Source organism: Paenibacillus sp. FSL R5-0486, assembly GCF_037975155.1.
GTDB lineage: Bacteria > Bacillota > Bacilli > Paenibacillales > Paenibacillaceae > Paenibacillus > Paenibacillus amylolyticus.
In genome coordinates, this window is record NZ_CP150237.1 from 1,672,468 (window position 1) to 1,787,810 (window position 115,343).

General features: G+C 46.9%; 115 protein-coding genes, 1 pseudogene and 1 riboswitch (2 of these 117 only partly in view). Of the genes and pseudogenes, 82 read left to right on the plus strand and 34 right to left on the minus strand.

The genetic code is table 11. The annotated features are described in order from the left end of the window. The 5 genes from MKY01_RS07385 to MKY01_RS07405 form a co-directional block, all read left to right on the plus strand. Positions 1-239 carry the 3' portion of a TadE/TadG family type IV pilus assembly protein gene (locus MKY01_RS07385; protein WP_339286036.1) on the plus strand. Its footprint begins 439 nt before the window's first position, so 239 of the gene's 678 nt are visible here — the last part of the coding sequence; its start codon lies off the left edge, out of view; the stop codon is at positions 237-239. Next, on the plus strand, positions 220-2,448 hold the full coding sequence (locus MKY01_RS07390; RefSeq protein WP_339286037.1) for a hypothetical protein: 2,229 nt from the start codon (positions 220-222) through the stop codon (positions 2,446-2,448). The genes MKY01_RS07385 and MKY01_RS07390 overlap by 20 nt, the downstream gene beginning before the upstream one ends. Positions 2,449-2,477: 29 nt before the next feature. Continuing rightward, on the plus strand, positions 2,478-3,509 hold the full coding sequence (locus MKY01_RS07395; RefSeq protein WP_339286039.1) for a pilus assembly protein: 1,032 nt from the start codon (positions 2,478-2,480) through the stop codon (positions 3,507-3,509). An 11-nt stretch (positions 3,510-3,520) separates the two neighbouring features. Next, positions 3,521-4,036 (plus strand): A24 family peptidase, encoded by a 516-nt coding sequence (locus tag MKY01_RS07400; RefSeq protein ID WP_339287114.1) that lies wholly within the window; start codon positions 3,521-3,523, stop codon positions 4,034-4,036. Positions 4,037-4,130: 94 nt separating this feature from the next. Beyond that, positions 4,131-5,864: a DUF6382 domain-containing protein gene (locus MKY01_RS07405; protein ID WP_339286041.1), complete on the plus strand. Its 1,734-nt coding sequence runs from the start codon at positions 4,131-4,133 to the stop codon at positions 5,862-5,864. Positions 5,865-5,876: 12 nt separating this feature from the next. Here MKY01_RS07405 and MKY01_RS07410 read toward each other — a convergent pair whose 3' ends face one another. Further along, the gene (locus MKY01_RS07410; protein WP_339286043.1) at positions 5,877-6,788 is read right to left on the minus strand and encodes a TIGR01777 family oxidoreductase; all 912 of its coding nucleotides are present in this window, start codon (positions 6,786-6,788) and stop codon (positions 5,877-5,879) included. A gap of 159 nt (positions 6,789-6,947) precedes the next feature. Then, positions 6,948-7,415: a DUF2621 domain-containing protein gene (locus MKY01_RS07415; protein WP_036610792.1), complete on the minus strand. Its 468-nt coding sequence runs from the start codon at positions 7,413-7,415 to the stop codon at positions 6,948-6,950. Positions 7,416-7,585: 170 nt separating this feature from the next. Here MKY01_RS07415 and MKY01_RS07420 point away from each other — a divergent pair, with 170 nt between their 5' ends. Both MKY01_RS07420 and purU read left to right on the plus strand, forming a co-directional pair. Continuing rightward, the gene (locus MKY01_RS07420; protein WP_017689987.1) at positions 7,586-8,692 is read left to right on the plus strand and encodes a deoxyribonuclease IV; all 1,107 of its coding nucleotides are present in this window, start codon (positions 7,586-7,588) and stop codon (positions 8,690-8,692) included. A 42-nt stretch (positions 8,693-8,734) separates the two neighbouring features. Beyond that, positions 8,735-9,628: a formyltetrahydrofolate deformylase gene (gene purU / locus MKY01_RS07425; protein ID WP_017689986.1), complete on the plus strand. Its 894-nt coding sequence runs from the start codon at positions 8,735-8,737 to the stop codon at positions 9,626-9,628. 74 nt (positions 9,629-9,702) lie between these two features. Here purU and MKY01_RS07430 read toward each other — a convergent pair whose 3' ends face one another. Then, positions 9,703-10,182: a hypothetical protein gene (locus tag MKY01_RS07430; protein ID WP_051447178.1), complete on the minus strand. Its 480-nt coding sequence runs from the start codon at positions 10,180-10,182 to the stop codon at positions 9,703-9,705. A 438-nt stretch (positions 10,183-10,620) separates the two neighbouring features. On the opposite strand from MKY01_RS07430, the gene tkt reads away from it, so the two are divergent. The 5 genes from tkt (at position 10,621) to MKY01_RS07455 (ending at position 16,361) form a co-directional block, all read left to right on the plus strand. Continuing rightward, positions 10,621-12,663, plus strand: a complete 2,043-nt coding sequence (tkt, locus tag MKY01_RS07435) for a transketolase (protein WP_339286045.1) — start codon at positions 10,621-10,623, stop codon at positions 12,661-12,663. A 371-nt stretch (positions 12,664-13,034) separates the two neighbouring features. After that, positions 13,035-13,352, plus strand: coding sequence for a pyrimidine/purine nucleoside phosphorylase (locus tag MKY01_RS07440; protein ID WP_017689983.1), 318 nt, complete (start codon positions 13,035-13,037; stop codon positions 13,350-13,352). Between the two features lie 236 nt (positions 13,353-13,588). Next, on the plus strand, positions 13,589-14,944 hold the full coding sequence (locus MKY01_RS07445; protein ID WP_282319032.1) for a glucose-6-phosphate isomerase: 1,356 nt from the start codon (positions 13,589-13,591) through the stop codon (positions 14,942-14,944). A gap of 176 nt (positions 14,945-15,120) precedes the next feature. After that, positions 15,121-15,753, plus strand: coding sequence for a YigZ family protein (locus tag MKY01_RS07450; RefSeq protein WP_036610785.1), 633 nt, complete (start codon positions 15,121-15,123; stop codon positions 15,751-15,753). 5 nt (positions 15,754-15,758) lie between these two features. Continuing rightward, the gene (locus MKY01_RS07455; protein WP_036610783.1) at positions 15,759-16,361 is read left to right on the plus strand and encodes a TetR/AcrR family transcriptional regulator; all 603 of its coding nucleotides are present in this window, start codon (positions 15,759-15,761) and stop codon (positions 16,359-16,361) included. 190 nt (positions 16,362-16,551) lie between these two features. Here MKY01_RS07455 and MKY01_RS07460 read toward each other — a convergent pair whose 3' ends face one another. Beyond that, on the minus strand, positions 16,552-16,953 hold the full coding sequence (locus tag MKY01_RS07460; RefSeq protein WP_036610775.1) for a secondary thiamine-phosphate synthase enzyme YjbQ: 402 nt from the start codon (positions 16,951-16,953) through the stop codon (positions 16,552-16,554). A gap of 494 nt (positions 16,954-17,447) precedes the next feature. Between MKY01_RS07460 and cysT the strand changes: the two genes are divergently transcribed. The 12 genes from cysT to MKY01_RS07520 all read left to right on the plus strand — a co-directional run bounded on the left by cysT (position 17,448) and on the right by MKY01_RS07520 (position 26,614). After that, positions 17,448-18,263, plus strand: a complete 816-nt coding sequence (gene cysT, locus MKY01_RS07465) for a sulfate ABC transporter permease subunit CysT (protein ID WP_017689978.1) — start codon at positions 17,448-17,450, stop codon at positions 18,261-18,263. After that, entirely contained in the window at positions 18,260-19,057 is a 798-nt protein-coding gene (locus tag MKY01_RS07470) for a sulfate ABC transporter permease subunit (RefSeq protein WP_036669105.1), read from the plus strand. The genes cysT and MKY01_RS07470 overlap by 4 nt, the downstream gene beginning before the upstream one ends. 1 nt (position 19,058) lies before the next feature. After that, positions 19,059-20,123 (plus strand): sulfate ABC transporter ATP-binding protein, encoded by a 1,065-nt coding sequence (gene cysA, locus MKY01_RS07475; RefSeq protein ID WP_036610770.1) that lies wholly within the window; start codon positions 19,059-19,061, stop codon positions 20,121-20,123. Between the two features lie 25 nt (positions 20,124-20,148). Continuing rightward, entirely contained in the window at positions 20,149-21,213 is a 1,065-nt protein-coding gene (locus tag MKY01_RS07480) for a sulfate ABC transporter substrate-binding protein (protein WP_339286049.1), read from the plus strand. Between the two features lie 157 nt (positions 21,214-21,370). Next, positions 21,371-21,817, plus strand: coding sequence for a hypothetical protein (locus MKY01_RS07485; RefSeq protein WP_074094008.1), 447 nt, complete (start codon positions 21,371-21,373; stop codon positions 21,815-21,817). 139 nt (positions 21,818-21,956) lie between these two features. Next, positions 21,957-22,106: a hypothetical protein gene (locus tag MKY01_RS07490; protein WP_339286053.1), complete on the plus strand. Its 150-nt coding sequence runs from the start codon at positions 21,957-21,959 to the stop codon at positions 22,104-22,106. A 17-nt stretch (positions 22,107-22,123) separates the two neighbouring features. Then, positions 22,124-22,930, plus strand: coding sequence for an MBL fold metallo-hydrolase (locus tag MKY01_RS07495; protein ID WP_339286054.1), 807 nt, complete (start codon positions 22,124-22,126; stop codon positions 22,928-22,930). 118 nt (positions 22,931-23,048) lie between these two features. Continuing rightward, positions 23,049-23,921 carry an RNA polymerase sigma factor gene (locus MKY01_RS07500; RefSeq protein WP_339286055.1) on the plus strand — a complete coding sequence of 291 codons (873 nt, stop codon included), beginning with the start codon at positions 23,049-23,051 and terminating at the stop codon, positions 23,919-23,921. An 18-nt stretch (positions 23,922-23,939) separates the two neighbouring features. After that, positions 23,940-24,521, plus strand: a complete 582-nt coding sequence (gene clpP, locus MKY01_RS07505) for an ATP-dependent Clp endopeptidase proteolytic subunit ClpP (protein WP_036610761.1) — start codon at positions 23,940-23,942, stop codon at positions 24,519-24,521. Positions 24,522-24,748: 227 nt separating this feature from the next. Beyond that, the gene (locus tag MKY01_RS07510; RefSeq protein ID WP_339287116.1) at positions 24,749-25,123 is read left to right on the plus strand and encodes a GntR family transcriptional regulator; all 375 of its coding nucleotides are present in this window, start codon (positions 24,749-24,751) and stop codon (positions 25,121-25,123) included. 5 nt (positions 25,124-25,128) lie between these two features. Next, complete coding sequence (locus tag MKY01_RS07515) at positions 25,129-25,995, plus strand: ABC transporter ATP-binding protein (protein WP_036669112.1); 867 nt, start codon at positions 25,129-25,131, stop codon at positions 25,993-25,995. Then, on the plus strand, positions 25,988-26,614 hold the full coding sequence (locus tag MKY01_RS07520; RefSeq protein WP_036610749.1) for an ABC-2 transporter permease: 627 nt from the start codon (positions 25,988-25,990) through the stop codon (positions 26,612-26,614). The genes MKY01_RS07515 and MKY01_RS07520 overlap by 8 nt, the downstream gene beginning before the upstream one ends. 149 nt (positions 26,615-26,763) lie before the next feature. On the opposite strand, the gene MKY01_RS07525 is transcribed toward MKY01_RS07520, so the two are convergent. Continuing rightward, the gene (locus tag MKY01_RS07525; RefSeq protein WP_339286056.1) at positions 26,764-28,185 is read right to left on the minus strand and encodes a PLP-dependent aminotransferase family protein; all 1,422 of its coding nucleotides are present in this window, start codon (positions 28,183-28,185) and stop codon (positions 26,764-26,766) included. Between the two features lie 120 nt (positions 28,186-28,305). Here MKY01_RS07525 and MKY01_RS07530 point away from each other — a divergent pair, with 120 nt between their 5' ends. After that, complete coding sequence (locus MKY01_RS07530; protein ID WP_127544168.1) at positions 28,306-29,244, plus strand: EamA family transporter; 939 nt, start codon at positions 28,306-28,308, stop codon at positions 29,242-29,244. 64 nt (positions 29,245-29,308) lie between these two features. On the opposite strand, the gene MKY01_RS07535 is transcribed toward MKY01_RS07530, so the two are convergent. After that, the gene (locus MKY01_RS07535) at positions 29,309-29,878 is read right to left on the minus strand and encodes a TetR/AcrR family transcriptional regulator (protein ID WP_339286059.1); all 570 of its coding nucleotides are present in this window, start codon (positions 29,876-29,878) and stop codon (positions 29,309-29,311) included. A 156-nt stretch (positions 29,879-30,034) separates the two neighbouring features. Here MKY01_RS07535 and MKY01_RS07540 point away from each other — a divergent pair, with 156 nt between their 5' ends. Then, complete coding sequence (locus tag MKY01_RS07540; RefSeq protein ID WP_339286060.1) at positions 30,035-31,561, plus strand: FAD-dependent monooxygenase; 1,527 nt, start codon at positions 30,035-30,037, stop codon at positions 31,559-31,561. Between the two features lie 174 nt (positions 31,562-31,735). Here the strand turns inward: MKY01_RS07540 and MKY01_RS07545 are convergent, their stop codons facing one another. Both MKY01_RS07545 and MKY01_RS07550 read right to left on the minus strand, forming a co-directional pair. Then, on the minus strand, positions 31,736-32,539 hold the full coding sequence (locus MKY01_RS07545; RefSeq protein ID WP_036610742.1) for a Cof-type HAD-IIB family hydrolase: 804 nt from the start codon (positions 32,537-32,539) through the stop codon (positions 31,736-31,738). A 288-nt stretch (positions 32,540-32,827) separates the two neighbouring features. Further along, positions 32,828-33,832, minus strand: a complete 1,005-nt coding sequence (locus MKY01_RS07550; protein ID WP_036610740.1) for a lipoate--protein ligase — start codon at positions 33,830-33,832, stop codon at positions 32,828-32,830. A gap of 189 nt (positions 33,833-34,021) precedes the next feature. On the opposite strand from MKY01_RS07550, the gene cobD reads away from it, so the two are divergent. The 11 genes from cobD (at position 34,022) to MKY01_RS07605 (ending at position 45,544) form a co-directional block, all read left to right on the plus strand. Continuing rightward, positions 34,022-35,173 (plus strand): threonine-phosphate decarboxylase CobD, encoded by a 1,152-nt coding sequence (gene cobD / locus MKY01_RS07555; RefSeq protein ID WP_339286062.1) that lies wholly within the window; start codon positions 34,022-34,024, stop codon positions 35,171-35,173. Then, positions 35,170-36,000, plus strand: a complete 831-nt coding sequence (locus MKY01_RS07560) for an adenosylcobinamide amidohydrolase (RefSeq protein ID WP_339286063.1) — start codon at positions 35,170-35,172, stop codon at positions 35,998-36,000. Before cobD ends, MKY01_RS07560 begins: the two co-directional genes overlap by 4 nt. Positions 36,001-36,044: 44 nt before the next feature. Further along, the gene (cbiB, locus tag MKY01_RS07565; RefSeq protein WP_339287117.1) at positions 36,045-37,025 is read left to right on the plus strand and encodes an adenosylcobinamide-phosphate synthase CbiB; all 981 of its coding nucleotides are present in this window, start codon (positions 36,045-36,047) and stop codon (positions 37,023-37,025) included. Then, positions 37,016-37,702 (plus strand): histidine phosphatase family protein, encoded by a 687-nt coding sequence (locus MKY01_RS07570; protein ID WP_339286065.1) that lies wholly within the window; start codon positions 37,016-37,018, stop codon positions 37,700-37,702. The genes cbiB and MKY01_RS07570 overlap by 10 nt, the downstream gene beginning before the upstream one ends. Before the next feature lie 180 nt (positions 37,703-37,882). Next, positions 37,883-38,001: riboswitch (cobalamin riboswitch) on the plus strand. A 411-nt stretch (positions 38,002-38,412) separates the two neighbouring features. Next, the gene (locus MKY01_RS07575) at positions 38,413-39,411 is read left to right on the plus strand and encodes an ABC transporter substrate-binding protein (RefSeq protein WP_339286067.1); all 999 of its coding nucleotides are present in this window, start codon (positions 38,413-38,415) and stop codon (positions 39,409-39,411) included. Next, positions 39,408-40,454 (plus strand): iron chelate uptake ABC transporter family permease subunit, encoded by a 1,047-nt coding sequence (locus tag MKY01_RS07580; protein ID WP_036610733.1) that lies wholly within the window; start codon positions 39,408-39,410, stop codon positions 40,452-40,454. Before MKY01_RS07575 ends, MKY01_RS07580 begins: the two co-directional genes overlap by 4 nt. Further along, on the plus strand, positions 40,451-41,263 hold the full coding sequence (locus tag MKY01_RS07585; protein WP_036610732.1) for an ABC transporter ATP-binding protein: 813 nt from the start codon (positions 40,451-40,453) through the stop codon (positions 41,261-41,263). Before MKY01_RS07580 ends, MKY01_RS07585 begins: the two co-directional genes overlap by 4 nt. Before the next feature lie 45 nt (positions 41,264-41,308). Continuing rightward, the gene (cobT, locus tag MKY01_RS07590; RefSeq protein ID WP_339286069.1) at positions 41,309-42,430 is read left to right on the plus strand and encodes a nicotinate-nucleotide--dimethylbenzimidazole phosphoribosyltransferase; all 1,122 of its coding nucleotides are present in this window, start codon (positions 41,309-41,311) and stop codon (positions 42,428-42,430) included. Then, complete coding sequence (gene cobU, locus MKY01_RS07595; protein WP_047842052.1) at positions 42,427-42,987, plus strand: bifunctional adenosylcobinamide kinase/adenosylcobinamide-phosphate guanylyltransferase; 561 nt, start codon at positions 42,427-42,429, stop codon at positions 42,985-42,987. Before cobT ends, cobU begins: the two co-directional genes overlap by 4 nt. Continuing rightward, on the plus strand, positions 42,984-43,874 hold the full coding sequence (cobS, locus tag MKY01_RS07600; protein WP_339286070.1) for an adenosylcobinamide-GDP ribazoletransferase: 891 nt from the start codon (positions 42,984-42,986) through the stop codon (positions 43,872-43,874). The genes cobU and cobS overlap by 4 nt, the downstream gene beginning before the upstream one ends. A 125-nt stretch (positions 43,875-43,999) precedes the next feature. Further along, positions 44,000-45,544 carry a cobyric acid synthase gene (locus MKY01_RS07605; RefSeq protein ID WP_339287118.1) on the plus strand — a complete coding sequence of 515 codons (1,545 nt, stop codon included), beginning with the start codon at positions 44,000-44,002 and terminating at the stop codon, positions 45,542-45,544. 126 nt (positions 45,545-45,670) lie between these two features. Here MKY01_RS07605 and MKY01_RS07610 read toward each other — a convergent pair whose 3' ends face one another. Further along, on the minus strand, positions 45,671-47,371 hold the full coding sequence (locus tag MKY01_RS07610; protein ID WP_315371785.1) for a methyl-accepting chemotaxis protein: 1,701 nt from the start codon (positions 47,369-47,371) through the stop codon (positions 45,671-45,673). Between the two features lie 352 nt (positions 47,372-47,723). Here MKY01_RS07610 and MKY01_RS07615 point away from each other — a divergent pair, with 352 nt between their 5' ends. The 3 genes from MKY01_RS07615 (at position 47,724) to MKY01_RS07625 (ending at position 50,741) form a co-directional block, all read left to right on the plus strand. Next, the gene (locus MKY01_RS07615) at positions 47,724-49,121 is read left to right on the plus strand and encodes an L-cystine transporter (protein ID WP_315371784.1); all 1,398 of its coding nucleotides are present in this window, start codon (positions 47,724-47,726) and stop codon (positions 49,119-49,121) included. Between the two features lie 379 nt (positions 49,122-49,500). Further along, complete coding sequence (locus MKY01_RS07620) at positions 49,501-50,184, plus strand: queuosine precursor transporter (protein ID WP_076251591.1); 684 nt, start codon at positions 49,501-49,503, stop codon at positions 50,182-50,184. 203 nt (positions 50,185-50,387) lie between these two features. Further along, complete coding sequence (locus MKY01_RS07625) at positions 50,388-50,741, plus strand: hypothetical protein (RefSeq protein ID WP_339286073.1); 354 nt, start codon at positions 50,388-50,390, stop codon at positions 50,739-50,741. 291 nt (positions 50,742-51,032) lie between these two features. Here the strand turns inward: MKY01_RS07625 and MKY01_RS07630 are convergent, their stop codons facing one another. Further along, on the minus strand, positions 51,033-52,121 hold the full coding sequence (locus tag MKY01_RS07630; RefSeq protein ID WP_339286075.1) for a Xaa-Pro peptidase family protein: 1,089 nt from the start codon (positions 52,119-52,121) through the stop codon (positions 51,033-51,035). Positions 52,122-52,383: 262 nt separating this feature from the next. Here MKY01_RS07630 and MKY01_RS07635 point away from each other — a divergent pair, with 262 nt between their 5' ends. After that, positions 52,384-53,595, plus strand: a complete 1,212-nt coding sequence (locus MKY01_RS07635; RefSeq protein WP_339286076.1) for a PQQ-dependent sugar dehydrogenase — start codon at positions 52,384-52,386, stop codon at positions 53,593-53,595. Positions 53,596-54,364: 769 nt separating this feature from the next. Here the strand turns inward: MKY01_RS07635 and MKY01_RS07640 are convergent. Both MKY01_RS07640 and MKY01_RS07645 read right to left on the minus strand, forming a co-directional pair. Further along, entirely contained in the window at positions 54,365-55,096 is a 732-nt protein-coding gene (locus tag MKY01_RS07640; protein ID WP_339286078.1) for an MBL fold metallo-hydrolase, read from the minus strand. A 56-nt stretch (positions 55,097-55,152) separates the two neighbouring features. Next, a complete protein-coding gene (locus MKY01_RS07645; protein ID WP_036610708.1) occupies positions 55,153-55,695 on the minus strand; it encodes a hypothetical protein in 543 nt (180 codons plus the stop codon). Positions 55,696-55,799: 104 nt separating this feature from the next. On the opposite strand from MKY01_RS07645, the gene MKY01_RS07650 reads away from it, so the two are divergent. Next, positions 55,800-56,663, plus strand: a complete 864-nt coding sequence (locus MKY01_RS07650; protein ID WP_076251598.1) for an SDR family oxidoreductase — start codon at positions 55,800-55,802, stop codon at positions 56,661-56,663. Positions 56,664-56,710: 47 nt separating this feature from the next. Here MKY01_RS07650 and thrS read toward each other — a convergent pair whose 3' ends face one another. From thrS to MKY01_RS07665, 3 genes are all read right to left on the minus strand, one after another. Then, positions 56,711-58,711, minus strand: coding sequence for a threonine--tRNA ligase (gene thrS / locus MKY01_RS07655; RefSeq protein WP_339286080.1), 2,001 nt, complete (start codon positions 58,709-58,711; stop codon positions 56,711-56,713). A gap of 472 nt (positions 58,712-59,183) precedes the next feature. Beyond that, positions 59,184-60,944 (minus strand): HAMP domain-containing sensor histidine kinase, encoded by a 1,761-nt coding sequence (locus MKY01_RS07660; RefSeq protein ID WP_339286082.1) that lies wholly within the window; start codon positions 60,942-60,944, stop codon positions 59,184-59,186. Beyond that, entirely contained in the window at positions 60,941-61,702 is a 762-nt protein-coding gene (locus MKY01_RS07665; RefSeq protein ID WP_339286084.1) for a response regulator transcription factor, read from the minus strand. The genes MKY01_RS07660 and MKY01_RS07665 overlap by 4 nt, the downstream gene beginning before the upstream one ends. Positions 61,703-61,921: 219 nt before the next feature. On the opposite strand from MKY01_RS07665, the gene MKY01_RS07670 reads away from it, so the two are divergent. Beyond that, positions 61,922-63,022 (plus strand): peptidoglycan DD-metalloendopeptidase family protein, encoded by a 1,101-nt coding sequence (locus tag MKY01_RS07670; RefSeq protein WP_339286086.1) that lies wholly within the window; start codon positions 61,922-61,924, stop codon positions 63,020-63,022. Positions 63,023-63,154: 132 nt separating this feature from the next. Beyond that, entirely contained in the window at positions 63,155-63,658 is a 504-nt protein-coding gene (locus MKY01_RS07675; protein WP_036610704.1) for a GNAT family N-acetyltransferase, read from the plus strand. 116 nt (positions 63,659-63,774) lie between these two features. Here the strand turns inward: MKY01_RS07675 and MKY01_RS07680 are convergent, their stop codons facing one another. Beyond that, positions 63,775-64,266, minus strand: coding sequence for a DinB family protein (locus MKY01_RS07680; protein ID WP_036669156.1), 492 nt, complete (start codon positions 64,264-64,266; stop codon positions 63,775-63,777). Between the two features lie 287 nt (positions 64,267-64,553). Between MKY01_RS07680 and MKY01_RS07685 the strand changes: the two genes are divergently transcribed. The 10 genes from MKY01_RS07685 (at position 64,554) to MKY01_RS07730 (ending at position 74,544) form a co-directional block, all read left to right on the plus strand. Then, on the plus strand, positions 64,554-64,973 hold the full coding sequence (locus tag MKY01_RS07685) for a hypothetical protein (protein WP_036669157.1): 420 nt from the start codon (positions 64,554-64,556) through the stop codon (positions 64,971-64,973). Continuing rightward, the gene (locus tag MKY01_RS07690) at positions 64,970-66,259 is read left to right on the plus strand and encodes an ammonium transporter (RefSeq protein WP_282318991.1); all 1,290 of its coding nucleotides are present in this window, start codon (positions 64,970-64,972) and stop codon (positions 66,257-66,259) included. The genes MKY01_RS07685 and MKY01_RS07690 overlap by 4 nt, the downstream gene beginning before the upstream one ends. A 149-nt stretch (positions 66,260-66,408) precedes the next feature. Then, a complete protein-coding gene (locus MKY01_RS07695; protein WP_036669159.1) occupies positions 66,409-67,350 on the plus strand; it encodes a YwqG family protein in 942 nt (313 codons plus the stop codon). A 393-nt stretch (positions 67,351-67,743) separates the two neighbouring features. Then, positions 67,744-68,202 (plus strand): DinB family protein, encoded by a 459-nt coding sequence (locus MKY01_RS07700; protein WP_017689934.1) that lies wholly within the window; start codon positions 67,744-67,746, stop codon positions 68,200-68,202. A 107-nt stretch (positions 68,203-68,309) separates the two neighbouring features. Then, on the plus strand, positions 68,310-69,263 hold the full coding sequence (locus tag MKY01_RS07705; protein WP_339286089.1) for an aminoglycoside phosphotransferase family protein: 954 nt from the start codon (positions 68,310-68,312) through the stop codon (positions 69,261-69,263). Positions 69,264-69,292: 29 nt separating this feature from the next. Continuing rightward, the gene (locus MKY01_RS07710) at positions 69,293-69,997 is read left to right on the plus strand and encodes a response regulator transcription factor (RefSeq protein ID WP_026081203.1); all 705 of its coding nucleotides are present in this window, start codon (positions 69,293-69,295) and stop codon (positions 69,995-69,997) included. Positions 69,998-70,052: 55 nt separating this feature from the next. Continuing rightward, entirely contained in the window at positions 70,053-71,186 is a 1,134-nt protein-coding gene (locus MKY01_RS07715; RefSeq protein ID WP_339286090.1) for a HAMP domain-containing sensor histidine kinase, read from the plus strand. A 99-nt stretch (positions 71,187-71,285) separates the two neighbouring features. Then, entirely contained in the window at positions 71,286-72,026 is a 741-nt protein-coding gene (locus MKY01_RS07720; RefSeq protein WP_339286092.1) for a hypothetical protein, read from the plus strand. Continuing rightward, positions 72,020-73,888 (plus strand): PBP1A family penicillin-binding protein, encoded by a 1,869-nt coding sequence (locus MKY01_RS07725; protein ID WP_339286094.1) that lies wholly within the window; start codon positions 72,020-72,022, stop codon positions 73,886-73,888. The genes MKY01_RS07720 and MKY01_RS07725 overlap by 7 nt, the downstream gene beginning before the upstream one ends. 110 nt (positions 73,889-73,998) lie before the next feature. Continuing rightward, a complete protein-coding gene (locus MKY01_RS07730) occupies positions 73,999-74,544 on the plus strand; it encodes a DUF2569 domain-containing protein (protein ID WP_339286095.1) in 546 nt (181 codons plus the stop codon). Positions 74,545-74,646: 102 nt separating this feature from the next. Here the strand turns inward: MKY01_RS07730 and MKY01_RS07735 are convergent, their stop codons facing one another. The 14 genes and pseudogenes from MKY01_RS07735 to MKY01_RS07800 form a co-directional block, all read right to left on the minus strand. Continuing rightward, entirely contained in the window at positions 74,647-75,105 is a 459-nt protein-coding gene (locus tag MKY01_RS07735) for a threonine/serine exporter family protein (protein ID WP_036610676.1), read from the minus strand. Positions 75,106-75,123: 18 nt separating this feature from the next. After that, on the minus strand, positions 75,124-75,885 hold the full coding sequence (locus MKY01_RS07740; RefSeq protein ID WP_076327410.1) for a threonine/serine exporter family protein: 762 nt from the start codon (positions 75,883-75,885) through the stop codon (positions 75,124-75,126). Between the two features lie 235 nt (positions 75,886-76,120). Then, the gene (locus tag MKY01_RS07745; protein ID WP_036669286.1) at positions 76,121-76,426 is read right to left on the minus strand and encodes a hypothetical protein; all 306 of its coding nucleotides are present in this window, start codon (positions 76,424-76,426) and stop codon (positions 76,121-76,123) included. A gap of 64 nt (positions 76,427-76,490) precedes the next feature. Next, the gene (locus tag MKY01_RS07750) at positions 76,491-77,534 is read right to left on the minus strand and encodes a S66 peptidase family protein (protein WP_339286097.1); all 1,044 of its coding nucleotides are present in this window, start codon (positions 77,532-77,534) and stop codon (positions 76,491-76,493) included. 111 nt (positions 77,535-77,645) lie between these two features. Then, complete coding sequence (locus MKY01_RS07755) at positions 77,646-78,965, minus strand: DUF4179 domain-containing protein (RefSeq protein ID WP_339286098.1); 1,320 nt, start codon at positions 78,963-78,965, stop codon at positions 77,646-77,648. Continuing rightward, complete coding sequence (locus tag MKY01_RS07760) at positions 78,962-79,477, minus strand: sigma-70 family RNA polymerase sigma factor (RefSeq protein ID WP_339286100.1); 516 nt, start codon at positions 79,475-79,477, stop codon at positions 78,962-78,964. The genes MKY01_RS07755 and MKY01_RS07760 overlap by 4 nt, the downstream gene beginning before the upstream one ends. 441 nt (positions 79,478-79,918) lie before the next feature. Next, positions 79,919-80,446: an ankyrin repeat domain-containing protein gene (locus MKY01_RS07765; RefSeq protein WP_339286102.1), complete on the minus strand. Its 528-nt coding sequence runs from the start codon at positions 80,444-80,446 to the stop codon at positions 79,919-79,921. A 68-nt stretch (positions 80,447-80,514) separates the two neighbouring features. Continuing rightward, on the minus strand, positions 80,515-81,378 hold the full coding sequence (locus tag MKY01_RS07770; RefSeq protein ID WP_339286103.1) for an AraC family transcriptional regulator: 864 nt from the start codon (positions 81,376-81,378) through the stop codon (positions 80,515-80,517). An 18-nt stretch (positions 81,379-81,396) separates the two neighbouring features. Continuing rightward, a complete protein-coding gene (locus MKY01_RS07775; RefSeq protein WP_339287120.1) occupies positions 81,397-81,849 on the minus strand; it encodes an NUDIX domain-containing protein in 453 nt (150 codons plus the stop codon). Between the two features lie 159 nt (positions 81,850-82,008). Further along, positions 82,009-82,497 (minus strand): annotated as a pseudogene (locus MKY01_RS07780) (GNAT family protein); the annotation flags it as partial. A gap of 148 nt (positions 82,498-82,645) precedes the next feature. Beyond that, positions 82,646-83,056: a flagellar basal body rod protein FlgB gene (gene flgB, locus MKY01_RS07785; RefSeq protein ID WP_036610664.1), complete on the minus strand. Its 411-nt coding sequence runs from the start codon at positions 83,054-83,056 to the stop codon at positions 82,646-82,648. A gap of 183 nt (positions 83,057-83,239) precedes the next feature. Then, positions 83,240-84,055 (minus strand): adenosylmethionine decarboxylase, encoded by an 816-nt coding sequence (gene speD / locus MKY01_RS07790; protein WP_036610662.1) that lies wholly within the window; start codon positions 84,053-84,055, stop codon positions 83,240-83,242. Positions 84,056-84,212: 157 nt separating this feature from the next. Beyond that, positions 84,213-84,791, minus strand: a complete 579-nt coding sequence (locus MKY01_RS07795; RefSeq protein WP_036669296.1) for a DUF1273 domain-containing protein — start codon at positions 84,789-84,791, stop codon at positions 84,213-84,215. A gap of 72 nt (positions 84,792-84,863) precedes the next feature. Next, positions 84,864-86,012, minus strand: coding sequence for an RluA family pseudouridine synthase (locus MKY01_RS07800; protein ID WP_143781089.1), 1,149 nt, complete (start codon positions 86,010-86,012; stop codon positions 84,864-84,866). A gap of 189 nt (positions 86,013-86,201) precedes the next feature. On the opposite strand from MKY01_RS07800, the gene MKY01_RS07805 reads away from it, so the two are divergent. Continuing rightward, positions 86,202-86,609 carry a hypothetical protein gene (locus MKY01_RS07805; RefSeq protein ID WP_076327225.1) on the plus strand — a complete coding sequence of 136 codons (408 nt, stop codon included), beginning with the start codon at positions 86,202-86,204 and terminating at the stop codon, positions 86,607-86,609. A gap of 217 nt (positions 86,610-86,826) precedes the next feature. On the opposite strand, the gene MKY01_RS07810 is transcribed toward MKY01_RS07805, so the two are convergent. Beyond that, positions 86,827-87,537, minus strand: a complete 711-nt coding sequence (locus tag MKY01_RS07810; protein ID WP_282318975.1) for a GT-D fold domain-containing glycosyltransferase — start codon at positions 87,535-87,537, stop codon at positions 86,827-86,829. A gap of 312 nt (positions 87,538-87,849) precedes the next feature. Between MKY01_RS07810 and MKY01_RS07815 the strand changes: the two genes are divergently transcribed. The 9 genes from MKY01_RS07815 (at position 87,850) to MKY01_RS07855 (ending at position 100,214) form a co-directional block, all read left to right on the plus strand. Further along, positions 87,850-88,539, plus strand: a complete 690-nt coding sequence (locus MKY01_RS07815) for a glycosyltransferase (RefSeq protein ID WP_076327223.1) — start codon at positions 87,850-87,852, stop codon at positions 88,537-88,539. An 18-nt stretch (positions 88,540-88,557) separates the two neighbouring features. Continuing rightward, positions 88,558-89,547, plus strand: a complete 990-nt coding sequence (locus MKY01_RS07820; protein ID WP_339286106.1) for an SDR family NAD(P)-dependent oxidoreductase — start codon at positions 88,558-88,560, stop codon at positions 89,545-89,547. A 75-nt stretch (positions 89,548-89,622) separates the two neighbouring features. Then, positions 89,623-91,026, plus strand: a complete 1,404-nt coding sequence (locus MKY01_RS07825; RefSeq protein ID WP_339286107.1) for a nucleotide sugar dehydrogenase — start codon at positions 89,623-89,625, stop codon at positions 91,024-91,026. After that, the gene (locus MKY01_RS07830; protein ID WP_282318971.1) at positions 91,013-91,759 is read left to right on the plus strand and encodes a methyltransferase domain-containing protein; all 747 of its coding nucleotides are present in this window, start codon (positions 91,013-91,015) and stop codon (positions 91,757-91,759) included. The genes MKY01_RS07825 and MKY01_RS07830 overlap by 14 nt, the downstream gene beginning before the upstream one ends. A 1,079-nt stretch (positions 91,760-92,838) precedes the next feature. Next, positions 92,839-93,969, plus strand: a complete 1,131-nt coding sequence (locus MKY01_RS07835; protein ID WP_127544089.1) for a glycosyltransferase family 2 protein — start codon at positions 92,839-92,841, stop codon at positions 93,967-93,969. A 444-nt stretch (positions 93,970-94,413) separates the two neighbouring features. Further along, positions 94,414-96,294 carry a DNA helicase RecQ gene (gene recQ, locus MKY01_RS07840; RefSeq protein ID WP_076251653.1) on the plus strand — a complete coding sequence of 627 codons (1,881 nt, stop codon included), beginning with the start codon at positions 94,414-94,416 and terminating at the stop codon, positions 96,292-96,294. Between the two features lie 411 nt (positions 96,295-96,705). After that, entirely contained in the window at positions 96,706-98,748 is a 2,043-nt protein-coding gene (locus tag MKY01_RS07845; RefSeq protein WP_339286109.1) for a DUF4080 domain-containing protein, read from the plus strand. 226 nt (positions 98,749-98,974) lie between these two features. After that, positions 98,975-99,619, plus strand: coding sequence for a DUF3885 domain-containing protein (locus MKY01_RS07850; protein ID WP_339286111.1), 645 nt, complete (start codon positions 98,975-98,977; stop codon positions 99,617-99,619). A gap of 115 nt (positions 99,620-99,734) precedes the next feature. Further along, on the plus strand, positions 99,735-100,214 hold the full coding sequence (locus MKY01_RS07855; RefSeq protein WP_339286113.1) for a hypothetical protein: 480 nt from the start codon (positions 99,735-99,737) through the stop codon (positions 100,212-100,214). A gap of 51 nt (positions 100,215-100,265) precedes the next feature. On the opposite strand, the gene MKY01_RS07860 is transcribed toward MKY01_RS07855, so the two are convergent. Next, positions 100,266-100,868, minus strand: a complete 603-nt coding sequence (locus MKY01_RS07860) for a hypothetical protein (RefSeq protein ID WP_339286114.1) — start codon at positions 100,866-100,868, stop codon at positions 100,266-100,268. 240 nt (positions 100,869-101,108) lie between these two features. On the opposite strand from MKY01_RS07860, the gene MKY01_RS07865 reads away from it, so the two are divergent. The 3 genes from MKY01_RS07865 (at position 101,109) to MKY01_RS07875 (ending at position 102,751) form a co-directional block, all read left to right on the plus strand. Continuing rightward, positions 101,109-101,675 carry a histidine phosphatase family protein gene (locus MKY01_RS07865; RefSeq protein WP_339286115.1) on the plus strand — a complete coding sequence of 189 codons (567 nt, stop codon included), beginning with the start codon at positions 101,109-101,111 and terminating at the stop codon, positions 101,673-101,675. Positions 101,676-101,817: 142 nt separating this feature from the next. Further along, positions 101,818-102,114: a hypothetical protein gene (locus tag MKY01_RS07870; RefSeq protein ID WP_339287122.1), complete on the plus strand. Its 297-nt coding sequence runs from the start codon at positions 101,818-101,820 to the stop codon at positions 102,112-102,114. Between the two features lie 46 nt (positions 102,115-102,160). Next, a complete protein-coding gene (locus tag MKY01_RS07875; protein WP_339287124.1) occupies positions 102,161-102,751 on the plus strand; it encodes an AAA family ATPase in 591 nt (196 codons plus the stop codon). A 36-nt stretch (positions 102,752-102,787) separates the two neighbouring features. Here the strand turns inward: MKY01_RS07875 and MKY01_RS07880 are convergent, their stop codons facing one another. After that, entirely contained in the window at positions 102,788-103,159 is a 372-nt protein-coding gene (locus MKY01_RS07880) for a hypothetical protein (protein WP_339286117.1), read from the minus strand. A 160-nt stretch (positions 103,160-103,319) separates the two neighbouring features. Here MKY01_RS07880 and MKY01_RS07885 point away from each other — a divergent pair, with 160 nt between their 5' ends. The 4 genes from MKY01_RS07885 (at position 103,320) to MKY01_RS07900 (ending at position 107,335) form a co-directional block, all read left to right on the plus strand. Next, positions 103,320-103,613 (plus strand): hypothetical protein, encoded by a 294-nt coding sequence (locus tag MKY01_RS07885; RefSeq protein ID WP_339286118.1) that lies wholly within the window; start codon positions 103,320-103,322, stop codon positions 103,611-103,613. A 136-nt stretch (positions 103,614-103,749) separates the two neighbouring features. Next, positions 103,750-104,790 (plus strand): iron-siderophore ABC transporter substrate-binding protein, encoded by a 1,041-nt coding sequence (locus MKY01_RS07890; protein ID WP_339286119.1) that lies wholly within the window; start codon positions 103,750-103,752, stop codon positions 104,788-104,790. 1 nt (position 104,791) lies between these two features. Next, positions 104,792-105,568, plus strand: a complete 777-nt coding sequence (locus MKY01_RS07895) for an IucA/IucC family C-terminal-domain containing protein (RefSeq protein WP_036610604.1) — start codon at positions 104,792-104,794, stop codon at positions 105,566-105,568. 45 nt (positions 105,569-105,613) lie between these two features. After that, positions 105,614-107,335: a helix-turn-helix domain-containing protein gene (locus tag MKY01_RS07900; protein ID WP_339286121.1), complete on the plus strand. Its 1,722-nt coding sequence runs from the start codon at positions 105,614-105,616 to the stop codon at positions 107,333-107,335. Positions 107,336-107,588: 253 nt separating this feature from the next. Here the strand turns inward: MKY01_RS07900 and MKY01_RS07905 are convergent, their stop codons facing one another. Continuing rightward, complete coding sequence (locus MKY01_RS07905) at positions 107,589-107,909, minus strand: hypothetical protein (protein WP_127544067.1); 321 nt, start codon at positions 107,907-107,909, stop codon at positions 107,589-107,591. Positions 107,910-108,012: 103 nt separating this feature from the next. Here MKY01_RS07905 and MKY01_RS07910 point away from each other — a divergent pair, with 103 nt between their 5' ends. The 11 genes from MKY01_RS07910 to MKY01_RS07960 all read left to right on the plus strand — a co-directional run. Next, positions 108,013-108,507, plus strand: coding sequence for a hypothetical protein (locus MKY01_RS07910; RefSeq protein ID WP_339286123.1), 495 nt, complete (start codon positions 108,013-108,015; stop codon positions 108,505-108,507). Then, positions 108,471-109,400, plus strand: a complete 930-nt coding sequence (locus MKY01_RS07915) for a hypothetical protein (protein ID WP_339287125.1) — start codon at positions 108,471-108,473, stop codon at positions 109,398-109,400. Before MKY01_RS07910 ends, MKY01_RS07915 begins: the two co-directional genes overlap by 37 nt. 1 nt (position 109,401) lies before the next feature. Further along, on the plus strand, positions 109,402-109,707 hold the full coding sequence (locus tag MKY01_RS07920; RefSeq protein WP_339286125.1) for a WXG100 family type VII secretion target: 306 nt from the start codon (positions 109,402-109,404) through the stop codon (positions 109,705-109,707). A gap of 407 nt (positions 109,708-110,114) precedes the next feature. Beyond that, the gene (locus tag MKY01_RS07925) at positions 110,115-110,720 is read left to right on the plus strand and encodes an oxidoreductase (protein ID WP_339286127.1); all 606 of its coding nucleotides are present in this window, start codon (positions 110,115-110,117) and stop codon (positions 110,718-110,720) included. Between the two features lie 144 nt (positions 110,721-110,864). Continuing rightward, positions 110,865-111,356 (plus strand): GNAT family N-acetyltransferase, encoded by a 492-nt coding sequence (locus MKY01_RS07930; RefSeq protein WP_339286129.1) that lies wholly within the window; start codon positions 110,865-110,867, stop codon positions 111,354-111,356. Positions 111,357-111,466: 110 nt separating this feature from the next. Further along, on the plus strand, positions 111,467-111,706 hold the full coding sequence (locus tag MKY01_RS07935) for a hypothetical protein (protein WP_339286130.1): 240 nt from the start codon (positions 111,467-111,469) through the stop codon (positions 111,704-111,706). Continuing rightward, entirely contained in the window at positions 111,703-112,152 is a 450-nt protein-coding gene (locus tag MKY01_RS07940) for a hypothetical protein (RefSeq protein WP_339286131.1), read from the plus strand. The genes MKY01_RS07935 and MKY01_RS07940 overlap by 4 nt, the downstream gene beginning before the upstream one ends. Before the next feature lie 97 nt (positions 112,153-112,249). Next, positions 112,250-112,480 (plus strand): hypothetical protein, encoded by a 231-nt coding sequence (locus MKY01_RS07945; protein WP_036669362.1) that lies wholly within the window; start codon positions 112,250-112,252, stop codon positions 112,478-112,480. An 81-nt stretch (positions 112,481-112,561) separates the two neighbouring features. Continuing rightward, a complete protein-coding gene (locus MKY01_RS07950; protein ID WP_339286133.1) occupies positions 112,562-113,179 on the plus strand; it encodes an AAA family ATPase in 618 nt (205 codons plus the stop codon). Positions 113,180-113,301: 122 nt separating this feature from the next. Then, complete coding sequence (locus tag MKY01_RS07955) at positions 113,302-113,676, plus strand: hypothetical protein (RefSeq protein ID WP_282318932.1); 375 nt, start codon at positions 113,302-113,304, stop codon at positions 113,674-113,676. A gap of 111 nt (positions 113,677-113,787) precedes the next feature. Further along, positions 113,788-115,343, plus strand: the 5' portion of a protein-coding gene (locus tag MKY01_RS07960; RefSeq protein WP_339286136.1) for a serine hydrolase domain-containing protein. 250 nt of this gene lie beyond the right edge of the window; only the first 1,556 of its 1,806 coding nucleotides appear in the window; its start codon is at positions 113,788-113,790; its stop codon lies off the right edge, out of view.

Sequence of the window (115,343 nt, forward strand, 5' to 3'; positions counted from 1 at the left end):
AGATAACGACCAAGCTGGACCAGGTAATCTCTCTGCCTCTTCCTTCTTTTTTGTTCGATTCAGGTAACCGTGTTCTCACTCAAGGATCGTCCGCAGTTGTTGAACCGGTTGAATTCATTCGAACGGTCGATCTGGTCCGTTATTACGCAGCCAAGTTTAAAGGAAAAGGCGGAGAAGCCGCGAGTACTGCTGCGGAAGCAGGGCAGGTTGTACAGCATTTTGGCAAAAGCAAAAAGTGAGAAAAGGAGGAGGGCGGAGCTGTTTAGAAAAAAAGACGGTGAGTCGGGGGCAGTAACCCTTTTTTTGATATTAATATTGGCTGGAGTCTATATGTTTGTAGCTATATTTATTGATTACGCTCGTATAGCGGCATTCAAAGTGCAGACCGAACGAATGACACATGCTGCAATGAGATCCGTCATGTCAGCCTATGACACATCACTCCGGGAGTATGGTTTATTCGGGTATGGGGACAGCAGTGGGGATGCAATTATGGCTAAAGTGTTGAATGATAGCGTGAAGCCTTCAGCTGTAAAAGATGGATTTCCCATTCTGGATATCCAGTGGGATACAACTTCGCTGAGCATGGAGCGTGAACTGGGCAGATACGATATATTTAATCGCCAGATTCAGGAGGATATGAAGTATCGGGCTCCGGTTGATTTTAGCCTTGAAGTGATCAATCGGTTCAAACCGATATCAGACGAGATGAAGGAAGCCGCGCACACGGTAGACTTGCTGAAAAAATTACAGAAGTTATATGACAAACGTGAAGAATTACTGGATGAAGCCATTGCTAATCAGACGGAATCCGCGGAGAAACTGAAGAATCTTCCGAAGTTGATCATGGACCCGCCTTCACCGGCCATCTATGAAGAGATGCTGGAAGATACACCAGAGACAGCTGCCGAGGCAGCTGCACGTTATGCAGATTATCTGAACAAGAAACAGGCGGATGAGGGACTGCCGTTCAGAGAGCAACAATACATATTGGAACTGGCTCGTTATCGGACTGGTGTTGGTAATGTGGTGACAGGCATCAGCATGATCATACAGCCCGCGTTACAGGCCCATCAAACGAAGATGGAGGAAGCACAGTCCAAAATCGAAGAAGCACGCAAGATTAATGAGGAAATGAAACGTGTGATCGCGGAGGGGGAGAACCGTTCGCAGAATGCGAGCTATGACAACGTCGGCAACTCGAATTTGCCTGGGACGAGTCCTGCATCTACTGGATCAGGCAGTGAAGCTAAAAGCACACGTTCTCTTGCTTCGGAGCTTGTGAGGGCAGATAGCCTATTTGATCAGTTGAAGGCACGGGTTGTTTCCCAGAATTCGGACTTCTCTAACGTCAGAAGAGACAACATGGAATTGAATACACAGCTTCGCAGTGTCACGGCCATGGGCGGTGTTCCGATTAAACCGGCGGTCAGACAGGCAAGTCAGGTTACGGAACGATATATGGACACCTATGTACGTAGTGGTCCTGCCAATCTCATCCAACAGAGTAAACAGCAGCTGGAGAGTGGTCGTGGGTCGGATGCCCAGCGCAAAGCGAATGACAAAGAATCCAAAGGGAAATTGAAGGAAGTCAAACGAATCTTGTCGCAGATTAAGAATGGAAGTTCGGGTTCCATGGACGCTTTCAAACAGTTGGAGGAATATTACAACGCTAATATTTCTTTTAATGAGGCTAGTCGTGAGGAAGCCCAAAAGACAGAGATTGCGGGTGACCCCTATGACTCTGGTGGCGATGCCATGAAGGGGATGGACAGTTTGTTTGGCGGGATGTCCGGTCTGCTGGACAGTCTTGGCGACGAATTATTTCAGAATGAATATGCTTTAGCCTATTTCAATTCCATGGATTTTGGTCAGTTATTTACCTGGACTGAAGGTGATGGAGATGCTGGTGATGTTTTCAAACTGGAGAATCAGGAACTGGAGTATATCGTCTACGGGTTTCATAATCCTTCGGGTAATATCGCTGCGGCATATGCGGAGATATTTGGGATGCGGCTGGCTATTCGGACGGCAGAAGGGTTAATTGAGCACAGCAAGCTTGGGAACCCACTTCTGGTATTATCGGCGGCAATCTTATACGGGATTACAAACGCCATCGCGGATATGATGAAACTAGCAAAAGAGGGCAGTGTGGAATTGTCCAAGTATATCAAAGTCAAACTGACGTACAGGGACCATCTCCGATTGTTCCTATTGATGCATAGTAACAATGAACGCAAAATGTCCAGAATGCTGGCGCTAATTCGATTGAATACTGGTGTGAATCCAGATGAGAAACAGACGTATGCTTCGGGTAACATGCGTAGTAGCATCAAACTGTGGTTTTTACCAGGGGTGGTTAGAAGCATAGGTGCAGTTATGGGTAGTGAGGATCAGGTTGAAGATGGGCGATTTTTCATTGAGCGGAAGGCGGATTATTCCTATTGAATAATTAGGATCGTTTCGGTGGAGGGATTATGGATAAGCAGCAACATTATGAAAAAGAAAGCGCACAAAAGCAGATTCGTTTAACACGAATAATCAGATTGCAGCGTTTGAAGTCTCTCAAAAAGCAGATATGTTCTCCAAAAAAGGAACAGGGTAGCATGGTTCTGGAAGCTTCACTGGTGTTACCTGTCTTTCTATTCTTTATCATGTTTCTCATCTTCATAGTGCAAATGACTCTAATCTCCACAGCGTTACAGAGCACGGCGGGTGAAGCGGTGAAGCAATTGTCAACGAAAATATATCCCGTATCCCTTGCATTCACACCTTCTGATTCTGCCGGCGGAGAAGGTTCAGGAGGGGGCTGGAAGATACCAGAGTTATCACTGACGGAATGGGCAGAAGGTTATGCTTCTTCTCTACCCGAGCCTTTAAGTGATTGGGTACGTTCAGCGGCCGCCAGTGGTGAACAGCCACTACAGGAGATCAAAACATCCGTCTTGGAAAACGTACTTGATCCCACGGTAAAACCGCTGCTTCAACCTTTTATCGAGCCAACGCTGCTTAATATGGAACGTGTTCATGTGAATGGTATTTCGATACCAGATCTCAAAAACAAAACAAATCCATATTTCCGACTTGAACTGAGTTATGAATTGCCTATAAAAGTCCCCTTTCTCAGTAAACCACTTCGGATTCAGGCTGCTGCGGCAGAACGGGTATGGATTGGAGATACCGGAGAAGGATCAGATGGCAGCGCAGGAGACGGGGATACTGCGGGTTCAGCAACGGTACTGTCGAAGCCTGACCCGGCATACATAGGCAACAATGCAATGATCAAGGTGAAGGTAGAACCAGGAGCGACAGCCAACTTAACGATATTTTACAAGTCAGGTGAAAGTTCTGCGAAGCACATCGGCTGGGCCACTGCAGATGAGAATGGAATTATTGAATGGAACTGGTTTGTTGGTACTCGGACAACAGAAGGAACATGGAGTTTTGTTGTCGAGACAGGGGACGGTGCCAAGACGGAGACTACGTTTACCGTGGCCTCCAGAAAATAAGGAAGGGAATGATGGAGGTGGAGTGGTTTTATATTGCCTGTGGCATATACGTCATTGCAGCTTTTATTACAGATATTCGTTCAATGAAAATTCCAAATCGATTGACTTTACCCGTGACTGTTGCTGGCGTATTGGCCCATATCATATGGGGAGGTTGGGATGGTTTCTTGTTTTCAGCCGCTGGATTTGCAGCAGGTTTTGGCATTTTGTTTCTGATGTATGCGATTGGAGCCGTAGGGGCAGGAGATGTGAAATTGTTTGGTGGGATTGGCGCATGGACGGGACTTGCTTTTGGCATGCATGTCATTATTTACTCCGTTTTGTACGCGGGCGCAATTGGTCTAGTGATACTTCTATTCCGTAAAGATTCAGCGAAGAGAATTCGAGGCATGGCAGGTAGTCTTGCAGGTTTTTTTATGCTCGGTTCGCTCAAGCTGGTAAACAAAGAGAAGACATTGAAGTTTCCGTTTATGCTGGCCGTATTGCCCGGGTTTATCACGGTCCTTGTCTCAGGACTTTTCCCTTAAAAAAAGGAATCGAGAAATTTGAGAATAACAATGGAAAGAGAGGATTGGCATGTATGGACTAACGAGAGATTTTATTCGTAATGGTGGGGCTTTCATGGTTTTGGAGAAAGCAGACGGGTTACGGATGGAGGAATTGAGCCGTGTACAGATGGGGATGTTGTCCTCCAATCAGATTCCGCGACTTCTTCCTGTTCATATTCGGGAAGTCGATCGAAATGTAACTTTGCAGTACGACATATCAGGGTACAAGATGTTATCTCAGCTGTTAAAGTCAAGCAAAATCAAATTGCGTGTTCTATATGGCTTGTTGTTCCAACTAGCCGATGCCTTCACGGAATGCCGACAGTATATGTTGGAGCCTCGTAAATTATTGATCCAGGAAGAGTCTTTGTTCATTAACGGTTCATTCGAACAGGGTGAGCTTGGGATAGTATATGTTCCAATCATGGATACAGTTGAAGTTGATCCAACGCCTCAGCAATTCCGTGAGCTAGTGATCAGGCTGATGGCACATGTACAGGAACTGCAGGGAGAAGGCATTCAGCGTGTTCTGCAGTTATGTGACAACGAACGCTGGGATATCAGACAGTTGCGCGAGCTTCTGCTGGAGTTATACGCTGACGAGCAAGAGAATGGAGGAGGCGTAGCATTTCTCTCGTCCAGAACTTTGGACACACCCAATGATTCAAGAGGTGATCTTCATTCGTCGATTTCTGAGCGAGATAGCAGGCTAGCCACTGGTACTTCTCGGCCATATCAACTTGGTGCTCCCGTTCAAAATGCTCCTGTGGGGCCGCAACTAAATTTCCGTCAGCCGCAGAAAACAAGTGAATTCGAGGTTGAAGACATTCCGGTGAGATCTCGAACCTTTCCAGGCAGGCGCTCACCTGAGCAAGTTCCATTAGAGAGTTCAAACGGTATGGATAAGAAAGGAAGTAACTCGTATGATTCGCTAGAGCGTGTTGATATGGAAGTGGAGGAGAAGCCCGGATCTTCCAAAGTAACTTATATCATATTGGGCTGTATGGTTGCCATGGCATTGGTATGGAGATTTATTTACATGGAGCAACCGGGACAGACGCAGATGATCCTGTGTATGGTACTCAGCCTTGGCTTGCTTGGTGTAGCAGGATGGACGTGGAAGCGCAAGCGCAAGGGAAGCCCTCATAATGACGCAGAGAATAAGCGGTCTTTTCAATTCAATTTAGGTAAGAACAAAGGTAAGCAAATGGAAGATGAAGAGGAACAATTTCAGGAAAGTTGGCGCTGGAATACAGCTGATAGGAAAGAGGAACGCATAAACCAAACGGTTGCATCCGCCTCAGAAGGTGGTAGCGAGCATTCCCGTTTTCAAAATTTGCATATGGCATCTGAACACTCCGAACCACCGTTCGTTCAACGCCATGTGGAAACGGTAGCTTCAACTTCAGAGCTAATTCGACAGGATGCAGTTGCAGAGGCAACCGTGAATTTGCAGAATCTGAGTGGAAGTAATGTTACAGGGGCAGGCCCGGTGATGGCGTCTTATTATCTTGAACGAAGATCGGGAAGCAGTGACCAACATGAACGGATGGATGTGCAAGGAGCATCTTTTGTCATCGGAAGATCAGCAGACATGGTTCAGTGGGTGGACACAGCGACCGGGGTGTCCCGTGCTCATGTGGAATTGAGCCGGAACAAATCGGGCTATGTGATTAAGGATCTGGGTTCCGTCAATGGAACCATTCTTCAGGGCAATATTCTTGCTCCGTATAAGGAGTATCCATTGGCGGATGGAGACACATTTACACTTGCGGAATCTGTTTACACTTATCGGTCGGTTGGATAAGGCATAGTTCAATCAGTCAGATAAGCCGCGGTGTTTCAGATCTTCCAGTGCCTGGGTTAAGGTTGGGAAGGTGAACTGGAATCCGTGGTCGAGAGCTTTTTGCGGAATGACTCTCTGCCCCTGAAGCACGACAACGGATAGTTCTCCGACCAAAGTTTTAATCAGGAAGCTGGGTACGGGGAACCAGTGAGGGCGATGATACACTTTACCGACCGTACGACCGAATTCATCATTGGTAACAGGGTTCGGTGAGGAAGCATTGACCGGACCTGACACTTGTTTATTTTGAATGCTAAAATCAATGAGTCTTACGATATCCATAATGTGAATCCAGCTAGTCCATTGCTTGCCACTGCCGATCTTGCCACCAACACCTAGCATATAAGGAAGTTTCATCAATGGAAAAGCACCTCTTTTATGTCCAAGCACCAGACTCACCCGGATTTTAACGAGTCTTACATTTTTGATTGCATCTGCAGCAACTTCCCATTGTTCCGAGACCCGGGACGGGAAATTCATTGATTTTTGCGGACTGCTCTCGTCAAAGGTTTCGTTAGGAGAGGTTCCGTAGATGGCCATGGCAGAAGCCTGAACGACGACTTCCGGCTTTTGTTCCAGGGATTCCACCAATCGGGCTACCCGCGCTACGGTCGTGACTCTGGATTCAACAATTTCCAGCTTCGCCTTGGTTGTCCATCGTTGATTCAGCGTTTCTCCGGCAAGGTTAACGAGAGCGTCCGTACCTTCCAACAAGTAAGGTTGTTCTTCGACTTGTTCCCACGATATATATGTAAGATTTTTACTTGGATTATGCAAGTCAGGCAGTTTTCGTGTAATAACTTTCACATGGTGCCCGGCTTGCAACCAGTAATCTACAAGTGCTCCTCCTACAAATCCGGTACCTCCACAAATGGCAATTTTCATATCAAACATCCTCTCTGTAATTTCACTGCGCTGATACATACCGTTGGATCGACAAACAGCCCCGTACGGTAAGCAATGCCTGTTGGGAACAACTTACCTGACGGAGCATATCTGTATCTAATTAACCAAATCTATATGCGACTTAACTCATCTTTTATTTTATTTAATCAAATGTTGATAAGGGGAATAATCGATTTTGTTTTTCTCCAGAAATTTCACCAAAAACTTATTATCCCGCTTCGGTGTGGCAATAATGTATCCTTTGATGCAATGATCTCTCGATACTTCCGTGGCATTGTCTTCGACTGCAATCTTACCGATCTCTGCAGCAATGGAATGTTTGGCGATGTCACGAAATGGCCCGGGCACAGGCTCCACTAGTTGATCCAAAAAAGCTTTGGCTTCATCTGTCCATAAGTGACGGCTGGCTTCAACCCAATAATTCTGCCAATCCAGTTTGGACTTTCCGTCTGCTTTTGGTAGCACTTTCAAAAACTTGCGCATCATGAAAAATCCACCGATACACATGCTGCCTAGCAATAAAAAAGTCCAGAATGCGATCGTATTCATAAACCAATTGCTGGGGGAATAGCTGTTCAGTATTATCGCGTAGGAGTCGAAAATCATTGCGGAGTCACCTCGGTTCATTGATTTTCACGGAAAGACGGATTCCGCCTACCCATGTTCCACATATTAGCTGTAAAAAATAGCCTCTATCCCGAATTATAGCGCATTTCTAGATTTATTTCGATAATCGCGTTAGAATAAGGGATAATTCAGAATAAGGGGGATCAATAATGCTGAAAATCGGCTCCCACGTGTCCTTTTCGGACAAGGGATTATTGAGTGCAACGAAGGAAGCGTCCTCGTACGGTTCCAGTTCGTTTATGATATATACGGGTGCACCACAGAATACACGTCGCAAGCCAATTGAGTCCATGTATATTGAAGAAGGCAAGGTTGCCATGCAAGAGGGTGGAATGGAAGATATCGTTGTCCATGCACCGTACATTGTTAATCTTGGCTCATACAAAGATAATACGTTTAGACTGGCTGTAGATTTCCTTCAGGAAGAGATTCGTCGGACACATGCTATTGGTGTGAAGAACATCGTATTACACCCCGGCGCATTTACAGACAAAGATGCCCACTATGGGATCGGACGGATCGCAGAAGGATTGAATGAAGTGCTGGAGGGTGTGAAAGACACGGATGTGAACATCGCTCTGGAGACCATGGCTGGCAAAGGTACGGAGATGGGTCGCAGTTTCGAAGAGATCGCTCAGATTATCGAGAAAGTAACATATAACGAGCGCCTGACTGTGTGTATGGATACATGTCACATTCATGATGCCGGATATGATATCGTTAATGATTTTGACGGTGTACTGGAACAATTCGATCGTACGGTAGGACTTGACCGCATTGCCGTAATGCATATTAATGATAGTAAGAATGCTGTGGGTGCGCATAAGGACCGTCATACACCAATTGGCTCTGGCTGGATCGGGTTTGAAGCGATTAACCGCATCGTCAACCATGAGAAGCTTCAAGGACGTCCATTTATTCTAGAGACACCTTGGATTGGTAAAGAGGCCAAGACACAGCGTCCAATGTATGAGGTGGAGATTGCGCTGCTTCGTGGGGATGTTGCCGGTCGATTCGGCCAGGATTTCCTGACAGAAGTAGAACAGTTGCAACACTTTTTCAAAGGTAAAGAGATTGAGTCTCGTTCGTATATTCTGGATGTGTGGACGTTGCTCAAAAATGATGCCAAAGCCAAAAAGGCAGATCCGCGCGAACCGCTGGAACGCCTCTATGACATGGTGACTGAAGCTGCACTATTCCCGCATTTGAATGAAGAACAACTGAATCATCGCTTGATTGCATGGCTTGCGGGTTAATCCCGCAGGTCATGGCTTAATTGAAGGAGGAAGAATAACCCGATGGAGATCCACGCTAAACAAGTACGCCCTGATTCTAAAAACCGCGCCGATCGTGCGCGCATGCTTATTTCCTGTCCGGATGGTCCAGGAATTGTAGCTGCCGTATCTCATTTCCTGCACCAGCATGGTGCAAACATTGTTCAGTCGGACCAGTATACAATGGACCCTGCTGGCGGCATGTTCTTTATGCGGATTGAGTTTGATCTTCCGCAATTGTTGGTCAATTTGCCGAAACTGGAAGCTGATTTTGCAGAAGTAGCAAGCCGTTTCCAGATGGAATGGACGTTATCTGCGGTCAGCCGCAAGAAGAAACTGGCTATCTTTGTGTCCAAAGAAGATCACTGTCTGGTTGAATTGTTGTGGCAATGGCAGGCAGGCGACCTGGATGCAGATATTGCGCTTGTGGTCAGCAACCATCTGGACATGAAGGACTATGTAGAATCATTTGGCATTCCATATCATCATATCCCAGTTACAGCAGATACGAAAAAAGAAGCGGAACAGCGCCAACTGGACGTCATCGGCAACGATGTGGATGTGATCATTCTGGCTCGTTACATGCAGATTATCTCTCCGATGTTCATTGAGCATTACCGCAATCGAATCATTAATATTCACCATTCGTTCCTGCCAGCCTTCGTGGGTGGTAAACCGTATGCGCAGGCGTACAACCGCGGTGTCAAAATTATCGGTGCGACAGCGCACTATGTTACGGAAGAACTGGATGGCGGCCCGATTATTGAACAGGATGTGCAGCGTGTAAGCCACGGGGACGATGTAACCGAGCTGAAGCGTATTGGACGTACCATTGAGCGTGTTGTGCTCGCACGTGCCGTGAAATGGCATGTCGAAGACCGTGTTCTTGTTCACGAAAATAAAACCGTTGTATTTTAAGCTCACGCTTTAATACTGTGCAAGGTTGATTCGGAACCACGTAATAGACTAACAATAAAGCGACCCCAATTCGTTTACGAAATGGGAGTCGCTTTTTTTGTTGTGTTGATATACTTTCCGCACAAGCCAAGCATAATACCAAACAGCAGATGTCCTACAATCCAGTAGAGGATGGCGGACACATCGTACAGGTCTGGCACACGTGATGACAATTGAGAGAGTGGGATATAGAGCAAGGACGAGACTGCACCAAGTAAAATTCCTTTGATCATAGGGCGGCCTGAATGCCTTACCCACCACAGATAGAAGATACCGATGACAACGGACACGATGAGATGCAAAGCAAATTCAATGAATTCGGGTAAGGTTGGCGGAAGACCAGGCACAAAATCAATATTCAGCAGCAGAGTATATACTTGTTCACCTGTGATGGCCTGAATCATTTTGAGGAAAAATCCCAGGACAACTCCCGAGAGAATTCCCGTTAAAATACCGGATATCCAGGGTAATGAGTGTTTTGCCGATGTTGATGGGTGAGCAGCAGGATCTGGCATGATCGAGACCTCCTATGATTGACGCGTGTACATCTGAAAAAAGTAAACCACAGCCCGAAATTTTGTAATCCATATTAAGGAACATTATATGTGAATTGAGGATGAATATCTAAAAAATGCATGGTTTTCAGGTTAAAGGTTATACTTCATGCGATGGATTTGCGAGGCTCCTTAAGTCTGTTTTTGGAATTTAGTACCTTGTACAGTACGATTTTTGCTTGATAGGACAAGGATTATTCATCACAAACCACCAATTTTTCACGAACTTCTAAAAGAAGGTTATGGAAAAGCTTCACGCCAAGTGATACAATACAAAAGTGAATAAGTCAAAATGAAACACTCAAGCGGATTCACTTATTGTGAAATTCGGTTTGCTTGTATGATGAGAGGGATTCGCTTGCGCACCCGACTTATCTAAAGACATGAGGAGGACAAACCATGACTGACAAGAACGAAGCGATTCAAAAGGACGAGAACACTACAATCGACAACCTGTCGATTACTACCGTACGTACTTTGGCGATTGATGCAATTGAGAAGGCAAATTCCGGACACCCGGGTATGCCTATGGGCTCCGCTCCAATGGGGTACCAACTTTTTGCAAAAACGATGACTCATAACCCGGACCACCCAACTTGGGTTAACCGGGACCGTTTTGTCCTGTCTGCAGGACATGGCTCCATGTTGCTGTACAGCTTGCTGCACCTGAGCGGATATGATCTTCCAATGGAAGAACTGAAACAGTTCCGTCAATGGGGAAGCAAAACTCCGGGTCACCCGGAATTCGGACATACTGCAGGTGTTGATGCAACAACCGGCCCACTGGGTCAAGGTATTGCAATGGCTGTAGGTATGGCGATGGCTGAAGCTCAACTGGGCGCAACATACAATAAAGACAAATTCAACGTAGTTGACCACTACACTTACGCAATCTGTGGTGATGGCGACTTGATGGAAGGCGTATCTCATGAATCAGCTTCCCTGGCTGGACGTTTACACCTGGGCAAATTGATCATGTTGTTCGACTCCAATGACATCACGTTGGATGGTAAACTGGATCTGTCTTCTTCTGAAAGCATCGCGAAGCGTTTTGAAGCTTATGGCTGGCAAGTGCTGCGCGTTGAAGATGGTAACGATCTGCCTGCAATCGAAAAAGCAATTCAGGAAGGTCAAGCAGATACACTGCGTCCTACACTGATCGAAGTTAAAACGGTTATCGGTTATGGTAGCCCGAATAAACAAGGTAAAGGCGGCCACGGCGGTACTCACGGATCTCCACTGGGTGCAGACGAAGCCAAATTGACTAAAGAGTATTACAAATGGGTTTACGAAGAAAACTTCCACGTACCAGCTGAAGTTCGCGATCACTTTGCACAAGTGAAAGATCGTGGTATCTCTGCTAACAAAGCTTGGGATGAGAAATTTGCCGAGTATAAAAAAGCATTCCCTGAGCTGGCAGCTCAATTCGAAACAGCGATTAACGGCGACCTTCCAGAAGGTTGGGACCGTGATCTTCCTAAATATGCAGCAACAGACAAAGCTCTTTCCACTCGTGTAGCATCCGGTAACGCTCTGAACGGTCTGGCGCACAACGTGCCACAACTGACAGGTGGATCTGCTGACTTGGAAAGCTCCACAATGACTCACTTGAACAACCTGGAGAACTTCACACCTGAAGATTACTCCGGCCGTAACATCTACTTCGGTATCCGTGAATTCGGTATGGCTGGAGCAATGAACGGTATGGCACTGCACAGCGGTGTGAAAGTATTCGGAGGTACGTTCTTCGTATTTACCGATTACCTGCGTCCAGCTGTTCGTCTGGCTGCCCTGATGGGATTGCCTGTAACGTATGTTCTGACTCACGACAGTATCGCTGTTGGTGAAGACGGTCCTACGCACGAACCGATCGAGCAATTGGCATCCCTGCGTATCATTCCTAACCTGACGGTTATTCGTCCTGCTGATGGTAATGAAACTTCGGCTGCTTGGGCTTACGCGCTTGAGAACAAGAGCAACCCGGTTGCACTCGTACTCACTCGTCAAAACCTGCCGATCCTGGAAGGTACGGTTGAAGGTTCACGTGAGAACGTGAAACGTGGTGCTTATGTTGTCTCTGATGCAAAAGATGGCAAAGCGGTAGCACAAATTATCGCTACAGGTTCTGAAGTGCAATTGGCTGTTAAAGCTCAAGCAGCACTTGCAGAACAAGGCATCCAAGTTCGCGTAATCAGCATGCCAAGCTGGGATCTGTTCGAGAAACAAGACAAAGCTTACAAAGAGTCCGTTCTTCTTCCGGATGTTAAAGCTCGTCTTGCGATTGAAATGGCTTATCCAATGGGCTGGGAGAAATATGTTGGCGATCAAGGTGACATTCTCGGAATCAGCACATTTGGTGCTTCCGCGCCTGGCGACCGTGTTATCCAAGAATATGGCTTTACAGTGGAAAACGTGGTTAGCCGCGTAAAAGCATTGCTGTAATAGAGGTTGTTCAAAAAGTCTGCTTTTGATTACGAAGGATGCCTCACGGCATCATCAGCGTCGAAGATGGGATTCAGCCGAATAAGAATATGCTTACGGAGTATGTTTCCTTCGGAAACATTGTAGTTGCTCACGTAGTTTTCTCCTACGCTCCGCTACTCCATTTCTAGCTTCATCCCATCTTCTCGGTACTGAAAACCTGACTTTTTGAACACGCATTTATAGCTTCATAAGCGCTGTTATGGTTGGGAGAGCATCATGCTGTCCTGATCCATGGCAGTAAGTTATTTCCGCAGAGATGGGCGGTGACTCATGATCGCCCTGATCTGTTTTGCCTTTTGTTTTCATTAACTTCAGGGGAGCGGGTACGCATGTCACAATTCGATCAAGTCAGTGTAGTGAAAGAGGCCAACATTTATTATGATGGTCAGGTAACCAGCAGAACGGTTATTTTGGGGGATGGCAGCAAAGTGACTCTGGGCATCATGCTTCCAGGCAGTTATGAGTTCGGTACGGATTCCCGTGAAATTATGGAGATTCTGTCCGGAGATCTGAAAGTATTGCTTCCCGGAGAAGAAGAGTGGCAAGAGATTCAAGGTCAAGCTACGTTCCACGTGCCTGCCGAATCCAAATTCAAACTGGAGATACGCAGCGTTACTGACTACGTCTGCTCGTACCCGGCGGAATAACATAAGAAGGGTAAGCAGAACCGCAACCCGCGGATTCGGTTTACCCTTTTTGCTTCTTGAATTCTAACGACAAAGTTCGAGCTGCAAGCTTGTCAGCCCCGTGGATTTGAAGTATCCTTAAGGCAAGTTGTTTAGAATGGAATACGGACATAATATAAGAGGTTGTTCAAAAAGTCCGCTTTTGATTACAAAGTTTGAACACGCACTATAATCGAAATCAGGAGGTTTTTGAGATCATGGCAAAAAAAGTGACATTTGACTATAGCACGGCATTGCAATTTGTAAATCAGCACGAAGTGGATTATTTCGCAGAACCGATTCGTCTGGCTCATGAGCAGCTTCACAACGGAACAGGAACAGGCTCCGATTATCTGGGCTGGATTGACCTGCCAACGTCTTATGACAAAGAAGAGTTCGCTCGCATTCAAAAAGCGGCTGCCAAAATCCAAAGCGACTCCGAAGTACTGATTGTTATCGGTATCGGTGGATCATACCTGGGTGCACGTGCAGCGATTGAAATGCTGACTCACTCTTTCTATAACAATCTGCCAAAAGACAAACGCAAAACGCCTGAAATCTACTTTGCAGGAAACAATATCAGTTCCACATATGTAACTCATTTGCTGGATCTGGTTGAAGGCAAAGATTTCTCCGTCAACGTTATCTCCAAATCCGGTACAACAACAGAGCCGGCAATTGCTTTCCGTATCTTCCGTGCAGCACTGGAAGAGAAATATGGTAAAGAAGAAGCTCGGAAACGCATCTATGCTACAACAGACAAAGCACGTGGTGCATTGAAAGAACTGGCAAATGCAGAAGGATACGAATCTTTCATTATCCCGGATGATGTAGGTGGACGTTACTCCGTTCTGACAGCTGTAGGTTTGCTGCCAATCGCAGCAGCGGGTATCAGCATCGAAGAAATGATGCAAGGTGCGGCTGACGCATCCAAAGAATACAGCAACCCGAACGTAGCTGAGAATGAAGCATATCAATATGCTGCTGTTCGTAACGCATTGTATCGCAAAGGCAAGGGCACTGAGATCCTTGTAAACTATGAGCCATCCCTGCACTTCGTATCCGAGTGGTGGAAACAACTGTTTGGAGAGAGTGAAGGTAAAGATTACAAAGGGATCTATCCTGCATCCGTTGATTTCTCTACAGACTTGCACTCCATGGGTCAATTCATCCAGGAAGGTAGCCGGAATATCTTCGAAACTGTTATCCAGGTTACTGAAGTTGCTGAGCATATCTCAATCAAATCCGATCCGGACGATCTGGATGGTTTGAACTTCCTTGAAGGAAAAACTATGGACTTTGTTAACAAAAAAGCGTTCCAAGGAACACTGCTTGCACATACAGATGGTCAAGTACCAAACCTGATTGTGAACATTCCAGATATGACTCCATATTCTTTCGGATATCTGGTATACTTCTTTGAAAAAGCATGCGGTATCAGTGGCTACTTGCTGGGCGTCAATCCATTTGACCAACCAGGCGTGGAAGCTTACAAGAAAAATATGTTCGCATTGCTGGGCAAACCAGGCTTTGAAGAAGAGAAAGCAGCGCTCGAAGCGAGACTTTCCGAATAATTCATCGGTCTGCTCATATAGTTGAATAAGGTAATGTAAATCTAACCGGGAATCACTGTTCGTGTAAGAGGCAGGGTTCCCGGATGTAGATAACCAGGGCAGTTCGTCCGCGTTCGCGCGGTGAACTGCTTTCTTGTAAAATGGACTCAGGAAAAGATCAGAAAGTTGGATTTAGGATGATTGAACGTTATCGCACGGTTCGAGGACCGGGCAATCTGGAAATTGTAATCAAGAAGTCGCGATTTATCGGTCATATTATGCCGGTCACGACAGAGGAAGAGGCTGTTGCCTTCATCGATGAGATCAAGAAAAAACATTGGAATGCAACTCATAACTGCTCTGCATACATGATTGGGGAGCGGGACGAGATCCAGAAGCAATCCGATGATGGTGAACCCAGCGGAACAGCAGGGAAACCCATTCTTGAAGTGATCAAAAATCAGAAATTAAAAAATGTGGCAATTGTGGTCACGCGATACTTCGGGGGAATTATGCTTGGAGCTGGCGGGTTAATTCGTGCTTATACGGATGGAGCTGTAGCAGCCATTGAAGCCGGAGAAGCCATTACCAACGTGCTGCATCGTGAAGTGTTTGTTGAACTGGATTATACGTGGCTGGGTAAAGTGGAAAATGAGTTAAGAAGCCGGGAAGTCCGTACAGGTGAAACTGGATTCACCGATAAGGTTACGTTGACTTGTCTTCCGCCGGATAGTGAAACCGAGGCTTTTGTAGCCTGGATCACGGATTTGACGCAAGGGCAATCCCGGATCACGGAGGGACAGCGGCTTTATTTTATTGAAGGGGAATAAAATATATGGCTAGAAGAGCAGTCGAACAGGAGTTGTCGAGGGAGCGGATACTGGAGGCGGCGAGGCACCTTTTTATTACCAAAGGATACCGCGCCATTTCGATGCGAAGCATCGGCCAGCATCTGGGCTATAGTCATGGGTCGCTGTATTATCACTTTAAGGAAAAGGCAGAGCTGTTCTATGCCATCGTGGTTGAAGATTTTAATCATCTGGGGCATTTGCTGCTGCAAGCCATGGTCAGGCCGGTTCGTGATGATGTGAGCAAGGTAGAGCACATTATGATGGAGTTTATTCGCTTTGGTCTGGAGAATCCATACCAATACGAAATTATGTTTATGATCAGGGACGAAGAACTGTTGTCTTATTGTCGTACCGAACAGGGGCGTTGCTTCGAATTGTTTGCATCGATTATAAGGCAGTATATGAATGAAGCGAACTGTACGGAAGAGGATATTCAAAGGGTACCGCGTACGCTATTTTTGGCTATGCACGGATTCATTTCTTATTACATTCAGGACCGTTTAACGTTTGTGGAGATTGAATCGTCTGCGCTGTCTCATGTCAAAGTGCTGTGCCGCAATCTGGGTCAGCAGTCTGGCGACCAATAATGGCGCTGTTGTTGCACCCCTACACTTCAGGGCGGTGATTTGTCATAACTTTAATTCTTTATAACGTTGTCTCGCGAAAGTTAATATGCGCAGTAGACCAAGTCAGGCGGCTCCGACCCGGAATGAGGGTGGACCGCCTGTTTGTGTTTGCAAAAAATGAACGAGTTGGTGGCAGGTCTATTGGACCCAACTAACCTTCCATGATTTTGAGAAAGTACTCCCGCTCACGTGGTCCATCGAATTCGCAAAAGTAAATGCCTTGCCAGCGGCCGAGCAGCAGCCTGCCTTCGTGAATAATCACCGTCTGTGATGGTCCTGTTGTGATCGATTTGAGGTGAGAGGCTGTATTGCCTTCGGCGTGTCGATACTCGGGGTGCTCCCAAGGGTACACTTCGTCCAGGCGCAACAAGATATCGTGTTTCACATCCGGGTCTGCATTTTCGTTGATGGCTATCCCCGCCGTCGTATGTGGACAGTAGATGAGGACCGTCCCATTCTGCACCCCGCTACTCTGGACAACCTGCTTTACGTCCCATGTGATATCCTTCATTTCATCTCGTGTCGAAGTGGATATATTCTTCTTGTGTAACATGTTAGATCACTCCTTATCATCTCTGTTCTTACCCTCGATTGTACCTTAACCACTACATACCAAACAAACCACATATGAAGACGGATATGTGAATCGCACAATAACGGAGAGGTCAGAAATAACCTGAAGAAGCGGAAGCTAAAAGCTTTCTGTAGGATAGCTGCTTCGGAAGCATAAGCTTCGCCTTTATCACCGGATTTCCCCTTAAAAAAGGGGATCAAAGAAATCTGGGGATAACAGTGATCGGAAGGTTGTTCTGGCCGCGCAGTGTACAGTGCGATTTTTATTAATTGATCTCATATGTGACCCAATTATATTCAATAAAAGCATTGACGATTAGCACTGCAAACTGGTAAAGTATCAGAAAAGCAAAACCAAGTAGACTAATGGGAATAATATTAAAGTAATATCATCCAACTTAGGAAAAATGTCGTATTAAATCCAGGAAGACTGCCGACCGGAGCTAAAGCCGGAGGCTGGGAGGGAACGCAGCAATGAATACCGTTCTTCGTCATAAGGGATGGACTTGGGGATTCCGCAGTACCGTATTGTTATATTTTATCGTACTTATTGTACTTCCAATCATCGGTGTGTACGTCAATTCCTTCTCTGAAGGATGGAGCAACTTTGTTCAGAGCATTATGGACCCCATCGCGTGGAAAGCCGTACTGCTGACCATTCGGCTGGCCGTCATTGCCACGCTGATTAATGTGGTTTTGGGCACGATGATCGCCTGGGTGCTGACAAGATATCGCTTTGTGGGCCGATCGTTTCTCAACAGTCTGGTTGATCTCCCGTTTGCACTGCCAACAGCGGTGGGCGGCTTGATGATTATGCTGCTTTTGGGTCCGGTCAGTGCCATCGGGAAACTGGCAGAATCCATGGGATTTGAGATTGTATTTCACCAGCCCGCCATTGTTATCGCGATGACCTTTGTCACGTTTCCGTTTGTTATCCGTGCAGTGCAGCCTTTGCTGGAAGAAATCGATCCTTCCGAGGAAGAGGCCTCGTACACGATGGGGGCATCCAAGGCTCGCACGTTCATGCAGGTTATTTTGCCTTCCATGGCACCTGGCATGATCAGTGGGGGGATGTTGGCTTTCTCTAGAGGACTGGCTGAATTCGGGGCTGTTGTGCTGGTGGCTGGTAACATTCCGGGCAGAACACTGACTGCTTCCGTATTTATCTACGGGGAGATTGAAAGTGATAATCCAACGGGAGCCGCTGCGGTATCCGTGTTGCTCCTGACGCTCTCCTTCCTGATCCTCTGGCTGATCAATCTGGTGCAGATGCGGGGGAGAAGACGATGAGACGACTGCTAATCGGACTGACGTTTGTGGTATTTATTGTACTGCTGATCATCCCGCTTGGACGCATTTTTATTGGCGCATTTGAAGACGGGGCAGGTGGATTCCTGAAAGGGTTAATGCGTCCTGAGGCGTTACATGCCTTGATGATGACCGGACTGGTGGTTCTGGTGGTCACCCTGTTAAATACATTGTTTGGCATCATGATGGCTCTTTATCTGGTTCGTGCCGGATGGCTGAGTGAACGGATAAAAGGGCTGCTAAACAGCATTGTAGACCTGCCTTATGCCGTATCTCCTGTCATTGGCGGTTTGATGATTGTGTTGATGTTGGGACCTAACAGCATTATGGGTGCTTTTTTTGAAGGGATTGGATTCAATGTGGTCTATGCCTTCCCGGGTATGGTGATCGCAACGTTATTTGTTACCTTTCCACTGATGGTCAGAGAGGTTATGCCTGTACTGCAGGAACTCGGTTCACAGCAAGAGGAGGCCGCATCCACACTTGGCGCCTACGGCTGGAGGACGTTCTGGAGTGTGACCTGGCCTTCGATCCGCTGGGCGGTAGTGTATGGTCTAGTCTTGACGGTTGCGCGCTCGCTTGGGGAGTTCGGTGCAGTGCTGGTTGTATCCGGGAATATTATGAACAAAACGCAGACCGCAACAACCTTGGTGTATCAGGATGTTGAGAATTTTAATGTGGCTGCCGCAAATGGTGTGGCATTGGTGCTGGTTACCTTCTCCGTCGGGCTGCTGCTCATGATGGAATGGGCCAAGAAGCGAAAGGAAGTGCATTGATATGCATGTAGAAGTCCGTGATTTGAACAAACATTTCGGTGATTTTCATGCGGTAAAAGATGTCTCATTCGATATTGCCAAAGGCCATCTGATCGGTCTGCTTGGACCCAGCGGAGGTGGGAAAACATCCATTCTGCGGATGCTGGCGGGTCTGGAGAATCCGGGTTCCGGAGAGATTCGCTTTCACGGAAAAGTCGTGAACCATCTGCCTCCACAGGAGCGTGGGATCGGATTTGTATTCCAGAACTATGCCTTGTTCAAACATATGACGGTATTTGAGAATATCGCCTTTGGACTCAAGGTTAAGAAGACGCCAAAAGCCCAGATCCGTGATCGGGTTATGGAACTCGTTGAATTGACCGGGTTAAAAGGTTTCGAGCAGCGCTATCCACATCAGTTATCTGGTGGGCAGCGTCAACGTGTTGCTTTTGCCAGAGCACTCGCCCCGGAGCCACAGCTGTTATTGCTGGACGAACCGTTCGCGGCCATTGATGCCAAGATCCGTCAGGAACTGCGTTCATGGTTGCGTGAGTTGATTGAGCGAGTGGGAATCACTTCGATTTTTGTAACGCATGATCAGGATGAAGCGATTGAAGTGGCGGACGAGATTATGATTATCAGTCAGGGTCGTCTGGAACAGAAGGGCACACCTTGGGATATCTACAAAAACCCTCAGACACCGTTTGTGGCTACATTTATCGGGGAGTCTACGGTTGTTGAGGATGCTTCACAGCTGAAAGGATTCGAACATGCGGTTGAGGGTGAACATACCAAAGCGTTGATTCGACCGGAGTATATTGAGATCGGCTTGAAGAACGAGTTCACCATGTTGTCTGCAACGGAAAAAGGTACAGTCAAACATCTTCATTTCCGCGGTAGTGAATGGATGGTAGAGGTGGACGTACAGGGTCATAAGTTAATCACCTATCGTTCCCTGGAGAAAACGACATTGGAGATCGGTCAACAAATTCGAGTCCTTGTACACCGTGCATACCTGTTCAATGACTCCAACAGTTGGGTGGTTGAGAACCGACTGAAGGAAGATCCGATGCCGGTGATGATTTAGATCAAGTGGAAGAAAGGGGCTGCCCATGCAGACGAGGAAGAAGAAAGCCATACTCTTATATGTTGCCCTCATGCTTCTGCTCGTCTGCATGACCGCTGGGTGCAGCAAGCAGGAGGGGGCAAGCGAACAGAACGAGCCTGCTGGTAACGATTCATCCAATACGCTGGTGATTGGTGCTTATAGTGTAGCCAAAGATGCTGTAGGCGAATTGCTGCCCAAGTTCCAGGAGGAGTGGAAGGCAAAGACCGGACAGACGATTAACTTCCAGGAGTCCTACGAAGCTTCGGGTACACAGGCAAGAGCCATCGTTGGTGGATTCGAGGCTGATGTAGCCCTGCTCGCGATGGAGAGTGATATCGAGAAGCTGGTCAAAGCCGATCTGGTTAGTTCTGATTGGAAACAGACCCCTAATGAGGGCATGATCACCCGTTCGATTGTTGTTTTGGGAACAAGAGCAGGCAACCCGCTGGGGATTCGTGATTTTCAGGATTTAACGAAGCCGGGAGTGAAGGTACTGTACCCCAATCCAAAGACATCCGGAGGCGCACAATGGGACATTAATGCCATTTATGGTGCCGGATTGAAACTGTCGGAGGAGCAAGAGGGGAAGAAAGATCCTGCCGCAGCCAAGGCTTTTCTCGAACAGGTACATCGTAACGTTGAATCATTGGACAAGAGTGGGCGTTCTTCGATGGCGGCATTCGAATATGGTGTGGGTGATGTCATCGTCACGTATGAAAATGAATTGCTTGCCCGGATCGCCAAAGGTGTAGATTATGACATCGTCATTCCAAAAAATACGATCCTGATTGAGAACCCGGCAGTTGTGGTGAATAAATATGCCGATAAACATGGAAATCGCGAACTGGCAGAAGCCTTTGTCGCATATCTGCGTACACCAGAAGCGCAGCGTATTTTTGCCAAGCATGGTTTTCGTTCAGTAGATCCGGATGTATTTGCACAGACGGAGTCGACATTTCCAACGCCAGAAGGATTATTTGATATCAACTATCTGGGTGGATGGGACGAGGTACGCAGTACGTTGTACTCCAAACGCGGCGTGTGGTATCAGGTGCTCGCTGGATTATGAGTATTGCTGATGTAATCGAATAGGTAATCGAGCATGTAGATACTAAACCTTCATTTCAATGGAAGTAGAGATGGAGGTTTTTTACTGCCAAAAGGTTATAATAGAGGTATACTGAATCATGATTGTTACATAGTACTAGCAGGAAGGTGTGAGTTGGATGAGTGCAGAGATCAAATTATCCCAAAGTACAGCAATTCGACTGGAGCAGGCCCGCGGTAAGGGGATGCCTGAGGAAGAAATTTTAAAAGCTATTCAAGCGAAAGACGTTTCCGCTTTTGACGCCGTGTCTGAAGAGGAATACCGATATACCGAATTTTTCTCGTATGCGGATGAACATGGTGAAAATCTGGAGGCAGCAGTAAAAGATGGCTACCGGATTACCTTTAACACGCGTGGTGGACTCGGAATCTGGTTGGAGAAAGCCTTCAAGGTACAGCCCGAGAAAGACTTCACAGTGGGTGAAGGAATCATCACCGGATTACAGTTGAAACCGGAGCAGGCAGAGGTACTGGCGAAGCGGCTTGCATCGAACTGGGTCATTACGGATTCGAAGGATGTACCTGCGGGTCAGGAACTGACGTTGAAGCTGCGGGCACTGGTATAGTTCCAGCGCGGAGTGGATGTGACTCGAATTAATCGGTCGTGGCCTGTTTAAAAGGTAAGGCCTGATCTTCATGCGGATGACCCGCTTATAAGGTTGCATCACATGCTGACGAAGCGTACGCTCCCGAATGGAGCGAAGCATGGAGCATGGAGATGAAGGTCTGACGGTGAACGGTCAGACGGTGAACGGTCAGACCACAGACTGTCCCGAATTGCAGTGGAGAACTGCAGCGGGATGGTCTTTTTTTTGCAAAAACGGAGGTGGACGATTACAATCTACATATCATTAATTCAGGGGGAATGCGGATTGAATCAGCTAACATTTCTGGGCACTGGCGATGCGATGGGCGTTCCACGTGTGTATTGTGATTGCGAAGTATGTACAGAGGCAAGGCTTACGGGGGAGAATAAACGGAAACGCTCTTCTGTTCTGATTGACGGTGGTGGGGATGGTGCGGGTGAACAGTTCATGATTGACTGCGGACCAGACTGGAGATCACAGATGGAGGATCAGGGATTGCGCATGGTGCATACGCTGCTCATCACTCATGCCCATTTTGACCATATTGGAGGATTGCCGGAATGGGCGGATGCATGCCGGTGGTTGGGTGTGAAGGGGCGTTTGTATGCACCACGCGAAGTGATTGCCACCATTCAGGGACAGTTTCCTTGGTTGGGTCGTCATATGGACTTTCTGGAAACGGATGATGATATTGAACTAGGCGACTGGAAGGTACATTCCTGGAAAGTATGCCATGGACATAACGGGTATTCGTACGCCTATCGATTGGATCAGGGTGGGTATAGCTGGGCGTATTGTTCAGACGCTATTGACCTGAAGGATGCCGAGAAAGAGCCGTTGCACGGACTGGATCTGCTGGTGCTTGGAACAAGCTTTGTGCATGAACTTGCGGAATTCTCAACACGTTCCGTGTACGATATGCGTGAGGCGCAGGAGCTGCTGTGGGAACTGAATCCAGTTCATACATATTTTACACATATGTCTCATGACGTCGATGTACGGCAGAATTATAATCTGGATCAAGGTATTACGATTGCCCTTACCGGGATGAAGGTGCCGCTTGGAACATTAAAGCTGGAAACGAATGCGTAACTCAACTTAACTAGCGTAACAAAAATAAATTCAGAAGAGCGTATCCTTTACAAGGGGTTCTTCGTTTACATAGTGTAAGTCAAAATCAATCAGGAACCAGCAAAGGGGGGCCCCCAAGATGGCCTTTGTGAAGTCCGTGGATTGCAGAATCAACAGACCACATGATGATGGTAAACAAGATAAATTCGATATTGAATTAAATGGAAACGACAGAAAAAATCAATTGAACCCAAGCATCCATACCGTACTACCCGATCTGATGGGTTCGTTGTATGCGTATTGTCTATCTCTGACGAAATCAGTTCCAGACACGGAGGATCTGGTTCAAGAGACCTGTCTCAAAGTGTTGTCGTCGAGAGTGGTTGGAACTTCCGGGATGAATAAAGATATAAACTGGGAAGCTTATCTGATTCGTATTGCACGCAACAGCTGGATTGATATCTTACGTCAGCGAGAGAGATTGGCTTATAAACTGGATAGCTTGAAGCCGCTCCTACACGAAATGGAGGAGGAAAGGCGATTCGAGGAATTGGAGTCTGCCGTACAACTTCTTGTAAATACGCTACCACCGTGGCAGCGAGTGATATATGTATTAAGTGAATTAATGGGTTATAGGGCGGCAGAGACTGCGGAAATGCTGGATACGACAGAAGGTGCTGTGAAAGCAGCGTTAAGTCGTGCACGCTCTGCCATAGCTGAAGTGAGGCACAGGTTGGAACAATCGGACACAGAATTTCAGTATGAGGAAGGCGCAGTCGAGGACAATCGGGAGGAACTGCGCAGCTATCTGCTGGCATTTCGTAATGGAGATACAGCCCGAATCATTGATCTGTGCCTGAATCGGACTGATGATCCGATGGCTGTGGCGGGGACGATTTTGCAGCAGACTTTGCCGTCTCCATCCACGCAGCCAATGATGTACGGGTACTCCACTTCTGGCATGAACTCGATGTCGTATGGAGGCGGATACACGGTCAACATGGTTGCCTAAACCGAGGAGGCGACACACATGAATGTAGTGCCCTATGTAGTGGAACAGACAGCTCGCGGAGAGCGGAGTTATGATATTTATTCACGTTTGCTCAAAGATCGGATCATTATGGTGTCTGGAGAAATTGAGGATCAGATGGCAAATGCCATCGTGGCCCAGTTATTGTTTTTGACTGCAGAGGACCCGGAAAAGGACATCCAGATGTACATCAACAGCCCTGGTGGGTCGGTGACTGCGGGATTTTCGATCTATGACACGATGCAATTTGTGAAGCCGGATATCTCCACAATCTGTACAGGGATGGCGGCAAGCTTTGGCACGATATTGCTGGTAGGTGGAACAAAAGGTAAACGTATGGCGCTGCCCAACAGTGAGATCATGATCCATCAGCCACATGGCGGTACGCGAGGGCAGGCGTCGGATATGCTGATTCATGCTAACCGCATCATTCAGCATCGTCAACGTCTTAACAAGCTGTTAGCCGACCATACAGGACAGTCAATTGAGCGGATTGAGAAGGACTCGGATCGAGACTATTTCCTGACGGCTGCGGAAGCAGTCGAATATGGATTGGTGGATAAGGTCATATCCAGCACATAACATTAGCCTGGGAGGTCATATGACCTTTCGGGCTTGATTAATCAAGAGGACGAACAGGAAACTGACGTCCTCTTTTTGTCGTCCAGATTAGCTAGCCCGTGTCTATGGATCGAATCAGAATGAGAATAATGTGAAATAAAGATTGACCATCGGTAGGTATAGTGTATATATTATATATACACACTATACCTACTGGAAACTACGTAACATCAATGAGGTGAGGAAAGATTAACATTTTAATATCGAATGCTTCGAGCGATCCGATCTACATGCAGATTCTAACTCAGATCAGACAGAGCATCTTGAGCGGAGAATTCGTTGCTGGAGATAGTCTTCCCTCCATTCGGCAGCTCGCCAAGGATCTGCAAGTCAGTGTTATTACAACTAAACGTGTCTATGAAGAGCTGGAGAAGGAGAAACTGATCGATTCAGTTGTAGGCAAAGGGAGCTTTGTATCCGGAGCCAATCAGGACTTTATTCGAGAGCGGCGGATGAAACAATTGGAAGAGAAGATGCTCGAAGTGATTCGTGAGAGCAGAGAACTGGGCATGAGTTCACAGGATGTAATCCATCATCTTACATTGTTGGTTGAGGAGGAATAAGCATAATGAACGCTATCGAATTACGTAATGTAACCAAAACGTATCCCTTATTTAAAGTAGATAATGTATCTCTGGATGTGAAAAAAGGGTATATCACGGGACTTATTGGTCCGAATGGGGCGGGAAAGAGTACTTTGATCAAAATGATCACGGGTCTGATCCAACCCGATAAGGGGAGCCTCAAGACATTGGGCAGTGAGATGCCAAATCAGGAAGTTGATATCAAGCAACGCCTTGGCATTGTGTCAGATGAATGCTTTTATTATGAGCATCTAACGATCCGGGAGATGACACAAATGATCGCTCCTTTTTACACCAAATGGGATAATAAAGCGTTCAATGACTACTTAGATCAGTTCGAACTGTCTCCCAAAAAGAAAATCCAGGATCTGTCCAAAGGCATGAAGATTAAGTATTCTCTCGCCGTAGCTTTGTCGCATGAAGCGGATCTGCTGATTATGGATGAACCGACATCCGGGCTTGATCCTGTGTTTAGGCGGGAACTGCTTGATCTGCTTGCAGATATGATACAGGACGAAACAAGGTCTATTATTTTCTCAACGCATATTACGACGGATCTGGAACGTATTGCAGACTACATTACGTTTATTCATCAAGGGAAACTGGTGTTTAACGAGGCAAAAGATGATGTGCTGGAAAGGTATACGATTGTAAAAGGGGATATGGGTCTGCTTGATTCCGACATTCGGAAACATTTCATCGGAATACGCGAGACAGCCGTTGGTTTTGAAGCATTGTCGGATCATAAGGCAGAGGCCGAACAGTTATTTGGCAGGTTAGCTCTTTTACAAAGACCTACGTTAGAAGACCTCATTTATTTTACTGCGAAGGGAGGACGCAAATATGCTTAACTTGCTTCGTAAAGATTTCATTGTACTAAAAAGTTCACTGTGGACGATTGGGTTATACCTGGTGGTATTTAGTCTCGCCTTTATACCTAAGAGTGAAATGTCAATGTATTTTGTAGGCATCTACACAGCCTTTGGTTCGGTCATGCTGGCAACCATGATTGATATCAAGAACCATAATCACAATTTCCTGGTCACACTCCCCGTTAGCCGCAAACAGATTGTAAAAGCCAAGTACCTTTCTGCTATAATCTATACGTTATTCGGGGTACTCGCGTCGTTTGGGATTCACCAGCTTGTGAACCTGAATTATCCTGAACTGAACAAGCCGAATTATTCACTTAGGGATATTGTCATTGCCGTAGGCATGGTGCTTGTATTAGTTTCCATATACATGCCTCTTTTCTACGGACTTAGCAAAAAAGGTGCTGGTATCATCAATGCGATATTCATGGTCTGCATGATTATACTGGCGCAACCCGTTGCGTACCTGATGAATATGGCCAACGAGAACGGTATAATTACCACAACGACAATGGCATTGGTTTCTGTAGGCATTATAGGTTTGTTTTTGCTGTCCTATCTCATTACCATTCGCTTGTTTGCAAGAAAAGACCTCTAAGCACAGAGCGGGTGCAGGTAAATAAGGTAAATACTATAGAACACCAAAAGTAAAGTCGCCATAAGGCGACTTTTTTTGATGCAGCGATACGAGTGACAAATTGCACTTGATATTCTTCGGATTGGCTTCAATCCAAGAGTATCAAAATGTTACATTTCTTTCGCAAGCGTAATGAGCCTGTTCATGCCTTCCCGAATCTGCTGCTCATGTGCATAAGAGAAGGACAGGCGCAGCTTGCGACTGGCTGAATGATCCGAAGAATCAAATACGGTTCCGGGTACAAAGGCAACGGATTGTTCCATGCATCGGTGAAGCAGTCTCCCTGTATCCACACCCTCAGGAAGCTCTACCCAAAAGTTGAGTCCGCCCTCCGGCCGGGTCCACGTCCAGTCCGTTTCCAGCAGAGATTGTTCCATCACTTCCATCCGTAGCTGGATGGCGGTCCGCAGCTTGGACAGATGTTGATGCATGCGTTCTGACTGAAAATAACGGAGAAAAAGCTTCTGGTTCAGAAGGGGCGATCCGTTATCTGTCAGTGATTTTACAGCCTGTAGTCCTGGCATGAATCGCTGGCGGCATATGATGGCTGCAATCCGTAGCCCGGGTGCAACATACTTGCTGTAACTGCGGATGTACAGGGTGTGTCCAGTAGTGTCGTAGGTGAAAATGGGTGCAGGAGGTTTCTCCTTAAAATAGATATCATAGGTGCTATCGTCTTCGAGCAAAAAACATCCATACTGTTCTGCAAGTTCGGGTAACTGCTTGCGCTGTTCTACTGGAACGTTAACGCCAGTTGGATTATGAAAAGTTGGCGTCGTGTAGAATAAGCGTGGTTTCTCCGATTTCATCAGATGTTCGATCTGCTCCAGATCATAACCATCCGAGTGAATATCCGTAAAGATCAGACGAGCACCTTGTTTGCGGAAAATCTCCATTGCCGGTCCGTACGTAGGCCGTTCCATCAACACCCGATCTCCGGGTTTGACCAGCGTCCGCGAGATGACATCAATCGCTTGCTGCGCCCCCGAAGTAATGAGCACTTCGTCTGCGGAGAGATAGAAGCGTTCTTTTTTCGTTAGATGGCTTGCCAGCGCACTTCGCAATTCCAGATCTCCCTGAATCGTGGAATACGTTCCGAGCAAACGGGGATATTGATCTAGCAGATCACGCATTAGTTCTCCCCAATAACGGTTGGGCAACAGAGAGGGATCGATTAACGATTTGGAAAACTGGTATTCTGCTTCAAGGGACTGTACCCGTGCTAGTGAATCCCAATGCAGCCAGGCAGACACGGCGGGATCATCCGCCTGATCCGTTACTGAGAATGGAGTCGCTGGGCTGACATAATAGCCAGATTTGTCCTTCACATAAACACTCCCACGTTCCTTTAACTCCTGATAGGCTTTGAATACGGTCAGACGATGTACGCCGAGTAGCTCGGACAGGCTTCGTACAGATGGCAGTTTTTCATGTTCGGCCCACTCTCCCGCTTCTATACGTACAACGAGATAATGGATGACTTGCTCATATAATTTCAGGCTGTTATCTGTCATCATCATGGTTCTGCCCACCCGGCTCACACTCCTTTTGAACTCTATTGTAACAGCTAATGGGAGAAAACTGTTCTGTTTTGTTCATTCTGTTCTGTAGACCATGAGATATGATGGAGAACAGATAAAGGAGTGGTTATCATGGTGGGGATTGCATTTACGGTTATGTGTCTTATTTTCGGTACAACATTTCTGGCTATTAAAATTGGAGTAGAGGCAGGCATGCCTCCTTTTCTGTCAGCCGGATTGCGATTTTTAATCGCGGGAGCGCTGATGTTTGCATGGATGAGGATGAAGGGCAAAGTGAGCTGGTCGCTCCTGTTCCGCAAGGAGATGCTGTTGACGGGAGCGGGGCTGACCTTCGGCACCTTTGCCACATTATATTGGGCCGAACAGCATGTGAGCTCGGGTGTGGGTGCCATTCTGTCGGCGACAGGGCCGCTGATGATTATGTTGATGCAGACGGCGCTGTTACGACAAAAAACATCTGCCCGTATGATTGTGGGCTGCCTGATCGGGTTCACCGGTGTGGTACTGGTTGTGTTGCCAGGTGTATCGCTTGGTGCAGGTTCCCTGTTCATGTGGGGTTGTATCGCGGTACTAGTGGGGGAGGTCTGTTATTCAGCAGGTGCATTGTACTCCAAAAAGGTCATTCATCAGTTCAAGGAGGCTAGTCCTGTAGCGATCAATGCGGTGCAGATGATGTATGGGGGACTGCTGTTATCCCTGCTCTCGGTCGGAACGGAATCGTGGAATATGTCTGCTCTCGACTGGGTGCCTGCTGTGTCGTCGGTGATCTATCTGACTGTCATCGGCTCCATGGTGGGGCATAGTCTGTTCTATTGGATTATGTCGCGCACCAACCCATTGTTTCCAGCAACATGGTTATACATTTCACCACCCATTGCCGTAGGGCTTGGTGCTGTTGTCTACGGTGAGCATGTCAGCTGGGTTACATGGATCGGTGTAGTGCTGGTCGTTTCAGGTCTGCTGGCGATGAATGAGAAGGTGAGTGGCTGGTTGAAGAAAAGAAGTCGTGCGAGGATGACAGTGCAGGCTTCCGAATCTGTTCTAAAATAGGTAAAGTTTGAAAGTATGCAGCTCAATCTCAAAATCAGCCATTGATTTTAGGTTGAGCTGTTTGTTATTCCAACATGATGTTCTCATTCACCAGTAGGTAGTAATATTCATCCATCTGTTCTGCCGTAACATTTTCTTCGAAATGTTGTATCCACCACGTCACAAGTAAACGAATCACCCCCGAGTGAAACTCCGCTACAAGTTCTATGGGAGGTGAAAATTGTTTACCTCTTCTCTTCAATTCCAGAAAATCCCGTCTGAATATCTCTCCGATATAATGTATGAAAAAGTTGTTAAACCCCTCATCCTTCTGTTGGTTCTGCACGATGGTCTCCAGTACATTTCCGAACAGAATTTTAGATACGCTTTGCAAAGGCTGCTGTAATCGATTTTCTACATTCATGTGTAAATAATCCCGAAGGACCCAAGTTAGGGTGGAGGACAGTAGAGCAAATTTATCCTTGAAATGTTTGTAAAACGTTGTTCGGTGAACCATAGCTTTGTCACATAATTCATTAATTGTGAGGTTGCTGAATAGCTGGCCTTTCTCACATAACAGATCGAGTAGCGCCATCGTTAACAATTTATGAGTTCGGGTAACTCTCAAATCCACCTTTTTATCAATCATTTTCATCTACATCAGTTCCTTATTGTAGTTTAGCTATATAGTATCAACACATTGATTCTTACATGGAACGAGATTTCAAGTGTATATTGGTATTATAAGTAATTTTTTGATAGGGCTACAAGTGTAGATGAAATATGATGGATTAGAGAGGATGAAGTGGCGATGTCCGACATGAAAAAAGCTGTGGTGATCGGGGCAGGTATTGCAGGGTTAATCACTGCAAGGATGTTATCTGATTATTATGATGAGGTATGTATCATTGAGCGAGATGAATTGCCTTCTGAGCCGGCAAATCGGCAGGGTGTGCCTCAATCCTTTCATCCACATCGTGTATTACCGCGCGGCGGACTCATTCTGGAACATTACTTTCCCGGATACAATGACGAATTGGTCGCGCTTGGTGCCATTCCTTCACATGAAGAGAAGTTTATGATTGCCAATCGCTACGGTACATTAGTTAATATGGCGAATGCTGCTTCCTCATTCAAAATTGCATCGAGCAGCAGAGCCCTGCTGGAATGGGTACTGCGTCAGCGAGTCCAGAACATAGATCATATAAGTTTCTTAACGAGTACGGAGGTTACCGGGTTAATGGCATCAGAAGATCAGCGTTCGATTACAGGCGTGTATACCAAAGAAAGAGGTCGGGATAACCGGGAAGCAATGCTTGCAGCAGATATGGTTATTGATGCCGCGGGACGTTCTTCCAAATTGATCAGATGGCTTGAACAGATAGGGTTGTCCGTGCCTGAGCCGGAAGTGCTGAAGGTGTCTCTTGGTTACAGCACCCGCTATTATAAGATACCATCCTCTATTCAAAATGACTGGGGAACGGTGATAACAGAGTCCGATCCTGTGCAAGGAATTCGTGCAGGCATGTTGTGGCGCATTGAAAATGATATCGCCGGACTGTTACTGTTCAACGCAGGGGGAGACGAATATCCTTCAACTCATCCGGATGAGTTCCAAGAGCAAATCAAACATCTGTTTGCTTCGGATGAAATCGTAGCATTGGCAGACCAGCTGGAGCCTTTTCAAGGGCCTCGGGGATACCGTATTTCCGAGTCTGTCCGTCAACATTTTGAACTGATGGAGAATTGGCCCTCCGGATTACTCGTCCTTGGCGATGCATTTTGCAGCTTCGATCCGATCCATGGCCAAGGCATGACGGTTGCTGCAATTGAAGCCGAGACCATAGGGAAATGCTTGGATGAGCAGCGAATGCATCCTGAGCCGCAGTTTGAGCGCCAAGTGTTGCTCCGTATGCAGCAGGCCATTGAACCGGCCTGGTGGCTTAGTTCTGTGGCCGATCTGCGTTGGAAAGGGGTCGAACATGTTGGGCCTTCCCGAATGAAAGGAGTTACTTTTGCTCAGAAGTATATAAACTTGTTTACTAAGCAGGCGATGAAAAAGGCGAGTCAGGAAAATAATAAACATCTCTTTTTTACCCAGTTCCTGATGAATGCTCTAATCCTTCCTCCAAGTGAATACTTTAAAGGTGAAATCCTGAACATGATCCTGAACGACAACGGTTCCGAAGAAGAAATGGAGTTAAGAGCAGAGCTTGGTGTCCAAGATCCGGAGTTATTCCAGCAAAGAATAGATGAGATCATTCCGTCATTTCAACTGGAATTTGATGGGCAAATAAAAAAACTGCTTGAGTCTTTCCAGCATGCCATGAGCAAGTAAAACAATAAATCGTGGTGCGTGAAAGTTACCGCATTGTTGCTCTCAAAACATAAAAAATAACAGAGAAATATACCTAATATAATCGTTTAAATAGGATAATGAACATATTTTTAAAATCAAAAAAACAGCCCTGCACGGCGAAATTCGCCGGACTGGGCTGTTCGTTGATCTTATTTACTCTGCGTTCAGCACAAACTTCTCGATAACTTCTTTCACGCCGTCTTCGTTATTACTTGCCGTAATGTAATCCGCCAGCTCTTTCAGGGCAGGGATGGCATTTCCCATCGCTACACCAAGACCAGCAACTTCGAGCATCTCATGGTCATTCCAGGAGTCGCCGATGGCAATACACTCGCTGAGCTGGTGACCGAAATGGTCAGCCAGGAAGGTCAGGGCGTGGCCTTTAGTTCCTTCGTTGTGCATGATCTCCAGGAAGTAAGGTTTGGACTTTGTGATATGGACTTGAGGTCCGAGCAATTCACGCAAGTCAACGGCAACCTTATCCAAGTAGTCTGGCTCATCGATAATAAGCAACTTTGGTGTTTTTTGTTCGATGACTTTGATGAAATCAGATTCGATATAATATTGGGTGCCGTTTAATTTGGCATAATCACGCAGCTTGTCGTTTTCCTCACGGGCATATAACTTATCGTCAATGTATGTTTGAAGGTGGAGATTGTTCTCCAGGCAGTAATCATACAATTTGCGGGAAGCTTCCTGTGGAACGTAACGCTCATAAAGTACTTTTTCGTCCAGCAGGTTTTTCACCAATGCGCCTTGATACGTGATGATCGGAACGTTAAGTCCGGTTTGACGAGCCAGCGCTTGTGCGGAAGCATAAGCACGTCCAGTCGCCAGCGTTACAGTTACACCATGGGCAACTGCTTGTTCCAGTGCTGTCTGTGTAGCAGGGGTTACTTCTTTGTTGTCGTTAATCAGTGTGTCATCAATATCGATTGCAATCAATTTGTAGCTCATCTGTGTTTCTCTCCTTTTTTATCTGTATCTATTTGTATCTATACCCGACTTAATCTATATCAGTTCAACTAAACGTTTTACACGATAACGGAGAGGACAGAAAAAACCTGAAGAAGCGGAGCGTTCGCCTGAAAGCTTTCTGAAAGAAAGCTACATCGGAAGCATAAGCTATCCCCGGATTTTCCCTTTGAAGAAGGGAATCAAAAAAATCTGGGGATAACAGCGATCGGAAGGTTATTCTGTCATCGGAGTGGCAGGTGTAAACAATCTTGGGTTGAACTTATATACCTACTCTTCCAGGAAAACAAGGCCGATAAAGTCTTCCAGCTCAAGGTTGCCGAAGTAATGTTTTACATCCAGGCCCTCAAGTGCAGTACGCACCTCGGTTTCCTCATACCGCTTGCCGCGCAGCATATTTTCGATATCAGCTACATCGCCTACACCGAAGAAGTCACCAAAGATTTTGATATCTTCGATGCGTCCATCCTTGATGTTCATGCGCAGATCGATGATACCGACAGGGAATTTGCGAGTGTGCTTCACATTGCTTTCCGGAGACAAGCCATAGTTCCAGTCCCAGTTGTTATAACGCTCAGCGGAAATTTCCTTGATTTTGTCCCAGTCCTTGTCAGTCAGCTTGTATTGCGGGACGTCTTGTGGCTCCATTCTGAAAATGTGACGTAACAGCTCATCGCGGAACTGCTCAATCGTCAGGTTGGTGTCAATCAGATCCCGTATGTTGGCGACCCGGCTGCGCACGGATTTGGTGCTCTTAGATTTGAATTTTTCGGGATTGACGTTCAGGGAAGCCTGAACATGCTCCAGGTTCAGATCAAACATCAATGTGCCATGACTGAACATACGCCCACGTGTGGAGAACTGGGCATTGCCCGAAATTTTCTTTTCGCCGACTTGCAGATCATTACGCCCGGTCAACTCGGCATTTACACCAAGCTCGTGCAAAGCTTCAACCACTGGCTGGGTAAACTTGCGGAAGTTATGGAAGGATTGACCGTCATCCGCTGTAATAAAACTGAAATTCAGGTTGCCCAGATCATGATATACCGCTCCGCCTCCCGAAAGACGACGAACCACCTGCACACCGTTATCCTGAACGTACTCGATATTAATTTCTTCAATCGTATTTTGATGTTTTCCGATGATGATCGACGGACGGTTGATGTAGAACAGCAGATAGCTGTCATCCTCCATCGGCAGATGTTTCAGAATGTACTCCTCAATCGCAAGGTTTACAGAAGGATCTGTAATGCCCTGGTTGTCTACAAACAGCATGGTCATTCCTCCATTAATGTATGTGAGGGATTGCTAGTCCCTTATGTAGTGAACCTTGTATATCAAAAGGAACCGAAATTCCTCTTCTATTGTAAACGAATTATGGTTGGGACACAAAGAAAACAGGATTGACCCACACCTCCCGTGCCATCCATAATAAAAAGGACATACAGAAAGGATGACGGAAGAATGACCGGTTATATCGAAGTGTTCGGACATGGCGGGGACGTGGAGACGGCTGCGTCACGATTTGGGAGGGAAGCCGCTGATTTTCTGGATTTCAGTGCCAACATTAATCCACTCGGTCCACCCAGAGGGGTGCTGGAGGCTATACAGCAAGGATTGCAGTCGGTGATTCGGTATCCCGATCCGGCGCATCGCGGATTCAAAGCACTGCTGAGCGAGCGTCTTGGTGTGATGCAGGAGCTGATTTCCGTGGGCAACGGCGCAGCCGAAAGCATGGCGCTCATTCTGCTGGGGCTTGCCCCGCGCAAGGTGGGTACGGTGGAACCGGGATTTTCGGAGTACCGGTCGTTGGCACGACAATTCGGTGCCGAGGTTGTGCATACGGAGGGAAGAGAAGAACTGGCGTGGCGAGCGGAACCCGAGGAAATCGAGGAGCTCATGGAAAAGGTAGACCTGCTCTTCCTCGGCCAGCCCAACAATCCAAACGGTGTACAATATCCACTTGAGGTATTACAAAGGCTTGCCCGCAAAGCGGAAGAAACGGGAACCGTACTTGTCATTGACGAGGCCTTTATGGATTTTATTCCGTTAGACCGGCGTCAGTCCCTGGCAACACATCTGAATGACTATCCGAATGTGATCATCATTCGCTCGATGACAAAGTTTTATGCCATACCGGGCTTGCGTCTCGGATATGCTCTGGGCCGTGCCGAATACATTCAGGCGATGACAAAGAAACAGGTGACCTGGAGTGTCAACGGTCTGGCGCTCATGGCAGGGGAAGCCTGTCTGCGCAGTGGAGAACGGTACGAACAGGAGACCATGTCACAGATCACGCGGGAACGGGGGCATCTCATCGAAGGGCTGAAGGCGTACGGATGTGCGGTGACACCGGGAGAGGCGAACTTTATTTTGGCACGTGTGCCGGCCCCTTGGACAGCGGCATCAATGCAGGAGGCGCTGGGCCGAAGAGGCATTCTGATTCGCAGCTGTGCCATGTATCCGGGGCTTGACAAAGGGCATGTACGTTTCGCGGTCAAGGATGCAGATGCCAATGCTACATTACTGGAAGGGCTGGGCAGCGTGCTGGAAACCAAGGGATATCCGAATGTCGATCAGACGAAAGATGAGGAACAGGGAGGGAAGCGGCAATGACACTCCCGTTTTATAACTACTTTACGAATGGAGAAACAGAAGAGAATGAATATGCTTCCTCTTCCTGGCCGGGACTGAACATATCCGCACATGAACGACATATCAAAGCTCAGAGCCCAAGGTCTGCCCAAGCGCTGTCGAGTGCGGTATATGGCGGCGGGATGCTTGAACTGGATCGCATATTTAACCTCTATGTGGACAGGCATTACCGCTGTGATGATCCGCCGCGTGATATCGAACAAGCGCTGAATGAATGGCATGAGCCACGCGATCAATGTGCCGGATTATTGACGGCCGTAAGGCTGGAGCATACCTCCATTCGGGAATATACAAGTGATGAATTTGGCCTTCTGTGCTGCACCACTGCGGGTGTATCAAATGCCGCACGAGCGGGGTCGGAGAGAACGGTATTTGATGCGGCGGGAAATAAGACGATGTCTTCCGGCAGGGAGCGATCTGCTCCTTCAGCACGGAATCTGACGATGCCATCCTATGTCCCGGGTACAATTAACATCATGCTCTGGTTGAATGGACGCATGACCAGCGGGGCGATGGTGAATGCAGTACAGACGGCGGTGGAAGCCAAAGCGGCCGCGCTGGCGGATGCGGGTGTTCTGGATTCGGAGAACGGGTTGCCCGCCACCGGTACTACAACCGATGCCATTGTGTTGGCGGTACGTCAGGCAGTGGAGGAACCTCATCCGATGATCACTTATGCCGGGACAGCAACTACGGCAGGGGCGGCGATTGGCAGATTGGTATACGACACGGTAACGGAAAGCCTTCGGGCCGGACTGTTATGGAAAGAGAGGGTCAGGAACAAATGACTTTTGAGGTGGAGCATCTATGGACCTGGCCGTTCTGGACAGGCATGGCGGGAGCCTGGATTATTATACTGGCGTACCTGTTGGACCGATGTATTGGAGATCCGCGCTGGATTCCCCATCCGGTGATTGGCATGGGAAAAGGCATCTCGGCGTTGGAGCGTGTCATTCGCTCGCGTGTGAACACAGATTCGGGGCTGAAGAGAGCCGGGCTGTTGTTCCCGATTGTGATTGCGGGGGGTTCTTTTGCCATCACTTGGGGACTCGTATATGTTCTTAGGCTGATTCATCCTGTCATTGCAGCGGTAGCTGAAGTGGTGCTCATTGCAACGACCATTGCTTCAAAAGGGCTGAAGGATGCAGGCATGGAAGTATATCGTCATCTGAAGCAGCAGGATTGGCCGGCGGCCAGACGTTCACTGGGCATGATTGTTGGACGTGATACGGCGCATCTGGATGAACCCGAGGTTGTGCGGGGAACGGTAGAGACGGTTGCCGAAAATATCGTGGATGCCATTGTATCGCCGTTATTCTATGCGCTCATTGGAGGCGCTCCGCTTGCTATGGCTTATCGCGCCGTCAACACGCTGGATTCCATGGTTGGATATAAAAATGACAAGTATCTGCATCTTGGCTGGGCCTCGGCCCGTCTGGATGATGTGGCGAACTGGATACCTGCCCGGCTGACCGCGATTCTGTTAATCGTGGGTGCCTGGGTCATGAAGCTGGACGCCAAAGGAGCAGCACGCATGGTTGCACGGGATGCAAGACTACATCCAAGTCCGAATAGCGGTTTTCCCGAATCAGCGGTGGCTGGAGCACTGGGCATCCGGCTTGGCGGACATAACGTGTATCACGGCGTTGCTTCATTTCGTGCCTACATGGGTGAAGCCACACGGCCGATGGAAGCCGAGGATATTGTGCAAACGTCACGTCTGATGTTCTGGTCGGCAGGGGCTTTTGTGGTACTATGCGTGTTCATAACGCTGGGTGTGTGGCTGGCAGGAGGGACGTTGTTATGGCCGTAAATGAAGAGAATGCAGGCAATGAAGTACATAGGGATCAACCCGGGCCGCTGAAACGAAACATTCTGTGGGTCCGTCATGGGACAACGTTGTGGAATGTGGAAAAAAGATACCTGGGGCATACCGACATCGGTCTGCTGCCAAATGCCAAAGAAGAGCTGGCTCCGCTTCATGAACAATTGAGCGGTGTTTCGTGGAATGAGGTATATTGCAGTGATCTACTTCGCTGCCGACAGACGCTGGAACAGATTCTTCCTGATGCCATCGGACAGGTGAAGTTCGACTCGCGCCTGCGCGAGAATGATTTTGGACAGTGGGAAGGGCTGACGTATGATCAGCTTAAGGATAACCCTGTGTACCGAAACTGGATTGATACGCCGCAGGAAGTCACTCCGCCCGGCGGGGAATCGTGGCAGGAGTTTACCGGACGGTTGGATTCCTTTCTCCAAGTGATGTTGTTGGAGGGTCGTCCTTCAATGCACGTTGATGAGGGGCGCGAGTCAACCATAGTTGTGGTTACGCATGGTGGTGTCATCCGGTATGCCTTGTCCCGTCTGATTGCCGGGCTTGGGTTCTGGGATACACATGTCGTACCGGGACAGGTGATTCAGGTTCAGCTTGAACAACAGGGGAATCATTGGTTTGGCAGCATAGTGACTTTTCCGCCAATCGGGTTGTAAGGATGTACAATATACCCTATAATCACAACAGAAGTGTGACTTCAGCATGGATGCAGATTCGCTGCAGGCTGTGAAGCCTGAACGAGTATGTAGCATGCAGAAATTACACGACAATGGTTTACCATATCAGCGACCAAGGGTCCCGCGTGTGAAGGCTGTTTTCATGGCAAATTTAGTACGAGTCATGAAACACACAAGGGTGAAATGGGGAAGCCGGTGCAAATCCGGCACGGTCCCGCCACTGTAAAACAGGATGATTCCTGTAAGTCAGGTTACCTGCCCTGGACGTACAAACCGGTGTTCCTTCGAGGAAAGGACAGCGTTTCGGGCTATTCTATGCGCTTGGACAACCCTTGGTTGAACATGTACAGATCGCCATATGCGAGACGTCATCCCTGATCCTTGTCCAAGGATTGGGGATTTTTTTTATTGTTCATGTAAGATGAACCGAGACCAATTTTACACGAGGTCACTCCGATTGCAGTACCATCTTCCGATCGCTGTTATCCCCAGATTTTTTGATTCCCTTTTTGAAATGGAAAATCCGGTGATAAAGGCGAACACTTCGTTTCTTCAGATTGGTTCTGCACTCTCCGTTAGCGTGTAAATGTTGCAGTTCAAACCTTACACAGGAACACCAAGACATGGGGAATAAGAGTTCGAGCACGATGCAAGAAAATAGTACAAATAGAGAAGGGGAGAATAACAGAATGAATTTCAAAAATTGGAAAAACGTAGCGTCCCTGCTAAGTGCAGCGGCACTCGCACTGGCTTTGGCCGGATGTGGCAATGCAACAACAAACGAGGGCACAGGTACTTCACAGCAACCGGCACAGGAGCAGTCCCAAGGCCAGGCGCAGACGGACCTCAAAACACAATATCCACTGACAGTTACGGATGCAACGGGTGAATCATTCACCTTTGAAAAGGCACCGGCCAAAATCGTATCCGTGTCTCCAGCTGAGACGGAATCCCTGTTTGCCCTTGGATTGGACGATCAGATCGTTGGTGTATCCGACTATGACGATTATCCGGAAGCGGCAACAACCAAAGCTAAAATGGGCGGTATTTCCAAGCCAAATGAAGAAACGGTTATTGCAGCAGATGCGGACATCGTGTTCACAGGTATTTCAATGAGCGAGGATGCGGTGAAAAAGCTGCGTGATTTGGGTATTACCATATTCAAAACGGATCCCAAATCCATCGACGATGTCATGAGTAATATCGAAACGTTCGGTAAAATTACCGATCATCAGGAGCAGGCACAGAAGTTAATCACACAGATGAAGCAGGATGTAGCGGATGTGACGGAAGCGGTGAAAGCCGTTAAACCGGAGGAAAAGAAAAAAGTATATATTGAGTTCTCCCCAGGTTGGACCGTAGGTAAGGGTGAGTTCATGGATGAGTTGATCACCGTAGCCGGCGGTACCAATATTGCTTCGGACAAAGAGGGCTGGTATGAAATTAATGAAGAAAACGTGATTGCCTCCAACCCGGATGTGATCCTGTATGCCAACGATGTAATTGACGAAAACTCTAAAACACTGGATCAGATCATCAAGGCGCGCAGCGGCTGGGATGAAATTACGGCTGTGAAAAATGACGCGGTTATTGGCCTGGATGCCAACCTGCTGAGCCGTCCGGGTCCACGTGTAACTCAAGGGTTGAAAGAAGTAGCCAAAGCGATCTACCCTGACTTGTTCCAATGAGTAAAAAGCTGATCCTGTTCGGAACGACGGGCATGGTGCTGCTGGTGCTCACCGTGCTCATCTGCACGGGCATTGGTTCAGTAGCGTTGCCGATCCGGGATATTGCAGGCATCCTGATTCACAAAATTCCCTGGGTGGGCGATTGGATTACACCGGATTGGAATAAGGCAGCCGAACAGATTATCTGGAAAGTCAGATTCCCACGTGTACTGCTTGCCGTGCTCGTGGGCGCATCGTTGGCGATTGCCGGTACGGGATTCCAGGGGGTTCTTCGGAACCCGCTGGCAGACCCGTTCACCCTGGGCGTATCATCCGGTGCTTCGGTGGGTGCAGCCTTTCTGATTTTCTTCGGATTGCAGTATGCACTGATCGGAATCTGGACGTTGCCACTGGTGGCGTTTTTGACGGGTGTAATCACGTTATGGTTTGTTATGGCACTGGCTCGTGAAGGGCGTAAAATACCTACACATAGCCTCATTCTGGCTGGTGTGGTCATGCAAAGTTTCCTGGGCGCAGTTGTTTCCTTCCTGTCGACCATGTCGAAACAGACGATTAATGAAATTATATACTGGACGATGGGAAGTCTGGCTCTGCGTGGGTGGTCGTATACGGCCATCCTTTTCCCGTATTTTCTGTTAGGGCTGGTCTTTCTCTGGAGCCGCGCACGCTCGTTGAATGTGCTTGCACTGGGAGAACGTCAAGCCGCACATATCGGGATCGGAGTGGACAGACTCAAGCTGTCCGTGCTGGCAGTTGGCACACTGCTGACCGCAGGTGCTGTCTCGGTATCGGGTGTCATCGGATTCGTTGGATTGGTGATCCCGCATATGTTAAGACTGCTGGTGGGACCGGATTACCGACTGCTGGTACCTTTGTCTGCCATTGGTGGAGCGATCTTCATGGTGTGGGCAGATACCATCGCAAGGTCGTTGCTGGCGCCAACTGAAATTCCGCTCGGTGTTGTCACCGCCTTTGTTGGTGCGCCGTTCTTTGCTTACCTGCTGAACCGGAACAAAAAGTTGCAGAAGGGGATGATGCCATGAATTCCAGTACCAGTTCCAACTCGACTTCACTTATCTCCATTAAGGGAGCAGGGAAGTCATATGGCAATCATCAGGCGCTGCACAATGTAGACTGGCATGTTGGCGAAGGTGACTGGTGGGGAGTTGTCGGACCAAACGGCAGTGGCAAGTCCACCCTGATCCAGCTTATTGCCGGAACGGAACAGTTAAACGAAGGTCAGATTCGTATCGATGGTCGAGACATCGGCTCTTACAGCCGTAAGGACCTGTCGCGCATGATCGCTGTATTGCAGCAGGATGGCTTACCAGCCATCTCCTATCCCGTGCGAGACGTGGTGGAGATGGGGCGATATCCATACCAGAACTGGCTGGGGCGGGAAGTGGGCGATGGGGCACTTGTAGTGGACAGGGTGCTTGAAGACCTTGGATTGACAGAGCTGGCGGACAGACCGCTGGATGCACTCAGCGGCGGGCAACGGCAGCGGGTCGCACTAGCCAAAGTTATGGCTCAGGAGCCGAGGTTACTGCTTCTGGACGAGCCGACCACGTTTCTGGATATTAAATATCAATTGCAATTCATGGAATTGTTATCGGCATGGCGACAGAGAAATAACATTACGATTGTGGCTGTGCTACATGATCTGAATCTGGCCGCGTTATTTTGCGATCACATTCTGGCGCTGCGTGAGGGCATGGCGGTTGGAAAGGGTACACCTCATACGTTGATCAACGATGAGAATATCCAGGATATATTTCGCGTCAAACCCGCGATTGTCTCTCATCCCGACCATGCCATACCTCAACTGCTGCTGCGGCGGGACATCGATTAAATGAAGCGGGGCAACCCATATTTTGATGAAGGAAGTGCTGGTTGTATGAATAATGAACAGGTGTTGGAGCAATTAACGAAAAAGATTACTGCTCCTGACCAGGAAGTGGCGGCAGAAACCTCTGCGCACGTGGATTCGTTGACGAAGCCGCCGGGGAGTCTGGGCAAATTGGAAAAGCTGGTGATCCGCCTGGCAGGCATGACGGGCAATGCACGTCCGCGTTTTGATCACAGGGCGGTCATTGTCATGGCCGCGGATCACGGTGTAGTGGAAGAGGGCATCAGTGCTTTTCCTGCCGAAGTGACCCCGCAGATGGTCCTGAATTTCCTCGCTGGAGGTGCGGCAGTGAATGTGCTTGCCCGTCACGCCGGAGCAGATGTGATCTGTGTGGATATTGGTGTGAATGCCGATCTTGAACATCCGGACCTGCTTTCCCGCAAAATTCGCAAAGGCACGGCCAACATGGCCCGGGGTGCAGCGATGACCCGGGATGAGGCAGTCAGCGCTATCCTTGCAGGAGCCGAAGTTGTATCGGCAGAGGTGGCGAAGGGAACACAGCTGTTTGTCACCGGGGAGATGGGAATTGGCAACACTACTGCAAGTGCTGCGGTAATGAGCGCGTTAACCGGAGTTGCACCAGCTGCCGCCGTGGGGCGAGGAACCGGCATTGATGATGCAGGCTTGCAGCGCAAGGCTGCTGTAGTCAGCCGGGCGCTTAGCGTAAACGCACCAAACCCGGAAGATGCACTGGATGTTCTGTGCAAGGTGGGTGGACTGGAGATTGCCGGACTCACAGGGGTTATCCTCGCAGCAGCAGCTCATCATTGTCCGGTCGTTGTAGACGGGTTCATCTCTACCGCCGCAGCGCTGGTGGCGAGACAACTTGCACCTCTGAGTACAGCTTATATGATCGCTTCTCATACCTCACACGAAAATGGACATGAAGCGCTGCTGCGTGAACTGGACCTGAAAGCGATGCTGGATCTGGACATGCGTCTGGGTGAAGGCACGGGCGGCGTGCTTAGTCTTCATCTGATTGACGCAGCCTGTCTCATTCTGAATGAGATGGCAACCTTTGCAAGCGCGGGTGTCTCGGATGGAACAAGCCCTGCTCCAGATTCTGCTACGTCGGTTGATTCATCCCTGCAAGGAGAGAGTTCACGATGAGTGTACTGGTGACAGGCGGCGCACGCAGTGGCAAAAGTTCCTTTGCCGAGCGTCTCTGCATGCAACGTTCCTCGGAGGCCTGGTATGTGGCGACAGCTCAGGCGTACGATGATGAAATGCGTGAGCGTATCGCCATGCATCAGCATCAGCGCGAGGCATCAGGGTATCTGTGGCATACAACAGAAGAGCCGATACATCTACCTGCTTTGATAAGCCGCATGGGTGAAGGGCATACAGGGACTTCTGCACCCACCATTCTGGTGGATTGCCTGACGCTGTGGCTGACAAATGTTTTGTTAGCGCATGAGCATGACGAGAAGCAGGTGTTACAGGCACATTTAGACGCGTTGGTTGAAGCGATTCGAACCTATCCCGGTTTGCTTGTTTTGGTTACAAATGAAGTGGGAGATGGGATCGTACCGGAATATGCCCTTGGCAGGAAATATCGGGATTTGGCCGGTGTACTGAATCAGCGTATTGCGGCGATATGCGGTGAAGTGTTTCTGGTGACCGTAGGCATTGCGATTGAACTAAAAAGCAAGGAGTACCGCTTATGAAGGATGGCACGCCTGCTCCTCAGCGTAAACATGCGGCGGCAGCCGCTTTTCAATTTTTGTCCCGTTTCCCTGTCAAAATGCAAATCGATTTTGTCCCGCCGTTGCTGCGGGAAAGTGTTGTCTTTTATCCGCTGGTCGGTGCTGCAATCGGTCTGTGTGTCTGGCTCGCGGGAGCCTTAAGCGGTGCAGTGCTTCCGGCCTTTCCGGCTGCCGTCCTGACCTTGACGTTATGGGTATGGCTTACCGGAGGGCTCCATCTTGACGGATGGATGGATACGGCGGATGGCTTGCTCAGTTATCGTACCCGTGAACGGATGCTGGAGATTATGAAGGACAGCCGTGTCGGGGCAATGGGCGTGATCGCCTGCGTGTTGCTTCTGATGATGAAGGCTGCGCTGATCGCTGATTTTATTGCCCGGGGCCACTGGGTGTACGGTGCGTTGCTGATCCTGCCCATGATCTGGAGCCGCTGGTTCATGGTGTATGCGATGTCGGCCTGGCCGAATGCGCGCGAAGATGATGGACTTGCTGTATTGTTTAAAGGTCTCGGGGAGCGGAAGGAGGTCCAGCGTGCACGAAGTTCAGCTGTGGGCCTGACCTTGGTCGCAGGGGCACTTACGTTTGCCTCGGTGTGGCTTTTCAAGCCGGATATGGGGATTGCGGATGCGATGGTGAGTGGGCTGGGAACACTGCCATGGTGGCTATACCCGGTGACGGCAGTTATTATACTGCCTGTGGCGTGTTATTATATCGGCCGATTCGTGGCTGCCCGGATCAGTGAACGGCTCGGCGGTTTAACCGGGGATACGTATGGTGCCATGAATGAGCTGCTGGAGGCGGCTTTGTTGACCGTGCTGAGCGTGCTTCAAGGACTGTTCTGGCTGTAACTTTTGAGTAAGAAGCAGTATGGAAAGTGTTACGCATGAGGTTGGGAGCAAGGTGATCTGGATATAACACGGAGACAGGGGGAGAGAGTGTGGAAGATAGGCCATCACAACCAGCGGCGGTACTGATGCTGCAAGGAACGGCTTCCGATGTAGGCAAAAGTGTCATCACAACGGCATTGTGCCGGATTTTTAAGCAGGATGGCTTCAAGCCTGCTCCGTTCAAGTCACAGAATATGGCACTGAATTCCTATGTGACGGAAGATGGCAAGGAGATTGGTCGGGCCCAGGGGGCACAGGCCGAAGCCTGTGGTATTGAGGCGACAACCGATATGAATCCAATCCTGATCAAGCCGGTGAGGGACATGCATTCGCAGATCGTGGTACATGGTGTACCTTTTGCCCAGATGAGTGCATCGGACTACCGTCAGCATTTCCTGCCTGAAGCAAAGCAGACGGTTATGGATGCGTTGAACCGGCTACGGGATACCTATGATATTGTGCTGATGGAAGGAGCGGGCAGTCCGGCCGAGATCAATCTGAAGGACCGGGATATCGTCAACATGAATCTGGCAGGCTGGGCCGATGCGCCGGTGATTCTGATCTCCGATATTGATCGGGGCGGAGTGTTTGCTTCCATTGTAGGTACGCTGGAGCTGCTGGAACCCCATGAGGTGGTGCGAGTCAAAGGGTTCATTATCAACAAGTTCCGCGGTGATCTGTCCCTGTTGCAACCAGGACTCGACTGGCTCGAAGAACGGACAGGCATTCCAGTATTAGGTGTTTTGCCTTACATAAGAGATATTCAGATTGAAGCAGAGGATTCGGTGGTGCTGGACTCCATGCGTCATGGTAAATCCGGCAAAACCGAGCTGGATCTGGCGGTGATCCGATATCCGCGAATTTCCAACTTTACAGACTTTGACGCACTTTCCCGTGAACCGGATGTGAATGTGCGTTACGTGACCTCGCCAGAGGAATTGGGCAGTCCGGATGCCATTCTTCTACCGGGTACGAAGGATACCATAGGTGACCTGGCATTTCTGCGTGAGTCTGGACTGGAACAGGCGATTGCGAGCCAGACCGAGCGTGAGCATGTTCAGCTCGTAGGAATATGTGGCGGATACCAGATGCTGGGACGTCATCTGAAGGACCCGTTTGCTGTGGAGGCGAATCAGATCCAGGAAGCTAAAGGACTTGGCTGGCTCCCGCTATCGACAACATTTCTTCAGGAAAAGCAGACCGTCAGAGCTTCCGGACGGGTGCAGCCTGATCACCCGATTCGTCTGTATGGTGAGCAAGATGTAGCAGATGCTTCATTACCCATTAACGGATATGAGATTCATATGGGCGTTACGGAGTGTCACGAGCCTGAACGTGTAACGGCGTTGTTTGAAATCTCGCATCCAGGTGGTCAACCTTTCCAAGAAGGCTGGGGCTCAGTAGATGGCAGGGTGTGGGGAACCTACCTGCATGGTTTGTTTGAAAGTGATCAATTCCGACGTTCGTGGCTGAATGCCTTGCGTGCAGGAAAGGGACTGGCTCCACTTCAGGAGACGTATAGTGCGCATGAACGTAAGGAGATGGAGTTTGATCGGGTAGCCGAATCGTTGCGTTTGGCATTGGATATGAAGCGTGTGTACGAGATTATGGGTGTTCAGGCACCTGAGTGAAACAACAATACCCCCATGTCCGGCAAACCGTTCTCTAGAAACGGAATGTTAGCGACATGGGGGTATTGTATATCCTATGATTAAATGAGGTTTAAAACAGGTGATGATAGGTTAATGGTTAACCTGTTAGTTTATTTTGAAATTTTTCATGGCGGATTGAAGCTCTACAGCTTGTTCATGCAGATGACGAACTGTATTCGAATGGGAATCCATCTCGCTGAGCTGAAGGTCTGCTGTTGAAGCAATCTGTAACATGCTCTCACGAGATTTGGTCGTAATCTGTGCCGTTTCTTCAACGGATGCACTCACTTCTTCAGCACCAGCAGATACTTGTTGTGTAGAAGCCGAGACGGTCTGGATGGTCAGATTCACGTTCTGAATCAATTCATTCAGCTGCTGGAAGGCTGATCCTGCTTGTTGAACGACCGTTGTGCCTGAACCAATCTCTTGGGTTACACGGTTCATGGCGTCAACGGAGCGTTCAGCGTCTTCACGAATGGTACCCAGATAATCCGAAATTTCTTCGGTGGCTGTCTTGGATTGCTCGGCAAGTTTGCGAACTTCTCCAGCAACAACAGCGAATCCGCGACCATGCTCTCCGGCACGTGCTGCCTCGATGGAGGCGTTGAGTGACAGCATGTTAATCTGTTTGGTGATTTCAAAAATGGAAGCTACAATGGCGCCGATGGCTACCGAACGTTCATTCATAGTTTCAACATATCGCAACGATTCGCTTGCTGTCTGGCCTACACGCTCCATCTGCTCAATGGCATTCTGAGCCAGTCGGTTACCGTTAACTGCCTCGTTGGCTGCTTCACCAATCTGGTCAGACACTTCAGCAGAAGAAGAAGCAATATGCATGATACCTTGCGTAATTTCTTCCATAGCTCTGGCGTTCTCGGATGCGCTTGACGCAATGCTGATGCTGCCTTTTTCTGCATCTTCTGCAGAGCGGCTGGAGTTTCGAACCATACCGGACATCGATTCAACCCGCTGAAGCAGGTCATTGGAGCCTGATACAACTTCATTGGACGTGGACAAGGCACGGCTAATCATTTCTTTCAGGTTATGCGTCATCGTCTGGAAGCTTGCGGCAAGCTGGGCAATTTCATCTTTACCTTTGATCTCTAGTTCAGCGGTTAGATCACCCTGGGATATTTGTTTGCTATGTTGGACGAGCTTGATGATTGGTTTGGTAACTCTTTTGATCATACTAGTGGAGATAAGCCAGCCGAGCACAAACACTAATGCTGTAATCCCAAGGCACAACCAGAAAATCTGGGTAATCTTGTCTTGAATGAACTGGGCATCCATGCTCACAGCCATAATCATGTTACTTCCTGCAATGGGGATAAAGGCTGCTTTATGTACACCAAAGGAATCGGAGTAGACCTCACTGATTACCATTTCTTTGTTCTCAATAGCTGCATTCATTGCGGGTTCTACACTAATCTCATCCTGGGCTTTCATGTTTGAAGAAGGGTTGGCCACAACGACTTTGGCTGAGCCATCTTGAATAGCAACAACGTAAGCCGCATCCAAATTATGTTCTTTTGCTTTATCTGCCAGGTACGATTCCACGGTCATGGCAGCACCTTCAGAACCGGCTCCGCCACTCTGTACCTGTAGGATTTTGGATGCTGAAGTATTCTTGTATATATCCTGAATGGACGTGTTTAGGACTTTGTCAAACTGCGGTAGCACGTAGCTTTGAATAATATTCATCGATACGGCATAAAAACTAATACTGAACAACAGGGAAGCAACCAGCAGAACGAGGAACAAGGTGCCTCTGATTTTACCGGCAACGGTGCGATTACGAAACATATGATCATCCTTTCACGTCAAGTTCATTAACATTGTCGCTTTTCCGTAATCCTAAGACCTATCTACCAATGAAGAAAGACCTAAATTGAACATTGAGAAAACGTGGGAATAAGCGGATATACCTATATTACAAAATTAACCGGAGGTTGAATAGAACAATTTTCACGATTTGGTGTATTTTTTTCAGAAATAGATGAATCTGTTACATGCATATTACATAATATCAATTAATACCTACCAGAATAGTTTGTTATATGTTATATTGTAAAATGTCTTTGTCGGAAGTACAAAAGATAGAAGAGAAAACCGGATATTCTCCGGTTACACACATGCCTGAGGAGGATTTAAAGAAATGGATACTTTTCTAGTCATATTGAATGTAGTGGTTATACTTGCCTTACTTGGTATCCTCTACTGGATGCAGAAAAAGCATATCTCCTTTACGAAACGCGTATTTGCGGGTCTGGGACTGGGGGTTGTTTACGGGGTTATTCTTCAATTGGTGTACACATCAGGTTCTGATGTAGTTACGAAATCAGTCGATTGGTTCAATCTGGTCGGTTCAGGATATGTTCGTTTGTTGCAAATGGTCGTGATCCCATTGATCATGGTGTCGATCATCTCAGCCATTATGAATCTGAAGGGCAAGCAAAATCTCGGCAAGATGAGTGTTTCCATTATTGCCATTCTGTTGATCACCACAGCGATTGCCGCAGGGGTCAGCATTGTGACCAGTCTGGGCTTCAACCTGACTTCCATTGAGATTCAAGGAGGAGACCGGGAGAATGCGCAGATTCAGAAGGTGGAGGAACGGCTTGTTGATGTGAAGGATCAGACCATCCCGCAGCAAGTGCTGGAATTCATTCCTTCGAATCCATTTGCAGATATGACAGGAGAACGTCGTACATCCACACTGGCGGTGGTTATCTTCTCCGCGTTTATCGGTGTAGCCGTACTTGGACTGGATCGTAAAAAACCTCAGCAGGCGGAGACGTTCCGCGGTATGGTTAATGCGGTATATGCGGTGGTTATGCGAATTGTTACGCTGGTGCTGAGGCTTACGCCTTACGGGATTCTAGCACTGATTACAAAGGTAACGGCGACAACCAATGCGGAAGAGATATTAAAGCTCATCAAATTCGTCATTGCGTCCTACGTGGCCCTCATCGTGATGTTTATTATTCACCTGATCATTATCTCGCTGTCCGGGTTCAACCCGATTACGTATTTGAAGAAGGTGCTGCCAACACTGGTATTTGCCTTTACGTCCCGTTCAAGTGCAGCGGCAATCCCGCTGAATGTGGAGACACAGACGAAGAAACTCGGCGTATCGGACGGCATTGCGAACCTGTCTGCAAGCTTTGGGGCTACGATTGGGCAAAACGGCTGCGCCGGGATCTATCCGGCCATGCTGGCGGTGATGATTGCTCCGACGGTCGGCATCGACCCGCTGAGCTGGGACTTCATTGTGACTTTGATCCTCGTAGTCATGATCAGTTCGTTTGGTGTGGCTGGCGTTGGCGGCGGGGCAACCTTCGCTTCCCTGATCGTATTGTCCACCATGAATCTGCCTGTGGCTCTGGTTGGACTACTCATTTCCGTGGAGCCGCTGATCGACATGGGTCGTACAGCGCTTAACGTGAACGGGTCGATGACATCAGGACTCGTAACGAGCAGAATTTTGAAGGAAAACGATCGGGACACGTTTAACGATCAGAGTCGTGAGCTGGATTCTGCGGCTCAGGCTTAATACAGAATGGATTAGATAGAAGCTCACATTAAGATAGCTAGAGCCGTCTATTAGCCAAGTGAGAATAGCCGTCCTTCGGAGGAATCCGGAGGGCGGTTTTTTTTTTGTGTGGCAATCAAATTATACTGTGCACGGTGTGTGAAGCCGTCTTCTTTTTCGATACACGGTGCAAGGGGAATAGAGGTAGGAAAAACTAGTATGGTAGAGAGGGACACGGGAGGAGTATAGTAGGGTCGTAGTCACTCAGGCAGACTTGGAGTTATTTAGTTCTGTTCATGGGACGAGAAATGTGATAGAGTATTCATGTTTTGGCCCTGAGCCAAACCGCGGTTCGTAACCATCCCGCGTAATCAAAACTAGGAAGGCAGTGTATGTATTTATGTTTAACTTAGGGTGGGGAGCAGTTTTTGTTCTCGTAACTTATGGATTTTTCCTGTTGTGTTACCGCTTGTTCGGTAAAAAAGGTCTCTATGCCTGGATTGGTGTGGCTACGGTTATAGCCAACATTCAGGTGACCAAAACGATAGATATCATGGGAATCGTGCTGACGTTAGGCAACACGATGTATGTCAGTATGTACCTGACCAGTGACCTACTTAATGAAAAATATGGACCAGGTGAGGCACGCAAGGCCGTATGGTTTGGTTTTTTCACGCTCATCATGACAACGGTTCTGATGCAGATGGTGTTGTTCTTTGAACCGGCACCAACAGACTTTGCACAGGAATCTATGGCGAAGCTGTTTGGTCTGCTGCCACGTTTGGCACTCGGAAGTCTGACGGCATACTTCATAAGTCAGTTCCTGGATGTTCGATTGTACTCCTGGCTGCGCAAGGTGGCTCCAGGGCGCAATCAGTTGTGGATACGCACCAACGGTAGTTCGATCATCAGTTCATTTGTGGATACACTGGTGTTCTGCACGATCGCGTTTGCGTTTATCTACCCTTGGGATGTTTGGCTGGAAATCTTCCTGACGACGTATATTATCAAATTTGTATTAACTGCGGTTGGAACGCCGTTTCTGTATGCTGCACGTAGCTTTAAGTTTAAGGATGAGGCTTAGACAATATTCAAAGAGTATCACATAAAAAAACCCTCTGCGTAGTCAATTGTAATTCGGACTCTGCAAGGGTTTTTTTTCATAGAAAAGACCCGAAACAAGAAAAATCCTTTTTACATTTTTATGAAAAAGTTATAATATAAACGACCTGTCGTTATGAGCGTGTATCAATAGGAACGATCATTTCATACAAAGGGGAATCGCACATGTACTCTACACTGCGTTATACACTGGAAAGCAATGGCACAACCTACGAGAATGATAGCATTAATGCCTCGTTATTGGTGGAGTTGATCTCCAATCTGGAATTGCAGGAATTCGTAGTACTTGTACCTTCCGAGCTGGTGGAGGGAAGTATGTATATGCAGGCTGCTGCGCTTGAGGAACCAGGGCAGATGGTGGCGGAGATTCGTTTGCAGGAAGGCGAGGACAGTTTCCGACATTACAGCTGCAGAACAACAGATACGACTGGGATTATTCAATGGTTTGTGGATTACTGGGGGAAGCAACAGCTGCCACAGCTGGAGTCTTGGCAGGATATCACGCATGAGTTTGACTAATGGTAAATGAGTGAGCAGGAATAAAATTACGTAGAATGCAGACGGAGTAATTTAGGATATGCTTTGTATTAATTAAAATCCCGCAACCCATGATATTCATGGATTTGCGGGATTTTTTCGTTCGCGTGTGTACGTGCTACTTTTTCTGTATACAGGCCTGAGGCGTACGCGAAAAGAGTATATTATTTTGAAGATACAGTTCAGCACAGTTTCGTGCAGTTTAGTTCATGATGCACAATATCGGCTGAGCATTGATGTATATGGGCTGTTTTTGACATAGATCCAATTGGATTAGTCGGTAAGGATTTGCAGTTCTTTTGGATATGTTGTCAGAACTTCCACACCCGTCTCGGTTACAATTACATCATCCTCGATACGGACGCCGCCTGCTGCGGTATAGATGCCCGGTTCAATCGTGAATACGGTACCTTCATTCAGGATGTCCATATTCTCTCCATGGAGAGAAGGATACTCATGTACGTCGATACCCAATCCATGGCCTACTCTATGCATAAAACGCTCGCCGTATCCCGCTTCTTCCGTGACCTGGCGTGCTGCACGATCGACTTCGGCGCAGGTAATGCCTGGTTTCACGATTTGGATAGCAGCTTCGTTCGCTGCGAGCACAGTGTTATAGATGGTTTTGAGTTCAGGGGAGATATCACCAAAAGCGAATGTACGCGTGATATCCGAGGCATACCCTCCAGCATACACACCCATGTCAAACATCAACAGGTCACCATGTTGCAGTTTCCGTTCACCCGGTGTACCGTGTGGCAGACCTGTTTTGGGTCCCGTGAGCACCATGGTATCAAAGGAAGGACCGTCGGCACCCAGCTTTTTCATCTGATACTCCATCTCGGCGACAAGTTCGATCTCGGTTACGCCTGTGCGAACATGAGAGAGTCCTTGACGCAATGTTTCTTCAATCAGATATATGGCGTGGCGAATGCGGGCTACCTCATCCGGTGTTTTTTTCACACGTAATGTGCGAAGCAGGGGGCCAACATCTTCAAAGCTGGCAGCACCTAGAGCGGCGGTCAGTTGTTCATAACGTGCGACCGTCACGTATTCTTTCTCGAGACCAACCCGGCCCAAGCGCCCCTGATAACGATCAAACAAAGCATATGGATTATCCGTATCCGTGTGAGTAGCAATATTGGATACCGAGGAAGCGGCTGCGGCAGCTTCAGCATCAAGCGCAGGTACAATCAACAGGGGCTCTTCGCCACGTGCGAGAACCAGACCGAGGAAGCGTTCATGCGGATTGCTCGCAAATCCAGTTAAATAGTAGATATGTTTTGGATCTGTGATCAGCATGGCGTCCAATCCTTGCCCGGACAGATCGGCTTCAAGACGAGATAAAGGGTTTTGATTCATAAGTGTAGTTGTCCACCTTTCCATTCATACTATCCTTCTATTATAAAAGATTATGATGGAATTCCAAACTGCGGTGATTTCACATCCTCGGAATACCTTGAATTCTCGGTTTAAGCGGCTGGTATGAAGGGTAATACAGGGCGAAACCGCTTAACAGATGAATAATAACACCACAACAATAGAGAGCAATCCATTAATAATACGTTGAAGCTTGACTTATTTATTTTATACAGAAGAACGAAATACGAAGGGAGATGTAATCATGAATAATCGAGTAACCGTTCCGCTGTATGCTTCATTATTAAGTGTGGCACTGTTAACCGCGTCATGTTCTTCAGGCGAACCTTCTACGGGAGGAACAGAGCAGACGTCTCAGGGACAGGGAACAGGTCAGGGACAGACGGCCAACGGAGGCAATACCGGTGCGAGTGGAAATGAGAGTGGAGCGCAGGGAGAGACGGTTATTCCGTATGAGGCTTCCGTACTGGTTGAAGGACTGAATGCACCATGGGAGATTGTGAGTGTGCCTGATGGTCGGATGTTTGTAACGGAACGCCCTGGTGCGATTCGGGTCATTGAGGATGGAAAACTAGCCCCCGAACCACTGATTGAATTCTCAGCCCCGTTTAATGAAGAAGGCGAAGGAGGCCTGTTGGGCCTTGAGGCTGATCCGGACTTTGAGGATAACGGTTATCTGTATGCATACCACTCCTATCTGGAAGGCGATGACATTGCCAATCGAGTGTTACGTCTCAAGGTGAATGATGGCAAAGCGGTCATAGATCAAGAGTTGCTTGGTAACATTCCAGGCGGAACCAATCATAATGGTGGGCGGATCAAAATTGGCCCGGACAAGTTGCTCTATATCACGACAGGTGAGCGTTATGAACCGGAACTGTCACAGAACGAAGATAGCCTTGGAGGTAAAATATTGCGGATAGGTCTCGACGGATCGATCCCGGCAGACAACCCATGGCCGAATTCACCTGTATACAGTATGGGACACCGCAACGCACAGGGACTGGCATGGAATCCGGACAACGGTTATCTCTATTCTACCGAACATGGTCAGCGTAATCATGATGAGATTAACCGGATTGTAGCTGGTGAGAATTATGGCTGGCCCGAGGTGGAGGGAGACGATGATGACAATGGCACATATCAGGCTCCGCTTGCACATAGTGGGAACGATACATGGGCGCCGTCTGGTGTAGCTTTTGTAGAAGAAGGACCTTGGGCTGGATCACTGATTGCTGCAAATCTGCGTGGAGAGCAGTTGCTGAAGGTCACTCTTTCGGAAGATGGCACACAGGTGGAGCAGGTGGAACCCATCTTCGAAGATGAGTGGGGCCGAATTCGCAATGTGAGTGCTGGTGAGGACGGGAAGTTATATGTGCTTACGAACAATCGGGATGGACGGGGATCACCACGAGATGGGGATGACAAGCTGATTGTACTTACTCCGGAGAGTTGAGTCGGGGTCAGGGGAGAGAAAATCAGTGTTGTAGGACAGCGTCGAACTGAACTCGTCTCCCCGGGTAGTGGATGGAGTGAGTTTAAAATGAACGGTTGCCGCTTATCTTGAGCTAAAGCCCTGAAGTGCCCTGAATCTGAATCGCTCTAAATGAAATTTTTCTAAAGAACCTGACGCACCTTAAATAGAGGTTTGGTGGCGTTAGTAGAATTTAACGAACCTCAGCCACGTTATATAGCCAAAATTCACTCGAAACCTGCGGAAAAACCAATGAAATGAGTAACTAAGGTGTCTGGAGTTCGTTAGAAAATCTTGATACTCAAAATACTGCGTATAGGGTGTCTGAGATTCGTTACAAAACAAGTATAACGTTTAGAGTGTGCCCAATTCATTAGAGGCGGACCTCAGTCAATAAGTAGACACTTACGTTACGGATTTTCCGGTGAATTGATTTGCCAAACGGGCAGGGGAAAGAAACTGTGCACATGTCGTAGTTCAATATAAGATACTGCGTGCATACTGTATGAATAGCGTGCGCAATAGGTGCTACTATACGGTCAACACCAGTGCAGTAGAGTAGAAGTGCGTGGTTAATTAATTAAAGGAGCTGTCCCCGTCAAATTCATGACTTATGGGACAGCTCCTTGATTGTAATGTATGTTTCATCCTAATCTTGAATGAGCTACAACGCACAATGCCGCACGAAGAGAAACAACGTTAACAGGATGCTTGTGTCATTCCAAAAATACTCACAAGTCCGCGTTCTTTACTATTCTGCGCTCTCCGCAAGTGTGGCAATACGCTGAGCCGGATCATTCATGTACTCTCCACCGTGATAACAGAGAACCTTATTGAGCTTAAGGTCGGTCAGTTTCTTCAGGCTTCGCAGCGCTTCAGGCATGTCCGGTGTCGCCTGTGGTGCAGGGCCAACCAGTTCATCATCGACCACACGAAGTTCATCGGCAGCGAGCAGGAACTGTTGCTCCCCGAAATACAGGCAGATATGACCTGGTGTATGTCCCGGTGTATGAATGACCTGTGTACCACCTTGAAGGGGTAATATGTCCCCGTCTGCCAGCGTTCTGCTAATGTTCACTTCAGGCAACTGCAAGAGCAGTTGATCTGCCAGTGCCAAAACGGGCGCGGGCAGCAGAGCACGACGTTCAGGTGTGAATTTGATCAAAGGCTTCTCGCCGGTTAGATATGGAATCTCATCGGCATGTGCCCAGATTTCCAGATCAGGGATGGCATCCAGCAGAGCACCCAAGTTACCGATATGATCGATGTCCTGATGAGTAATAATCACACGTTTGACGTCCGAGAGCTGTACGCCCTCTTGTTCCAATGCGGATTGAAGTTCTGCAAATTGTCCGATCATGCCTGTATCCACCAAGGTAACGCCATCTACATCACGAAGCATGACGGGGAATATGGGGCTGTTCCCGGAAGGTGTGGGAATCTGAAGATTTAGCACAGTAATCGAAGTTGTTGGATGGCTCATGGTTATTCGGACCGTAGTCCGGTACACCTCCTTATATTTTTTAGCGATGATTGTTGTTATTCAGGGCGATTATATTTCAAGTGTTTTCTATATTTTTTTACCGTATGGAGCAGTGCTTCGAACGTTTCTTCTTCATTACTGCCGTCCTTAACGATGGTGACAAATGAGAAATTATCATGAACAAGTTTGTTCCTCGTCTGAAACACCAGACTAAGGGCTTCAGCGAAGTTTTCTTTTTCGGGTTCCAGAGCAATGAACTCTTTACTCAGTTCGGCCTGAATAATCTCCATGTTGGAGCGTGCACGGTAGGCAGGAGTTTTCATCAGCTGAGTCGAATTAAACTTTTTCTGATATACGTCTCTGTACAGTTGATGTAACATTTGTTCAATAATGGCGCATAGTTCGATGACCAGTGAAGCATATCTTCGGTTTTTACGTTTTCGGGTGAGCTCACGTGTTTCTTCTTTGTCCAAAATACCGTATTTTTCATACAGCGTAGAATCAACGTTCTGCAAGATTTCCTGATATTCCTGTTCGAGTAGTGCGATTTCAAGTTTGGCTTGTTTTTTAACTTTTTTAAAATCCTCTTTGGTCAGCATACTTGTCCTCCCATGGAAACCGAGATGTGATCCTATCATTATCTCATATTGTCCGTCGTCGCGCCTCTAATTTCGGAACCTCAGGTTCAGAAGGGAAGTACCTCATGTCCAATCAGACAGCAATTGTAACAGGAGCTAACTCAGGTATGGGGTTGGCAACCACCATTGAACTTGCAAGGCAAGGATATCGCGTAATTATGGCATGCCGCAGTGAGAAGCGCGGACAGGAGGCTCTTCAGGAAGCTGTGCGTCAGTCCGGTTCTTCTGCGATTGAATTGATGCTGTGTGACCTGGGTTCACTCGAAAGTATACGCCAGTTTGCCGGCACATTCCGCGAGCGTCATGATCACCTTGACGTTCTGGTTAATAATGCGGGGGTAGTGATGGTTAAGCGGAAGGAAACCTCAGACGGGTTCGAACAAAGTATCGGTATTAACCATCTGGGACATTTCCTGCTGACCTTACTTTTGATAGAACCTCTGAAAGCTGCGAAGCAGGGACGGGTTGTGAACGTTTCGTCAGGTGCCTACAAGGCCGGCAAAATCCACTTCGAAGATCCACATCTGCACAAAGGTTATAATCCGATCAAAAGTTATGCTCAATCCAAACTGGCGAACGTGCTGTTCACTCGTGCACTGGCTAGCAAACTGTCAGGTACGTCTGTCACAGTGAACTGTCTACACCCTGGTGCGGTGGGAACGAGTATTGGCGTAGATCGCAATACCGGATTTGGCACACGCATTATGGCGTTTGCAGGTAAACTTCCATTCTTTCTGTCCCCTGAAGAAGGGGCGCGAACGGCTGTTTATCTGGCCACAAGCCCTGAAGTCGTCGGCATCACCGGTCGTTACTTCTATCAACAGAAAGAGCAGCAGCTGAAGGCACATGCCGTTGCCGATGCTTCAGCTGAGCGTTTCTGGACGTGGAGCGAAGAACAGGTGGGGCTAAGAGATGACGAGAAGTTGTAATTCAGCACAAGCTGATGAGTGACTCATGAATAGAGTCGTTACATATTTTATACTTTTGCCTTCACAGCTTGTTGAATCATTTCGATAACAGCTTCAATACGTTGGATGCCTTGATCTCCCTGACCGTATGCACGGACAGAGGCGGATGAGGCATTTTTCTCATTCTCACCAAGCACGAGCGAATAAGGCACTTTTTCCATCTGGGATTCACGGATTTTGTACCCGAGCTTCTCGCTACGAAGATCTGTTTCTACCCGAATGCCCGCAGCACGGAGTTGGCTCTGTACTTGGAGTGCATAGTCTTCGTAATGATCTGATACAGGCAACAGCTTCACTTGCACAGGTGCGAGCCAGAGTGGAAATGCTCCTGCATAGTGTTCAGTCAGGATGCCGATGAAACGATCGATGGAACCGTAGATGGCACGATGGATCACGACAGGACGGTGTTTCAGACTATCTTCGCCAATGTAAGTGAGGTCGAACTTCTCCGGCATTTGAAAATCAAGCTGGATTGTTCCGCACTGCCAGCTACGCTTCAGCGCATCGAGGATATGAAAGTCAATTTTCGGTCCATAAAAAGCACCGTCCCCTTCGTTAATGCGATACTCCACGCCCCGACGATCTAGTACATTTTGCAATGCGCGTTCCGCTTGATCCCACAGCTCTTCCGATCCCATGGAATCTTTCGGACGAGTGGACAATTCAATCTTATATTCGAATCCAAAGATATCGTACATACGTCCGATCAGTGAGATCGCCTGATTGATCTCGTCCTCGATCTGCTCTGGCATTACGTAGAGATGGGCATCATCCTGGCAGAATGTCCGCACACGCATCATGCCGTTCAGGGCACCTGAGAATTCATGACGGTGAACCTGACCAAATTCCATCATGCGAATTGGTAATTCGCGATAGGAATGAAGTGTATTTTTGAAGATCAGCATATGCCCAGGACAGTTCATCGGTTTCAGTGCAAAAGTGGCATCGTCCACTTCCGAGAAATACATGTTGTCCTTGTAATGCTCCCAATGGCCCGATTGCTCCCACAGACGATTGTTCATCATGAGAGGAGTCCGAACTTCCTGATACCCTTCCTGCAATTGCAACTCACGGGAGAACTGCTCCAGTTCAGTGCGAACTGTCATACCTTTGGGCAGATAGAAGGGCATGCCGGGCGCTTCTTCGGAGAACATGAACAGTTCAAGCTCTTTGCCAAGTTTACGATGATCCCGTTTCTTTGCTTCTTCGAGCATGTGCAGATGTTCATCCAGTTGGGCTTTGTTCGGGAAAGCAGTGCCGTAGATACGTTGCAGCATCTTATTATCCGAGTTACCCCGCCAGTACGCACCAGCTACATTCAACAGCTTGAACGCTTTGATCCGACCAGTGGATGGAAGATGGGGACCGCGACACAGATCGAAGAACTCTCCTTGATCATAGATCGAAAGCTCGGCGTCCTCTGGCAAATCCCGAATGAGTTCAAGCTTGTAAGGGTCCTGGATTTCTCCGAAGATACGGAGGGCTTCCTCCCGGTTAACGACCCGGCGACTGATCTTATGATTTTCCTGAATGATTTTGTTCATTTCCCGCTCGATGGCAGCCAGATCACTGATGGACAAGGCATGCTCCAGATCAACATCGTAATAGAATCCATCTTCAATGACTGGGCCGATACCCAGTTTCACTTGTTCTGCACCGTAGATGCGTTTGAGTGCCTGTGCGAGCACATGTGCTGCGCTGTGACGATAACGATACAGACCTTCCGCACTTTCTAAAGTAACGATAACAAGTTCGCAATCTTGCTGGAGCACCCAATCGAGATCGACATTTTGACCATCTACAATACCGCCGATAGCCTGTTTCCCAAGACTTGTGCTGATAGATGAGGCAACCGCACCTACAGTGATGCCTGCTTCGTAAGAACGTATCGCGCCACCTTGCAGACGGACCTCAATGCAATGACTGGATGGTTGAAGATCATTTGCTTGGTTGTTTATTTCGTTACCTGATTTGTTGCTTACTGAGTTACTGTTTTCTTGTTTGCTCATGTGAACCACTCTCCATTTCTTAAAATGAAAGCGCAAAAAACACCCGTCCCGGAAAAGGGACGAGTGCGCTTGGCTCGTGGTTCCACCCTAATTTTGGTTATGGTGCACCCTGCTCTCGGCCAGCCGCCGGAACAGAAAACATCATAACCCTCATTGGAATCCGTTATCGGGGATCAGGCGGTGAACTCTACTGGCAACAAGCCAAACATCCGAGGGAAGTTCGAAATGCTGAGGTTCGAGGTCACGGCTGCAGAGGGGTAATTCCGGTCCGTTCGCTGAAGAAGGTTTCACCAATCCCCTCTCTCTCTGGGCAGCACGCAAACGAAATCATGTCTCTGGTCATCGCCAAATATGTTAGATCAACTCATTCAAATTATTCTGAAATGTGTTGCATTCAATATTAATATATTGGAACAGGTGTTATTGAGTGTCGATTATATAGACTGAAAATGGAAAGGTCAAGCGGAACATTTTAATTGGTTCCGGACGGCCCATCCCATATTAAGCGAATGATCGTTCCTTCACCAGGGGTGGACTGTACCTCAATACGACCATTCATGGCTTCGATCAAACCTTTGGTTACCGCCATGCCCAGCCCTGAACCAACGTCAGATGTACCTGTATCTGTACCGCGATAGTATCGTTCAAATAACTTCCATACCATCTCGGAGTCCATGCCTCTTCCATTATCGGCAAACTGAATGCTGAATTCATCTGATTGCTTACCAGAATGCACACTGACAACCAGGATGGACTCGGGCGGATTATGAAGAAGGGCATTGGCGGTCAGATTATCCACAATTCGTTCAAACGACGGAATATGGACAAGTCCATACACAGGCACTTCGGAAGGTTGAAATTGGATGCGACCTTCCCCATATGCCGGATTCCGTTCTGCGCGCTGGATCAGATCACGGAGTAACGTATTTACGTCAGTCTCTTCCACTACAGGTTGATATCCACCACTGCGTAATCGATAGGTCATGGCAAGGTCGTTGACAAGCCTGTCCATATACATGGACTTATCGAGCATTATGCCTGCGAATTCCCTGACTTCCTCCGCGGTCCAACTATACTTATCCGCCTCAAGCATATGAGCATATCCCTGAATGGAGGAGAGGGGTGTCTTCAGGTCATGTGTTATGCCAGCAATCCACTCCTCCCGCAGAGAATCGGTCTGTTTCCGAAGTTCTTCATCTTGCTTCAAAGTGTGAGACAGGGCCTGCATGGAGCGAAGCACTTCAGCATACACGTTGTATTTTCGCTTCCACTTTCCGTTACGACGCTGACTGCGAGGCACTCCAAAGGCTCCGGTAGGTTCCTCGTAATGTCCTCGTTCCAGACGCTGTAACCATTGGAGCATATGCAGCATGGGTGAACCGAATCGGTTGGCATACCAGAAGGCAAGCAAAATGAGCAGCATGATGATGGATACAATCAATACGACCAATGCCGGTTCCAGAATAAAATTGTAGGGGTTCTGATCACTGTTCACCGCCGGATCAACAGGGATGCTAATCAGCCAAGTGGTTTCACTCTGTTCGTCGTACCACGTTGCAACAGACAGGCCGGATCGACTCGGATAGCGAACTTGCAGAACGAGTTCCTGAATGGTGTATTCGGTCGGTACGCCCATGGCTGGTTTGTTGAAGGAAGAAATTTCACGTCCTGACGGGTCCAATATTTGAAGATAAGCATTGGCAGTACGAAGGGCTTCCTGTTGGTTGGGCTGAAGATTAAGCTTCCCGTTGGTAAAAGCAAGATTTGAACGAATGTTATTCATTAAGGACTTGGCCGGGTTACGCTCACCATATAACAAGGTAAAATCCTTTCCGTTCTTCTCCCGGATCAGCATGGCGATCTGATAAGGGAACGGCTTCTGGCTTTCCCAGTATGCAATCAATTCCCCCGGTTTATAGTGAGTAGGAACATCGGCAGGTGTGTGATATTCATCAATGGCGTAACCTTGTTCATCCAGAACCTGGAGCCAGCCTTGATTTTTGTCCACTTGCTTCAGCAATTCGGGGTCATATCGGATGGTGTCATCCGGCATGATCTCTGCTGTACTAATCAATTGGTCCAGACCGTTAAGAGCAAAATCATCGATCAGATTCACTTCATTTACCTTTTGCACGACCCAGTAAGTGGCTACAGAACCAAGCAGGATGATAAGAACGACTGCACCGGCAAGCATCCCGATAAACCGGGTCATTAACCTGCGACGAATACTCATGGGCGTGACACATGTTCCGGCTGAATCAGTTTGTACCCCAGACCCCGGACGTTAACAAGAAACACCGGATTGGAAGGATCGGCTTCAATGCGCTCCCGAATGCGGTGAATATGAACCATCACGGTATTGTCATCACTAATGGCTTCCGAGCCCCAGACCCGCTCATATAGATCTGATTTGGTGAAAATTCGATTGGGATGTTTGCAGAAAAAGAGTAACAGTTGGAACACAAGTGCCGGACAAGATACGGACTCACTTTCAACACGAAGTTCACCAGCCCACTCCAGCACTTGAAACCGTCCAAAGTCGTACACGCCTTCCGATGTGCTGGGAGATGACGTATTTACGTTAGATGGGACATGATCCGAGATCGCTGCGCTTTTAGATGGTAAATAACGCTTCAGTAATGATTTAATTCGAGCAACGACTTCCAGCGGATTAAAGGGTTTGGCGACATAATCGTCACCACCAACGGCGAATCCGGTTAATTTGTCATAATCGGTTGTTTTGGCCGTTAGAAACAGGATGGGCGCATCGGTGACCTGCCGTAGAAAAGGACAGATTTCCAGTCCACTTTTGCCAGGAAGCATGATGTCGAGCACGATGCAATGATACGTCTTGTTGTTACATGCCTCGATGGCAGCTTCGCCTGTTGTAACGGTATCAATATCGAGAAACTGCTCTTTGAGCAGAACGGTTTTGAGCATATGCAGAATAGCCTGTTCATCATCCACAAGCAGTAATGAGACGTTATCCATAGTTTAAAAATGACCTCCTGATCCTTCCGTTGTGTGTATTGCTAATCATACCATCCAAGAAGGCTGTATAACGTACGAGCTATCTTAACGGAATCTTAATTATACAACCTCAAAAGGCGTTGCAAGTTTAACTACATGTAAGATGGGGTTAGACGAAGGATAAGACTCATTCTGTACACTTAACTGGAAAGTATAATATTAGCAGAAGGGATGTTGAGAATGAACAGAGAAGGTCATCTGAAATCAGAACAACAAACACATTCAAAATTACAGAATAGAAAGGGCTGGAAGGTGCTTGCGATTACCCTTGGAGCTTGCGTAATACTGTCTGCTTGCGGCAACAGTAACTCCATTACTTCCGACCAGGCAGAGCAGCAGTCAGCAGAACAGGCGTCCAATAATGAAGCGAGCGAGAACTCCAATCAGGAGCAGAACTCAAGTTCAGAGGTGAGCGCAGTGGTTACACCGGACAATTTCATAGATACGCTGATGAACGGTTCAAAGGATGCAATCTATAATCAATTCTCTCCCGAATTGAAGGGGACGTTAACACTTGAACAGTTCAAAACGACGGCCGATCCTTTTTTGGAGGGTGTTGAATCATGGGAGCAAGTGGTAGACGCCAAAATGAATCAAATATCTGAGGTGGCCTGGAAGGATCAGACTGGGACGAAAGGAATTCGAGCCTATTTTTCCGAAGAAAATCAAATTGAAGGTCTCTCGATCCAACCGCTGCAAGCTCATGAGGACACGGATGCTAAATTCACCAAAACCGAATTTAAATTGCCGATGAAGGGAGAATGGTATGTATTCTGGGGAGGTAATGATGTGTTGTCGAACTATCATTATGAGCATGAAACCCAGCGGTATGCGCTGGATATCGTACGGACCAAAGAGCAATCCAGTTATCAAGGTGATGCAAAGGAAAATCAAAACTACTATGCTTTTGGTGAACCGCTCTATGCAGCTGCCGATGGTACTGTCGTCGATATCAAAAATGATATACCGGACAATGTACCGGGTGTCATGAATCCGGAAGAACCGGCCGGTAACTATGTGGTGATCGACCATGGCAACAGTGAATACAGCATCACAGGACACATCAAGGAAGGCAGTGTTTCGGTCAAAAAAGGAGATAAGCTCAAGCAGGGAGACCCTATCGGTGAGCTTGGTAATTCGGGAAATTCCAGTGAAGCTCATCTGCATTTCCAGGTATCGGATGGCCCGGATCTGTTCACATCTCGCTCAATTAACATTCGTTGGGCAGACCAGAGTCAGCAGTTCACTCGTGGTAACACAATACAGGGACTGCCAGAGTAATGATGGTGGCGTATCGCCCGCGGTATTGATGAGTAATTCTCTGTCACAATGTTAGGGATGACGAAGGCTTCTATTTTCCATTATAATATCCTCTATGAGAATAGATCGATCTGGAATGATGGAGGAATAGCGATGAAACTGGAAGATGTGCAGATTGAATATGCGCGCCTGGAGGACTTGCCGAGGATTGTGGAGATTTATAATTCTACTATTGAGGGCCGTATGGCAACAGCGGATTTGGAGCCAGTGACGGTGGAGCAACGTTTGCCTTGGTTCGAGGAACATACACCGGAACATCGTCCGCTTTGGGTGATGAAGCAGGCAGGACAGGTGGTAGCTTGGGCGAGTCTCAGCTCGTTCTATGGACGTCCTGCGTATAATGGAACGGTGGAAGTCAGTGTATACGTGGATCAGCAATGCCGCGGAATTGGGGCTGGTGGACGTTTGCTCGAAACGGTATTTGCAGCATGTCCTGCACTTGGAATTAAGACCATTCTTGGATTTGTCTTCGGGCATAACGAACCGAGTCTGGGGTTATTGCGCAAACATGGTTTTGAACAGTGGGGATATTATCCCGAAGTGGCCGTGTTGGATGGTGTGAATAGAGATCTGGCGATTTTGGGCAAAAAAATATAAGTGTCGTTCTTATTCGTAACATAAGAACACTGAAAACCTCCAACCTAAATTAATAGGATTGGAGGTTTTTTTGTCGTTCGACTATATTTTTCGCTATGTGAAAAAGGAGGTTGTGTTTATACGCCAAGCTGCTGTTTAATCTCTTGGATCTGTCCCAGATGACGTTCCTCATGATAACTTGTAAAGTCAATCCATTGGGTTAGATCCATCTCACCAAATACGGGATGAGGAAAGGACTTGCTACGCAGCAGGTCAGGATCATGATCCAATGCAAAGTTGTTTAAAGCTTGGTGAGATTCGTCCAGATCACTGCGTACGTCTGCAAGTGCTTCAGGTGCTGCTGGAGGCTGAAGATGGGGTGGTGCCTCGACGGAGCGGCTGCGGTCCAACGATAGTTCATATGGTTTTTTGTCCACAGACACCGTCTGTTCCTTTTCGAGGGCCAGGCGGGCTTGTTTTCCAATTACATTTTCCATCAGATTCAGATGTCGTAGTACTTGCATAATACTCCATTGTTGGGGTGAAGGTTTTCGGTTCAATTGTTCTTCTTCGAGTCCCGAGACTGCTTCCCAGATTTGGTTGCGTATATTGTCATTACGAGTAAACATTGTGGAATCCTCTCCTTATATACAGGTTCTATGATGCGGGTAGTCTGTGTATGTTCATTACCCCAAATGTGGATGCTTATTCTATAAGCATTGAGAATGGAAAGAGTGAATGCGAATCTAGGCAACATTATCCTTTGTTAGATGTAATTCGTGGCAAATAAAAAAAAGCCGTTCTCCATGAACGGTTCATTTAAATCCATCCCAAGTCCAAAAAAAGATTGACGGGCAGACCCCGGCAAACTATAATCGGTACAAGTAACTTGATATGTAAGGAGTCCTGACATGATATGTTAGTAATCGACGAGGTGTATCATCATACAGCATTGCAAATATCATCGTCCGATTTATTGTACCTTATCGAACGGCTGAAGGTCAAAAAAGAAAATGAGATCGAAACGCTCAAGAAAAAGATCGAACAGTTCGAACAAAAGCGTCGAGCGGAAGAGGTTGCTTATCAATCGTTGTCGCCTGTACGCAAATGGTTTGCGGGACGCCCCGCATCCCATCATCAGGCGGTGGAATATATGGTTCAGGTGAAGGAACGTTTTCGCAAGATGGAACAGATTCGCAGACGCATACGTGATCTGGACCAGATTGCAGAACGAATTAAGCATCCGGACAGCATTGAGCGGGACGAGATTGAGCTTGCGCCCGATACAATCCGTGAGCTCAGACAGCTTAGTGAAACGGAGGATGTACAAGCATGACTTTGGAGACGTTAAGCACCGGGATTGATACGGTCTGGGTCGTATTGAGTGCAGCGATGATTTTATTGATGGAGGGTGGATTCGCCCTGCTCGAGGCTGGCTTTGTGCGTTATAAAAATAGTGTGAACATTATTATGAAGGTATTTGCTGACATTACGATTGGAACGTTGCTGTTCTATGCCATCGGTTTTGGACTGATGTATGGTTCGGACGTAGGCGGTTTTGCGGGAGTAACGGGATTTTTCCTGAATGGGGATTTGTCTCACCTGGACGTGCCGGTATCTCTGGAGACATTCTGGTTGTTCCAGGCGGCCTTTACCATTGCCGTTATTTCCATCGTTTCGGGAGCGGTGGCCGAGCGGATCAACTTCCGTGCTTATCTTTTGTATATCATATTGATGACGGCGATCATTTATCCGATTGGTGGACACTGGGCATGGGGCGGCGGCTGGCTTAGTCAGCTGGGGATGCAGGACTTTGCCGGTTCGGCTGTCATCCATGCGCTCGGCGGATTCTCAGCACTGGCTGCTGCGATTATCATTGGCCCGCGTAAAGGGAAGTACACGCCACTTGGCGTAAGTGCCATTGCACTCCCAAGCAATCTGCCACTGGCATCTGTAGGTGCATTTCTGTTATGGTTCGGTTGGTTTGGCTTTAATGCTGGTAGTACACTCAGCGCGACGGATGTAAGAATTGGTCACATTGCGATTGTCACGATGTTATCTGCGGCTTCGGGTGGTGCAGTTACGCTACTGTATACGTTATTCCGCTTCAATCGTTCAGATGCACCCTCGGTCATTAACGGTTCGCTTGCTGGACTGGTCGGTATTACGGCAGGCTGTGCTTTTGTTGGTGATGTAGCAGCGATATTTATTGGGGCAGTGTCCGGCTTGTTGATGATGGCTGCCACTAACTGGCTGGACCGTCGACAGATTGATGATCCGGTTGGTGCTTTCCCGGTGCATGCCGCATCAGGAATGTGGGGCACGATTGCTGTAGGTCTGTTTGCCACGGATGGTGGATTATTTATGGGCGGCGGCTGGAGGTTGCTGGGTGTTCAGGCACTTGGCCTTACAGCCTTGGTCATCTGGGGATTCGCCATGACCTGGATTGGGCTGAAGTTGATTGGCAAAATTGTGCCTGTACGTTCGACAGAAGAAGAGGAAGATCTAGGTCTGGATATCAGCTATCATGGTGTGATGGCAGCCCATCAGGCACATGAATTCCTGGATGGTGAGGAGCATATGCGTGCTTACCAGGAAAAGTCTTCTGATCCAAATGGTTAAATGGAATATAGGATAAAGAAGTAGACTGACAGGGGATGTCAGTCTCTTTTTTTGCTAGAAGCAGGGAAAGACGTCCGGGCGGAAGAATATACAGGTGTGAACCTGAATATGTCTCAGCATAGGTGTATTGTCAAAAGGGGAGGATCTATATGATTAAGCCAGAACAATGTGAACGTCTGACCAGAAAAGCCCGTAAAACACTTGAGGAATATGGTTTGGGAGTTGCTGCCGATCTGCTGTTGTCCTCAAGCCGCTGGGGAATTCGCCTCGATGTATCCACACTGGACGAATATCGCAGAACAGGAAACTCACGTGTGGGTGGACATCCGGATTTGCCAAGTCGCATGGAATGGCCCGTAACACAAGAAGGAGTTCCAATGACTTTCCTGGCCCAACTGAACCTGGTGGATTTGTCGCCGTATACGCCGAATGATGGGCGCGGGACTTTGCCTGAACGTGGAATGTTATACTTTTTCGTTGGCAAGGATGAATCTGCTTGTCCCATTGAACATCGTGTGATTTTTGAGCCAAGTTCTCATAACCTCATAAGGCGAGAGCCTGAAGGTGATACCGCGCTGGATGGAGCACCGTTTGTTGCACATTCGGTGACTGTGCTGCCTAATCTTGAGTTTCCTACATATGCATATATTGACGCCAACGCGCTGAATGAGCTCTCGCCTTCTCTGCTTGAGACCGATGAGGCCGAAGCGGAAGTGAGTCTGTATGACCGTTACCTTGAATTCGAGTCGAGTTGGAATCATCCAAGTACGCTGAATTGGGGTGGTATGTTTGGATATCCTGACGGGCAGCATCCGGATGCCGAGCATCGTGCCTTGTTACAGATCGCACTGGGAGAAGAGTACGATTATAATGAGCAGGAGTGTGAGAAGAAGCTGACCAAACATTACGGCGGTGATGAGGATCGGACATGGCAGGAACTATCCGATACGCTACTGCTGTTGAAGATAGATACACATGATGCTATTGGTTTCCAATGGTGGGATTGCGGGGAACTGCAATTTTTCATTCGCAAGTCTGACTTGGAGGCTGGACGATTCGAGCAAACGTATTGTTCGTTATACTCAAGTTGAGCAAAGATTTGAAAACAAATAGGCAACAAAATGTCCTGAATCCCGTCTATATGAAGGAGGAAGGACTTTTTTTGTTCGTAGATTGTTATATAAATTGAACTAAAGAATATTTACACTGCACACTCCGATGACAGAACAACCTTCCGATCGCTGTTATCCCCAGATTTTTTGATTCCTCTTATAAAGGGGAAATCCGGGGATAGCGTATGCTTCCGATGTAGCTTTCTTGCAGAAAGCTTGTAGCTCCGCTTCTTCAGGTCCTTTCTGTCTTCTCCGTTTTGTGTAAATGTTTTGTTCAATTTATATAGATTTGGGGTATATATTAAGGAGGGATATCTTGGTTGATAACCGATCATATGTTCTGTATAATGGGATAAAAAGGAAGTGTAACTGTTGATTCAATCTGCGTTTAAACATATTGACGTGGCTGTAACATCTTTAATCGATATATGTGATCAGCTGTCGGAAGAAGATTTGGCTTTGACTCCAATTGAAGGTAAAAGGCCTGTTGGAGAACTACTAGCCCATCTGTCTGTGATCTGCCGAGCGGATGTTTATATTTCCGAAGGTGCATCGGAGGAAGAGATGGCTCAATTCTATGCAGAGAATCAGGTGCATTCGCTCCGTGAGATCAAGCAGGCTCTGATTGATAACCAGATGTATCTATACCAACGGTACAGGCAGTTTAACACGGAAGAGTTATTACATGTGACGGATTCGTACTGGGGAGCTTCCTATAGTCGGCTGGAGTGGCTGCTTGAGATTATGGGACATGTGTATCATCACAGGGGACAATTGTATACGATGCTGACCCTGACGGGCAAAGAACCCGAATCAGTACTTTTTAAATAGAAACGGATAGAATACATATAAGCATGTTATAGGAAATATCATGGGTTAAAGTGGGAATAGACCGACGATACTACACGCCATACGTGAAATAACGGAGGATTCGGGACGTGGAACAACACGATACATGGAATGCATCGATGGACAATACGTTGATTGACAGGTTAAAACAGATTCCTGAACTTGGTCAGGCCACGCGGATTGAACCTGTTATGAAGGGTTATTCAGCAGATACTAAATTCAAAATGTTTATCCCTGGTCAAGGCCATGTGCTGGTGAGAGTGTATGATATTGCTGAGGAATGGATGAAGCAAAGGGAATATCAATATTTGCAAAGCATGCAACAATTAGGCGTACTGTGTCCAGCAACGTTGGGCACAGGTAGATTGGATGAGAAGCATGGTTATATGATTTTTAGCTACATTGAAGGAGAAGATGCTTCTGAGAGATTGCCTCAGCTGAATGAACAGCAGCAGTGGGCGGTTGGCTTCGAAGCAGGAGCGCAGCTACAGCTGATTCACCAGTTGCCGATGGAGGAACAGACCGAATCATGGTACATACGCAAGAGCACCAAGCATCAACGTTACGTGGGGCGCTATAGACAGTGCCCTATTGTGATGAAAGAGGATCATGTTATTCTAACGTTTATTGCAGACCATCTCGGTTGGATGAAAAATCGTCCAGATGGATTTCAGCATGATGACTTTCACCCGAGCAATCTTGTCGTTAAGCAGGATAAACTCGCAGGAGTGATTGATTTTAATCGTTATGATCAAGGTGATCCCATTCATGAATTTTTGAAGCTGGGTTTGTTTGCTTCGGAGATCAGTATTCCATATTCCATAGGTCAAATTCAGGGCTATTTCGATGGCAATGAACCGGATGAGTTATTCTGGAGATTGTATTCACTGTATACGGCTATGGCGCTGGTGTCTTCTGTAGTGTGGATTCAGCAGGTGAAGCCTGAAGAGACGCTTGAGATGATGGCCAAGATCGAGCGTGTCCGTGAAGATCACGATGATTTTCGCAGTTTCATCCCTCGGTGGTATACTTTGAACAGGTAAGGAATTATGGAAGGGAAAGGAATAATGCCGTGGCACAGCCAGCAACCATTCTGCTTGTGGATGATGAGCAGGAGATTATTAAACTGATGGAAATTTATTTTGGCAACGAGGGTTATCGGATTCTCACCGCGAATGATGGGCTTGAAGCACTGGAACAATTGAAAAAAGAGTCGATCGATCTCATTATTCTGGATGTCATGATGCCAAATATGGACGGAATCGAAGCTTGTATGAAAATTCGGGAAGAGCAGAAAATGCCGATTATTATGCTGTCCGCCAAAAGTATGGATATGGATAAAATCACAGGGCTAAGCATCGGTGCCGATGATTATGTGACCAAGCCGTTTAACCCGCTTGAACTTGTCGCACGGGCGAAATCCCAGCTGCGCAGGTATCATACCTTCAATGAAGGTCGGGAGAACAAAGAGCACGAGTGGGTTATTGATGATCTGGTCATAAATACCGATACACATGAAGTTTGGGTGGATGAGCAGCCGGTTCGTCTGACTCCGCGTGAATTTGCTGTTCTTGAATTACTGGCTCGTCACCAAGGTTCAGTACTTAGTATGGAACAGATCTATCGTCAAGTCTGGAAAGAAGAATTCATGGAGTCGAATAATACAGTCATGGTACATATTCGCAAGATTCGTGAGAAGATTGAACTCGACAGCAAACACCCCAAGTTTATTCAGACCGTATGGGGTGTTGGTTATAAGATGATCAAACCGCAATAAACATGTACATTCACAGGATGTCGTGTAACATGAACACATTCAGGGAGTTCCTACTATGAATTCAAAGTTGATTAATACAGTCCGATGGAAATTTATCTATGCATTTCTGCTGAGCGGTATATTAACTGCAGTTATTTTGTACGGGGGTAGTAAGGTGGGGCAGACCATCCTGGAAGCTCAGACGTATCCGGATTATTCCATTCCAGCCCAAGGGATCGTGTGGTTGGTGAATAATATCGGTTCGGTGCCTTTGATGATTGTGGTAGGCGTGCTTGGTTTTGTGCTGTTTTTTTTCCTGTTCTCACGCAAGGTGATGCGGGTCCTGGATGAAATTACGGCGGGGATTCAGGAGGTTGCCAAAGGAGAGTTATCCCATCGCATCGAAGTGAAAACCTCGGATGAATTCGGAGTGGTTGCTGCAAGCATTAATCAGATGGCTGAACAATTGCAGTTATCGCTTCAGGAAGAGCGTAATGCAGTTGCTGCCAAAAACGATCTGATTACGGGGATATCACATGATCTGAGGACACCACTCACTTCTATTCTGGGATTTCTGGAGTACATCGAGAAGGATCGCTACCAAGATGAGATTGAGATGCGCTATTACGTTAGCATTGCCTATGAGAAATCCTTGACCCTTCGCAAGTTAATTGATGACTTGTTCGAATATACGCGTGTGAGTGGCGGGAGCCTTCCGTTATCTCTGCAAGCGTTGAACCTGAATTCGTTTCTGATGCAGCTGGCTGAAGAGTTTGCTCCCATGCTGGAGGATGCTGGCATGACCTACAAGATCATCGGCGGGCAAGACCCACTATGGATACAGGCTGCTCCGGGGGAGCTTGTAAGAGCATATGAGAATTTGTTCAGCAATGCCATTCGGTATGGTTCGCAAGGTAAACTAATGGAGATTGGGCTGGCCATTGAAGGTAAAGAGGCTGTAGTCCGCATCAGTAATTATGGTGATCCGATTCCGGCACAAGATCTGCCACATCTATTTGATCGATTCTATCGGGTAGATAAATCCCGTTCCCGCGATACGGGAGGTACCGGTCTCGGCCTGGCGATTGCCAAATCGATGATTGAATTACATCGAGGAAGTATCGTTGCTTACAGTGAAAATGGCAGAACGGATTTTGTTACCCGTTTCCCTGTAACCGCTGCTTCGCCAAGTAATTACTCAGAGGAATAAAAATTAAGAATTTGGTAAGAAGTTAGCCACTATCTCATTAAGAAATATTCGGTATTCTACCTCTATTACCATATTATTGTATAGAGGAGGATACCGAATATGAAGTCTCAATTTAGTACAGTAAGACTAAGATACATATACATTGGAGGAGCAAGCGCGTTACTGAGCGCAGCGCTCCTTTTTGTCGTTTATCACATGCTACGGTTTGCCCACAATCACATCCTTCCAGATGCAGCATGGATAACGCGTATGATGAACTGGGGAATCAATCATATCGGAACAAAGCCGCTCTTTATCTTCATTGGAGGAGCCATGTTTGCGATCTTTTTCTGGATTCGATCCCAGAAGATTGCGGAAGATCTCAGTCAACTTGCACGCGGAACAGCCGAACTTGCATTGGGCCACAACCCTGGAAGAATTGATGTTCTAAGTGGTGGTGAACTACGACAAATTGCTGCCAATCTGAATGTAATTACGTTTCTCCTGCATGAGGAAGGGCTGAGCAGATCAGAACCGAAACATGAGAGAAGAGAGGTAGAGGGAGCGTTTATTCAGCATGAGCAACCCGGCCTTCAGCAACATAATGAAGAAGACAAGGAGAACACTCAAACTATTTCTACACAGGTTGACCTACCGATAAAACTTACTCTCTACGGTATTCAATCTTCTCTGGATGAGATTATCCAAGGGCGGTGTCAGGACGAGATGGAAGTTCAGCATTGGGTCAAGTTGGCGTATGAACAGACATTGCTGCTTCATCATGCTCTGGAGATTACACAACGAGATAGACAGGAACACGAAGTTTCAATTGAACGGGTACACAAGGAGCCTGAATGTTGAAACACGTGAGCAAGCGATGGATGTATTACGTTTTTGATGCCGCAGTGGTTGTAGTTTTGATATTGACACTTTTCTATCTCTATCTAATTACTTATGGCGAAGGAATGCTTCGCAATCGTCCAGAGGCCATGCAGGTGGCCTCTTCAACCATTATTATGAATGCAGAGGGGACCGAAATTTCGAGGTTGCATACGCAGACCAAAGGGTATTCCGAATATGCTGAACTGAACGCTATGCCAGATTTATTAAAGATGGCTTTTTTGGCTACAGAAGATCGACGTTTCTACAACCATGATGGACTGGATTTCATCGGACTTGGCAGAGCCATTATGCAAGACATCTTACATATGAATCTGAGTCAGGGAGGAAGCTCCATTACGCAGCAACTGGCAAGAAATCTGTATTTGAATGGGGATAAAACGTTGAGTCGAAAGGTGAACGAGATATCGATTGCGATGGCCCTGGAGAAGAAGTATAGCAAGGATGAAATTCTGGAAATGTATCTGAATCAGATCTACATGGGACGCCAGCAGTATGGTGTAAAAGCGGCAGCCTGGCGGTACTTCGGAATTAAGGATATGCACCAATTGAAACTATGGCAGATTGCTACATTAGCTGGAATGCCCAAAGGTCCATCCATATACAATCCAGTAGATCATCCTGAACTTTCCAAACAAAGACGCGCCGTTATCCTTGGACTAATGCATGAACAGGGACTCATTACACGAAAGCAGATGCTCCAAGCCCGTGACGTCGATTTCACGCCGCCTGAAACCGTATTGAATGCAACAACTTCACCGGGCTTGAGCGAGCCCGCATATGTGTCTGCCGTGGATGCTGTGATTCAGGAGGCTTCTCGGCTCACAGGTAAAAGTGAAGCAGAGATTCAATCGGCAGGTTGGGTTATTCAAACTGGGCTAGACGAACAGGCACAACTGGCGATGGAAGAAACATTTGCAGACGCTACCCGATTCCCCGATGATCGCCAAGACGAGCAGGTCCAGGCAAGTATGGTTATTATCGACCAGCACAACGGTGAAGTGAAAGCGATGATGGGTGGACGTAATCCTTTAAAAGGGGGCATCAACCGGGCGATTATGCATGCAAGGCAGCCAGGTTCATCTTTTAAACCGATTATTGCATATGGCCCTGCGTTGGAGTCGGGGAAGTTCAAGCCAGAGAGCATACTACCGGATAAACGCATGCAATATGGCAACTATCAACCTTCCAATCTCAGTGGGCGTTACAGTGGTTCAATAGCCATGTCCCAAGCCTTGCAAAAGTCTATCAATGCCCCAGCCGTATGGCTGCTTCATGAGACAGGACTGAACGATGCACATCAATTTGCGGCACGACTCGGTATTGAACTGGGGAAAGAAGATCTAAACCTCTCAATTGCCTTGGGAGGTGTGCATCAGGGAGTGTCGCCAATGAAGATGGCGCAGGCCTATACGGTGTTTGCGAATCATGGCAAATTGAATACAGCCCATCTGATACGCGAGATTACAGATTCACAAGGACGGACAATATTTGCTCATAAGTCGGAAAATAAGCAGGTAATGTCCTCCAGTACGGCGAATGCCATGACCAGAATGCTGCAAAATGTAGTCAGTCAGGGAACAGGAAGCCGGGCACAACTCGGTCAGCACAAGGTAGCAGGGAAAACGGGAACAACACAGGCTGCATTACCTGGTGTGGGAAGAGAGGCCAATCGGGATTTGTGGTTTGTGGGCTATACGAGCAGCTGGACTGCGGCGGTCTGGATGGGATTTGATCATACGGATGAAGAACATTATATGAGGTCAGGAAGTGGTGTTGCAGCGGAGTTGTTCGCAACAGTGATGAGACGTGCTACCCAATAGAATGCAAGAGAGAGACCTTAGTCCAGATGGTTCTTTCCTTCTCTTGGATAACACAGAATATAGCTTCTAGTGTATAATATGTGTCTTATCTATCGTAAACGGAGGCTGAAATGAACTATAAATATAGGGACTCGGAACTGGATACAAGTTCGCTGCATCCTAAAAGTGGTATCAGACCGGAACGGCCTGGCATCTCCGGATTAGGCGGATGGCTTATATTAATTCAGATTGGCCTGTGGGTCACACTGGTGCTTCTTATTGCGGATATGTCGCAGGTAAATGTCATTATGGATCCGGTGAGATGGGAAGGTGTCCGTGGTGTTGATCCGGAACTTTATACTGAAGGGATACGCCCGCTCCTTTGGTTCGGAGTCATAAGCAGCGTCATGTTACTATTGCTCGTTATCGTGAATCTCGTACTGCTGCATAAGAAAAAAAGGCAATTTCCGCGCATGATGATTATTCTGTACATTGCAAATGTATTCATTGGAGTCGTGACATGGATCATGATCGCACGAATTGAGATTCCGAGAGAGCAACATGTGCTCGATCCAACATCAGCATTTAATTTGACGATACGATCCATTCTGACATGTTGTATCTTTATCCCGTATTTTCTAAAGTCGGTACGTGTGAAAAATACGTTTGTGAAGTAAAAAGGATGGATTGGAAAAGTGATACGTAAGGCCCGTAGGTATACAAGATTTTATCCTGTATGCTAACGGGCCTTACGTGTGCTGAATATGTGAAAAGAACGATTATTTCGATGATGATTTTGCCCGAAGTGAGGCGGGAATTCGGCGTATCATCTGATTTAATACCTCGGATAACACAAGGCCTACGGCAATAGCGCCGGATAACATGAGTGCCTTGGCGGCCATCTCCATAGCGGCACTGTAGTCATTTTGCACAAAACTTCGCATCGCATTATACGCCAGTCCACCAGGAACCAGAGGGATGATGCCTGCGACGCTAAAGATGATAACGGGTGCGCGAAACATGCGAGAGAATACCTGGCTGATGACACCTACGGCTATGGTTGCTGCAAGTGTAGCAGGAACCGCATCCGCTGCATATTCAAGCACGATATAGATAATCCAGCCGATCATGCCGACAAATCCACCGTGGAGCAGCATGCGCCGTGGTGCGTTGAAGATGATCCCAAACGCGGCTGAAGCGACAAAACTGGTCAAGGCTTGTTCAATAAAATGGAGCATATCCTGCATTCCTCCGTCTTACATAAAAAGTGAAAATACAACTGCAATGCCGGTACCTATGGCAAAAGCAGTCAGAAATGCCTCGGCTCCCTTGGATAATCCGGAGACGAGATGTCCGGCCATCAGGTCGCGTACAGCATTGGTAATCAGCAGCCCCGGAACCAGCGGCATAACCGAACCAATGATGATTTTGTCCCGTTCATGACCTACTCCCATATAGATCAGGAGAAAAGCGAGTAAGCCAATGACAAAGGATGCCGTAAGCTCGGCAAAGAATTTGACCCGCACCAACCTGTGAAAGGCAATAACGGCTGCATAACCTATGCCCCCGCAGATTAACGCCGGAAGAAAGTCCCTCCAGCCCCCGCCAAACATAATGGTAAAACAACCACTGGATAACGCTGCGGCCGTAAGCTGCACAGCCGTTGAATAGGAGGAGGGCTTTCCTTCGATCTGTATCAACAGATCATGGGCTTCCTGAGCGGATAGCTCACCTTGTCCGATGCGACGGGAGACCGCATTCACCTCGGACACCTTGTCCAGATCCGTCGTACGCTCGGAGATACGAATGAGCTTGGCAGGTTCGGTTGCATCAACAGAGAAGAAGATGCCTGTCGGAACAACGTAACTGTGCGAATGGGGTAAGCCCAGCGCAGCTGCCATACGTTTCATCGTATCTTCCACACGGTAGGTTTCACCACCGCTTTGTAGCATGATTTTGCCTGCGAGCAGACAGATTGCAATCACGCGTGATTGTTCAGTAGGATTGCTGCCAATCATACCCGTCTCGGCTTGTGATACGGGTGATGAATCATGACGTATGTATTCCAACCGGATCAAGCTCCGTTTCATATGAGATATGGGGTGGTGCGACACCATTGTATCATATTTCACACGCTCGCAAGGAATCGTACGGCACCATCGCCAAGACGATAAAAAAGCCTCGTTCCCAAGACTTGAAGATCTCAGGAGCGAAGCTTCTTGGAACAGGTTCGGATATAGAAGTATAATACCACTACATCAACAGTGTGATAACCAACAATTCATACAGCACAAGCGGCAAAATGGTTGGTCCAAACAAAGCGCGCGGTTCAGGATATCCATGCATCGGGGTAACCTGGAGATACAAAATACCCCGGTCTGCACTGATGACGACACCTTCCCACACTTGCCCATCGATATTCTGGACTTGTACCTTCTTGCCTATATGCTGCCGAGCTGTATGATGAAGCATATTCCGCACATTTTGCACGGATTGAAGCATCGGTTGATTGGCTTGATACACGACACGCGTGGATGGCGTGGATGTAGATTCAGACATGATGCACAACCCTTCCTCAAAATAAGTTCTTACTTCAAGGTATGCATCTGCCTATAAAAGGTGATTACACAAACGCCATCTCAAGGCTCCCGCGTCCATTTTCATAAGCGACTTTGCCTAATGCTCCATTCACAAAGGTGAGCTGGGGTGGAACATGGCCGAGATCCACATCGTACAGTACAGGGACATCCAGATCCCCAAGTGCAGAGGATAGGGCATCGGTGAAATTAAAATCCGCTGTATCGGAATAACCCGCAGGTCGGCCAAACATGAAACCTTTTACACCTGCAAACCAGCCAGCCTGTTTCATCTGCCACAGATGACGGTAGATATCCCCCGCATTCATCTCACAGCTCTCCAGATACCAGATGGTACCATCGACTGCACAGTATTGCTCCAGATAGGATGCAACAGGTGCATATGGCGTGCCAATCAGACTGGAGATCGTATCCATACAGCCACCGATCAGCCGACCGGAGAACGACACAGCGGTATCTGCATCTTCCGAGTGGCCGAGCTGTTTCCAGCGCGAAGGTGTATCCAGGTTAAAACCAGGAGATTCCGGTTTCCATGCCGATTGATAATGTGTGGAAGACGATTGTGTGATCTGTCCGCCGTATTTGGTCTGTAACACATCAATCCAGCGCGCAGTCACGGGATCGAGGGCGTTTGATCTTAGATCAACATAGTTGGTGCCATGTGCTGATGCTGTTCCGGTGATCAGGGTATAGGCGAACAGGAACGTACTTATATCCGAATATCCCATGACCCATTTGGGTGGTAACGATTTGAAAGCTTCCCAATCCAGCAGGGGGAGGATATCCATCAGAAATTCCCCGCCCCATGGAGGGATAATGGCTTGAATATTTGGATTGCGGAAAAATTCATTCATCTCTTCGGCGCGTTCCTCTTTGGAGGCACTCACACATTTGGTGTTGTGACGGAGCGATGGGCTTTCCAGCACGCCAAAACCAAGGCGCTCCATATTGCGTTTGCTCTCCTCAAGATAATGGTGCAGGGATTCGCCAACACCGCTGGAGGGGGCTGCCACACCGATCATGTCCCCTTGCGCGAGTGGTTGCGGATAACGGATAGAACGATTATTCATTGTGGAAACACCCTTTCCTGTAAACATATCGATTTAATGTAGTTGTTTAATATTTTCATTATAGTGCATGAATACGTCGTGTGGCTTGCAATTATGGCGGTTACATTTTCTTTAGGGAGTCACAGGAATTTTAATAGAGAACGGTGCACGAATTTGATCAGGGTAAGAGAATATTTCCATTGTCAGATTTCCTTTGGCTGCGGCTCCATTTTTAATGACAACTCTTGCTTCAAAGACGGAAGGGCTCCAGCCTACTTCATTAATGTCGAAAGGGTTCCCTTTACTGTCCTCAATATTGGTAAATGATAGCCCCGAAGTAGCATTTTGAGCATCTGCAATTGAAAACTCGAGGATCAGATTTTTGCCCTGGACCGTGCTTTTCAGCAATTTTAAACTGGATGGGCCACCTTGTATTTCACCTGAAGAGGGATCGATGCTGATAACCAGTTCTTCCTTATCCACTGCTGAAAGGCCAGACCCTTGCAGAGTCAGTTTTTTCGGAGTGGAGAAGTACATGCTTTCGAAAAAGACGGAACTTCCAGAGCCTGAGATAGAAGATGAATCTGTTCGCCATGCTCGGCCTTGTTCATCTACCAAGTGCAGATCACGAATGTTAAAGATTGTTTTGGTATTGTTCCGATCATATTCGATATCAAGTACAAGACGAGTGGGATACAGAATGGCCTGTTTCACATGGATACGCTGCCCGTCCACGGTCATTGTTTGGTTTACGGGAATGATTTTTTTCATGCCTTTTGTTAAGCTGTGATCCACGGGAAAGGTGACCTTCCACTTATTATTCGGTTCCTTACCTCGTTCCTTAAATACAACGGTCAGCTCTTGTGGAGGTAAAGATTCTATGAATGAGATATCGATTTTATCCTCATAAATTCCACTTTCTGAAGCTGGATTTAGAGAGGAATAGCTAAACGCAACAGGTAACTTTTTACCGTTCTCATCCAGCAAATCAATGTCATAGTTGAATTTCTTGGGATCTTTCATACCTTTCATCGTGTAAAAAATAACCATACGTGACTCGTCTGTGATAATGCCTTCAACGGTCAAGGAAGTACCATCATGCTCGTCGGTGACACCGACCTGCTGTAAGAGGGACTTATCGATGGCCATCATTAATCCTTTGTCCTGGCGAATCATACTCACAATGCCCTCCATTCCGGGCAATTGCTCCACGAAGGATGCAAAAGCGGGAGAGACACGGATACATCCGGTAAACAGCAGGATGAAGGCCGCTGCCGAGATGGAACTCATGTACCAGCGCAGCCGGGACTTTCGCTTACGGGCAGCCTGGCGGATTCCGGACTGCACAGCCTGATAGGCGGCGGAATCGGGCACAGGCATGGTTTCGTACTCCGTCTTTCGAGCATTCAGACGTTCTTCCAATGTGTCGAATGAGTTTTGTTCATCCGTCATGAGGATACATCTCCCTTCATTTCAAGTTGATCACGGAGCTGTCCGAGTGCCCGATGTAATCGGGATTTTACGGTTCCGGTCGGGATTTCGAGAATATCGGCAACTTCAGTTAAGGAGAAACCTTCGAAATAACTCAGGATAATAATCTGTTTGCAATCCCGGTCAAGGGTGGATACGGCCGCAGCAAGATCGGGGTCCGCAGGACGATCCCAGCTGCTGGATTCATGAATCTCGGTGACGGGACTGAACCGACTTTTGCGTTTGCGTTCGTCCGCACAGTAGTTGAGCAGAATGCGGATCAGCCAAGTGCCAAAGTAGGAGGGCTCTTTTAATTTTTTGAGTTTATGGAAGGCCCTGAACGTTGATTCCTGAATCGCTTCGAGCGCATCACCTTCGTTATGCAGATAGGCATAGGCGATACGGTACAGTTGGCTCTGATGTAATTCCATTAAGGCTGCAAAAGCCTCGGCATCCCCTTTTTGTGCGGCTATGGTGAGCTGAGTAGGGGTCACATGGCTCCTCCTTTCATGGATATGTTGAGTATTAGACCGCGTAAGGCTCCAAACGGTTCTTACTCCCTGGAAAAAATATAATGTATCGGGATTTCTATAGAGGTTGAACGAAGTATTTACATGAGAACGTAGAGGACAGAAATAACGTGAAGAAGCGGAGCTAAAAGCTTTCTGAAAGAAAGCTCCTTCGGAAGCATACACTTCGCCTTTATCGCCAGATTTTCACCTTTGTAAAAGTGAATTAAAAAAATCTGGGGATAACAGCGATCGGAAGGTTGTTCTGTCATCGGAGTGGCAAGTGTAAATATTCTTAGCTCAACTTATATAGCCTCTCACCGATAGAGGTATGTAATCGGACAACAAATAACCGTCAGACCTTTCTCTTTGTACTCCAAAAAGAGTCCTGACGGTTATTCGCGTATTACTCACGTTATCTAATCATTATTGCTGATGCGCTGTAACGGCTGCTCGCAGACATGAAGCTGTAGACGTGTTACCACGTTCAAGTGAAATCTCTAGTGCGGTCTGGCCTGCTGAGTTTAGCGCGTTTGGATCAGCTCCATGCTGAAGTAACATCTCGATAAGTTCGATCTGATCCGTATGAAATGCTGCCGAGTGCAACGCATATTGTCCATCGCTGTCCAGAATATTCGTGGATGCCCCATGTTCGAGTAAAAGTTGGATAACTTCTGGTGAACGTTCTCCGGCAAGTGCGGCATGCAGTGCAGTATTGGATGGGATATAGGAAATCTTGGAATGAGAAAGGGCGTTAACATCCGCTCCATGCTCCAGAAGAAGACGAACTACTCCTGCTTGTCCATAATGAGAGGCATATCCCAGCGGAGTTAACCCATCCTGATTTTCAGTATTGGTGAGTTCCGGGTGAGAAGCGAGCAATAATTGCAGGTTGGCCACATCTCCAGACTGTGCAGCCTGAAATAGTTGATTAATCTGTTCTGCATGATTCATAAGGAATACCTCCATCTGATGAGATAATTTAATTATAGATGTTCCTCTTCAGAGGTTCTTCTTCATAATCACCTTTTTGCCCGCAGCTGGGAAGGAGAGCTATGGAAGCGTCTAGTGAATAATGAACTGAACGAACCGAGGCTTTCGAAGCCCACATCATAACAGATAGTGGTGACAGACCTGTCCGAATCTAGCAAAAGCCGCTTCGCAGCCAATAGTCTACATTCAGTCAGATAACGATGGGGTGAAGTACCAAACAACTTTTTATAACTGCGTAGAAAATGATTCACGGATAGTTGTGCAACCGTTGCAGTCTGTTCTAGCGTTAACGGCTGATCATAGTAGGCGGAGATATACTCATGCCCGATATACACTCTTCGGTACAACTCTTCTCTGGTTGAACGTCTGATCATATCCAGTTCGTTGATCTCTTGCTGAACGTTACGGTGTAGATCCAGCATGTGAACAGCAAGCTGATGAAGCTGTTCCGCTATTGCCCAGGAATCTAGCTTGTATTGACTGTACAAATTCCGCAAATGATTCAGGGCTGCACCAAGCCGATTATCCATCGCGTATGTACGTTCTACCCACTCCATCTTGCTTGAGGAAGAATAACTATACGGCTCATGAAGTAGCCGAAGATCACTGGTCATTAGATTCCGACCGATCTCTTCCACATAACCGGGAGGGAAGAAGATACAGAAGGATTCAACTGGAGTAGATGAATCAATGTGAAGACTATATTCCTGGCCCTCATTCAGAAGCAGATAGTTCTCATTATTGACTGCGAAGTGACCGCGTCCCGCTTCATAGAGCGTTTTTCCGTTACGGAATGTTTTCAGTGATAGCGAGCCGCTGCCTTTCCAATCGAATTGGGAACTCGATTCATGCAGAATGAAGGGTACAGGTCGAGCAAGAGGAATCTCCAACACTTGCAAGCACCTCCAAGCTTAATTCTGGTTATACAACTTCTTCACAGCTTCCAGCCCCGGTACCGCAAAGCAGGCGAGTGGAGAGGGCAAATCATTCAATGGGAACCAGCCGATCTCACCGATGGCTCCGCCTTCTTCCAGATTACGAGCATGACCGCCAATCACCTTGGTGGAATAGAGCACGGATATCCAATGTTCATTCTGTTGTGGCTGGATCGTCTCCGCCGTGCAGAGCAGACTGTCGATGGCGATATCCAGATTCACTTCCTCCTTGATTTCACGGATGACGGCAGTCTCCAGTGATTCGTAGGGATCGACTTTCCCGCCAGGAATACTCCAGGTGTGCTGCTCAGGCTGGCGATTCCGCCAGGCGAGAAGCACTTCGCCCCGTTCATTGAGGATGACCGCACCTACGCCGATGCGAGGTGAAATTTCAGATTCACCTTTTGGAACAGAACTTAATTCCGACATTGACAGCGCAGCTTGTTCGTTCCCATTAGGTTGTGAAAAACCACCCGCTACCATATCCCCAGATTCAGGAGTACGAGTAGACTGGAATGACAAGGGAAGCCCAGCCTGTGCGGACCATTCTTCGGCAAGGATACTCATCGAGATCAGGTCGTAATGCATGCCATCCCGCAAAACTGCTGAACGCTGGCGACCCTCTTCCCGGAATCCGGCTTTTAGGTACGCACGTCTAGCGGCTTCATTGTATTCAATGACTTCCAGCGCAATCCGGTTCAGGTTCAATTCGTGGAAGCCATATCGAAGAATCAGAGCCAGAGCGTCGCTTCCGTAACCTTTACCTCGATCATTTTCTTCGCCGATACCAATGGCCAGACGAGCCGACCGATTGTTCCATTCAATTCGGTAGAGGGCTGTGAATCCAATGAATCGGTTACCCTCCAGTGTACGTAATGCAAATTCAAATCCGTTGTCTCGGCGGACAGAGGAGGACCCTGTCTCATCCGGCGTTAACGGAATAGCGATATCGGTATCCATGTTGCGCAAATATTCATAATCATCTGTGAAGCGGGAGAGACGCATGCAATCTTCCGGGCATGGGGCCGCTAATCTGACTTTGGAACCTAGAAAACCATTTAAATGACGTGGAGACATGTTGCACCTCTTTTATTCGATATGAAATCAATCGTTTCTCCCCATTATACTACGAACAGGAGAGGATACTGAAAAATGGCACCAAACGAGCTACACTCAGGGAAAAACAACAAAAAAAAGCAGCCGTTTCGGGCTGCTTGTACATTCATTATTTCAGATCATTCAATAAATTCTTCATTTTTTTGTAATGTCCACTGACCCGATCAACCATGTAGTTATACATGAGCTGATTCTCCGAAAGATTCGCCATTTCCTTGTCAATGTCAACGTTATTGTTGTTATTGTTCATGGCTGTTTCGTTGTTCTCGACAATTCGGTACTGTACGATCGAAGAATTGGGATCACTGATAGGAAAGTGTTTGTCATGAGTCCGCTTCATGGCGAGCTGATCTGTTTTGCCATTTTCAACGATACGTCTCAGCTCTTCCTGAAACTCTACCGTTTTCTTTTTGTAGTTGGGCGTGTCTGCATTGGCTATGTTGTTGGTAATGGCATTGTGCTGTGCAGTAAGCGCTTGTAACAGTGATTCGTTACGTCTTGTCGTATTCGTTTCGATCACGGGCTCAGTCTCCTTCACTGTAGATTGTACAGTTACTTCTATAATAAGAAATAAAGTTGCACACTGTCAACATAACAAAGAAAAAGACAAGCACATGCCGGAGGTCCCCCGAAAAGAAGAACCCTGCCTGCATGAAATCTTATCTTAGAACTTGCCCTTATGGATCAGCGTTGAACAACCTCTTTAAGAGGGACGATTAATATTTTTGCCGTAATAGATCTCGTCCATCTCCAGCTTAAGCCACTCCGTGATCTCCTGTTGTTCCTTTTTGCTGAGCTTATCCTTGGTGTACCCAAACAGATAATTATCGAGATCAAATTCCCTCAGTTTACATTTGGTGTGAAAAATATTCTCCTGATAGACGTTCACGTCAATCATGTCAAAGCTGCTCTTGATCTCATCCGGAATATAATTCTGAATCGAGCCGATCTCATGGTCAATGAACAGCTTGCGTCCGCTCGTATCCCGCGTAAAACCACGCACCCTGTAATCCATCGTCATAATGTCCGTATCAAAGGAGTGGATCAGATAATTCAGCGCCTTAAGCGGTGAGATCTCACCGCAGGTGGAGACATCGATGTCCGCACGGAAGGTACTGATACCTTCACTAGGATGAAACTCAGGGTAGGTGTGCACAGTGATATGGCTTTTATCCAGCTGCATGACAACGTTATCGGGCAGAGGGCCGGGAGATTCATCGAGTGATTCTTCGGGGATCTCCACAATCGGACCTTCCGAGACAAGCATCGTAACACTCGCACCTTGAGGCACGTAATCCTGCTGAGCGACATTCAGCACGTGGGCTCCGATGATGTCGGAGACGTTGTTCAGAATTTTACTCAGCCGGGCAGCGTTATACTGTTCATCAATATATTCAATGTAAGCTTCGCGTTCGTCTTTGGTTTTGGTATAACAAATATCGTACATATTAAAGCTGAGCGACTTGGTCAGGTTGTTAAATCCATGCAGTTGAATGCGCTGCTCTGGCGTAATTGTCATGGTTGCAGTTCCCCTTATCCCATACGACATATCATCGCAGTTATAATACTACTTATACCCAACCTGCCTCGAAAAAAAACATATGTACGTCATTCAAAATACGATTCCCCTCTGATGAAAACTATGCATAAATGGACTTCAGATGATCTACATTTTTTCAGAATGAAGAATCGTCAAAGTCTATAACATCGTTCATGCGCTCATCCTCAGCTACAGATTGAATATCCTCTGAAGTGACACTGATGATTGTATAGTCCTCGTTCTGCTGTTTCTTCACGGCTTTTTCCTTCACAAAACGGGGGCTGCCTTCTCCGGCATCTTCGTCATAGACGAGCAGAAGACCGTCACTTTTACGCAGCAACAGGTCATCCCGTGCAGTGAACTGCCACGGCCCGATATAAGGTTGATTGCTAATCGCACCGTAATAGTCCACACCCGAGAGGATGGAACGGTAATACTCCTGCTTGTCTTCTTTCCATTGCTCCTCCGGGTTCTGAAAGGCAGTGATAATCGACAGTTTCAGATGTGGATACGTCTTCTTCAGATCAATGACCACTTCGCAGGCCCACAGGTCCACACCGTATTGTCCCGGCGTCAGCACCCATTCCAGACCATCCTCGACAAGAGGTGTGAGACGAGAGGAGATGGCTTTTTTGATAAAAGGAATACCTTCATGTTTCTGTCCAAAAATCTGCAATTCATGTGCCCGGTAACCGGTGATTAACAGGTTTTTCAGTGTCCGTTCCTCCTTTCAGGCATGATCAATCGATCAGTGAATTTTCTATATATGCACACATTAGAGGTGCAGTTATTTCGCGGGTGGAGTTTCTGCACGGAACGGATACAGGAATGGCTTCGGAATATCCGTTTCGAATGACATTAACTCATCCGTTGTGGGATGGATAAACGAGAGTATACGTGCATGAAGTCCGAGACGGCCAAGGTCTCTTGTGCGTGCGCCGTATTTTCTGTCACCGGCGATCGGATGTCCGAGATCTTCCATATGCACACGAATCTGATTTTTACGCCCTGTCTCCAGACGCACTTCCAGCAAGGAGAACTCACGGTTCGATTTCAGACGTTTGTAATGTGTGATGGCATGTTGTCCATCATTCGGACGAGAGCTGGAATACATTTTCAGCGTTTTGGTTTCCTTCAACCAGGAAGAGATGGTGCCTTCTTCTTTGGCTACTGAACCTTCAACAAGGGCAACGTAGACGCGGTCCTGCACATTTTCTTTCCAGTTGTTTTGCAGCTTCTGCTGCACCTCTTCACTTTTGGCAAACATCATCACACCCGATGTATCCCGATCCAGACGATGGACAACAAAGATCCGGTTGAGCGGATTGGTGCGGCGCACATGCTCTGTCAGTTGGCGATAAGCCGTCAGGTCATCTGTCTTGTCAGCGGCAATGGACAATAGTCCAGCTTCCTTGCGGATCACAATGATATCATCGTCTTCATGCAAAATGTTAATTCCCGTCAAGGATGGAGCAGCGACTGCACCTTCTTTTCGGATGTAGACAATCTGACCTGGCGTCAGCGCTTCATTAAACTTGGTTACAACCTTCTGATCCACGGATACCTGTCCACGACCCAGAATGGACTTCACTGCGTTCCGTCCTGATTTCAAATGCTGCAACAAGAAATTCAACAGTTCATCCGGTTCGGTCACTTTGTACTGGCGTGGTGGTTCCTGCTTGCGATAGTAGGAATTGCCTGGTCGTTTGGATGCGCTGGCATTTTTGGGTTTGTTGCCTCCAGCTTTCTTGGGTGCACCCGATGATTTCGCGGTTATTGGCTTCTTATTCTCCTCCGTATTGCGTGATGCGGAAGCACCTGATGTTTTGGCAGATGAGAAGTTGGACTTGCCGGAACGTGCTGAAGATGAACCTGTATAAGATTTCCCCTTGGCCGAGGCCGATGTCTTGCTGGTTGGACGTTTGCGTTTATTCATGAATAGTAATCTCCTTCTGAACAGCCTGTACCGCTTGTGTGCATACGATCCGTTCATTTTCGTTATGCAGTTCAATATACCATTAACAGTCGACAAATAAAAATAGGTTCATGCAATCTGCTATACATCCAATCATAAGAGTAGTGAGATTCATAGGATAGGGTATCCCATAGCATTGGAGGTGTTATCATGGGCGTGTTTCTCGATATGAGAACTTCGATGAACTCGGCAACCGTAGGACAGCCCGGTTTGTCACTGTCAGATTCCCCGACAGCTTTTGGCACCATTGGTCTACAGACGCAGGGTGTGGTGAATCCCATTATTACGTTGAACGGGACAGTAGGTGTTACGGGGGAACTGGGAGATACCTTTGTTGTGGAGCTTGTGCGAGGTTTTTTATATGATCCTTTCTATATCATCTACCGTGCTGAAGGTACGATTGGACAGAACGGAGGTGCCGAATTCCATTCGTTCACAGCTCAGGATCTGTCTGCACCACCAGCATTGGAAAGTGTGTATACTTCGTTCATCTCGGGGGTGTCCACAGCAGTAAGAACCGGGCCGGAGATGTTATACGGTATTGCAGCCACCGGTTAGTAGTGAAAGGCGAAATATAACAGGCAGAGTGCTTCGTCATCACTTCTGTTGACGGCAGAGTTCGCTTCATACCCCAGATACGCAAGACAATGCAACGATAGGTTTCGACTAGCTCTCAGCAAGAAACCCCCGGCTCAAGAAGTCGGGGGTTTTTGCCGTACAAGCATCTGCACGTTTCAATACAAATCACGAAACTAAAGTTTGAAACTGTCCAGGATCAGTTGGCACGGCCTTTCAGAATGATGTTGTTGGCTTTGCCAAAGTCAATGGCCACTTTGCCTGCAAGTGCAGCTGTTCGCTCCGCAAGGATAACCGCATTGACGCCACAGGAGAAGAGAGCGACATCGAAGGTATGTTGATTATTCTGAATCCAGTGCAGCGTTTCATCCATTTGATCATAGCTGTCGAAGGGCAGGGCAGTCACAATGTTCAGATTATACGGATCACGTTCGAGCATGACACGCAGTGCCTCAATCTCACGAGTAACGAGTAACACACGCTTACATGCAAGCATCTGCCAGAAACGCGGGTTCTGCGCCAGTTCCCGATTAACACAGGCGTGACAAGTCATCGGAGGAGAGATGCCAAAGTGTGCAAATACCATATCGGTCAGGGGTCTTTTGAGATAATCGGGAGCATTAATGGTGCTGTCACCACGAGGAAGAATGCCCACGATATCGGCACGTTGCAAGGAAGCGGCGACTTCATCCCGTAGTTTCGGGTTGGGAAGACGAAGTCCCTTTTGCCCTAGGTTGGCTTTCTTGGCCCAACGCTCCTGAAGGACCTGTTCCGTGGGCCATACGGTTTCTTGAGACATGACGATATTCTCGCCATCACCGACTCTTACAAGAGACAGCGGTCGGTGTTCCAGAAGTGCCGCTTCGAGCTGATCAAGCACACCTTCCATTTCAAGATAGATCGAATTCATTTGATGGGTTGCCTCCTTTGAAAATTGAACTGTTCTATTCTATGTTGCGACTACCGTAACGATATGTACGTTCGACCCAAAGGGCGCCATCCTTAGTTGAATATCAATCTATTTATATGAAAGTTAGTACATCTGTCGGTACCGCTTCTATCAACGTTTCATACGATATAGAGTGCTGGATTCACAAGCGAGATGTCGCTTGTAAGCGATCAGATAGATAGAAGATGGTTTTCGTAGGAAGACGGCATCAAAACTATGAAAACAGTCTGTATCCGACAAACGGAACTTGCAGCGTTCATGAGGAGGAATGTTATGTCCAGGAAAGTTGTGATTGAGATTAACTTCAACAATTATGGGATGGACCCGCAGCGATTAACGCGGGAATGGCTGGAGCGTCGGATGAGCATCTTCCGTACGTTCACATTGCATTGCCTGAAGGCACAGACGAATCAGGATTTCCTCACAGTGGTGAAGTTGTCCAAGGAATCCGGGGAATTAATGCAGGAGATTCTGGCGGGTCAGGAGCCGCTTCCCTCCAATATTCGTTTTGGAACCAATATGGAGAGTGTGCGTGCCATTTTGGCGTTTGCCAATGGTTCGGAGCAACTCTATATTGCCCGTCTGGATTCGGATGATTTATACCATAAAACCTTTGTTCAACAGCTCTACGATATTCAACCACAGCAGCAGACGATGGCATTGATTAACCAGAACGGATATCTGTGGGACAGTGTGAATAACGAGATGGCCCCAGCGTTTCACCGTTCTCCACAGTTCTATGTCTACTTATATAAGACAGCCGAATACGCAGCAGGATACCGGGTCAAGCTTCCGGGCAGAGGTACACATGGCAATGTCATTGAACTGCCGCACGAGCTGCTTGCTCCGCGCAATTATGTCAACATCGTGCATTCGAGCAATACTTCAACCAAAAAGGTACCGCCCAAAGACCGGTTAAGCCGGGATGAGATGGCACAGGTACTACGCGAATTCATGATCTGATCAGGGAGGGATTCATCCATGATTCAAGGACAAACGATTCTGATCACTGGAGGCACGGGCTCCTGGGGTCAAAAGCTGACTGAGGTACTGCTGGAGCAGGACCCGGCTGAGATTCGCCTTCTGTCACGTAATGAATACGCCCAGATTGCGATGCAGCGAGAGTTCAACCATGATCCGCGTCTGCGATTCATCATTGGGGATATCCGCGATTATCGGGCAGTGGAAGATGCATGCAGAGGTGTGGATGTGCTCTTCCATCTGGCTGCACTGAAGCATGTTCCGGTCTGCGAAGACCAGCCAGATGAAGCGTTCAAGACCAATGTAATCGGGACGCAGAATATTATTCGGGCTGCGATACGTATGCAGGTTGCCAAAGTCATCGATGTGTCCACCGATAAGGCAGTAGATCCGATTAACGTATATGGCATGACAAAGGCTTTGGGTGAAAAAATGATGATCCGTGCCAACTGGCTAAGTGAAGGTACCCGGTTTGTCTGCATCCGCGGGGGCAATGTGCTTGGAACCAGCGGCAGTGTTGTGCCTTTGTTCCGGCGTCAGATCGATGAAGGCAAAAGCCCGACCATTACAGACAAAGGCATGACCCGTTTTTTCCTGACGCGTACCGAAGCTATACATTTACTGCTTAAGGCGGCTGAGGCGGCCGTGGGCGGAGAGACTTTTGTGATGAAAATGAAAGCTTGCAAGATGACGGAACTTGCATCCGTCATGTTGGAACAGGCAGGTCGTCCATCCTTCGATTATAAGGTGACGGGAATACGTCCAGGCGAGAAATTGCATGAAGTGTTGATCTCGCCCTTTGAAGCGCCGCGTACGTACCAATACGATGCGCAGTATTATGTCATCCTGCCGGAGCACAAGGACAAGAGCCTGACGGATCAGTACAGCAGTCTGCCACGTGTGAACTTCTCCGAGTATCGCTCGGACAGTGCCATGATGAACAAACCAGCGATTGCCCGGTTTTTGCGTGCAGGTGGCTATATCGATTAGGGTGTGTCTCAAAACTCGTTCGGAGTTTTCAGACACACCCACCGAGGGGAGGCGGAGCGTTTGGAGGTGGAAGGAATGGAAGAAAATCATCAACACAACCAGCACGAAGGTAATGAAGAGTTACAGCAACGTGCCCTAATACAACATATTAATGACCGCTCCCTAAAAGCTGTTGTCATTGGTCTCGGTTATGTTGGTTTACCCATGGCTGTAGAGATGGCACAGGCAGGTTATCAAGTCCACGGGATTGACATCGATACTTCCAAGGTAGCCAAGCTGAACGCCGGGCATTCGTATGTCATAGGTATAGAAGATGATGTTGTGCAGTCGCTTATGCAGGCTGGATTATTCACGGCAAGCACCGATTATGCAGCGGTGGCACAGGCCAATGTCATTGTGATCTGTGTGCCCACCCCACTGACCGCCGAGCATCAACCGGATATCTCGTATATCTCGGCGGCGGTGGATGGCATGACTCCGTATTTGCAGGAAGGCAGCCTGGTTATATTGGAAAGCACGACCTATCCGGGCACAACGGAGGAACGCGTCAAACAACCGATTGAAGCGGCAAACGGCTGGCGAGCTGGAGAACAGTTCTACGTCTGTTATTCTCCAGAGCGGGTAGATCCGGGCAGTGTGCATTATGGTGTGAAAAATACCCCGAAGATTATTGGCGGTTCGACACCCGCTTGTCTGAATTATGGTAAACAGTTCTACGGCTCGTTCCTCAACGAAGTTGTTCCGGTAAGTTCAACAACGGTAGCGGAGACAGCAAAGCTGTTCGAAAATACATTTCGCAGTGTCAATATTGCACTCGTGAATGAGCTGACCCCGGCCTGTGAACAGATGGGGGTAAACATCTGGGAAGTACTGAATGCGGCGGCAACCAAGCCGTTTGGTTATATGCCATTCTATCCCGGTCCCGGCATCGGCGGGCATTGTATTCCAATCGATCCGATCTATCTGTCCTGGGCTGCAAACCGTCAGGGATCGGAGCTGCAATTCATTCAGCTGGCGGATGCAACCAATCGGCAAATGCCAGAGAGAGTGGTGAAACGTGCCGCGGAGCTGCTGGAGCAGAATGGTGTAACTGTGCGAGGAGCACGTGTTGTACTGGCGGGTATGGCTTATAAAAAAGACATTGACGACTTGCGCGAATCGCCAGCATTGGACGTTTTTCGGCTGCTGAGTGCAGCCGGCGCAGATGTGGTTTTCACCGATCCAATGGTGCCTGTCTTCCGCAAGGATGACGGTACAGTGCTTCAATCCCGGCCGGCTACGCCGGAATTGTGGACAGGAGCTGATCTGGTGATCATTACCACGGATCATTCGGCATTCGATTATCAGGAGATGGCAGATCATGCAAAGCTGATTTTTGATACACGCAATGCAACGGCCGGATGCCACGGGGGGAATATTGTGGTGCTGGGTCAGCCGGTTCACCGAGTGAAAACGGGAGAAATCTATGGCGAATCATGATCGAGTGAGTGAACGCTATTACGGCGAGATTAATTCGGAGGATTCTCATGAAGCGACGAGAACGCGTATCCACTGGATGTGCCGTGAGGCGACAGGCAAACGCATCCTGGATATCGGTTGCAGTCAGGGCATTACATCCATTCTGCTGGCGCGTGAAGGATTTCGTGTAACAGGGATTGATCTGGAAGAAGAAAGTGTTCGATATGCGCAAGCTGAGCTTGCCAAAGAGTCTAGGCCAGTTAGGAACAATGTGGATTTTCGAATGCTGGATATTACGCAATGGAAAGTAAGGTCTACCTTTGATACTGTGCTGCTTGGAGAAGTGCTGGAACATTTTGCTCATCCGGAGACGTTGTTGATCCAGATTTATCGGCTGTTACAAGAAGATGGGACGCTGGTGGTAACCGTGCCGTATGGGTATCACCCGTTCTATGACCACAAGCAGACCTTCTATGCGGGAAGCCTGGCGATGTGCCTAATACCGTATTTCGAAGTCTTGAAACTGGAAGTTCATCATAAATATCTATGTTGCGTGGCCCGCAAACGGCCGAGTACACAACTGCATATGTCGCCAACTTTGGATCAACTGATGGAGTGGATGGAACTGGATCATGTCCATTTTGCCGAGGTGGAACATCAGCATCTTCGCGTAATGAAACAGCGCAAGAAGGCACTGGACAGTGCGGTGGAGCAGGTGAAACGACTTCGTCGTCAGGAGAGTGGGGAAGGGTAGCTGTGAAGGGAGGGACAGGGACAGATACAGAGGCAGAGACTGCGGCAAGGGTAAGAGAGGGGCGGAGCCAAACCCAAACCCAAACCCAAACCCAAACCCAAACCCAAACCCAAACCCAAACCCAAACCCAAACCCAAACCCAAACCCAAACCCAAACCCAAACCCAAGGATAAGGACGCTGACGCTGAAACTGTGCTGCAAGTAACTGTAAGGTAAAGGTAAGGATACTGCAACTGTGTTGCGAGTAACTGTAGAAGCAGAGGCAAACGCAAACGTAAATCTAAACTTTAATTTTAAGACTAGGGGAAAACTCCTGCCTGCGTAAATGTGAATAGGAGAGTGCTCGGGAGCATCATTGCGGTTCTTGTTTTGAAGGAGACTAGGGCGCTCCCGCTTAGATTAAAGGGATGGTTTCGAAAGTAGCTTCTGCAAGCTTCCCAGAGCATTTGTCAGGGCACTTGTCAGATCACCTAGCTGGATCATCTCTATTCCACACTGCTGTTTAGTATGACGACAGAGCTATTCTATGTTCTAACGAATCTCACACGTCTTATTTTGATGAATTAGACGAGATGAGAAATGTAACGAATCTCAGCGGCGCTATTTCATCTGGAAGCTGCGATAAACGACGAATGGATGCCTATAATGCGAGAATATCGGGTCTCAGATTCGTTACATTTACCAGGTGGCTGAAATACACCAAATAGCGTCACCTCAGTTCGTTAGCACAGTGAAAATGAAATGAATTCCGTGACCAATACCAAATACCAAATAAATTGGATTAAACATTTACACGAAACGGAGAAGACAAAAAGAATATCAAGAAGTGGAGCTAAAAGCGTTCTGAATGAAAGCTGCATCGGAAGCATATGTTTCGTCTTTATCCCCGGATTTATCCTTTATAAAAGGAATTAAAAAAGTTGGGGATAACAACGATCAGAAAGTTTCTGTCATCGGAGTGTCCAGTGTAAATCTCTTTTAGTCAACTTACGATAGTACGCTGTTCGAAGTATTTAACCAACAAAAGCAAATCGTTATGACATTTCGCAATACGCGTACGACAGGAAGGGGCTCAAAACGTGATCACCATCAGTCTGTGCATGATTGTGAAGAACGAGGAACGCACGCTGGCGCGCTGTCTGGACTCGGTTGCGGGCATCGCGGACGAGATCGTCATTGTGGATACCGGTTCATCGGATCGCACGATGGACATCGCTGCGCAGTATACCGACCATGTCTACACGTATGAATGGAAGGAAGACTTTGCCGCAGCGCGGAATGAGTCATTCGCCAAGGCCACGCAGGAGTATATCCTATGGCTGGATGCGGATGATGTGTTGCTGCCCGCGGAACGGGCGAAGCTGGAGGTGTTGAAGCAGCAGCTTCCGTCCGGGGGGAAGACGGAAGCTGTGATCTTGAACTACACGCTGGCCGAGGGAGCGGAGGGGAGTCCACTTGTGACGGACCGACGCCTTCGCCTGGTCAAGCGGGATGCCGGGTGCCGCTGGCATGGCCGGCTGCACGAGCAGCTTAACTTCCCGCGAGGCGAGGTCATTACGGCAGATATTGCCGTCACGCATCGCCGCGAAGCGGGACATCATTCGGCGCGAAACGTGCGCATTCTGCGCAAATGGATCGCCGAAGAGGGCGTAGCCCAAGGTCGCCTGCAATTTTATTATGCAGGCGAATGTTATGACCGCCAGCGTTATGCGGCGGCGGCACGCGGGTACACGAAGCTGCTGGAGCAGCCAAGCGGATACCGCGAGGATCGCCTGATTGCCTGCGCGCGGCTGGCGGAATGTTATGAACGACTGGGTGAGCCGGGCCGTAAGCTCGGAGCATTGCTGCAGTCGTTCCAGTATGATCTGCCACATGCCGACTTCTGCTGCGCCATTGCGGCCTGTTTTCATGAACGGCAGGAACCCGTCTCGGCGATCTACTGGTATATGCAGGCGGTGGACGTGAGTAGCCGCGATCCGGGTCTGCGCCCGGTGCCTATGGCTTGCCGTACCTGGTTGCCACATGCCCGTTTATCCCTTTGTTATGCTCATCTGGGCAACTGGGAGCAGGCATTGATGCATAACACCAAAGCCCGTGAGTACTTGCCCAACGATCCTGGGTTGCTTGCCAATCGCCAGAAGCTCGAAGTTGTGGTACGCAAAGAGATGAAGGAGCGGGAAGAACGTGGTGAAGTGTCACCGCGTAAGTAGGGAGACGAACTGGGACAGATGAGGACAGAAGGGTTGGAAGCGGGAGTAGAAGATAGGGGAAATAGATTGAAGTAGAAGATTGCCAAAACAAACGGCTTATCTGAGTATGAAATTTAGTCACAGAAAGATGAGAAGTACAACCAGTACGAAACAGTCTCTGGAGGGTGTAGTAGATTGTCAAAATTAAATGCAATCGTTTTGTCCAACTAGGGCAGGACGGTTGTTTTTATTTTAATGAAGAAGCTTCAAACGTTTTACAGTAAAACGCGGTTGCTCATTCGGGGCTGGGCCGTTAAACTAAAGGGAGCGGCGTTTGCTTGACGGACAAGTCATGAGAACGCCATTTTGTTGTCAAGGATGCGGCATATGAGCCGCTTTCGGATGTCAGAATCGGATCGGACCAAGCTGGTGGAAAAACACCGGTGATAAGTAAGGAGTCTTTACATGAGTGTGCAAACACCAACATTAGAAGAAGCGCAGGGTCTCCTGCAAAAATATTATGGCTACCCTGATTTCCGTGAGGGACAGAAAAAGATCGTAGCCAGCCTGCTGGAACGTGAAGATACGTTGGGTATTATGCCAACTGGGGGCGGTAAGTCGATCTGTTATCAGATCCCCGCTCTGTTATATTCGGGTCTGACGCTTGTTGTCTCCCCGTTGATCTCATTGATGAAGGACCAGGTCGATGCGTTGACGACCGCCGGAATTGCTGCCGCGTATATTAATAGTACACTTAGCGGCAAAGAAGTGAATGATCGCATCCGCGCGGCGCAGCGCGGTGAGCTGAAGTTGCTCTATGTCGCGCCTGAGCGACTGGAGCTGGATTGGTTCCGCGAGGAGATGGGCTATTTGCCGATCTCTTGCGTTGCCGTGGATGAGGCCCACTGTGTATCGCAGTGGGGGCATGATTTTCGGACAAGCTACCTGGCGGTAGCGCCGTTTGTGGACAGTTTGCCGGAGCGGCCGGTGGTTGCGGCCTTTACGGCTACAGCGACGCCCGAGGTCATGGGGGATATTCTGCGGCTGCTGCGTTTGCAGGACCCGCAGACGTATGTGACCGGACTTGGGCGGGATAATCTGGCGTTTAGCGTGTTGCGTGGCGAGAGCAAGAAGGATTTTGTCCTGAATTACGCGCGCGAGCATGCCAGCGAGCCAGGTATTATATACGCCGCGACTCGTAAGGACGTGGACGATCTGCATCAGCGTTTGTTGCAGGCGGGATTGCCCGCAGGACGCTACCATGCCGGGATGACGGACGATGAACGGTCCCAGAGCCAGGAAGCTTTTTTGTACGATGATATCCGAGTGATGGTGGCGACCAATGCGTTCGGGATGGGGATTGATAAATCGAACGTGCGTTACGTTATTCATAACAGCATGCCGAAGAACATGGAGGCATACGTGCAGGAAGCCGGACGTGCAGGCCGGGATGGAGAGCCAAGCCAGTGTATTCTGTTATTCGGGGCACAGGACATTATTACCCAGAAGTTCCTGATTGAGCAGAATCCGATGGACGGCGACCGCAAACAAAATGATTACCGGAAGCTGCAACAGATGGTGGATTACTGTTACACAACGCGTTGTCTGCGCAGTGCGCAACTCGATTATTTTGGTGAGGTGCATGACGATACACCTTGCGGTACTTGCAGTTCCTGTACGGACGACCGCGAGTTGGTAGACATGACGATTGATGCCCAGAAAATATTCAGTTGCATTCACCGCATGCGTGAACGGTATGGTGTATCGCTGGTCGCTTCGGTGCTCAAAGGCTCCCGTGCCAAAAAAGTGCTTGATTATGGCTTCAACTCTCTGCCAACTTACGGCGTGATGGGTAATCGGACAGAGCGCGAGATATCGGAGATCATCAATGTGATGGTATCGGAAGGATATCTGATGCTGTCTGAGGGACAGTATCCGGTTGTGCGTTTGCAGCCACTGGCGGTGGAAGTGCTGAAAGGTCAACGAGAAGTGATGCAACGTGTTGTCCGCAAAACAGCGGCAACGGCTTCGGGGACGAACTATGGCGGACGCCGCGGACGCGATGCAATGCCATCTGCGGTTAATGAGACGGTATTTGAACAGCTTCGTCTGATCCGGCGCGACTTGGCGGCGAAAGAGCATGTACCATCGTACATTATCTTCAATGACGCGACCCTGCGTGAGATGAGTGTGGTATGTCCACAGACAGAACGTGACATGCTGGATATCAAAGGGGTCGGTGAGGTCAAGTACCGCAAGTACGGACTGCCGTTCCTGGAGTTTTTCCAGAAGCAATCGGGTGAAGAAGTGGATACGGATGATGATGCGTTTTACGAGTATGAGTGAGTATGAAATGAGTAAGAGTAAGAGTAAGAGTGAATTGAGTATGAATTGTTAATTTTCACTTTCCAATCTTTAAAGTTGGTTGTTGCGTCTCTGTAGAGTGGACAAATGGTGGCGAATTGTCTTTCAAAGGGTGGACATTGGCGTTAGAAATGGCTGACCTTATAGCATACAGCATGTAGTTTTATTATGTGTGTTTCATACTGTATGTTGTGGTTCGGGTTTGACGGGGTGTATATGTCTTTTTGAAAAGAGTGTCCACTCTTTGAAAGACAAAAGTTAGATATGTCCATGAGAGATGGAATGGCTAGTTCAAAAGAGGTTTAGATGAACAGCATCCGGGGCAGGATGGCTGTGCAGCTTACTTTTTACCAAAAAAATATGGTCTGGGTGTCCAGGCAAAGGTTGTGAACCATGAAGGTTATTCTTTCTACATTAAATGCAAAGTACATCCATACCTCCTTGGCCTTGCGATGTCTGAAGGCGTACAGTGAGAAGGATTTTGATATTGACCTGGCGGAGTATACGATCAAGGACCCGGTGATGAATATTGTGTCTGATCTGTACCAGCGCGGCGCGGACGTGATTGGTTTCTCGTGTTACATCTGGAACATTGAAGAGACAATCAAGGTCATTGATAATCTGAAAAAGGTTATGCCGAACGTGAAAATTCTGCTGGGCGGGCCGGAAGTATCCTACGACACGGAATATTGGATGAACCGGATTCCAAATGTGGATTTCATCGTGATGGGTGAAGGGGAAGAGACGCTGCATCAACTTTTGATGGAGCTGGAAGGAAGCAAGAAGTTCCACTTTGTCTATGGACTGGCGTATCGCAAAGGGGAAGAGGTCATTCTCATGCCAGGACGGCCAAAAGCAGATCTGAACGATCTGCCGTCACCGCATCGATTTGATGAGGATATCCCGGAGCTTGGGAAACGGGTTGTTTATTTTGAGACCAGTCGGGGCTGCCCATTCAGTTGTCAGTTCTGTCTGTCCAGTATTGAGGTCGGCGTGCGGTATTACGATATTGAGCGGACGAAGTCGGACATTCTGTACCTGATCGAGAAGGGCGCAAAGCTGATCAAGTTTGTAGACCGGACGTTCAACATCAAGCGGGATTATGCACTCGAAATGTTCAAATTCCTGATCGAGAATCATCAGGGGACGGTGTTTCAGTTTGAAATTACGGCGGATATCATGCGTCCCGAAGTACTGGACTATCTGGCAGAGAATGCGCCGCCGGGCACATTCCGGTTCGAGATCGGGGTTCAGTCCACGAATGATCCAACGAATGAACTGGTGAAACGTCGTCAGAACTTTACCAAGCTGAGCCGGACTGTGAACAAGGTAAAAGCCAGTGGCAAAATCGACCAGCATTTGGATCTCATCGCCGGATTGCCTGAGGAAGATTACAATACGTTCCGCAAAACGTTTAACGATGTGTTTGCACTGGGGCCGGAAGAGCTTCAGCTGGGATTCCTCAAAATGTTGCGTGGTACAGGTCTGCGTCTGGATGCGGAGAAGTACAACTATACTTATATGGATCACGCGCCGTATGAGATTCTGGGCAGTGATGTCCTGCCGTTCAGCGACATCGTGCGCCTGAAGCGGCTAGAGGATGTGTTGGAGAAATACTGGAACGCACACCGGATGGACCATACGCTGAAGTACCTGATGGAGCAGGAGTTCAACTCGCCGTTTGATTTCTTCCAAGCATTCGGGGATTACTGGGAGGGTCAGGGGTGGCAGAAGATCGGTCACCAATTGGAAGATCTGTTCACTCGTCTGCACAGCTTCCTGGAGTCGCGGAACACGCCGCATATGGATATCGTGCTCGGCCTGATGAAGCTGGATTATTTCCTCGGCCACAAATACAAACCACGCAAAATCTGGTGGGAAGATCCGCTTCAGAAAGACCAGTGGGCGGGTTATATGAAAACGTTGGCTGAACGTCCGGAAGACGTTCGACTGCCACGTGTTGCCGGCGCCGCAGGCACGGCATGGCTGGAAAGCAGCGGCACGGGTCCGAGTGTCGCTGGGGCAAGTCCGGCAGTTGCCGGAGAAGACTCTGCCGCAGATGCGGCGGGTGTGATCGGCAACGAAGCCGGGGATGCAGCGTCGCTTGCTTTGGGCGACGCAACAGGGTCCGCCGCGGATGGAGCGGCGGACATGGTGGACGGCAACGCTTCGCGTGCGTTGCCGATGACCTCGGCCATGACCGCACAGACGGTCATGGGTGCCCGTGCTTTCGCCGACCTTGGTCTCGGCGAAAAGGAACTGCAGAAGCACACCGTATTGGATGTGCTTCCGTTCCGGCTTGAGCGTGTGCTAGCTGGCGCCAGCCCGCTTGCCGCGAAAGGCCGGACGCTGCTGGTCGTTGTGTACCAGCAGCATGAAGGGCAGCAGGCGCAGTATTACACGCTGCCGCTGGGAGAAGAAGCCGCTGCCATGTAGGTGCAGCAGCCTGAGATTAAGCTACATGGGCTAATTGGTGCCATGTAGCAAGAGGAAGCGCCACGACTATGAGGTCGGGGCGCTTTTTTTACAACAGCAAAGCTCTCATATTAAGGTAGTGTATATACGAACGGGAATGGTGCGTGATTATTTTCAAAGCAACAAAAACGACATTAAAAGATTTAAATGTCAAACCAGTAACCATAGAAGACACGGAGGTCACAGAATGGATCTGAAGACGTACCTGGCAGAGCATTTTCCAAACCTGATCTTAGAGCCGCCTCTTTTTTATAATTGGGATGCTGCAATACGATTCGAACTTGGCAATCCGCTGATGTTTGGAACGAATACGGAGCATTACATGGAACAAGTTTATCAGCGATCAATTGAATTATTTAAGGCTCTTCATGATCAAGAAGATGAAATCCTATTAATAACTCAAGCTTATTTTGCAGATAAGCCCAAACACAAAGCGAAGAAATTGAACCTGTACAGAAAATATATCAAGAAGAAAGGGCCGATTAGAGCCTTGAGCCTTGAGATATTTCCAGGTTTGGATTGTGAAACGGATGACATCTCAGACCCAAGGAACAACATGTATAGGTACTGGACTAAATGTAGAGTTGAGGACTTGAGATATAATCAGTTAATCAAAGCTATATGTAATCATGATGTTGGAATTAAGCCAAAGATATATCATAGGGTGTATTTCATTAATATAAGTAAGAAAACGATATTTCATATCTATGATGATAGAGGTTGCGATGTTATTTCAGCATCAAGGGAAGAGCTAGTGGATACCTATAGAGAATATAACGATTGGATTTTAGATTATGATAGAGACAGAATTAACAAGGTATTTTTAGGATAGTGGGTTGGATGATCCAATACAATTTTCTGATGTTGATCGCGCAGGGATAATGTATTATTTGAAATAAAGGTTTGGAAAAAACTTTAAGAGTGTTCCGATGTAAGGAGTATGGATTATGGATAAAAAAGAAAAGAAGTTTATTATTGCTATGATTGTACTTGCTGTAGTTGTACTGGGGGCTATATGGTACCTAAAAGTAGGCTATCTATTAAAGAAACCGGAGATGCCGGAGGCAAATATTGCAATTCAAACCCAAATGGTCGATGGTGGTGCGATCAGTTTACGAAATGCTGATTACACGGAAAATCAAATCAAGGTTGGATATGAAGTGAAAGGGTTCAGTTTGGAGGAGTATAATATTGCTTGTGAGCTTTATCGTGACGGACATTTGATTTCAACTTCTGGCTCAACAGGTGGAGGTTTGATAGAACTGGACGAAAAGCATTATTACTTCATTGGTTATGAGAATATAACTGAAATGAATTTGCCTGAATCTATACATCTAAATGTGGAGATTAAAGTGATACCTAATGATTTTAGACAAAAATCGATAACTGCATCATTTGACGTAAGTCTTGATAAAGAAGTGCAATAGATTGAAGGGGGCAGTTATGTCTGTAAAGTTCACGGTTGTTTGATGAAAAACTTAATTCAAATTGTACTTCACCATAACGGAGTCACGGAAAGTTTCGTATTCTGATAACGCTTGTGCAGTGGAGGATTGAGGTAAACTATATTGAGTTATCCCTTCAAGGCTGAATTTGCCTAGGTTATAGTTGATTAATCCATAATCACCAAAGGAGTTTTTCATCAAGAAAAGCACACTTTTATCACCCTTCTGCAGTTCTACATAGTCATCAACTGTATATTTGACGTCTCCTTCGAGACTAACGGGTTCAATGATCGTCAGTTCGTTCTGATCCGAAGGGAAATCTTCGGGTTTCTTCAATACCTGTTCAATCTTGATGTTTGTATTGGTGTGAAAGGATTGCATGGTTCCATCATCAAATGAAGTAATAACATGCTCTCGATCTCTGAAATCTTCTGTTGCATAACCAATAACGATCAGTTCAGCGAACGCATCCAGCTTATCTATTTCATGAAATGTTAAAGAGTTGGCTGAAAGGTTGACGACTTTATGAATAGGCACGTTCGGTTTCGATTGACCATTTACGTAAGCGATTGCAACAGCAGAGATAGCCAATACGAATAAAGAGACTAGTACAACCTTATTTTTGAAAAAAGACATGATCTCATCCTCTCCGTCAGATTTAACTTCTTTTGAAAACATCTTGCTTCATTTCTACTATACACATATCTGAAAATTATTGTAAATTAAAATGTCTAGCAAATTATCAATCCTGAATTAATTCAGTATCTAAAATATGATGGCACCTTGTAATTGATTTTTGGAACGGAAAGACAAAATAAGTTGAAGGACCTAAAACGTGACCATAAATTTTGATAAAAGAAACTCAAGGAGGGTCCTATGAAGACCATCGTTTATATGGTTAGACATGCGGAGTCACCGTATACGGAAGGAACGGAAAGAACGAGGGGGCTTACCCTACAGGGCAAGATGAATGCAGAACGAATAACGGAAATATTAACGAATGAAGGAATACATTCCATTGTCTCAAGTCCTTATGCCAGGGCGATTCTAACCTTAGAGGGTGTGGCAGCAGCGTTAGAATTAGATATTCAGATCATGGAGGATCTGCGGGAAAGGCATTTTTCAGATGATATGATTGCGGATGAAGAGTTCGAGCCTGCTTCGAAGAAGATGTTTGATGACCCCAATTATGCATTGCCAGGAGGCGAGTCGAACACGGTTTGCCAAGATAGAGCAGTGGGCGTGTTGAAACAGATTTTAGAAGAATACAAGGGTAAAAAAGTGGCGATCGGCACACACGGACATGTAATGACGTTGATGATGAACTACTTTGATTCGAGTTACGGATTGGATTTTATGAATCAAACCAAGAAACCGGACATTTATCGATTACAATATGACGAGATGGAATTAGAGAACGTGACAAGGCTATGGAGCGAATAGGGTGAAAGTGAATAAGCGAGAACGCTTGTTCATAATTTTGGTTACAGGTAAAGTATAGATATAATTGAACTTTAGAGGGGTGACTCCATTGACATTACAAAACTTATTTCATGAAAAACCAACCAAACTATGGAAGGAGAGAATGATTGAAGGCGGAGATGAGCTCTTCACAGAAGAGAGATTACTCAAGTCTGATCAAGCCCTGGATACATATTTGCACCAATTAATAGCATTACAAGAAACGCAAGATTCTGAGCGCATGATGAAGGCTGTAGAAGAAGTTGTGCTTAGGTTTAATGAAATGAATGAGGCCAATGGTTATTTTATTGAGACGATGGAACGTGAAGAATTGGCTGATTTTATAGACAAGGCGGCTAAGTTGGCTGGGTTAGACATTCAGGAGGATGAAGATATTACGGAAGAATGGAGAGAGTGGTGACTCGGCAGAACAGCGTTTTCCAATTTTAATGATAAGGGTGATCAATGTGGAACGAGGACTCATTATATTTTTGAACGGAACGTCAAGTTCGGGGAAGACAAGCATTGCGATGGAAATGAAAAATCAGGGAGACATTCCGTTTCATCATCTATCTGTAGATCAATTTCTGCAAAATTATGATCAATTTATCGACAATACATACCCAGATATGAAACCAACAAGAGAAGTGGAGCACCATGTGATGGCGGATATCCTGTTCGACCCGATCAATTCGATGTACTGTGCAACCATTAAACTGTTTTCGGAAATGGGTTTGAATGTCATCGTGGATACGGTCATCAGTAATGACAAGTGGTTTAACGATTTTTATGATTTACTATCGGATTATCCGATATTGTTTGTAGGCGTGCAGTGCTCAAAAGAAGAACTCACCAGAAGAGAGCAGAGCAGGGGAGACCGCGAGATTGGACTTGCCCATTCCCAGTTTGATTACATCTACTCCTATGATGAATATGATCTGGAAGTGAATACGGAAGAGCTTAGCTCAGCTGCATGTGCGGAAAAAATATTAAGTTATATGAAGTCTGATCAGGAATACTTGGCATTTAAGAAATTAAGCAGAAGAGACCGAAGTTGATTGCGTCAGATAATATGTTATCCATTCCAATGAAAGTTAGGGATTCGGCCAAATCTTTTTCTTAGAGTTGCCAGGACCTAATAAGTAGATTTCATCAACACTCCCATAAGTATTAGAGAATGAAATTGTAAAGTCTTTACTACCACCGATAGGAAGTTTACTGCCTTTAATCTGAATGAAAAGTGAATTGTTATCAAGTGAGAGGTAGTAGCCGTGATATCTGCTAATACTGTCTGCAAATCCACCTTTTATAGTAATAAGCTCAGGAGAAACTTCAGTTCTCGTAACCATTGTCTCGTCAGGATCGACAACCTTGTTCAACATATAAAATCCAATGATAATAGGAACAACGACAATAATAACTGCGCTAACAATAATGCTAAACTTCATGTTTGGTCGCATATTCATGATTCACCTCATAATTAGATGATATGAATCGATGTCTCAATACTCATTGGGCATCGATTTATTGTATTTAATCAAAACAGAATTCAACGTTTAGAAATATTTGGCTCATTTAAATAATATACTAATTCATTTTTTTTGTAGAGATAGGGGGAGTTCATTGATGGAAATTAACGCTAAGAATCCAGAAGATTATATCCAACAAATGTTACAGGTAATCATCGAAAAAACACAATCCATTATCAAAGATAGTCATAAACAATCCTTTGGCTCTTTGGAATATTTCTTGGAGCACATTATAGCGTATCGGGATGAACAACAATACATGTCTAACGAGTGGCATATCCGCACACCGCGCTGGCTAGGGGAGTATGGAAATACGCCGGAAGAAGAAGAGCTTCTTTCAGACATTTACCGACTGCAAGCATATATCACTGAAACATTAAAGGGCGGATAAGCGGCTTACGATGTCGCATTAGTCCGGCTCAAATGTCGCAAAAGTACATGGTAACACGATACGGAGATCGTTTATACTCTCTTTATGTTTCGATAATGAAAATCATTATCAGTATTATACATAAGGGGGATTCATCATGAATCAAGGAACAAAGAGGCAGGCTGCCGGAAGCAAGGCATATGCTGCTCACAAATCACGATTATTCATGGGCTTGATGTTGGCCCTTATTCTTGTCCTGACGGCTTGCGGTGCCGCAACAGGTACAGATAGCGGTAAACAATCTGGGGCAACGCCAGCGGAGACAGCTGCGAATGCGGAAACGCAGACGGACGGAGCTTTTCCCGTAACGATCACACACATGAAGGGTGAGCTGACGCTAAACGAAAAACCACAGAGAATTGCAGTCCTTGATGTTAAATTTCTGGATCAAATGTTAGCGGTTGGTGAGAAGCCAGCTGGTAGTGTTATCGCTGGAGGTAACACCGATTTTCCAGAGTACTTAGGTGATCAGCCGAGTGATGTACAGGTTCTGGGTACACGGGACGAGCCTAATCTGGAAGCGATTGTAGCCTTGGACCCGGATCTGATTATTATGACGGATTTCCAGGAGAAACAGTATGAGAGTGTAAGCAAAATTGCACCTACCCTGGTACTTGATTTTTACGAAGACTGGCGTGATACGTTAGCCACAGTTGCTAAGATTACAGACAAGCAGGACGAGGCGGAGAAAGTGCGCACAGCATTTGAAGAGAAAGTTGCTGGACTGAAGGCGAAGCTTTCAGAGAAAATGGGAGATGAAACGGTAGCTCTTATTCGTCCGCGTAAAGAAGGTATCCGTGTCCATGGCATCGAGCACCGCACAGGCGGCATTCTGTATCAGGATTTGGGCTTAAATATGCCTGAACTCGTTAAGGAAATCAAGGATGATACCTCTGTTGAAATCTCGATGGAGAAGGTTCCTGACATTGGGGCAGATCGTTATTTTGTGCTGTCGGATGAGCTGTTTGCGGCAGAGGCAGAGGCGATGGTGAGTAATCCCGTGTGGAAGTCCCTTGATGCTGTGAAAAATAACCGCACGTATGACGTTAACTCAACATTGTGGATTGCATATTACGGACCTCTTGCGATTAATCTTATTGTAGATCAGGCATCGGAAGCCCTGCTCGGATCGAATTAATATGAACCCATATCTCTCGACAGACTTATGGAAAGAGACAGTGGAGGATTATTCGATCTTGCTTGGTGAGCCACCTGAACATAGTGTCCGTACCATTGCTCTAAGTGAGTTGCATGACGAAGCGGCATGCCGAGAGTACATCAGTTGGTTTCAGGAGTACATCGATGCGCCTGACATGAAGGTTGCCGCTTCGATGTTAGCTAAACGGATCGGTTATCTGTGGACGGCTCCGCTGGTGACCGCGATGACTTTTCATCATCAGCATGTTTCGTTTCAGCTGGAGAACAGCTTTCTCTATCATCCGGCGCTCTCAGATCATGAGGGCGGCACACGATTTCCTTTTCTAGCGGTGAATGGACTTCAGGCTGAAGGACTAACGGGAGACAGGGCAGTGTGGCGGGAAAAGGTGGTCGAGGAGATGTTTGCAGTACAACTTACACCGCTGTTAAAGACGCTTGCTGCGATTGCGCCACTTTCGATGAGTATTCTCTGGGAGAATATCATGGTACGTATCGGCCGACTATTCGCTCCTGATGAAGCCGAGACTGAGCAGGAAAGTAAGATCATTCGTGAGGACTTTTCATATCTGACGCAGGTGGCATCCGGGGAAGTGTTTGGTGAGAGGAAGAATCCGTTAACCCGCTTCACCGATTGTAAGGACAATGTGCATGTTGCCAAAAGCGAGCGAATTACCTGTTGTTTCTATTACCAGATGTCAGGCGAATATTGTCTCAAATGTCCGAAAATTGACAATGAGAAAGAATCTCAACTAAAATGACAACAGCAACAAATTTACCTTTGCTATTGTCAGGAGATGAGAAAAATGCCGTTGCAAGAACAGACAAGTCTATGGAGTGATACGGCGATCAAGATGCTTGACGGGTATAGCGGTACTTTGCAGACAGGCAGCGTTTTACACGAAACGGATTTAACTTCAAATGTGCTGCTGCTGGCATATGGAGGGGAAGGGGAGCTTGCAATGGATGGCGAGGGTTGCCACATTGGAGCTTCTTTTGCCTGTCATGTGGTGAAGGGATCATCCTTTACGCTGACGGCCAGATCAGAGGACATTCATTATATTGTCATTATGTACAAGGCTTCTTCCATAGAGGGTGCCTCTCTTGTTGTACCTTCATATCGCAAGCATCCGTTGCGCAGGTCATTTGTTCAAAACTCGGCAACCCACGCGGAATGGATCGAAAACGCCGAAAAAATCGTTGCTAAATGGCGCCGCGGTGAAGGACTGGAACGTTTTTATGCCAACGCTTTGCTCCAAGGAATGATCTACGAGCTGATCATGGAGTATGAACGTGGTCAAGGGGGAGCGGAGTCCGACATGGTGGATGTAGTCGCTTCTTATATCACATCGCACTATCGTCAAAACTTGGAGCTAAAAGAGCTGGCAGCCCTGGCGGGCTGTAGTGTAAGACAGCTGCAGCGACGATTCAAACAAGAGAAGCAGCTTGGACCGATGGAATACGTCATTCAGCTACGTATGGAAAGTGCCTCACGCATGCTGCGTCATACGGATGCGTCCATCGGTGAAATTGCGGACAAAATGGGCTATCGCGATATGTATTATTTCAGCAGAGCATTTAAAAAATATAATGGCGTTCCACCGCTAAACTACCGGCATGCCGCCGCTTCGAGAAGAGATGCAGACTATGCAAATGCTTTGCTGCAAAATCGCACAGCTTCTTCCTATGAATCAGCAGAAGGCCCGGTCATCTGCCATATGCGCGGGGAGTACACCGTCACCGAAATACCACAGCGTATCGCTGTCCTCGATGTGCAATATGCTGATCATTTGCTTGCACTGGGCTTGCCTCCGGTAGGAAGTGTCGGACTAGGAAGTACCGTGTTAACGTTCCCTCAATTACTCCGGTCAGGACTCCAGCATACAGCATTACTTGGTACGTATGAATACCCCGATCTCCAGGCGGTAGAGCGACTTGCGCCGGATCTGATTATTTGCACCGAGGTGCATGATCAGCATCATGAATGGTTAAGCCAGAACGCTCCAGTGCTCATGTTCAAGCGTAATGAAAACTGGCAGACCATCCTGAGTCTATTCGGTGAACTGACAGGCAAGCGAGCAGAGGCCAAGCAGATTATCGCGGATTATCATCGCCGAACAGCTTTGCTATCCGAGGAATTGTCCTCTGTACTGGCAGGAAAAAGTGTGGCATTGATTCGTCCACTGGATTCCCTCGTGCGCGTCCATTCTGCTGCTCATCGCACAGGCGCTGTGTTGTACCGGGATCTGGGTTTGCCCGTTCCGTTATTTGTGGCAGATACCACCGACACGGCCTATCATATCTCGGTTGAGAGATTACCGGCAGTACAAGCTAGCCACTACTTTTTGCTGAGTAATGAGTTTATGCAGGATGGGATATCTGCGACAGAGCAACGTGTCTGGGGGATGCTCGATATGGATGAACGCCAGCACATACACTCGGTCGATGCCGCAACATGGATTGGTTGTTATGGGCCAACAGGTATTAATGGGATAGTGGATCAGATTGAACAGGCGTTGTTGGGATGAGAGGGAGTTCTGATGTGACTCCCTCTATTTCTGTATATTCAGAATTCATCGAATTAGTGGATAACTTCTTTAAACAGAGGTGTATCTTAACTTAAGAACACAATCATTCTATTATGTAGGTCGCAGTTGTTTCTTCATTTTATTGTTACGGAGAACGTTGACAGAAGTAATTGACGAAAGATACAATCCATATATTCCCTATAGTTTCAAATTGTTTATATAGATTGATCGTTTTAAAAATAACTTCAACTCTCTATTTGGAATTTGATTTTTTGGATATACCTTCAGGAAGCGATAGTGTCTTAATACTTAAAGGATCGTAGTTCACGAAAACAAATACCTTCTTTTTCTTATCGCCTTCAATGTAGCCATGGAGGCCTAACGACTTGGCTAGATCGGGAGGAGAGAATTTATACTCCGTAAAACGAACGGCTACACCGTATTTTTCAAGAACATAATTTGCAGCGAACTTCTCGGCGGAGGATACAATCATCTTTTCCTCTTCGGAGGCACATGCTCCGAGTAAGAGAGATGAGATGATTAAGAGTACGAATAGGAAGAAAGGTTTTCTCAAAAGGGACACCTCTACTTTCATAGACTGGTATTAATATACTATAAAGATTGAAATATCACTAGTTTACATAATCATATCGAAATGTTCAATTCAGGAGGTATTTATGCGGAACGATTACATTAGCGATGAGTTGTATAAGGAAATATCTGATCTTGCCTACCAGGACAACGTGACTGCCGGAGCACCGCTTACAGAAGAGGGAGATTATGCACAATGGAAGGTCATTGAACCTGAAGGTGCCGAGCTCCACAATAAAGTGTCGGGTTTCGATTCCGTCATCCTCCACAACAATCAGACGAATCAGATTGTCATCGGTTACCGCGGAACAGAGCCAGGTGGGAGCTGGCTTGGGAGAGCAGCCGATTACGAAACAGACGTGTTCGATGTTTTAGGTGGACGCACCAGAGAACTGGAGGATGCCGTAACTGACCTAATCATCATAACATTTTCAAGAAAAGTTTTATTCAATCCATTAAGGACGATATCAATTGGGAGAACAATCAATTTCATCAGGCGGAAGTACTTTATGAACAAGTCAAAGCAAAATATCCTGACGCAAGTATCTCTCTTACGGGACATTCGCTTGGAGGTGGTTTAGCACAATATGTGGCAGCACGACAGGATTTGTCGGCCATGACATACAGTGCTCCGAGTGTAACCAATCTGCTGGACGATGCAAGCTTGGCGAAAGTGAACGAAGGTTATTATGATAAAAAAGTGGTAAACATCGTTCAGCCAAACGATTCAGTAGGTGCAGGAGGACTTTTTGAATATGACAGACATGTTGGCAGCACGTACTACAAAGGCCAGGATTTTGACTCGGCCAATGCGATGTACCAAAACTGGAGGCTGCAATTCCAGCTCATGGTACCGATTCGTCCGATGGGGCCCAGCGGCCCGTTAGTCACATACAATTTCCCAATTGATATCGATCTGGACAAGTTTCAGGTCGGTAATATTGTTCGATTGATGGACTCGTTTTCCAAAAAAGAAGGCAAAGGATATCACTCGATGAACCAGTATCAGTTTGATGAACAGGGAAACTTGGTTGGTCCACTTATCGATCGCGCCACGGGGAAACAAATTGACATCTCACCACGCTGGAATGCTTATCAGGAATCACGGATGGCTTTGTCAAAACTCGTTGGCGGGTTTGTGGCTCCCTTGATTGCGGCTGTATCCAATGGAAAGTCAGGTCAAGGTGGTGGGACAATCCGACTAACGCCGGAGGAATTGGCACAGGCAGCCAAGGAAATGCGCTTTAGTCTGAGCGGGTTTTCCAATGATGCACAAGCTTCCATCCGAATGTTCAAGGCTTATACTTCCACAAGTGAAAGCCATTCCTTCACGTCAATCGCGTACGAAGCTACGGCGACACTGGAACGAATTAACCGTTGGTATCAGGAATCCATCAGCGAGATTGCTGAGTACATTGAACGCAAGCACGAAGATTTCGTTCAAGCAGACCAGTTCTTAACGGGAGGTAATTGACATGGGAAGAATATCGGTATCTTTATCCGATCTGAGAAGAGCCGTTCAGCAATGTGAGCAGTTGCAGGAGCGCTTAGTGCAGCAGGAGCAGAAGATGCGTTCAATACATAGTAGACTGGAGCAAGATTGGGCAGGAAATGCTGCCACAACGCTAGGATTCAAAATGCAATCTTTCCTGAACGGGACATCCAGCCGAATGGATGAATTGGAGGCGCATAAAGAAGCAATGCGACGATACATTCACAGAATGGAGGAAGCTGACCGTGAGGACTTCAGAGACCGGAGGGAGCACAGCTTGCTGAGCTGAGATATTCGAACAGTGGTATGCAGATTCTGCAGCAACAAAGATCGGCACAGGGTTGTAATGTAGAAAGCCTGAATATCAATCCACGAAGTTATGACATTCAGATGATGTGTCGAAGCGATACGCTCTACCTTTTTTAAAGTTGATAGGCTCCAAAGTATCGGAAGGTCGTCGGATTCCCTATGGGATGAAGAAGGACCTTTTTGTTTTATTACTATAACGAAAGGTTCGACTGCATACTCGCGTCCTGTAAAACCCTGCATATATTCAGCGTATTCAAAGCCCATTGGATCGTATAGATAAGGATTTGAGAAAACTAATAAATCTCCCTTATTAGCCAATTCACCTTCGCAATTGTAACAATATGGGTTATCATATACGTAGTTCAGGCACTAGGAGGAGGTAATTCAATGAAAAAAAATATAGCAATAATCATACTAATGGTTGGATTGGTAATAAGCATGTACTTCAACTATCAATTCAAAGCGTACAAAGATAATCAAGAAGTTGAATACACGGTTAAACTAAATCATGGAACTCAAATGGGTATAAAAGAATCAATCTTTAATTTAGATAATGTGATAAAAAGCTTAGAGGACGGCTCTTCCAAGGAAACAGTCATACATGCCTTAGGAAATGTGGCGGTGTCTTTGAAAGTTGGCGAAGAATCATTCGTGTTCTTGAAATCCGACTTCAGGGAAGATCAATTATCATCAACTTATTTAATCTATAATGTGTTTAGAGATATGTATACGTATATAAGAGTAGAAATCATAGACCAAATTTTATCGAATAAGATATCGCTAGAAAAAGAATCGAGAAAACAACTGATTAAGGATATTGGAGTGCTTAAACAAGATTTGGAGTATATCGATAGTCAATTTAACGAGGATATTCTGAAAGAACAAAGTCCTAAGTGGATTGAAAACAAATGGAAACAGTTAATTGGAGAGATTGTAAATCGAAATACGGATTATAAGTTATATGAAAGAATGAAAATGAAATACAATCTATAATGAGTTCGTGAGAGACTATGGATATAGGCGGGTAACCCCGCACCAACTAACTGTGCTCATGCAGCCGCACCCTTTCGGGTGCTTTTAAGCCGGTGGTGGGTTAGCATCTACAAAACGACATCAAACCATAAGGAGGCCAATTTCGTGATTAGATTGTGTAAAAGCATGGATATGGATGTAATGTATCAGATTATTAATGATGCAGCAAAGGCATACAAAGGAGTAATTCCTGACGATAGGTATCATGAACCTTATATGACATTGGAAGAGCTAAAGTGCGAAATGAACGATGGTGTAGTATTTTGGGGGTTTGAAGAAAAAAATCTATTATTAGGAGTTATGGGAATTCAAGATAAGGGTGATGTATGTTTAATTAGACACGCATATGTACGAACAAACCAACGGAATAGCGGAATAGGTACGAAGCTTTTATCTCATATGGTGGCTTTAACAAATAAACCGATCTTAATAGGGACATGGGACTCAGCTGAATGGGCTAAGAAATTTTACTTAAAGAATGGTTTTAAAATGGTATCACCTGATGAGAAGAAAAAGCTATTAAATACCTATTGGAATGTTCCAGAAAGACAAATTGAGACCTCTGTAGTCTTATGCGATAGCAAGAGGGCCACTTGACAAAATTTCAGAATATACAAGTTGAAATTAAATTAGAATTGGTTTCGTATAATATCATATTCCCGCGGAGGGGCTTGTGCCCCTTGATCTGCCCGTAATATTTCTGTGAAATGGATAAGCAGTTACATCCATTCCCTAAGATAAGGCTATCTAAAGGGGGGCGTCGTGATGCTGGTACATTCCAGAAATTAATAAATCAAAACGAACCTATATTTGAAAGCAAACAGCTAGACAATGTCTATTTAAAAGGACTTAGTGAATATTCACAGATTAGACTAGCGATTGCACTTGAACTTGCAAATAGGGATCTTCAAGATGAAGAGAAAAAATTAAAGGAGTTTCCGAATTGAAGAATCAAAAGCGTTCAATAATTTTGTTATTTCTTTTAATATTACTAGCCCTAACTGGTTGTAGTTCAAACAGTGTAAAGACGGATGAAACTGTTGAGAATGGGTTGAACATAAACTCGATATCAATTGGACTGGGAGGGAGCGAAGGAGATGAAGGTATTACAGTTGTAACATATCATTTCAATCTATGGAATAGGACCAATAAATCAATAACGCTAAAAACAGTTGAACCAATTATAAGTAATGAGATTCAGGAGCGATTAATCGATAGAGACATTAGATTGGACATAAATAAGAAAGTTGATGGTAATACTTCGGAAGCACTGACAGGTACTTTTAAATTAGATACAAAAGGGCTTGATAAAGAAGGAATAATCAAGTTAAACATTAATGTTAAAGAATTTAATATAGCATTTGAACAAGTCATAGGAATAAACGAACCTTAAGGCTCATCAATATCGGATAACAAAGTGTTTATGATGTGTGACAGGTATCCTTTTTGCTGAAAATAGTGGTGTTTTTCTTAAAGGAGGATCTTAAATAATGAGAAAACGACATTCTATTGAAAAAGCGGAGTGGTCAGAAACAAGAGAGAACCAGTATCACAAAGACTGCAAGAATATTGTATTTTCATTTGGCGATAGACTCATTGAAGAGGGTGGCACGGTTTATTTGAAACGAAAAGAAGTCGAGATTAAGGTAATAAAACCTCTTAAAAGAAAAACATTCTGGTATGAAACTTGGCTGAAGATCAAAGAAATCTACAGTACATAGTCTAATGAAATTCAACATGATCGCTTAAGAGCCAGTGAAGGTTGATTAATCATTTTGTGAGTAATATTTGGAGGTAATTGAATGACGATAATTTGTCTCGAAGGTGCCAGTTCTGTAGGTAAAAGTACCACTTGTCAGCAGTTCGCTACACAATATGATGCATTTATTGTTCCAGAAACAGGGCTTCTTTTTGAATCTCCTCAACTTGACGGTAAGGAACTTATGATGTGGTTGCTGGAGAGACAAATCGATAGATGGCATATAGCATATGAGAAGAATCAACAACATGAGTATGTGATTTTGGATGGCGATGTATTTAAGATTTGGTACAGCTGGATATATGGTTATGAGCACCTATCTTTAGATGAAACAGCAAACTTCTTTAGAGAGAAGTTATTGAAGAATGAAATATCATTACCGGATGCTTATGTACTGTTCTGGGCTGAAGAAGATGAGCTGCGCAAGCGAAAGGAGATGGATCAGACAAGATCCAGAAGAAATTTTGATAAACATCTGCGCATGATTGAACCTCAAATGAGATACTTCCATTATCTTAATGAACTGGTACCAGGATATGTAGGGATTCATAAAGCAGAGACTGTAGCAGATAATATACATCATATTGTAAAGCATAGCGAGACATTACCGGACATAAAAAAACGAGAGATCGAAATCTTTGATAGAGTAATTGATTTTTAAAAGAGTACTACTCCTTAATCTTAGTGTGGCTTTTGATATCAGATCTCAAAGCTATTCTAGCTGTGTCTTGGATAACTGACCAAATACTGCGATCAAAGAAAAAGAAATATATGAGGTGGGTTATGGGCGTAAGAAAAAAATATAAACGTAAAATCATTCGCTCTAATCGATTATTTTATTGGTATGTTGAACCGGATATTGACGATGAAGGAATAATCAAGTTACATATCGTTTCTGAGGATAAGAAGTTAATCGTCACTTATGAAGTGGGACAACACAGTATTAAGAACAAGCCCCCATTTATAGTCATCATCGGAGAAGAATTTGAAGGCTGGACAACAGAATATATAGGATACAGAAGAGTATTAACACCGCAATGGAGCGATGAGATCATCACGCCAAAATGGATAGGTGAAATCATTGATTGGTGTCTCTTGAAAGATAAAGAAATAAACATTGTTAATTGGAAAGGTGAGATTCTTCGGCCTCTCTCCTAGATGGATTGTAATTGCATTTGAAAAAAATTTGGAGTCATATGGACTCTTTTGAAAACGCATACGTGAAAACAAGAGAATCAATTAATATTTAATATAAAAGGAGAGAAGCTAATGCAGATGAATCGTGGACATCACACGGCTAACAAAGTAATCGCTTGTGTTCTGTCATTCATATTTATCATTATGGCAATAGCAGTACCTGCCCACGCTGAGGAGAAACAGGTTGAGACTACACCATCCAGGATTCCGTTATCCAAGTTAGAGGAAACGATTGATGCTTATGTTGCCTCCTATGAGAAGTATACCGCTGCCGTTTCGGTTGTGGCTATCAAAGACGGTGAAACCATTGTGAATAAGGCATATGGTTACGCAGATATTGAGAATCAGCGAAAGGCGGATACCTCTACTGTTTTTGAATGGGCTTCGATCTCTAAACTGTTGGTCTATACGAGTGTGATGCAGCTTGTCGAACAAGGAAAGCTTGATTTGGAGACGGATATCAGAGAATATCTGCCAGAGGGATTTTTCAAAAAGCTGAGGTACGATGATCCGATTACCCTAATGAACCTGATGCATCATAATGCGGGTTGGGAAGATCAAACAGCGGCCGAGGTGTTTTATTACTCCGAGGATGAAACGTTAGAATTAGGAGAAACGCTGCGTAAAAATGAGCCGAAACAGATCTATAAACCGAATAGCATCGTGGGTTATTCAAACTATGGCGTTGGTCTAGCCGGTTACATCGTGGAAGAGATAAGTGGCCAACCTTTTTATGAATATGTCGATCAACATATATTTAAACCGCTTCATATGAATGACACTTCAATTCATCCAACGGGGCAAGATCATCCATACCTAGTACAAAGAAGGAATGAGGTTGAAGGGTATACAAAAAATTTGAAATTGATCCCTGAGAACAGAGTATACTTAACATTTTATCCTGCTGGGGCAGCGATTGGGCCAGCAGAAGATTTAGGAAAATTCCTTGCAGCGTTGATGCCTGTGGATGATAGCAATGTATTATTTAAGAACAGGGATACGTTAAACGAAATGTTGTCAACAAGTCTATATTATGAAGGTACTTCTACTCCGCGATTTGCGCATGGGTTCGTTGAGATGGAATACTGGGTGCCTACACTGATGCACGAGGGGAATTTGAAAGGATTCTCCAGCAAACTTGTCTTTGATCCCGCATCTAAATTTGGGATGGTCGTCATGACAAACCAGTCTTTTGAGGAAATTTATTATTATGGACTTATCAAAGAAATTTTTGGCGATAACGTCAATTCTAATATTATTACTTCCGATGGGGGAGGATATTTTCAATCCGCACGACGCGCAGCCTCTAAATTTACTAATTTATTTACTGCCCTTGATATAAAGAAATTCACAAAAGCTGAATTAAGTAGTTCTTATAACGTTGTCGAGCATAATGGTGTTGTTGAGAAAATTTCCTTTACTCCTTACATTGATTATTTGCCTGTATCGAATGTAAAGGTGAACTTACTTAAGATATCTCTTATTCCTGTTGCGCTAGCCATCATTTTCAGTTTAATTGCTTTGATCGGCTATTTAATCCGGATGCTTATTAACAAGCTATATAAACGAGGAAATCCTACCACCAATTTTAATAAATATCATCTTGCAATTAACTTTGCTGGTGTGGT

Bases quoted from the DNA above. Each gene is read 5' to 3' on its own strand.
- MKY01_RS07870 (WP_339287122.1), top strand. From the start codon at position 101,818: ATGATTGAAGGCGGAGATGAGCTCTTCACAGAAGAGAGATTACTCAAG.
- MKY01_RS07625 (WP_339286073.1), top strand. From the start codon at position 50,388: ATGTACTCTACACTGCGTTATACACTGGAAAGCAATGGCACAACCTAC.
- MKY01_RS07855 (WP_339286113.1), top strand. From the start codon at position 99,735: ATGGATAAAAAAGAAAAGAAGTTTATTATTGCTATGATTGTACTTGCT.
- recQ (WP_076251653.1), top strand. From the start codon at position 94,414: ATGAGTGTGCAAACACCAACATTAGAAGAAGCGCAGGGTCTCCTGCAA.
- MKY01_RS07500 (WP_339286055.1), top strand. From the start codon at position 23,049: ATGGCCTTTGTGAAGTCCGTGGATTGCAGAATCAACAGACCACATGAT.
- MKY01_RS07725 (WP_339286094.1), top strand. From the start codon at position 72,020: ATGTTGAAACACGTGAGCAAGCGATGGATGTATTACGTTTTTGATGCC.
- MKY01_RS07670 (WP_339286086.1), top strand. From the start codon at position 61,922: ATGAACAGAGAAGGTCATCTGAAATCAGAACAACAAACACATTCAAAA.
- MKY01_RS07775 (WP_339287120.1), bottom strand. From the start codon at position 81,849: ATGTCGGAATTAAGTTCTGTTCCAAAAGGTGAATCTGAAATTTCACCT.
- MKY01_RS07880 (WP_339286117.1), bottom strand. From the start codon at position 103,159: ATGAATATGCGACCAAACATGAAGTTTAGCATTATTGTTAGCGCAGTT.
- MKY01_RS07660 (WP_339286082.1), bottom strand. From the start codon at position 60,944: ATGAGTATTCGTCGCAGGTTAATGACCCGGTTTATCGGGATGCTTGCC.
- MKY01_RS07580 (WP_036610733.1), top strand. From the start codon at position 39,408: ATGAGTAAAAAGCTGATCCTGTTCGGAACGACGGGCATGGTGCTGCTG.
- MKY01_RS07415 (WP_036610792.1), bottom strand. From the start codon at position 7,415: ATGATTTTCGACTCCTACGCGATAATACTGAACAGCTATTCCCCCAGC.
- MKY01_RS07420 (WP_017689987.1), top strand. From the start codon at position 7,586: ATGCTGAAAATCGGCTCCCACGTGTCCTTTTCGGACAAGGGATTATTG.
- MKY01_RS07745 (WP_036669286.1), bottom strand. From the start codon at position 76,426: ATGTCTGAATCTACATCCACGCCATCCACGCGTGTCGTGTATCAAGCC.
- MKY01_RS07735 (WP_036610676.1), bottom strand. From the start codon at position 75,105: ATGCTCCATTTTATTGAACAAGCCTTGACCAGTTTTGTCGCTTCAGCC.
- MKY01_RS07575 (WP_339286067.1), top strand. From the start codon at position 38,413: ATGAATTTCAAAAATTGGAAAAACGTAGCGTCCCTGCTAAGTGCAGCG.
- MKY01_RS07400 (WP_339287114.1), top strand. From the start codon at position 3,521: ATGGAGGTGGAGTGGTTTTATATTGCCTGTGGCATATACGTCATTGCA.
- MKY01_RS07395 (WP_339286039.1), top strand. From the start codon at position 2,478: ATGGATAAGCAGCAACATTATGAAAAAGAAAGCGCACAAAAGCAGATT.
- MKY01_RS07545 (WP_036610742.1), bottom strand. From the start codon at position 32,539: ATGAGCTACAAATTGATTGCAATCGATATTGATGACACACTGATTAAC.
- MKY01_RS07685 (WP_036669157.1), top strand. From the start codon at position 64,554: ATGTTAGTAATCGACGAGGTGTATCATCATACAGCATTGCAAATATCA.
- MKY01_RS07485 (WP_074094008.1), top strand. From the start codon at position 21,371: ATGAGTGCAGAGATCAAATTATCCCAAAGTACAGCAATTCGACTGGAG.
- MKY01_RS07810 (WP_282318975.1), bottom strand. From the start codon at position 87,537: ATGAATTCGATCTATCTTGAAATGGAAGGTGTGCTTGATCAGCTCGAA.
- MKY01_RS07440 (WP_017689983.1), top strand. From the start codon at position 13,035: ATGTCACAATTCGATCAAGTCAGTGTAGTGAAAGAGGCCAACATTTAT.
- cobS (WP_339286070.1), top strand. From the start codon at position 42,984: ATGAAGGATGGCACGCCTGCTCCTCAGCGTAAACATGCGGCGGCAGCC.
- MKY01_RS07450 (WP_036610785.1), top strand. From the start codon at position 15,121: ATGATTGAACGTTATCGCACGGTTCGAGGACCGGGCAATCTGGAAATT.
- MKY01_RS07865 (WP_339286115.1), top strand. From the start codon at position 101,109: ATGAAGACCATCGTTTATATGGTTAGACATGCGGAGTCACCGTATACG.
- MKY01_RS07805 (WP_076327225.1), top strand. From the start codon at position 86,202: ATGGGCGTGTTTCTCGATATGAGAACTTCGATGAACTCGGCAACCGTA.
- MKY01_RS07665 (WP_339286084.1), bottom strand. From the start codon at position 61,702: ATGGATAACGTCTCATTACTGCTTGTGGATGATGAACAGGCTATTCTG.
- MKY01_RS07520 (WP_036610749.1), top strand. From the start codon at position 25,988: ATGCTTAACTTGCTTCGTAAAGATTTCATTGTACTAAAAAGTTCACTG.
- MKY01_RS07730 (WP_339286095.1), top strand. From the start codon at position 73,999: ATGAACTATAAATATAGGGACTCGGAACTGGATACAAGTTCGCTGCAT.
- MKY01_RS07910 (WP_339286123.1), top strand. From the start codon at position 108,013: ATGCGGAACGATTACATTAGCGATGAGTTGTATAAGGAAATATCTGAT.
- MKY01_RS07935 (WP_339286130.1), top strand. From the start codon at position 111,467: ATGGATAAGCAGTTACATCCATTCCCTAAGATAAGGCTATCTAAAGGG.
- cbiB (WP_339287117.1), top strand. From the start codon at position 36,045: ATGGCGGGAGCCTGGATTATTATACTGGCGTACCTGTTGGACCGATGT.
- cobD (WP_339286062.1), top strand. From the start codon at position 34,022: ATGACCGGTTATATCGAAGTGTTCGGACATGGCGGGGACGTGGAGACG.
- MKY01_RS07815 (WP_076327223.1), top strand. From the start codon at position 87,850: ATGTCCAGGAAAGTTGTGATTGAGATTAACTTCAACAATTATGGGATG.
- MKY01_RS07635 (WP_339286076.1), top strand. From the start codon at position 52,384: ATGAATAATCGAGTAACCGTTCCGCTGTATGCTTCATTATTAAGTGTG.
- MKY01_RS07680 (WP_036669156.1), bottom strand. From the start codon at position 64,266: ATGTTTACTCGTAATGACAATATACGCAACCAAATCTGGGAAGCAGTC.
- MKY01_RS07570 (WP_339286065.1), top strand. From the start codon at position 37,016: ATGGCCGTAAATGAAGAGAATGCAGGCAATGAAGTACATAGGGATCAA.
- MKY01_RS07690 (WP_282318991.1), top strand. From the start codon at position 64,970: ATGACTTTGGAGACGTTAAGCACCGGGATTGATACGGTCTGGGTCGTA.
- cobT (WP_339286069.1), top strand. From the start codon at position 41,309: ATGAATAATGAACAGGTGTTGGAGCAATTAACGAAAAAGATTACTGCT.
- MKY01_RS07650 (WP_076251598.1), top strand. From the start codon at position 55,800: ATGTCCAATCAGACAGCAATTGTAACAGGAGCTAACTCAGGTATGGGG.
- MKY01_RS07645 (WP_036610708.1), bottom strand. From the start codon at position 55,695: ATGCTGACCAAAGAGGATTTTAAAAAAGTTAAAAAACAAGCCAAACTT.
- MKY01_RS07800 (WP_143781089.1), bottom strand. From the start codon at position 86,012: ATGAATAAACGCAAACGTCCAACCAGCAAGACATCGGCCTCGGCCAAG.
- MKY01_RS07550 (WP_036610740.1), bottom strand. From the start codon at position 33,832: ATGCTGTTTGTAGACAACCAGGGCATTACAGATCCTTCTGTAAACCTT.
- MKY01_RS07535 (WP_339286059.1), bottom strand. From the start codon at position 29,878: ATGAAAATGATTGATAAAAAGGTGGATTTGAGAGTTACCCGAACTCAT.
- MKY01_RS07470 (WP_036669105.1), top strand. From the start codon at position 18,260: ATGAGACGACTGCTAATCGGACTGACGTTTGTGGTATTTATTGTACTG.
- cysA (WP_036610770.1), top strand. From the start codon at position 19,059: ATGCATGTAGAAGTCCGTGATTTGAACAAACATTTCGGTGATTTTCAT.
- MKY01_RS07640 (WP_339286078.1), bottom strand. From the start codon at position 55,096: ATGAGCCATCCAACAACTTCGATTACTGTGCTAAATCTTCAGATTCCC.
- MKY01_RS07895 (WP_036610604.1), top strand. From the start codon at position 104,792: ATGAACCCATATCTCTCGACAGACTTATGGAAAGAGACAGTGGAGGAT.
- MKY01_RS07585 (WP_036610732.1), top strand. From the start codon at position 40,451: ATGAATTCCAGTACCAGTTCCAACTCGACTTCACTTATCTCCATTAAG.
- MKY01_RS07605 (WP_339287118.1), top strand. From the start codon at position 44,000: ATGCTGCAAGGAACGGCTTCCGATGTAGGCAAAAGTGTCATCACAACG.
- MKY01_RS07615 (WP_315371784.1), top strand. From the start codon at position 47,724: ATGGATACTTTTCTAGTCATATTGAATGTAGTGGTTATACTTGCCTTA.
- MKY01_RS07885 (WP_339286118.1), top strand. From the start codon at position 103,320: ATGGAAATTAACGCTAAGAATCCAGAAGATTATATCCAACAAATGTTA.
- MKY01_RS07850 (WP_339286111.1), top strand. From the start codon at position 98,975: ATGGATCTGAAGACGTACCTGGCAGAGCATTTTCCAAACCTGATCTTA.
- MKY01_RS07860 (WP_339286114.1), bottom strand. From the start codon at position 100,868: ATGTCTTTTTTCAAAAATAAGGTTGTACTAGTCTCTTTATTCGTATTG.
- MKY01_RS07620 (WP_076251591.1), top strand. From the start codon at position 49,501: ATGTTTAACTTAGGGTGGGGAGCAGTTTTTGTTCTCGTAACTTATGGA.
- cobU (WP_047842052.1), top strand. From the start codon at position 42,427: ATGAGTGTACTGGTGACAGGCGGCGCACGCAGTGGCAAAAGTTCCTTT.
- MKY01_RS07825 (WP_339286107.1), top strand. From the start codon at position 89,623: ATGGAAGAAAATCATCAACACAACCAGCACGAAGGTAATGAAGAGTTA.
- MKY01_RS07480 (WP_339286049.1), top strand. From the start codon at position 20,149: ATGCAGACGAGGAAGAAGAAAGCCATACTCTTATATGTTGCCCTCATG.
- MKY01_RS07445 (WP_282319032.1), top strand. From the start codon at position 13,589: ATGGCAAAAAAAGTGACATTTGACTATAGCACGGCATTGCAATTTGTA.
- MKY01_RS07410 (WP_339286043.1), bottom strand. From the start codon at position 6,788: ATGAAAATTGCCATTTGTGGAGGTACCGGATTTGTAGGAGGAGCACTT.
- MKY01_RS07755 (WP_339286098.1), bottom strand. From the start codon at position 78,965: ATGACGGATGAACAAAACTCATTCGACACATTGGAAGAACGTCTGAAT.
- MKY01_RS07830 (WP_282318971.1), top strand. From the start codon at position 91,013: ATGGCGAATCATGATCGAGTGAGTGAACGCTATTACGGCGAGATTAAT.
- MKY01_RS07515 (WP_036669112.1), top strand. From the start codon at position 25,129: ATGAACGCTATCGAATTACGTAATGTAACCAAAACGTATCCCTTATTT.
- MKY01_RS07695 (WP_036669159.1), top strand. From the start codon at position 66,409: ATGATTAAGCCAGAACAATGTGAACGTCTGACCAGAAAAGCCCGTAAA.
- MKY01_RS07750 (WP_339286097.1), bottom strand. From the start codon at position 77,534: ATGAATAATCGTTCTATCCGTTATCCGCAACCACTCGCGCAAGGGGAC.
- MKY01_RS07955 (WP_282318932.1), top strand. From the start codon at position 113,302: ATGGGCGTAAGAAAAAAATATAAACGTAAAATCATTCGCTCTAATCGA.
- MKY01_RS07945 (WP_036669362.1), top strand. From the start codon at position 112,250: ATGAGAAAACGACATTCTATTGAAAAAGCGGAGTGGTCAGAAACAAGA.
- clpP (WP_036610761.1), top strand. From the start codon at position 23,940: ATGAATGTAGTGCCCTATGTAGTGGAACAGACAGCTCGCGGAGAGCGG.
- MKY01_RS07490 (WP_339286053.1), top strand. From the start codon at position 21,957: ATGGAGCATGGAGATGAAGGTCTGACGGTGAACGGTCAGACGGTGAAC.
- MKY01_RS07900 (WP_339286121.1), top strand. From the start codon at position 105,614: ATGCCGTTGCAAGAACAGACAAGTCTATGGAGTGATACGGCGATCAAG.
- MKY01_RS07925 (WP_339286127.1), top strand. From the start codon at position 110,115: ATGAAAAAAAATATAGCAATAATCATACTAATGGTTGGATTGGTAATA.
- MKY01_RS07675 (WP_036610704.1), top strand. From the start codon at position 63,155: ATGAAACTGGAAGATGTGCAGATTGAATATGCGCGCCTGGAGGACTTG.
- MKY01_RS07405 (WP_339286041.1), top strand. From the start codon at position 4,131: ATGGTTTTGGAGAAAGCAGACGGGTTACGGATGGAGGAATTGAGCCGT.
- MKY01_RS07610 (WP_315371785.1), bottom strand. From the start codon at position 47,371: ATGTTTCGTAATCGCACCGTTGCCGGTAAAATCAGAGGCACCTTGTTC.
- MKY01_RS07455 (WP_036610783.1), top strand. From the start codon at position 15,759: ATGGCTAGAAGAGCAGTCGAACAGGAGTTGTCGAGGGAGCGGATACTG.
- MKY01_RS07845 (WP_339286109.1), top strand. From the start codon at position 96,706: ATGAAGGTTATTCTTTCTACATTAAATGCAAAGTACATCCATACCTCC.
- MKY01_RS07715 (WP_339286090.1), top strand. From the start codon at position 70,053: ATGAATTCAAAGTTGATTAATACAGTCCGATGGAAATTTATCTATGCA.
- MKY01_RS07530 (WP_127544168.1), top strand. From the start codon at position 28,306: ATGGTGGGGATTGCATTTACGGTTATGTGTCTTATTTTCGGTACAACA.
- purU (WP_017689986.1), top strand. From the start codon at position 8,735: ATGGAGATCCACGCTAAACAAGTACGCCCTGATTCTAAAAACCGCGCC.
- MKY01_RS07560 (WP_339286063.1), top strand. From the start codon at position 35,170: ATGACACTCCCGTTTTATAACTACTTTACGAATGGAGAAACAGAAGAG.
- MKY01_RS07430 (WP_051447178.1), bottom strand. From the start codon at position 10,182: ATGCCAGATCCTGCTGCTCACCCATCAACATCGGCAAAACACTCATTA.
- MKY01_RS07630 (WP_339286075.1), bottom strand. From the start codon at position 52,121: ATGAATCAAAACCCTTTATCTCGTCTTGAAGCCGATCTGTCCGGGCAA.
- speD (WP_036610662.1), bottom strand. From the start codon at position 84,055: ATGACAATTACGCCAGAGCAGCGCATTCAACTGCATGGATTTAACAAC.
- MKY01_RS07890 (WP_339286119.1), top strand. From the start codon at position 103,750: ATGAATCAAGGAACAAAGAGGCAGGCTGCCGGAAGCAAGGCATATGCT.
- tkt (WP_339286045.1), top strand. From the start codon at position 10,621: ATGACTGACAAGAACGAAGCGATTCAAAAGGACGAGAACACTACAATC.
- MKY01_RS07765 (WP_339286102.1), bottom strand. From the start codon at position 80,446: ATGAATCATGCAGAACAGATTAATCAACTATTTCAGGCTGCACAGTCT.
- MKY01_RS07820 (WP_339286106.1), top strand. From the start codon at position 88,558: ATGATTCAAGGACAAACGATTCTGATCACTGGAGGCACGGGCTCCTGG.
- thrS (WP_339286080.1), bottom strand. From the start codon at position 58,711: ATGAGCAAACAAGAAAACAGTAACTCAGTAAGCAACAAATCAGGTAAC.
- cysT (WP_017689978.1), top strand. From the start codon at position 17,448: ATGAATACCGTTCTTCGTCATAAGGGATGGACTTGGGGATTCCGCAGT.
- MKY01_RS07540 (WP_339286060.1), top strand. From the start codon at position 30,035: ATGTCCGACATGAAAAAAGCTGTGGTGATCGGGGCAGGTATTGCAGGG.
- MKY01_RS07950 (WP_339286133.1), top strand. From the start codon at position 112,562: ATGACGATAATTTGTCTCGAAGGTGCCAGTTCTGTAGGTAAAAGTACC.
- MKY01_RS07720 (WP_339286092.1), top strand. From the start codon at position 71,286: ATGAAGTCTCAATTTAGTACAGTAAGACTAAGATACATATACATTGGA.
- MKY01_RS07460 (WP_036610775.1), bottom strand. From the start codon at position 16,953: ATGTTACACAAGAAGAATATATCCACTTCGACACGAGATGAAATGAAG.
- MKY01_RS07920 (WP_339286125.1), top strand. From the start codon at position 109,402: ATGGGAAGAATATCGGTATCTTTATCCGATCTGAGAAGAGCCGTTCAG.
- MKY01_RS07740 (WP_076327410.1), bottom strand. From the start codon at position 75,885: ATGATTGGCAGCAATCCTACTGAACAATCACGCGTGATTGCAATCTGT.